This window comes from Methylobacterium sp. yr668, assembly GCF_900116245.1.
Lineage (GTDB): Bacteria > Pseudomonadota > Alphaproteobacteria > Rhizobiales > Beijerinckiaceae > Methylobacterium.
Genome location: NZ_FOZY01000008.1, coordinates 1 through 114073, shown reverse-complemented (window position 1 = coordinate 114073; position 114073 = coordinate 1). Strand labels below are relative to the sequence as shown.

The following is a 114073-nucleotide window of genomic DNA, read 5'->3' as shown; positions in this document are numbered from 1 at the left end:
GCGTCGCGTCGCGCCCGGCGGGCTTGCCGATCTCCTCCTGCCGGCAGGCGACGTCGCGCAGGTCGTCGGCGACCTGATAGGCCTCGCCGAGGCACTCGCCGAGGCGGCGCCAGGGTTCCGGATCCGCGCCCGCCGCCGCGGCACCCGCCACGGTGGCGGCGGCGAACAGGGCGCCCGTCTTCGCCTGCTGATAGTCGCTGAGGCTGATATGCGCCTCCGATTCCCAGGCCTGCCCGGCCGCGATGCCGGACGGCGACCCCGCGGCGCGGCCGAGGAGTCCGACGAGGCGCCCGAGGCGCGCCGGATGAGGCCCGACGGAGCGCGCGAGGGTCTCGAAGGCGAGGACGATCAGGGCGTCGCCGGTCAGGACGGCGATCGGCTCGCCGAAGGCGACGTGGACGGAGGGCTTCTGCCGCCGCATCGGCGCGTCGTCGAAGCACGGCAGGTCGTCGTGGACCAGCGAGGCGCAGTGCAGGAGCTCGATAGCGGCGGCGGCCGCCACGGACCCCGCGGGGTCGTCGTCGCCGCAGGCGCGGGCCACCGAGAGGCACAGGCGCGGCCGGATCCGATGGCCGCCGGGAAACACCGCGTAGCGGAGAGCCTCCGCCAGAAGGGGCGGGGCGCCGGGCGCCTCCGCGTGCGCAACGGCGCGATCCAGCGCCATCTCGATCCGCCGACCGGACTCCATATCGTTGCCTCCCGTGTTGTATGCGGTTGTCAGCAACAGGTGTCATTTCTTATTGACACTTTGCGGAGGGGAGATCAATCCCGTGGTGGGGGAGTTCGGAGCGGCCGTGGCGCAGGAGCGCGTCGTCGTGATCGGTGCCGGGATCGGTGGCCTCGCCGCCGCCCTGCGGCTCGCCCATGCCGGCTTCGAGACGACAATCCTCGAGCGCGCGCCGCAGCCCGGCGGGAAGATGCGCGCCGTCCCGGTCGGGGACCGCGCCGTCGAGGCCGGTCCGACGGTCTTCACGATGCGCTGGGTTCTCGAGGAGCTGTTCGCCGAGTGCGGGGCGGATCTCGGCGACCGGGTCGCCCTGTCACCGGCGCGGCTCCTCGCCCGTCACGCCTGGAGCCGGGACGAGCGCCTCGACCTCTTCGCCGATATCGACGCGTCGGCGGACGCGATCGCGGCCTTCGCGGGACCGCGCGAGGCGGACGGCTACCGGCGCTTCTGCGCCCGCTCCGCAGAGGTCTACCGCACCCTCGAAGGGCCCTTCATCCGCGAGGGCCGGACGGGTCCCGCCGGCCTCGCGCAGCGGGTCGGGCTCTCGGGCCTCGGCGATCTCTGGCGAATCCAGCCCTTCACGACGCTCTGGTCGGCGCTGGGGGCGTACTTTCGCGACCCGCGGCTGCTCCAGCTGTTCGGCCGCTACGCTACCTATTGCGGCGCCTCGCCCTTCACGGCACCGGCGACGCTGATGCTCGTCGCCCACGTGGAGCAGGCCGGCGTCTGGACCGTCGCGGGAGGGCTCAGCGGCCTCGCGCGGGCGGTGGCCGATCTGGCGGCGGAGCGCGGCGCGACCTTCCGGTACGGCGCGGAGGTCGCGCAAATCCTCGCGGACGGCGGCCGCGTCACCGGCGTGCGCCTGAGCGACGGCACGACTGTGGCCGCCGACTACGTCGTCTGCAACGCGGATTGCGCGGCCCTGGGGGCGGGGCTGCTCGGGCCCGATGCGGCCGCCGCCGGCGAGCGGCTCGCGCCCGGCGAGCGCTCGCTCTCCGCGGTCACGCTCTGCGCGGAGGCGGTGCCGGCGGGTTTCCCGCTGGCGCACCACACGGTGTTCTTCTCGCGCGACTACCGGGCCGAGTTCGACGCGCTCCTGCGCGCCCGCCGCCTGCCCGACGACCCGACCGTCTACGTCTGTGCCCAGGACCGGGACGCGGCGGGCGCCGCGCCGCGGGGGCCGGAACGCCTGCTCCTGCTCGTCAACGCTCCGGCGGATGGCCGGGAGCGCCCCCTTCAGCCGCCGGAGATCGAGAGATGCGAGAGGAACCTGATCCGCCGGCTGGAGGCCTGCGGGCTCACCCTGGACTTCACGTCGTCGGCGGTCACGACGACGCCGCGGGACTTCGACGCCCTCTTCCCCGGGACGGGCGGAGCCCTCTACGGTCGGGCGGCGCAGGGATGGGCGACGACCTTCAAGCGCGCGGGCGCGCGGACGGCGGTGCCGGGCCTCTATCTCGCGGGGGGCTCGATCCATCCCGGCCCGGGCGTGCCGATGGCGGCGCAGTCGGGGCGGCTGGCAGCGGCAGCGATCCTGGACGACCGCGATTCGATGGCGCGGTCGCGCGGGGCGGCTACGCGTGGTGGTACGTCGATGCGGTGAGCGACGACGGCCGCCAGGGCCTCACGATCATCGCGTTCATCGGCAGCGTGTTCTCGCCCTACTACGCCTGGAGCGCCGAGAAGGACCCCTTCGCCCACTGCGCCATGAACGTGGTGCTCTACGGCGACCGCGGCCGCTTCGCCATGACCGAGCGCCGCGCAACCAGCCTGTCGCGCAGCGCCGACCACATCGCCGTCGGACCCAGCGCCATGCACTGGGACGGCACGGCGCTGACGGTGCGGATCGACGAGCGCGGCGCGCCCCTGCCCCGGAGGATCCGCGGCACCGTGCGTCTCGAGCCGCGCGGGTTCACGGGCGGCCCGTTCCATCTCGACCGGGCCGGGCGCCACCGCTGGTGGCCGATGTCGCCGTCCTCGCGGGTCGAGGTCGATTTCGACGCGCCGGACCTTCGCTGGAGCGGGAGCGGCTACTTCGACACCAACGACGGCGACGAACCGCTGGAGGCCGCCTTCTCGCGGTGGACATGGTGCCGGGCCGACCTGCCGGACGGCGCGGCGATCCTCTACGACGTCCATCACCGCGACGGCGGTGGCCAGAACCTGTCGCTCCGGTTCTCCGCGGACGGCAGCCGCCGCGAGATCCGGCCGCCGCCCGGCGCAACGCTCCCGGCGACGCGCTTCTGGCGGATGCCGCGCGAGACCCGCAGCGACGGCGGCCGCTCGCGGGTGCTCGCGACCTACGAGGACACGCCGTTCTACGCCCGCTCGCTGCTCGCCTCGACGCTGGGCGGCGAGCCGGTCCGGGCCATGCACGAGAGCCTGTCGCTCGACCGGTTCCGCAACCCGATGGTGCGACTCATGCTGCCCTTCCGGATCCCGCGGCCGCTGGCTCCGTGAGGGCCTCGGCGCCGCCCGTCCCGGATCGCCGTCGGCTCGGGGTGACGCTCCGCGGCATGACGCGCTCCGCGATGCAGGCGAAGGTCGCCATGCTCAGCACGAGGCCGAGGGGGAAGCCGGTCAGCGCGGCCGCCTCCCGGACGACCGCGAAGAGCGGCACCGCGCAGAGCAGGGCCCGCTCGCGCGGCCGCAGGCCGCCGGCGCGGTGCGCGGCGAGCGCCAGGAGGAGCACGGCCGGCACGAGGGGCGCCAGGTCGTAGACCGGGAGGTACGGTGACAGCAGCGGCGCGGAGACGAGGAGCGCGGCCGCGCGCAGCGCCGGGTCGGTGGGGCGCAACCAAGCGCGGCCGGCGAGGCCGAGCGCCAGTACGGCGACGAGACCCTGCGCCGTCCAGGCGGCGGCCATCGAGCCGCCGAGCAGGCGCACCGCGCCGAACGCGCTGGCGTTGAGGTTGAGGCTCGCCGCCGCGTTCTGCAGGATGATCCGGTTCGTGTCCCCGAGCGTGCCGAGGAAGCCGGTCCAGGGCGCCGTCCCGAACAGCGCCAGCGACGCGAGGCAGAGGGCCAGCACCGTCGACGCGCAGGCGGCCAGGCATTCGCGCCGTCCCGTCACGAGCAGGAGCAGGGGGGCGAGCGCCGCGAAGTGCGGCTTGTAGGCCAGCAGGCCGAAGCAGAGCCCGGCGAGCCACGGTCGGCGATCGACGAGCACCGCGCCGAGGGTGAGCAGCGACGCGGTGAACAGGCCGTTCTGGCCGTAGACGAGGTTGCAGAGCACGATCGGGTGCGCGAGCGCGACGAGGGCCGCGTCCCGCCGGCCGGCCGCGACCCGCATCGCGAGCGCGAACAGGGCGAGGGAGAGCGCGGTCCAGAGCAGGTAGGCCGGCTGCAGATCCAGCAGTGCCATCGCGGCCGCCGGCAGGAGGAACACCGGGGGATAGTGCCACGCGAACCGGCACGCCTGCCCGCAGGCCGCCTTCAGGTTCGCCAAGTGCACCGGCAGATCGTAGGGGTCCGCCCCCCGCCCCTCCAGCGCCGAGCGGCCCGCCACCCAGACCTGGACGAAGTCGTTGCCGAGGGGGTCGCCGTACCAGTTGCGCCGCGGGTCCGGGCCGGTCCCGTAGACGAGGAGGACCATGGCGAGGCCGAACGGCAGCAGCACCCAGGCCGCCCGCCTGCCGAAGGCGAACAGCCGGTCATCGCTGCTCAGGAGATGCGCGAGATCTGACCGGAGCGCGGCGGCGCGTGCTGTCGGTGAGCCCGGCACGCGGGTCTCGATGGGCGCTGGCATGACGGAGGATTTCCGCGTCCGGATTCCGCAGCAGCCTAGGCGCGCGCGGTTCCGGGCCCGTTAACAGGGGTGTTTGCGGCCCGGCCCGGCTTGTGCAAGAGGGCGGCGGCTGCGATCCTCGCGCCGTCAAACCGGGGCGATCACATCGATGCGACTGGACGAGGCGTCTCCGGCCCCGCGCGTCCTGATCTACAGCCACGACACCTTCGGGCTCGGCCATCTGCGCCGCTCGCGGGCGATCGCCAACGCGATCGTGGCGTGCAACCGCGGCGCCCGGGCGATGATCGTCTCGGGCTCCCCCGTGGTCGACCGCTTCGCCTTCGCGGCGGGCGTCCGGACGGTCAGGCTGCCGCCGGTGACCAAGTTCGCCGACGGCGGCTATGCCAGCCTCGACGGCGCGACCCCGCTGGCGCGCACCGTCGCGCAGCGTTCCGCGATCATCGCCCAGGCCTGCGACGCCTTCCGACCCGATCTGATCATCGTCGACAAGGAACCGGCCGGCTTCCACGGCGAGTTGCTGCCGGTGCTGGAGAAGGCCGCGGCCCGCGACATCCGCCTCGTCCTGGGCCTGCGCGACGTCCTCGACGACGCCGACCGCCTCGTCCCCGAATGGGAGCGCAAGGGCGCGGCCGAGACGATGGCGCGCTTCTACGACGAGATCTGGGTGTACGGGCTGAGCCGGATCCACGAGCCCCTGGCGGCGCTGCCGATGGAGCCCGAGATGGCCGCCCGCATCGACGGGCGCCTGATCTACACCGGCTATCTCCGCCGCGACCTCCCGGAGCGCCGCGCCGGTCGCGAGGAGCCCCCGATCGCGAACGGCCCCTTCATCCTGGTGACGCCGGGCGGCGGCGGCGACGGGGCGGCCCTGATCGACTGGGTGATCGCCGCCTACGAGGCCGATCCCGCGATCCCCCTGCCCGCGCTCATCGCCTTCGGTCCCTTCCTCGACGCCGGCATCCGCGACGGGTTCATGGCGCGCATCCGCCGCCTCGGCGACCGGATCGCGGCCATCACCTTCGACAGCGAGATCGAATTCCTGATGCGCAAGGCCGCCGGCGTCGTCGCCATGGGGGGCTACAACACGTTCTGCGAGATCCTGTCCTTCGACCGCCGTGCGATCCTCGTGCCCCGGACCGAGCCGCGGCGGGAACAGGCGATCCGGGCGCTGGCGGCCGAGCGACTCGGCCTCGCGCGGGTGCTGATGGAGGCGGAAGGCCGGGCGCCTGGGCGCATGGCGGCGGCGCTCCGCGACCTGCCGGGACAGGACCCGCCGTCGCGGGTTCTGGTGCCGGGTCTCCTCGACGGCCTCGACGCGGTCGCGCGTCGCGTCCGGGCGCTGACCGCCCGCGGCGGCGCGGACGTCGCGGCCCGGCCGTACCTGCAGGCCTATTCGTGAGCGCCAAGCGGGTCGCCGTGGTGCTGAAGGGCTATCCGCGGCTCTCCGAGACCTTCATCTCGCAGGAGTTGCTGGCGCTGGAACGGTGCGGCCTGGCTCTCGAGATCTGGTCCCTCCGGCGCCCGACCGATCGGGCCCGCCATCCGATGCACGCGCAGATCCGCGCGGAGGCCGCCTACCTGCCCGAGTACCTGCGCGACGCGCCGCTGCGGGTGCTCCGGGGCGTCGGCGCCGCGCTCCGGCGGCCGAACCTGCCCGCGCTCCTGGCGCTGTTCGCCCGCGATCTCCGGCGCGACCCGACGGCGTCGCGGCTGCGGCGCCTCGGGCAGGCCCTGGTCCTCGCCCGGGAATTGCCGGCCGAGGTCGCCCATATCCACGTGCACTTCCTGCACACGCCGGCCAGCGTCGCCCGCTACGCCGCGCTCCTGACCGGGCGCCGGTGGAGCTTCTCGGCGCACGCCAAGGACATCTGGACCACGCCCGACTGGGAACTGGCCGAGAAGCTGCGCGACGCCGAATGGGGCGTGACCTGCACCCGTGACGGCCTCGCCCGGCTCGACAGCCTCGCCCCGGGCCGGACGCTGCTCGCCTATCACGGGCTCGATCTCGCCCGGTTCCCCGACGCGCCGCCGCCGCGCGAGCCGCGCGACGGGACGGACCCGGACCGCCCCCTCCGGCTCCTCTGTGTCGGCCGGCTCGTCGCCAAGAAGGGGCACGACGACCTCATCGACGCCCTCGCCGCCCTGCCCGCGCACCTGCACTGGCGGCTCGACCTGATCGGCAGCGGCGAGCGGCGCGAAGCCCTGGAGGCCCGGGTCGCTGCCTGCGGCGTGGCGGAGCGGGTCCGCTTCCGCGGCGCCCTGGCGCAGCCCGCGGTGGTCGAGGCCATGCGCGCGGCGGACCTCTTCGTCCTGCCGACGAAGCCCGCCCCCGGCGGCGATCGCGACGGCCTGCCGAACGTGCTGATGGAGGCCGCGAGCCAGGCGCTGCCGATCCTGGCGACCGCCTTCGCCGGCACGCCAGAATTCATCACTGACGGTGTCCACGGCGTCCTGACCCCGCCCGGCGAGCCGGCGGCGCTGGCCGAGGCCCTGGTCCGTCTCGCGGGCGATCCGGGCCTCCGTCAGCGGCTCGGCGCGGCGGCCCTGGCCCGGCTCGTGCAGGACTTCTCCGAGGAAGCGGCGATCGCGCTGATCGCCGGCCGGCTGCGCGCGTCCGCGGGTCTGCCGCAGGGCGCGGCCGCCCGCGAATCGGAGTTGTCCGCGTGCGCGTCCTGATCGCGGTCACGCATCTGCTCGGTGCGGGGCACCTCACCCGCGCGGCCGCCATCGCCCGCGCCTTCGCGGCGGCCGGCCACGAGACGATGCTGGTCTCGGGCGGCGTCCCGGCACCGATGGTCCGACATGACGGGCTGCGCCGCGTGCAGCTGCCGCCGCTCCGGATCGCCGGCACGGACTTCTCGACGCTGCTGGACCCCGACGGAAGCCCGGCCGGGCCGGCGCTCCTCGAACGCCGCCGGGCCCTGATGGTCGACACCCTGGCGGCCTTCGAGCCGGACGCGGTGATCACCGAGCTGTTCCCGTTCGGCCGGCGCGCCCTGGCGGCCGAGTTCCTCGCCCTGGTGGACGCGGCCCGCGCCCGGCGGCCGCGCCCGCTCGTCCTCGCCTCCGTGCGCGACGTCCTCGTGGCCTCGACCAAGCCGGAGCGGATCGCCCAGGCGCACGCGCGGGTGGCGGACCTCTACGACGCCGTGCTGGTGCACGGCGACCCGGCCCTTATCCCCCTCGAGGCCTCGTGGCCCCTCGACGCGGTCACTGCCGCGAAGGTGCGTTACACCGGCTACGTGGACGAGGGGACCGTGCCCGCGCCGGCCTCGCGCCGCTCCGGCGTGGTGGTCGCCGCCGGATCCGGACCCGCCGGGCTGGTCCTGCTGCGCGCGGCCGCAGGCGCGGCCCGGCTTCGGCCGGATCTCGGCTGGCGGATCCTGGCCGGCCACGGCGTCCCCGAGGCCGAGATGTCCGAGATCGGTCACGGTCTCGCGCCCGGCATCCTCAGTCGCGCCCAGCCGGACTATCGCGCGCTCCTGGCCGGCGCCGCCCTGTCGGTCAGCCAGTGCGGCTACAACACGGCCGTCGATCTCCTCGCCACCGGCACACCCGCTGTCCTCGTGCCCTTCGAGGCCGGCGGCGAGACCGAGCAGCGCCTGCGCGCCGAGCGCCTCGCCGCCCGGCGACTCGCCCGGGTGCTGCCGGAATCGGAGCTGACGCCCGGGACCCTGGTGGAGGCCATCGCGTCGCGGGGCGTCCTCCCCGCGCCCGGCGATCCCGGGATCGATCGGGACGGCGCAGCGCGCACGGTCGCGCTGGTCGAATCCCTCCGCGGGGGCGAGCGATCGCGCCCCGTCCGGGCTAAGCCGGCCGAGCCGGCCCTCGACGCTCTCCGCCGTGCTCTCGACGCCGTCGCGGCGCGGGGCCTGCGCGTGCCGCTGTTCTGGCGCGACGACGACGCGGTCGCGGGCGGTCCGGACCTCGACCGCCTCATCGGTCTCGCCGAGCACCACGGCGTCCCGCTGCTCCTCGCCGCGATCCCGGCCGGCATCGACGCCTCGCTGCCGCGGCGGCTCGAAGCGGCTGCCGGTGTATCCGTCGCCGTCCACGGCCTCGCCCACCAAAACCACGCTCCGCCGGGCGAGAAGCGGGCCGAGTTCGGCGCGCACCGCCCTCACGACACCCTGGTCGCCGACGCCGCTGCCGGCCTCCGGATCGCCCGGCAGCGTCTGCCGGAAGGCTCGCTGCTGCCTGTCTTCGTGCCGCCGTGGAACCGCGTCGCGCCGGAACTCGCCGCCGCCCTGCCGGATCTCGGCTATCGCGGCCTCTCGGCCGTGCCCGGCCCGTCGATCCCGGGTCTGCGCCGGCTCGATGCCACCCTCGACCCGATCGGCTGGCGGGGCAGCCGGTCCCTGCGCGATCCGGAAGCCCTGCTGCGCGGCCTCGCCGCCGACATCGCGGGCGCGCCGGAGCGGCCGCTCGGCCTGCTGACGCACCACCGCGTCCACGACGAGGCCGTCTGGGACTTCGTCGGCGCGCTGGTGGCCAACCTCCTGCGGCACCCGGCGATACAGGTCATGGATGTTCGGGCGCACTTCGGCGCGTCCGCGATGGACAAGGGGCCGGCGGCATCTAAGTCTCAGGTCTCACAGATCGCGAGGACGGGTTGAGCCCGCTATTGTCCATCCGCGACCTCGCGGTCGCGTTCCGCACGGAGAGCGGTCCGTTCGAGGCGCTGCACGGCCTGTCCCTCGACGTTCACCGCGGCCGCACCCTCGCCCTGGTCGGCGAGTCCGGTTCGGGCAAGTCGGTGACCGCCCAGGCGATTCTGCGGATCCTGCCACCCTCCGCCGCCATCACACGCGGTCAGATCCTGTTCCGGGACGGCGAGGTCGAGGCCGACATCGCGCGGCTCCCCTCCGAGGGCGAGGCGATGCGGGCGATCCGTGGCCAGCGCATCGCCATGATCTTCCAGGAGCCCATGACCTGCCTGTCACCGCTCCACACGGTGGGCGACCAGATCGGCGAGGCGCTGCGCATCCACACCGGGGCCGACCGCAAGGAGGCCGATGCCCGGACCGAGGGGGCGCTGGCCCGGGTCGGCTTCCCGGACCCGCACCGCGCGCTGCGGACCTACCCGTTCGAGCTGTCCGGCGGCCTGCGCCAGCGCGCCATGATCGCCATGGCGCTGATCCTGAAACCCGCCCTCCTCGTCGCCGACGAGCCGACCACCGCGCTCGACGTCACCACCCAGGCCCAGATCCTCGCCCTGCTGGCCCGGCTCCAGGAGGAGACCGGGATGGCGATCCTGCTGATCACCCACGACCTCGGCGTGGTCGCCAACATCGCCCACGACGTCGCCGTCCTCTACCGCGGACGCCTCGTCGAGGCGGGCCCGCGCGACACGGTGATGCGCGCGCCGGGCCACGCCTATCTCCGCGCGCTCCTCCACGCGGTGCCGCGCTTCGACATGGCGCCCGGCGAGCGGCTCACGCCGATCCGCCCGGCCAAGGCCGAGATCCCGCCCGGCCAGGCGCCCGCGCCCCTGGCCGGGCCGATCCTGCAGGTGGAGGGGGTGAGCAAGAGCTTCACGCTGCGCGCCGGTCGGCTTTGGCAGAAGCCGCGGATCGTCCACGCCGTGTCCGACGTCTCCTTGAGTTTGGCGGCGGGCCAGACGCTGGGGCTCGTCGGCGAGTCCGGGTCGGGCAAGACCACGGTCTCGAAGATGATCATGCGGGCGCTCCGGCCGGATTCCGGGCGGATCCTGTTCGACGACGGCAGCGGCCCGCGGGACGTCCACGGCCTGAGCGGCGACGCCCTCTTCGCCTATCGCCGCACGGTCCAGTTCGTGTTCCAGGACCCCTACGCGTCCCTCGATCCGCGCATGACCGTCCGGCAGATCCTGTCGGAGCCGATGGAGATCCACGGCGTCCCGGCGGCGGAGCGGCGGGAGCGCTGCCGCGCCCTTATGGCGATGGTCGGCCTGGAGCCCAGCGGTCTCGGCCGGTACCCGCACGCCTTCTCGGGCGGGCAGCGGCAGCGCATCGGGATCGCCCGGGCGCTCGCCCCGAAGCCGCGGCTGCTGGTGCTCGACGAGCCGGTCTCGGCCCTCGACGTCTCGGTCCAGGCGCAGATCCTGAACCTGCTCAAGGATCTCCAGGCCGCCCTGGGCCTCTCCTACCTCATCGTTTCCCACAATCTGGCAGTGATCGACTACATGGCGGACACGATCAGCGTGATGTGCCGGGGCCGCATCGTCGAGGAGGCGCCCCGCGCGGCCCTGTTCCGCCGGCCCGTCCATCCCTACACGCGGGCGCTGCTCGCCGCCGTGCCCGACCCGAGCCTGGACCATCCCCTCGACTTCGCGGCCGTCGCCTCCGACCGCAACGACCCGACCCGCTGGGAGGAGCCGTTCCGCCTGGCCCCCGACGAGGCCGGGGCGATGCGTCCGGTCGAGACCGGACACCGGGTTCGCTTCGGCGCCGCCCACAGCGCGGAGGCCGCGTGATGCAGGCCCGGCCGCCCGTGATGCTGGAGCGCCTGCGCCGCAAGGTGCTGTCGCCGTTCTTCGACCGCCTGGGCTACGACCTCGTCCCGGCCGCCCCCGACTGGACCCACCGGCCGACCTCGCCGCGGGAAGTCGCCACCCTGCTCGAATCGGCCGCCGCCATCCTGGAACGCGATCTCGCCGCCGCCGGCCTCGTCCCCGACGGCAACGTGCTGGAGCAGGTCCGGGCGTTCTGGGCGCTGATACCCACCGCCCCCGTCCGGCAGCGGCGCGGCGGCAGCGGCTTCAACGGCGCGCTGCAGCTCTACGTCGCCATGCGGGCGCTGAAGCCCGACTTCGTGATCGAATCGGGCGTCTTCCGCGGGCTCACGACCTGGGTGATCCGGCAGGCCCGCCCGCAGGCGCAGATCTTCTGCCACGATCCGGACCTGTCGGGCCTGCAGTACCGCGACCGGCAGGCCCGCTACAGCACGGCGGATTGGTCGACCGCCGACTGGTCCATGCTCGACCCGGCGCGGACGGTGGCGTTCTTCGACGACCACGTCGCCCAGGGCCGGCGGGTCGTGGAGGCGCGGGCGCGCGGTCTGACCCGGCTGCTGTTCGACGACGACGCGGCCGGGCACCGGATCCACGCCCATGGCGGCCCCGCGCACCCGACCATCGCGATGATCACCGGGCCCGAGCGCAGCCCGGAGCCGATCCGGTGGACGCGGAACGGCCGCCATTTCGAGCAGCCGGCCGACGACGCCCTGGTGCGGCAGGCCGCCGGGTTGATCGCCCGGTCCCACGCCTTCGACGACCTGCACAGGGCGACCGGCTACTCGCCCGCCCGGCTCACCTCCGTGACGTTGCGGGGCAGCTCATGAAGGCCTGGGACATTCAGGACGGCACCCCGTCCGCTCTCCCGCTGCGGGGCGGGAACGACAGCACCGTGTCCCGCCGCGCCCTGCTCGCCGGGCTCGGCGCCAGCCTGATCTGGTCGCGCGCGCCGTCGCGGGCCTTCGCCGACACCCCGCCGGCCGACGCGCCCGGCCCGCCGACCACCCCCTACGTGGCCGACCTCGCCGCCCACGGACGCCGGCTCGGCAGCGCGGGCGGCACGATCCGCACCCTGATCGCCAAGGCGCGGGACGTCCGCTACCTGTCGGTCTACGGCTACACCCGCCTCGTCGGCTACGATGCCGACCTCAACCTGCGGCCCGACGTGCTGGAGCGCGTCGACGTGGAGGGCGGCCGCTTCACGTTCACGCTCCGCCAGGGCCACCGCTGGTCGGACGGGCACCCGTTCACCGCGGAGGATTTCCGCTACTACTGGGAGGATGTCGCCAACGAGAAGGCCCTGAGCCCCGACGGGCCCGCGGCCTTCTTCCGGGTCGACGGCAAGCTCCCGGAGGTGGAATTCCTCGATCCGGTCACCGTCCGCTACAGCTGGGACCGGCCGAACCCGATGTTCCTGCCGGCCCTGGCGGCGCCGCGCGACCCGCTGATCTACCGGCCGTCGCACTATCTCAAGCCGTACCACGCCCGCTACGTCGGCAAGGAAGCGGCCGACGCGAAGGCCAAGGCGCTGAAGCTCCGCAGCTGGGCGGCCCTGCACAATCGCCTCGACGACAATTACGAGCTCAACAACCCGGACTGCCCGACCCTGCAGGGCTGGGTCCCGCGGACCCGCTCGCCGGCCACCCGGTTCCGGTTCGAGCGCAACCGCAGCTACCACCGGGTCGACACCGCCGGCACGCAGCTCCCCTACGTCGATTCCATCGTGATGGACGTGGCCTCGCAGGGCCTCCTGGTCGCCAAGACCAATGCCGGCGAGGCCGACCTGATGTTCCGCGGGCTGATGATGCCCGACATCCCGAGCCTCAAGGAGGGTGAGGCAGCGCATCGCTACCGCACCAACCTGTGGCCCGTGGCCCGCGGCTCGGAGATCGCGCTCTACCCGAACCTGACCACGACGGATCCGGCGTGGCGGCAGCTCAACCGCGACGTGCGTTACCGGCACGCCTTGTCGCTCGCCATCGATCGGCGCACCCTGAACAACACGCTCCTGTTCGGCCTGGGCACCGAGGGCAACGACACGATCGTGCCGGAGAGCGCGCTGTTCGAGCCCGAGATGCGGACCCTCAACGCCGCCTACGACCCGGCCCGGGCCGCCAAGCTGCTGGACGAGATCGGGCTGACGGCCCGCGACGGTTCCGGCACGCGGCTGCTCCCCGGCGGTCGCGCCCTGGAACTGGTGGTGGAGAGCGACGGCGAGGCCGAGATGGTCCTCGACGCGCTGCTGCTCATCACGGAGTTCTGGCGCGAGGTCGGGATCCGCCTGATCACCAAGCCGCAGGAGCGCACGAACCTGCACCGGCGCTCGATCGCGGGCGTGACCGTCATGGTCGCCGCCCAGGGCCTCGACCTTGCCGTCCCGACCGCGATCATGCCCCCGACCGAGCTGAGCCCGGCCCAGCCGGAGCATTATTCCTGGCCGCTGTGGAGCATGAACGTCGAGAGCCGCGGCAAGAGCGGCGAGCCCTGCGACGTCCCTGAGGTCCAGCGCCTCATCGAGCTCGACCGGGAGTGGCGCCACACCGACGATGCCGGCCGGCAGGCCGCGATCTGGCGCGAGATGCTGATGAACCACGCGCACAACACCTGGGTGATCGGCACGGTGGCGGGCGCGCTCCAGCCGGTGGTCGGCGCCGATCGCCTGATCAACCTCCCGAAGCGCGCCCTCTATTCCTGGGAGCCCACCGCGATGATCGGCGTGCAGCGCCTCGACGAGCTGTTCTGGGACAAGGGCACCGAAACCGGCGCCGAAAAGCGCGCGGAGGCCCGGTGATCGTCCAGATCCTCCGCCGCGTCGTCACGATGGCGGTGACGCTGCTGGTCATCTCGGCGCTCGTCTTCGTGATCATCAAGCTGCCGCCGGGCGACTACCTGACCAACCGGATCATGGAGCTGCGGGCCACCGGCGACGCGAGCTCCGTGGCGAAGGCGGAGCTGCTCATCAAGCAGTACGGGCTCGATCGGCCGGTCTGGCAGCAGTACCTGATGTGGATCGGCGTGCTGCCCGGATCGGTCGGGTTCTCCGGGCTGCTCCAGGGCGACTGGGGCTGGTCGTTCGAGTACGACAAGCCGGTGGCGGATGTCGTCGGCGACGCCCTGTGGCTGACCCTGCTGATCAACCTGACGGCGGTGGTGTTCGTCCACCTCGTGGCGATCCCGGCGGCGATCTACTCCGCGACGCACCGGAACACGCTCGGCGATGCCGTCGTCACCCTGCTGGGCTATGTCGGCCTCGCGGTACCGGGCTTCCTGCTCGCCCTGATCCTGCTGTTCTACGCCAACCGGTGGTTCGGGCTTTCGATCGGCGGCCTCTACGATTCGGCCCTCACTAACCAGCCCTGGACCTGGGAGAAGGTCCGCTCGCTCCTGGCGCACCTGATCGTGCCGACACTGGTGATCGGCCTCGGCGGCACCGCGGCCATGATCCGGCGCATGCGCGCCAACCTGCTCGACGAGCTGGCCAAGCCCTACACGGTGACCGCCCGCGCCAAAGGCCTGCCGCCACTGCAGGCGCTGCTGAAATACCCGTTCCGGATGTCGCTCAACCCGTTCGTCGCGGATATCGGCAACTTGCTCCCGCACCTCGTCTCCGGGTCGGTGCTGGTCTCCCTGGTGCTCAGCCTGCCGACTGTCGGGCCGCTGCTCCTCGAGGCCCTGCGCAGCCAGGACCAGTTCATGGCCGGGTTCATCCTGATGTTCGTCGCGGCCCTCACCCTCGTCGGCATGCTGATCTCGGACCTGATCCTGGTCTGGCTCGATCCGCGCATCCGCATGGGCCTGCGATGACTCGCCCCGCGATGACCGACGCGCTGCCCGCATCCGGACACTTCGTCGATCCGGCGCCCTTCGAGCCGGAGGCCCGGACCGAGAGCCCGGTCGCCACGGCCTCCGCGTGGCGGCTCATCCTCCGCAAGTTCCTGCGCCACCGCCTCGCCGTGGCCTCGGCCCTGATCCTGCTCGCGCTCTACGCGACCGTGCCGTTCGTCGAGCAGCTCGCGCCCTATGGACAGGCCCGCCGCAACGGCGACTTCCTCTACGCGCCGCCACAGGGCGTGCACCTGTTCCACGAGGGCCGCTTCGTCGGGCCGTTCGTCTATCCCTACCGGGCCCATCTCGACCTCGACACGTTCCGCCGGGACTACAAGGTGGACGCCGCCGCCCCGCAGCCGCTGCGCTTCCTCTGCCGGGGCGACGGCTACGACTGGCTGGGGCTCGTCCGCACCGACCTGCACCTCGTCTGCCCGCCGGAGAACGGCACGCTGTTCCTCCTCGGCACCGACAAGCTCGGGCGTGACCTGTTCTCGCGCATGATCTACGGGGCCCGGATCTCCCTCACCATCGGCCTCGTGGGCGTCGCCATCTCGTTCGCGCTCGGGCTCTTCTTCGGCGGCATCGCGGGCTATTTCGGCGGCGTCGTCGATGCCGGGGTGCAGCGGCTGATCGAGGTGGTGCGCTCCCTGCCGGAGCTGCCGCTCTGGCTCGCCCTGTCGGCGGCGCTGCCGCCGAACTGGAGCCCGCTGCTGATCTTCTTCGGCATCACGGTGATCCTCGGCCTGCTCGACTGGCCGGGGCTCGCGCGGGCGGTGCGCGGGAAGCTCCTGGCGCTGCGGGAGGAGGATTTCGTCCAGGCCGCCGAGCTGATGGGCGCCTCGCCGACCCGGGTGATCGGCCGTCACCTGATCCCGAACTTCATGAGCCACCTGATCGCGTCGGCGACGCTGTCGATCCCGACCATGATCCTCGGCGAGACCGCCCTGTCGTTCCTGGGCCTCGGACTCAGACCGCCAGTGACCAGCTGGGGCGTGCTGCTCAACGAGGCGCAGAATCTCGCGGCGGTGCAGCTCTACCCCTGGCTGCTCCTGCCGGTCCTGCCCGTGCTGGTGACGGTGCTCGCCTTCAACTTCATGGGCGACGGTCTGCGCGACGCTGCCGACCCGTACCACTGAGGGGCGCGCGCCGCGCCGTGTGGCCTACCCGGCCAGCGGCAGCGGCGCGATCCGCGTCGGGGCGGCGACGCCCTTGCGCTCGAGGAGGCCCGGCGGCGGCACCGGGGCGTCGATGGTGCACACCACGCCGGTCGGCTCGTAGCTCAGCACCACCTCGCCGGCGAGCTCGCGCGCCAGACTGCGCTCGATCAGGCGCGAGCCGAATCCGGTCCGCGTCGGCTTCTTCACCGGCGGGCCGCCGCGCTCGGACCAACGGAGCGAGAGCTGCATCTCGTCCAGTCGCCGCACCGTCCAGGCGATCTCGACCGTGCCGCCCTCGGTCGAGAGCGCGCCGTACTTCACGGCGTTCGTGCCGAGCTCGTGCAGGGCCATGGCGATGGACAGCGCGAGCCGCGGCGGCAGCCGCAGGGCCGGTCCCTGAACCTGGAACCGCGAGGCCCGGCCGTCGCCGGCCTCCAGCGGCCGGATCGCGTCCGCCACGACGGCTGAGAGTTCCGCCCCCTCCCAGCTCTCCCGGGTCAGCACGTCGTGCACCCGCGCCAGGGCGAGGAGGCGCGCCTCGAAGGCGGCGCGCGCCGCGTCGGCCTCGGCGCCTTCCAGCCCGCGCAGCGACTGGGCCGCGATCGACTGCACCGTCGCCAGGGTGTTCTTCACCCGGTGGTTCAACTCGTGGATCAGGAGCAGGAGGTGCTCCTCGGCGTTCTTCGTGTCGGTGATGTCGATGTTGCAGCCGGTGTAGCCCAGGAAGTTCTGGGCGTCGTCGAGCCGCGGCACGCCCTCGCACTGGAGCCAGCGCACCGCGCCCGTCCGGTCGATCACCCGCGCCTCCGTGCGGAACGGGATCCGGGCCTCGAACGCCTCCGTGAAGGCGCTGCGGAAATTCTCCAGGTCGTCGGGATGCACGATCTGGTGCCAGCCGTCGTCGTTGAACCGTGCGGCCGGCAGCCCGAACAGGTGCTCGAAATGGAGGTTGGCGAAGCTGACCGCGCCGGTCTCGTCGGTCATCCAGATCAGGGCCGGCGCCGAATCGGCCATGTGCCGGAAGCGCGCCTCGGACTCGCTCAGGGCGCTCAGGCCGCGCTTGGTCTCGGCGAGCGCCCGGTCGCGCTCCTCCTCCCGGGTGCGCAGCCGGAGAGACGCCTCCGACAGCACGACGCCGAGCCGCTGGATCTCGTGGACCGGCGACGACACGCGCGGGATCGCCTCGCCCCGGGCCAGGGCAGGCCCCGAAGCGGCCAGCAGCCGGAGGGGGCGCGAGACCCGCGACCAGAGGTTCACCGCCAGGAGCGACGAGGTGGCCAGCACCAGCAGGCCGAAGCCCGCGAAGGCCCAGATCCAGCGCCGCACCCGCGCGTCGACGAGGGCCTGCGGGATGCTGGTCGCGACCATCCAGCCGGTGAGCCGCGAGCGCGCCTCGATCACCACCACCGGCTTGTGCTGGCGATCCTGGCCTTCCCAGACCCCGGGCGTCGACGACTGCACCTGGCGAAGGCTGGCGAGGCGCTGCTTGCCGACCACCGCCTCGGGATCGGGCAGGCGCGCCAGGACGATGCCCGACCTGTCGCTGATCCCCGTCGTCCAGCCCGGGACGACCTCCCGGGACAGGATGCCCTGCAGGCGCGACAGGGGGACGGTGAAGCTCAGGATATAGCCGACCTCGCCGTCGACCATCACGGGCACGCCGACCGCGTAGGTGGCCTCGCTCGGCGTCGGGCCCGGCACGTAGCCGCTCACCATGGCGCGCTGCGTCCCGCGGGCCAGATCCTGGTCGAAGGGTAGCGTCACGACCGGCATCGGCGCGCCGCGCGGCACGCCGGTATTCACCATCTCCTGCCCGTTGGGTCGGCGCAGGAGCACGTCCAGGTCGATCGATTCGCGGACGAGGCGCGCCTGGGCGTCGAACGCCTCGAAGTCGCCCTGTCGGATCCGCGGTGAGGTCGCCAGAGTCTGCAGCACCGACACGAGACCGGCGGTGTCGCGGTCCAGGGACAGGCCGATGCCGCGCACGTTCTCGCGGGCGTCCTGCTCGAACCGTGCCCGCTCGGCGGAGGCGTAGCGCATCAGCAGGATGCTGGTGAACAGCAGGCCGGGGCCGATCAGCGCGATCACCAGCGCGATCAGGTAGACCTGGGTCGAGAAGCCGTTTCGCCCGAAGCGGTGCAGCCGCCGCGACAGCCAGGAACGGCGCGCGGGAATCACCGCGGGGACGCCCGCGCCCTCGGCGTGATGGTCCGGACTCAAGCGGGGTCCGTCCCCGGCCCGCGGTGCCACGCGGGCTCGTCGCCGTTCCCTCGCCTCATGACCGGTCGATATGACCGAGATCGCGTGTCGGGTCGAGGTGGTCGCGCACGCGCTGCTTCAGCGCCTTCACGTCCGGGAAACCGCCGTCGCGCACCCGTTCCCACAGGAGCACCCCGTCCAGTTGGATGTTGAAAGCGCCCCCCGTGGCCGGGACGAGGGCGACCTCGCCCAGATCATCGCGAAACGTCGAGAGGAGTTCCTGCGCCATCCAGGCGGAGCGCAGCAGCCAGTTGCACTGGGTGCAGTACGTGATCGCGACGCGCGGCCGTCCTGGCCTCGCCGCGCCCTCCACCGTCACGTCGCTGCCGGGCTTCGCGCCCGCTGGCCCATCGTGCATGCCCGCACAGCGCACCCGGCCGGCGCCCTTGTCAACCTCACGCACGCGCACGTCGGCGTGCCCCGGGCCGGCGACGGCGGCGCTCCGCCGAGTGCGGTGCGTATCTGGACGCCTGCTCGAACGCTCGTCCGGCTGTCGGCCAACATCGCCGGCCGCGCTTGACGTCGCGGCCCGCCGCGCTCTAGAAGGCCCGCCACCGGGTCGCGGCGCCCCCACGGGCGAGTGGCGATGGCGTGCGCTCAGGCGGCACGCCGGTACGGACGGTTAGCACAGCGGTAGTGCGTTCCCTTCACACGGGAAAGGTCGCAGGTTCGATCCCTGCACCGTCCACCATCATCCCTATCCCCCGAAGGTCTGATCCCGCGGCTCCCCGCGTCGGTTTGCCACCCGAAAAGCGCGTGCTAAGGGCGCTCGATCGGTGAACGCATAAGCTTGGACCCGGCCCGATCCGGGTCGCAGGTCACAGGCAGGGGAAGGGCGGGAACAGCCATGAAGGACATCCTCGACAAGCTCGAAGAGCGGCGGGCGCAGGCCCGGCTCGGCGGCGGTGAGAAGCGCGTCGAGGCCCAGCACAAGCGCGGCAAGCTGACGGCGCGCGAGCGCATCGAACTCCTCCTCGACCACGGGTCGTTCGAGGAGTTCGACATGTTCGTGCAGCACCGCTCCACCGATTTCGGCATGGAGAAGCAGAAGATCCCCGGCGACGGCGTCGTGACCGGCTGGGGCACGATCAACGGCCGCACAGTCTTCCTCTTCTCGAAGGACTTCACGGTGTTCGGCGGCTCGCTGTCCGAGGCGCATGCCCAGAAGATCGTGAAGGTTCAGGACATGGCGCTGAAGATGCGCGCCCCGATCATCGGTATCTTCGACGCCGGCGGCGCGCGCATCCAGGAGGGCGTCGCGGCGCTCGGCGGCTACGGCGAGGTGTTCCGCCGCAACGTCATGGCCTCGGGCGTCATCCCGCAGATCTCGGTGATCATGGGTCCCTGCGCGGGCGGCGACGTCTACTCGCCGGCCATGACCGACTTCATCTTCATGGTTCGCGACACGAGCTACATGTTCGTGACCGGCCCCGACGTGGTGAAGACCGTCACCAACGAGGTCGTGACCGCCGAGGAACTCGGCGGCGCCAAGGTCCACACCACCAAGTCGTCGATCGCCGACGGGTCCTTCGAGAACGACGTCGAGGCGATCCTCCAGATCCGCCGCCTCCTCGACTTCCTCCCGGCGAACAACATCGACGGCGTGCCGGAGCTCGAGAGCTTCGACGACGTCAACCGGATCGACGCGTCCCTCGACACGCTGATCCCCGACAACCCGAACAAGCCCTACGACATGGGCGAGCTGATCCGCCGCGTGGTGGACGAGGGCGACTTCTTCGAGATCCAGTCCGCCTACGCGCGCAACATCATCACCGGGTTCGGCCGGATCGAGGGCCGGACCGTCGGTTTCGTGGCCAACCAGCCGCTGGTGCTCGCGGGCGTGCTCGATTCGGACGCCTCGCGGAAAGCCGCGCGCTTCGTGCGCTACTGCGACGCCTTCGGCATCCCGATCGTCACCTTCGTGGACGTGCCGGGTTTCCTGCCGGGCACGGCGCAGGAATACGGCGGCCTGATCAAGCACGGCGCCAAGCTGCTCTTCGCCTACTCGCAGGCGACGGTGCCGCTGGTCACGATCATCACCCGCAAGGCCTTCGGCGGCGCCTACGACGTCATGGCGTCGAAGCACGTCGGCGCGGACGTGAACTACGCGTGGCCGACGGCGCAGATCGCCGTGATGGGCGCGAAGGGCGCGGTCGAGATCATCTTCCGCAGCGAGATCGGCGACCCGGAGAAGATCGCGGCGCGCACCGGCGAGTACGAGGACCGGTTCCTCTCGCCCTTCGTGGCGGCCGAGCGCGGCTACATCGACGAGGTGATCATGCCGCACTCGACCCGCCGCCGGATCGCCAAGGCCCTCGGGATGCTCCGCACCAAGAAGATGGAGCAGCCCTGGAAGAAGCACGACAACATCCCGCTCTGAGGCGGGCGCACGGGCCGGCGGCCGCGCCGCCGCCGGTCTCAGCTGCGGTTGCTGTTCTCGATCACCGCGCACAGCGTCAGCGGGCCCTTGTCGGGCGACACCATCGCCGAGCAGGTGACCCGGGCCCCGCCGAGATCGACGTTGCTGTGCCTGAGCTTCGTGGCCGTCGCCTGGGCCCGGTGCGCGGCCTCGGTGATCACGGCGGCATCGATGCCGGTCACCGCGTGCCCGGCCTGCCCGAACAGGTCGTAGTAGCGGTCGGGCGGGTTCGCCCCGCGAAACTGCGCGCCCACAGAGGACAGGTCTGGCCCGCCGCAGGCCAGCGTCAGGGTCATGTCCGGACCGGCCGTGAAGCTCGCGTAGTCGCTCCGGCGCTCGGCCGTCTTGGCCGCCGTCTCGGCCGTGACCTTGTCGACCAGCGCGTCGCAGGACTGTGCCCGGACGGGGCCGGCGCCGGCCGAGAGGGCGGTGAAGACGAGGAGAGGCAGGAACGCGCGCATGCCCGCGAGGTAGCGCGGCGGTCCGGAAAGGCGAGCGGCGCGGCGTTCCGGCGCGCCGCGCCCCACCCCGATGCGGATCAGGCGGATTCGCCTCGTCCCCTGACCAGGACGGGTCCCTCGCCGACGAGGAGGCGCCGCTTGAGGCGGGCGATGCCCTCGCGCTGCAACTCGCTGGGCGGGGAATGCGCGCTGGCCACCTGGGTCAGCATCGCGATCAGCTCGCCCCGCTCGGCCACCGTCAGCGCGTCGCGCAGCAGCGGCGCCAGGGCGTCGGCGACCTGCGAGAACGGGAGACGCGCCTGCGTGTAGCCCCAGGCCCGCTCGAAGGCGGCCGAGATCCGATCCACCTCGAGCGGACGCTCCATGTATTCGAGGATCCGCGTCTTCTCGCTGGCGGTGAGGGGGCTGCCGGTCCGGACCAGCTGGATCATCAGGATCACCGCCGCCAGGCGCGGGTCGCGGACGCGCTGCAACGGCGTCCCCACGAGGTTCTGGAAGGTCGAGACGGCGCGGCGCTGAAGCCCCTTCGTGTCCCGGTTGACCTCCTGCAGGCCCTTGACGGTCCCGTGCGTCCGCAAGATCCAGAACAGTCCCGCGACGATGATCCCGATGAGGCCGAGCAGGATCGGCATGAGCGTCCCCAGATCGAATCGACGCGGGACGCTCTCACGCACATCTCGGTGTGTCAAACCCGCGTCAATGCCTGCGAATGACCGCTGTGACTTGCGGGATCGCGCGCGCAGGCGAAACATCCATTGTGCGCGACCTGGATCTACTTCGCCGATGCGGCGACCGTCGGCATCCGCGTGACGCTCTCGCGCGCTCAGCTGGCGGTCGCAGACGTGTCCGACCCGCCGAGTTCGAGAAGGACGATCTCCGGGGGAACGCCCATCCGCACGGGGATCCGGCTCATCCCGAAACCGCCCGAGACGATCATGTGGCGGCCGTCCTGAACGATGTGGCCGTAGGAGTAATCGTGGCCGCGCACCTTCCGGATGGCGGGGGCGTGGCCGAACAGCCGGACCTGGCCGCCATGGGTGTGGCCGGCGAGGGTCAGCGAGACGCGGTCGGGCACGGAGACGAAGATGTCGGGTTCGTGGGCCATCAGGATCACGGGCGCCGAGTCCGTGACCGCTCGCAGCGTTCGCGGCAGGTCGGCCAGGCTGAACGTGTTCCACGCGTTGAGGAACGGCAGCTGGTCGCCGAGCCCGGCCAGCCAGAACGGCCGCCCGTCCTTCACGAGGCGCACGGCCTGATTCTCCAGGACCGGGATGCCCTGCGCCTCCAGCAGGCGCCGCACCGCCGGAACGCCGCGGCCGGCCCGCTGGACGGCGTGGTCGTCCCACCAATCGTGGTTGCCGAGGATCGCGTGCGTGCCGAGGGGCGCCTTCAGCTCGGTCATCATCCGGGCGAACTGGTCGAGCGGCAGCTTGCGCCACGCGATGCGCCCGGCCGGGTAGTCGCCGAGCAGCAGGACCAGATCGGGCGCGAGGGCGTTGGTGGCCGCGACGATCTCCGCCACCCGGTCGAACGGCATGTACGGCTCGCAGATGTGGAAATCCGCCAGCACCGCCACCCGCAGGCGCAGCGCCGGATCCCAGCGCGGCAGGGACGGCGCGTAGGACGTCACCACCAGCCGGTGCAGCGGCTCGACGTCGAAGGCGTAGACGCCCGTCGCGGCGGTGAGGCCGGCGCCCACGCCGAGCCCGGTCAGGAACTGCCGGCGGCTCGGCATGATCAGCATCGCGATAAGACCTGTAGGCTCCAGAACCCGCCGGGGTCCCGCTAGGCGCGCAGTCCGGCGAAAGCGGGGCGGCCCGCCTTCACGGCCGCGAGACCCTGGCCCGAAACCGGTTGACGGAATGTGGCCTGCCGCCGCGCTCGGTCTATAAGGCAGTGTCTCGTCCAGCGAAGCGATCCGGAACAGATGTTGAACCGCCCCCTGCGCATCGGCACCCGCGGCTCTCCGATGGCGCTCGCGCAGACCGGGATGGTGCGCGACCGGATCGTGGCGGCCAATCCAGGCCTCGAGACCGAGCTGGTGGTCGTGACCACCGTGGCCGACAAGATCCTGGACCGGCCCCTGTCCGAGATCGGCGGCAAAGGCCTGTTCACCAAGGAGCTGGAACAGGCCCTGTTCGCCGGCGAGGTCGACGTCGCCGTGCATTCGATGAAGGACGTGGAGACCTGGCTCCCCGACGGCCTCACCATCGCCTGCATCCTCGCGCGCGACGACCCGCGGGACGCGTTCCTGTCGCCGCACGCCGACGGACTGGCGGGGCTGCCGGCCGGCGCCCGGGTCGGGACCTCGTCGCTCCGCCGCGGCGCGCAGGTGCTGATGCGGCGGCCCGATCTCCGAGTGGTCCCGCTGCGGGGCAACGCCAACACCCGGATGCGCAAGCTCGAGGCCGGCGAGTGCGACGCGACGCTCCTCGCCATCGCGGGCCTGGAGCGCCTCGGCCTGGAGAGCATGGCGCGCAGCGTCCTGTCGGTCGAGGAGATGCTGCCGGCCGTGGCGCAGGGCGCCCTGGGCATCGAGTGCCGCTCGGACGACGCGGCGATCCGCGACCTCCTGGCGCCCATCGCCTGCGCGCGGACCACCATCGCGGTCTCGGCCGAGCGGGCGCTGCTCGCGGAACTCGACGGGTCCTGCCGGACGCCCATCGCCGCCCTGGCGCAGATCGACGGAGACACTCTGCGGATCGACGGGCTGCTCTTCCTGCCCGACGGCAGCCGCCACTGGGCGGCGTCCCGGCAGGGGCCCGTCGCGGAGGCGGAGCGGATCGGCCGCGAGGCGGGTGCGGCCCTCAAGGCGGCGGCCGGCGACACCTATACCCGCCACCTCCAGTGAGGGCCGGTCGATGCCGCCCGTGACTGTGGTCGACGTCTTCACGCACGCCGGCACGGGCGGCAATCCCTGTCCCGTCGTCTCCGACGCGCGGGCCCTCGACGCGGAGGCCATGCGGGGCGTCGCCCGGCGGTACGGCCACGAATCGGGCTTCGCGCTGCCGGCCGATGACCCGGCCCACGATCTGCACCTCCGCTTCTTCGTGCCGAACCACGAGATGGAGATGTGCGCCCACGCCACGATCGGCGTCCTGTGGGTGCTCGCCCGCGAGGGGCGCCTCCCGGAGGGGGCGGTCCGCATCGCCACCGGCAGCGGTTCCGTAACGGGGTTCGTCAGCCCGCGCGGCGCGGATGCTTGGAGCGTCGCGATCACGCAGTCGGTCGGCCGCGTGCGGCCCCTGACGGACGAGCAGAGCGCCGCAGTTCAAGCGGCGCTCGGAATCGGGCGCGACGCCCTCGCTGCGCGGCCGGTCCACAACGCTGTGACGTCGCGGGTCAAGACGCTCGTGCCGATGCGCGACGCGGCGGCGCTGAACGCCCTCGCGCCCGCAAGCGATGCCGTCGAGGCTGCCTGCACGCGGATCGGGTCGACCGGGCTCTACCCCTACGCCGTGCTCGACGGCCCGGCCCGGCTGTTCGAGGCGCGGCAGTTTCCCCGCGCCTCCGGCTATCCCGAGGACGCCGCCACGGGCATCGCGGCCGCAGCCCTGGCCTTCGGGCTGTTGCAGGACGGCCTCATCGAGCCGGACGATCGTCCGATCCGGATCCTGCAGGGTCGGGCTATGGGCCGCCTGTCCGAGATCCGGGTGCGGCTCGGCTTCGTGGACGGCCGCCCGGTCGGGTGCCTGCTGGAGGGCGACGTCGCGCTCGCCGAATCCGCCGACCGCGTGACCGCGACGGATGAGGGCGGCCGGATCGCGGGGTAGTGGCTCACCGCGCCGTCACGGCCCGGAGGCCGCCGTCGGTAACCGTGGCCTCAATCCACCTTGCCGTCCCGGTCGCGGCGGATGCTGCGGCGGACCGCGATGAGCTGCCAGACCCCGACACCCAGCGCCAGGGCGAAGACGAGTCCGATATCGAGGGCGGCGAACAGCCCGTCGCGCACCGATGAGCCTCCGCCGCGTCGATCAGGACGGTGCGGAGCGGCCGAACGCCTCGCGCTCGCGCATCCGCTCGATCAGATCGAGGACGTGCACGACCCGACCACCGACGTCCCACCAGGGCCGCAGCGCAGGGCGCGCGCGCATCGGCAGGACCGGCTCGGCCGCCACGGCCTCGATCAGGAACGCCGTCTCGGGAAGCGGGGCCGCGCCGAGGCCGGCCGCGTCCGCGGGCGTTCGGATCGCGCGGACGATCAGGGCGAGCTTCCGCGCCGTCGTGACCCGGGCGCGGTGGCGGACCGAATCGTAGCCCTGCGCCGCAACGACCCGGCCGATCTCGGCGTAGATCAGCCCCGCCGCCCGGATCGAGGGCCGGCAGCCGCGTGGCAGCACCGCGATGCCCGCCTCGGCGCGCGCGTAGAGGCTGTCCGCCTCGGCGAGGAGGCGGGCCACCACGCCGGCCAGGGCCGGGCTCGGCCGCGGATCAGCGAGGAACGCGTCCGGATCGAGCCCCGCCTCCCGCATCCAGTCCAGCGGCAGGTAGAGGCGGCCCATCCGCGCGTCCTCGCCGACGTCGCGCGCGATGTTGGTGAGCTGCATCGCGGCGCCGAGATCGCAGGCGCGGGCCAGCGCGTCGGGACAGCGGGTCCCCATGATCAGGGACATCATCGCCCCGACCGAGCCCGCGACCCGGGCAGCGTAGGCGTGGAGCGCCCCGAGATCGGCGTAGCGCCGGCCCTCGGCGTCCCAGGCGAAGCCCTCGATCAGCGCGCGCGGCAGCGCTTCCGGAATCGCGTGGGCCGCGACGATCTCCGCGAAGGCGCGGTCCGCCGGGGCGTCGGCGGGACGGCCCGCATAGGCCTGGCCGATCCGGGCCTCGAGACGCGCCACGGCGCCGCGCCGGTCGGCCGGGCTCGCCGCATCGTCGACGAGATCGTCGGACAGCCGGCAGAAGGCGTAGAGGCCGTAAGCCGCCTCGCGCATGTCGGCCGGCAGCAGCTGGCCGGCCGCGAAGAAGCTCTTCGAGCCGGCCCGGATCGCCATCCGGCAGGCGGTCCGGTCGGCCGCGGCGGCGAATTCAGGCGGTAACGCGGGCATCGGGGACCACGCTGTCGAGGATGCGGGCGGAGGACAGCACCCCGGGGAGGCCGGCCCCCGGATGCGTGCCGGCGCCCACGAGGTAGAGGTTGCGGACTGCGCTCGACCGGTTGTGCGGACGGAACCAGGCCGATTGCGTCAGCACCGGCTCCAGGCCGAATCCGGAGCCCCGGTAGCTCAGGAAATCGTCCTGGAAATCCAGCGGCGTCGTCACCTTCGAGGTCACGATGGCCTCCGACAGGCCAGGCATCACGCTCGCCTCGAGCAGGGCGGCGATCCGGCGCCGGTACGGTTCGGCGAGGGTCTGCCAATCCTGGCCGCCGGCGAGGTTCGGCACCGGGGCCAGCACGTAGAAGGCGTCGCATCCCGGTGGGGCGAGGCTCGGATCGGTGGCGGTCGGACGATGCAGGTAGAGGCTCGCGTCCTCGGCCAGCACCTTGCGGTCGAAGATGTCGGCGAGCAGGCCGCGGTATCGGGGCCCGAGCAGGATCGTGTGGTGATCCACCGCCGGGTAGCGCCGCTTGGTGCCGAAGTACCAGACGAACAGTCCCATCGACGAGCGGGCTCGCTGGAACCGCCCCGGGCTCCAGCGCTGCGCCTCCGGAAGCAGGCGCGCGTGCGTCACGGCCGAATCGGCGTTGGACACCACGACGTCGGCCGCGATCGTCTCGCCGCTGGTCAGGTCGACGCCGGTGGCCGCCCCCGCCTCGACCCGGATGCGCGCGACCTCGACGCCGAGGCGCAGGCGGCCGCCCTGCGACCGGATCAGCCGCACCAGCCCGTCGACCAGCTGCCCCGTACCGCCCATCGCGAAGTGAACGCCCCAGCGCCGCTCGAGGTCGGCGATCAGGCAGTAGATGGCGCTGGCCCGGAACGGGTTGCCGCCGATCAGGAGCGGATGGAAGCTGAAGACCGTGCGCAGCCGCTCGTCGCGGATGAAGCGCGCCACCACGTCGTGCACCGAGCGGTGTCCCGAGAGGCGCAGCAGGTCGGGCGCGATCTTGAGCATCGCGCCGACGCTGCCGAACGGCACGTGTCCGAGCTGCTCGAACCCGATCCGGCAGACGGCGCGGCTGTGCGCCATGAAGCGCTCGTACCCCGCGACGTCGTCCGGCGCGAAGCGGGCCACCTCGGCGCGCATCCGGTCCACGTCGCCGCTGTAGGCGAAGGACGTGCCGTCGGCGAAGCGGATCCGGTAGAAGGGATCCATCGGCACCAGCGTCACGTCGTCGGCGAGCCTGCGGCCGGCGAGCTGCCACAACTCCTCGAAGAGCTGGGGCGCGGTGACGATGGTCGGACCGGCGTCGAAGGTGAAGCCGTCCTGCCGGTGGACGCGGGCCCGTCCCCCGGGCTGCGCGAGGCGCTCCAAGACGGTGACGCGATAGCCGCGCGCGCCCAGCCGGACCGCCGCGGCGAGACCGCCGAAGCCCGAGCCGACCACGACGGCGTGCGGGCGCCGATCGATCTCTTGCGCAACCCGATGGTCGACCGCGAGTGTCAGCATTGCTTGACACTATCGCGGTCCTTTCACGCTGCGCAAGGACGAAATCAGGCGCGTCCCTGGTGATGATGGCCGTGTCAGAATTCGCCCGCGAGGCCGGCGCGGACACCGACGGCGTTGTCGCCGCCGTAGGCCACGCCCGCGGTCACCGCGATCGGGACGCAGCAGGTCGGCAACCGGTGCGCCACAGCGAGACCGCCGGCCCACTCGCCCCGGTAGGTCGCCCCGTTGGTGGCCCAGGTCGTCTTGCCCGGCGCCGACGGCATCGGCGCGGTCGCCATCGCGATGGCCATGGCGACGCCCTGCCGGGCCTCCTTGCGGGTCTGGATGGCGTAGCGCTGGACCGAGTCGGTCTTGGCTTCCAGGTTGTTGACCTGCGCCTGCACCGAATCGATCCGGTTGCCGAGGCCGGCGATCGTCGACGGTCCGTAGGCCGAGGCCGCGAGGTTACCGTTCGCGTCCGTGGTCACGAAGGCCGTCGCTCCGCTCTGGGCGGCGGCGCTCGCCTGCGAGGCGATACCGGCAAGCCTGTAGGTGTTCGCGGAATTGCCGATCGCGACCTGGTTGGCCTGGGTCGTCTTCACGTTCGCGCCGATCGCGATCGTGTTGGCCTGGTTGGCGGCCGCCCCGTTGCCGAGCGCGACGCTGTTGTTGCCGGCCGCCGAGGCGGCCGCACCGATGGCGGTGGATCCGGTCCCGGTCGCGCCGGCGACGAAGCCCAGGGCGGTGCTGCCGGCTCCGGACGCCGCGGAGGCCGTGCCGATGGCCGTTCCGCCGAGGCCCTGCGCGCTGGCCGCGTAGCCGAGGGCGACGCTGCCGGTGTTGGCGGCGCTGGCGCCCGTGCCGACCGCGGTCGAGGCCGTCCCGGCCGCGCTCGAACCGTAGCCCACCGCCAGCGCGTCGCTGCCGACGGCGATCGGCGCGGCCTGGTTGCTGGTGTTGTTGGCGGCGACGCCCGTGACGCTCGTGAGCTGCGAGAGCCTCAGCTCGTTGATGACGGTCTGCCCCTGGGACTGCGTCACGTTGCCGGTGATGATGTAGATGCCCTGATTGGACCCGCCACCGGTACCACCACCACCGGTTCCGCCCCCGCCGGTCCCACCCCCGCCGGTGCCGCCGCATGTGCCGCAGCCGCCCGTTCCGGTCCCTCCCGCGGTTCCCAGGGTCAGACCGGTGCCGAGCAACCCGTCTCCCGGACCGGTCGTGCCGACCAGCACGCCGGTCCCGAGCACACCCCCGCCGGTGGTCCCGACGTTGAGCCCCGTTCCGAGGACGCCGGTCCCGGGAGCGGTGGTTCCGACCGTCACGCCGGTGCCGAGCACGCTGCCGCCGGTCGTGGTCCCGACATTGACGCCGGTCCCGAGGACGCCGGTCCCGGGATTGGTGGTGCCGACCGTTACGCCCGTGCCGAGAAGCCCGCCATTGGTCGTCCCGACATTGAGGCCGGTTCCGAGCACGCCGCTGCCGGGGCTGCTCGTGCCGATCGTGAGCCCGGTGCCGAGGATGCCATTCATGGTTGTATCCAGCGCGCCGCGCAGGAGCTGCGCCTGGGCGGGTGTCGCCAGGGCCGTGCAGAGCAGGAGCCCGGCCGCGATCGGGATCGCGCGGGCGGCGCCCGGACGGAGGACAGCGATCGTCGCAGTCCGCGGCGTAACCGGGACGACGGTCAAGGGACGCATCTGGAACTCCATTGCTGCGCGGCCGGGGAGCGATTCCGATCCGGCCCTGCAACCCGTTGGTCGGCAAGCAGGAACGAGATGCAGCTTCTGGTAGAATGATTAACGCTAACTTTCAGTTGTATTTGGTTTCGTCGTTTCCCGTACAATGACGCGGTTCGCGGAGGCCGGCGCGCGCCCCGTGGCCCGCCTCAGAAAACGCGTGTTTGCGCGGCGATATCGCGCCGCAAAGGGGCTATAGGGGCTTGGAAATCCGAGCTTTCGGCAGGGAACGGACGCGTGATGGACGGTCGAGGTCAGACCATTTTCGTGGCGGGCCATCGCGGCATGGTGGGCTCGGCGATCGTGCGTCGCCTGCGTGAGCGCGGTCACGAGCGGATCCTCACGGCCGACCGCCGGACCCTCGACCTCCTCGATCAGGCCGCGGTCCGGCGCTTCTTCGCCGAGAACCGCATCGACCAAGTCTACCTCGCCGCCGCGCGCGTCGGCGGCATCCACGCCAACAACACCTACCCGGCCGAGTTCATCCACGAGAACCTGCTGATCCAGTCGAACCTGATCGACGCCGCGCACACGCACGGCGTCGACCGGCTGCTGTTCCTGGGCTCGTCCTGCATCTACCCGAAGCTCGCGCCGCAGCCGATGCGCGAGGACGCCCTGCTGACCGGGCTGCTCGAGCCGACCAACGAGCCCTACGCGATCGCCAAGATCGCGGGGATCAAGATGTGCGAGAGCTATAACCGCCAGTATGGGCGCCGCTATCGCAGCGTGATGCCGACGAACCTCTACGGCCCGAACGACAACTTCCATCCCGAGAACGCCCACGTGCTGCCGGCGCTGATGCGCCGCTTCCACGAGGCGAAGCGGGACGGTCTGGCGAAGGTCACGGTCTGGGGCACCGGCCGGGCGATGCGCGAGTTCCTGCACGTCGACGACATGGCGCGGGCCAGCGTCTACGTGATGGAGATGGACGACGCGGTCTACGCCGCGAACACGCGCCCCGACCTGTCGCACATCAACGTCGGGACGGGTGAGGACTGCACCATCCGTCAGCTCGCCGAGGCGCTCGCGCGGGTGATCGGCTACGCGGGCGAGCTGGCGTTCGACGCGACCAAGCCGGACGGCACGCCGCGCAAGCTGATGGACGTGTCGCGGCTGCGGGCGATGGGCTGGCGGCCGGAGATCGCCCTCGAGGACGGCCTGCGCCAGACCTACGGCTGGTTCCTGAAGAACCACGCGACGCTGCGGAGCTGACCGGGCCCGCCGTCGCGCCGCCCGGCTCACCGACCATCGCACAGCCACCGGGCATCCGCCCGGCGAGGAGACGGACCATGGCCCACCGGCCGCCCGACGACAGCGCGGACGCGCGACGGCGGAAGTTCCTGCAGAGCTTCCAGAATTTCGACGCGAACAGCCGGTTTCCCGCGCCCTACGCGCAGTTCGCCGGGAAGCCGCTGACCGAGGCGTCCGGTCAGGGCTGGCGCTACGACGCCCTCGGGTATCGCAACGACGCGCACGCGGACGCGCGGCCGCCCTCCGAGACGCTGCGGGTCTTCGTCGTCGGCGACAGCACGCTGATCGACGGCCAGGTCTTCGCCGACACCGTGCCCGGACGCCTGGAGACCGGGCTGAAGCAGGCGCACGGGCCCGGCGCGCGGGTCTACAATTTCGGCGCGGTCTCGGCCTGTCTCAACCAGATGATCGCCCTGATCACGACGCGGCTGATGGACCTGCAGCCCGACGTCATCCTAGTCGTCGGCGGCGCGACCGACATCTTCCAGCCCTGGAGCTTCGATCCGCGGGCCGGCGTTCCCTACAATCACTTCGCGAACGAGAGCCTCTACGACTACTTCTTCGACCCGAGGAAATCCGCCGAGGACGCGGAGGACCTGTCGTATGACGGCCTGCAGGCGATGATCTTCAATCGCCTCGAGAACCTGCGCGCGCTGACGAACTGGCAGTCCGACATCTGGGAATGGGAGGTGGTGCGGCAGTTCGAGCTGGCGCTCAGGCGCCTCGCGCGGCTCGCGCCCGGGATCGGCACGCCGGTCCGGTTCCTCCTGCAGCCGACGGTCGTCCGCAAGGGGACGCTCGCGGGCGCGGAGGCCGGCGCCGCGTCCGGCGCGTTCCTCGCCTATCTCGACCGCCAGTACGAGCGCTTCGAGAGTGTCCTCGGGCGGCTGGACATGGCCGACCGGGCCTTCGCGGCGCGGGATCTGAGCCGGCTGTTCGAGGCCGACGCCCGCGCCCTGTTCACCGACATCGTCCACGTGACTTCGGAGGGGCGCCAAGTGATGGCCGACCGTCTCCAGGCGGAGGTGGTCGAGACGGTCGGGGCGGCGACGGCCGCCTGAGCCATGGCCGAACCGATCGTCTTCGTGGGCGACTCGATCACGGAGCTCTGGGGCTTCCACCGGGCCGGCACTTTCGAGGCCTACGGCCTCATCCCCCGTGGCGGCTCCGGGCAGACGGCGCGCTGGATCACCATGCGGTTCGCCCGCGACCTCGCGGAGACCGGCGCCCGGGGCGTGCATCTCCTGTGCGGCGTCAACGATATCGGCCGCAACGAGGGTGTCTTCGTCCCGGTCGAGGAGATCTGCCGCACGCTCGCCGGCATGCTCGACGAGGCCCGCGCTCTGGGCGTGAAGGCCTGGATCGGCTCGCTCACGCCAGTGGACGGCATCCCGTGGAACCCGGAGGTGCGAGACGCCCCCGCCATGATCGCGGCGGTCAACGCGTGGCTCCGGGACCACGCCCACGAGCACGGCGCGACGTTCGTCGATTACCACGCCGTGCTGGTGTCCGAGTCCGGTGGGCTCCGGCCGGATTACGGGACGGACGGGCTCCACCTGAGCCCGGCCGGATACGCGGCGATCGAGCCGTTGATGCTCCGGGCGCTGGGGCGCATCCCGGATGCCCCATCCGCCCCTGCCCTGTCGGTGAACGGTTCGCCCGCGAACACGGCCCGGTCCGTCCGCGCGCGCCTCATCGGCGCCGCGGTGGCGGCGGCGGCCCTGTTGGCCGCCATCGCCGCCCTGGTCCTCGAACTCCGCTGATCAGACCCGGCGCACCGCGCCGTGCGCCGCGCTCGTCGTGAGCATGGCGTAGGCGCGCAGGGCCGTGCTCACCTTCCGCTTGCGCGGCTTCGCCGGCTGCCAGCCCGCCGCCTCCTGAGCGGCCCGCCGTTGGTCGAGCTCCGCCGTCTCGACATCGAGGTGGATGCGCCGGTTCGGGATGTCGATGGCGATCCGGTCGCCGTCCCGCACGAGGCCGATGAGGCCGCCCTCGGCCGCCTCGGGCGAGACGTGCCCGATGGACAGGCCCGACGACCCGCCGGAGAACCGCCCGTCGGTGACGAGGGCGCAGGCCTTACCCAGTCCCTTCGATTTCAGGTAGCTCGTCGGGTACAGCATCTCCTGCATGCCGGGGCCGCCGCGGGGGCCCTCGTAGCGGATCAGCACCACCTCGCCGGCTGTGACCTTGCCGTTGAGGATGCCGTCGACGGCCGCGTCCTGGCTCTCGAACACGCGGGCGGTGCCCGTGAAGGTCAGGATCGAGGCGTCGACGCCCGCGGTCTTCACGATGCAGCCCTGCTCGGCGAGATTGCCGTAGAGCACGGCGAGGCCGCCATCCTGCGAGTAGGCGTGCGCCGCGTCGCGGATGACGCCGCCCTCCCGGTCGAGGTCGAGCGCGTCGAAGCGCGATTCCTGGCTGAACGCCACCTGGGTCGGCACGCCGCCCGGGGCCGCGCGGTAGAAGGTCTGGACCGAGGCGGCCGGTTCGCCGCGCACGTCCCAGCGGGCGAGCGCCCCGCCGAGCGTTCCGGCCGAGACGTTTCCGACGCCGGTGTCGATCAGGCCGGCCCGGTCGAGCTCGCCCAGGATCCCCATGATGCCGCCCGCCCGGTGGACGTCCTCCATGTGGACGTTGGCTACCGCCGGGGCGACCTTGCACAGCACCGGCACCCGCCGGGACAGCCGGTCGATATCGGCCATGGTGAAGGGCACCTCGCCCTCGTGGGCGGCGGCCAGCAGGTGCAGCACCGTGTTGGTCGAGCCGCCCATGGCGATGTCGAGGGTCATGGCGTTCTCGAACGCCTGGAAGCTCGCGACCGCGCGCGGCAGCACGCTGGCGTCGTCCTGCTCGTAGTGGCGGCGGGCCAGATCGACGATCAGATGGCCGGCCTCGACGAAGAGGCGCTTGCGGTCGGCGTGGGTGGCGAGCACCGAGCCGTTGCCCGGCAGCGCCAGACCCAGCGCCTCGGTGAGGCAGTTCATCGAGTTCGCCGTGAACATGCCCGAGCAGGAGCCGCAGGTCGGGCAGGCGGAGCGCTCGATAACGGCGACGTCCTCGTCGGAGATCCGGTCGTCGGCCGCCGCGATCATCGCGTCGACGAGGTCGACCTTCCTGGCGATGCCCGGCAGCTGCACCTTGCCGGCCTCCATTGGGCCGCCCGAGACGAAGACGGTCGGGATGTTGAGGCGCAGCGTCGCCATCAGCATGCCGGGGGTGATCTTGTCGCAGTTCGAGATGCACACCATCGCGTCGGCGCAGTGCGCGTTGACCATGTACTCGACGGAATCGGCGATCAGCTCGCGGGACGGCAGCGAGTACAGCATCCCATCGTGGCCCATCGCGATCCCGTCATCGACCGCGATGGTGTTGAACTCCTTGGCGACGCCGCCGGCCGCCTCGATCTCCCGGGCGACGAGCTGGCCGAGGTCCTTCAGGTGGACGTGGCCCGGCACGAACTGCGTGAAGGAGTTCACCACCGCGATGATCGGCTTGCCGAAATCCGAATCCTTCATGCCGGTGGCGCGCCAGAGGCCGCGGGCACCGGCCATATTGCGGCCGTGGGTGGTGGTGCGTGAGCGATAGGCAGGCATCGAGAGCTTCGACTGGTTCAAAGGTGAAGGGCTTCTGCGCCCGCGCCCGCGCATCCGCAAGCGTCGCCGGGAGACCGGCACCCGTGGCATGCTTCTGGCGGATGGCAGGAGGGAGGGGCGGATCGCGATGACACAGGTGGATTTCCTCCGGCGCGCGATCGCGCAGGGTCAGGGCCGGGCCGAAGCCGATCTGGTCCTGAAGGGCGGCCACTTCCTCGACCTCGTCACCGGCGACCTCGTCGCCTCCGACATCGCGATCTGCGGCGACCGGATCGTCGGGACCTTCGGGCAGTATCGCGGCACCCGGGAGATCGACGTGTCCGGCAAGGTCGTGGTGCCGGGCTTCATCGACACGCATTTCCACGTCGAGTCGTCGCTGATGCCGCCGCAGGAATACGAGCGGTGCGTCCTGCCGCACGGCGTCACCACCGGGATCTGCGACCCGCACGAGATGGCCAACGTGCTCGGCACCGACGCCTTCACGTGGTTCCTCAGATCCTCCGAGACGCTGGCGATGGATCTGCGGGTGCAGCTCTCGTCCTGCGTGCCGGCCACCGACCACCTGGAGACCTCGGGCGCCCGGATCGAGGCGCAGGATCTCCTGCCCTTCGCGACGCACCCGAAGGTGATCGGCCTCGCCGAGTTCATGAACTTCCCGGGCGTGCTGGCGGGCGATGCGGGCGTGCTGGACAAGCTCGCGGCCTTCCAGGGGCGGCACATCGACGGGCACGCGCCGCTCCTGCGCGGCCTCGCGCTCAACGGCTACATCGCGGCGGGCATCCGCACCGAGCACGAGGCGACATCGCCCGAGGAGGCCCGCGAGAAGCTGTCGAAGGGCATGACCGTGCTGATCCGCGAGGGCTCGGTGTGCAAGGACCTGCACGCCCTCGCGCCGATCCTGACCGAGCGGACGGCGCCGTTCCTGGCCTTCTGCACCGACGACCGGAATCCCCTCGACATCGCCGAGGAGGGGCACCTCGACTTCGTCATCCGCACGGCCATCGCCCTCGGCGTGCCGCCGCTGGCCGCCTACCGGGCGGCCTCCTGGTCGGCGGCCCGCGCCTTCGGGCTGCACGACCGGGGCCTCGTCGCGCCCGGCCAGCGCGCCGACCTCGTGGTGCTCGACGATCTCGCCGCCTGTGCCGTGTCGCAAGTCCTCAGCGCGGGCCGGCCGGTGGACGCCGCGCTCTTCGACGCGCGCGCGTCGATCGAGCCGATCGGCCGCCGGAGCGTGCGGGCGCGGCACGTGACGGCCGCCGACTTCGCCGCTCCGGGCTCCGGGCCGTCGACGCCGGTGATCGGCGTCGTGCCCGGCAAGATCATCACCCTGCGGCACGACCTGACCCTGCCCTATTCCGGCGGCGAGCGCCGGATCGACCTCGACCAGGACGTCATCAAGGTCGCGGTGGTCGAGCGCCACGGCCGGACACAGCCGGGCGCGCGCGGCGTCGGGGTCGCGTTCGTGAAGGGGTTCGGCCTCAAGCGCGGCGCCATCGCCTCGTCGGTCGGGCACGACAGCCACAACATCACGGTGGTCGGGGCGGACGATGCCGACATGGCCGTGGCGGTAAACCGGCTCGGCGCGATTGAGGGCGGCTTCGTGGTGGTCGAGGGCGGCCGGGTGCTGGCCGAGATCGCGCTGCCGGTCGCCGGGCTCATGAGTCTCATGCCGTTCGACGCCATCCGCCGCTCGCTCGTAACCTTGCGCGACGCGGCGCGAAGCCTGGAGGTCGTCCTCCCGGAACCCTTCCTGCAGGTGGCCTTCCTGCCCCTGCCGGTGATCCCCCACCTGAAGATCACCGATCGAGGGCTCGTCGATGTCGACCGCTTCGCGCTGATCGATCCTTGAAATTAGATTGCGCGCAATCTAAATGGGCTGTGCGGAGGCGAGTCGGCGCCTACATGCCGGCGGCATCCCCAAACCGGAGAGTCCCATGCCCGTAGACGTGAAGTACCGTACCACCGCCACGGCCACCGGCGGCCGCGACGGCGCCGCCCGGACTGCCGACGGCAGCTTCGAGGTCAAGCTCTCGACCCCGAAGGAGCTCGGCGGCGCGGGCGGTCCGGGCGCGAACCCGGAGCAGCTCTTCGCGTCCGGCTACTCGGCCTGCTTCCTCGGCGCCATGAAGGCCGTCGCGCCGTCGCTGCAGCTGAAGGTCCCGGCCGAGACCACCGTGACCGCCGACGTCGGAATCGGCCCGCGTTCCGAGGGCGGCTTCGGCATCACCGCCGACCTGACCATCAGCCTCCCGGGCCTGGACCGCGCCGACGCGCAGAAGCTCGTCGACGCCGCCCACCAGGTCTGCCCGTACTCCAACGCGACCCGCGGCAACGTCAACGTCGGCCTGAAGCTGGCCTGATCCCCTCGGGGCCGGCCCGCGGACGCGTCCGCGGGCCGCTGCGCCGCTTTTGCCCGCGCGCGGCGCGACGGCGGTGCCGATCCCGTCCCAATCTCGGATGCGGACCGAGCGTCCGCGGCCGCTCACCCGTCGGCCCGGGCCCGCATGCAGACATGGCCCCCCGCGTCGAGGGTCACGCCCTCGAACGCCGTCCCGGCGACCCGCCCGCAGACCCAAAACACCTGGTTCGCCGTCATCGGCGCGACGCCGCGATACGTGAACGTCCGCGGCACGCGTCCGAGGAGCGTCGCGGCGAGGTTCATCAGCAGCGTCGCCTGCATCGGGCCGTGCACGACGAGGTCGGCGTAGCCTTCCACCCGCGTCGCGTAGGGCTGGTCGTAGTGGAAGCGGTGGCCGTTGAAGGTCATCGCCGAGTAGCGGAACAGCAGCGTCGGCGTCGCCGGCACCTCCCAGATCACCGCGTAGGATTCGGAACCGTCGCGCTCGGGCGCGGCGCCGGTTCCCGTCTGTGCGCCCGCCGCCTCGCGGTAGACGATATCCTGCCGCTCGCGGATCGCGACGCCCCGTTCTGTCGAGACCGTGTGGTCGACGGTGACGAAGCACAGGCTCCCGCTCCGCCCGCTCTTGAAGGCGACGTCCCGCACGGTCTCGGTGCGCGTGACCGTGTCCCCCGCGCGCAGGTCCGAGAGCGTCTCGATCTCGCCCCCCGCCCACATCCGCCGGGGCAGCGGCACCGGGGGCAGGAAGCCGCCCTTGGCGGCGTGGCCGTCGGGCCCGAGGGAATCGGCCGGCGGCGTCTCGGGCGCGAGGCACCAGTGCAGGGCCGGCGGCGCGATCCCGTCGGCGACCGGCGCCAGGTGCGGCGCGAAGGTCGCGCGGAACTCGGCGAGGAGGCGCGGGGTGACGAGGTCGGACGCCGCCCGCGTCCGGCCGATCCAGGCGCTGAGATCGGTCATGTCAGTACGAGCGCGGCAGGCCGAGCACGTGCTCGGACAGGTAGGCGAGGATCAGGTTCGTGGAGATCGGCGCGACCTGATAGAGGCGCGTCTCGCGGAACTTGCGCTCCACGTCGTACTCCTCGGCGAATCCGAAGCCGCCATGGGTCTGGATGCAGGCGTTCGCCGCCTCGAAGGACGCGTCGGCGGCGAGCATCTTGGCCATGTTGGCCTCGGCCCCGGGATTGGCCCCGCCCTCGTAGAGGGTCAGCGCCTCGCGGACCATGAGCTCGGCCGCGCGCATGTTGGCGTAGGCCTTCGCGATCGGGAACTGCACGCCCTGGTTGGCACCGATCGGCCGGCCGAAGACGGTCCGCTCGCCGGCATAGGCCCGGGCCCTGTCGATGAACCACTTGGCGTCGCCGACGCACTCGGCGGCGATCAGGATCCGCTCCGCGTTCATGCCGGACAGGATGTAGCGGAAGCCCCTGCCCTCTTCGCCGATGAGGTTCTGCGCCGGAACGCGGAGATTGTCGAAGAACACCTCCGTGGTGGCGTGGTTCATCATCGTGCGGATCGGCCGGATCGTCAGGCCGTTGCCCTTGGCCGCGCGCATGTCGACGAGCAGCACCGACAGCCCGTCCGTGCGCTTCATGCCCTCGGCCCGCGGCGTGGTGCGGGCGAGGAGCAGCATCAGGTCCGAGTGCTCGGCGCGGCTGGTCCAGATCTTCTGGCCGTTGACGACGTAGTGGTCGCCCTCCAGGCGGGCCGTCGTCTTCAGGCTGCCGGTATCGGTGCCGGAGGTCGGCTCGGTCACGCCGAAGGCCTGGAGCCGCAGGCGGCCCTCCGCGATGCCCGGCAGGTACTCGGCCTTCTGCGCCTCCGAGCCGTGCCGCAGCAGCGTGCCCATCGTGTACATCTGGGCGTGGCAGGCGCCGCCGTTGCAGCCCGCCCGCTGCACCTCCTCGAGGATCGCGGCGGCCGCCGAGAGCGGCAGGCCGGAGCCGCCGTACGCCTCGGGAATCAGCACCGACAGGTAGCCGCTCTCGGTCAGCGCGTTCACGAACTCGGTCGGGTAGGCCATCTCCCGGTCGAGGGCCCGCCAGTACGGTCCCGGGAAGCCGGCGCAGAGCTTGGCGACCGCCTCGCGGATCTCGGTATAGGCTTCCATCGGGGGCTCCTCAGGCCGTGCGGCCGCCGTCGACGGGGAGATCGACGCCGGTGATGAACGCCGCCTCGTCGGAGGCGAGGAACAGGGCGGCGGCGGCGATGTCGCTCGCCTCCGACAGGCGCCCGAGCGGGATCGTGGCGATGAAGCGGTCGCGGTTCTCGGGCGTGTCGAGGACGCCCATGAAGTGCTCGAGGAGCCCCGTGGCGCCCATGACCGGGCAGAGGGCGTTCACCCGGATCTTCCAGGGCGCCAATTCCAGGGCCAGCGACTTCGAGGCGAGGCTCGCCGCACCCTTGGAGGCGTTGTACCACGTCAGACCCGGGCGCGGCCGCAGCGCCGCCGTCGAGCTGACGTTGAGGATCGCGCCGCCGCCCGCGTCGCGCATCAGCGGGGCGACTTCCCGGATGTAGTGGAAGATCGACTTCACGTTGACCCGGAAGACCCGGTCGAAATCCTCCTCCGTGACCTCCATCAGCGGCTTGTTGCGGTGAGTGGTGCCGGCGTTGTTGACGAGAATGCTCGGCACGCCGAAGCGCTGCCGCGTCTCGGCGACGCTGGCGGCAACGTCGGCGGCCAGACCGACATCGGCGGCGATCGCGATGGCGTTCTCGCCGAGCGCCGCCGCGACGCGCCCGGCCGCCGCGCCGTCGATGTCCACGCAGGCCACCCTGGCGCCCTCCGCGGCGAAGCGCTGGGCGATCCCGGCCCCGAAGCCGCTGCCGGCCCCCGTCACGAGCGCGATCTTGCCGTCCAGTCTCATCGTCTCCTCCCGCTCATTCCGATGTGCCGTCAGATCGCCGTCCTCGAGCCCGGGGCGCGAACTCCTCGCGGATCCGCGCCCCGTGCTCGTCGATCGCCGGGACCGGCCCGAGGGCGCGGACCGCGCCGTCGATCAGCACCGGCGGCGCCACGATCCGGGCCGGCCCCGAAGGCGTCCGGACCTCCGCGCGGATCAGCGCGGGGTGCGTGGCGAGGTCCGCCAGAGTGTTGACGAAACCGTAGGCGGTGCCCGCCGCCTTCAGCCGGGCGGCGGCCGCGTCGCGGGTCAGCCGCACCAGCGCGGCGCCGATGCGCAGGTCGACCGCGGCGCGGTTGGCCACACGGGCGTTGTTGGACGCGAAGCCCTCGGCCCGGGCGAGCTCCGGCTCCCCGAGCACGCCGGCGCAGAAATTCGCCCACTCGCGCTCGTTCTGGATCGAGATCAGCACGAGGCTGCCGTCGCTCGTGGGGAAGGCGCCGTAGGGGCAGATCGACGGGTGCGCGAGGCCGACCCGCTGGGGCGCCTTGCCGGTCCCCTCGAAGTAGAGCAGCGGCACGTTCATCCAGTCGGCGGCGCCGCTGAACAGGCTGACCTCCAGGGCGCAGCCCTGCCCGGTGATCCCGCGGGCGATCAGCGCCTCGAGGACCGCGGCGTGGGCGTCCATCCCGCAGGCGACGTCGCAGACGGAGACGCCGACGCGGCCGGGCCCCGCCGGGTGGCCGGTGATCCCGGCGAGCCCGCTCTCGGCCTGGACCAGCAGGTCGTAGGCCTTCATGTCGCTGTAGGCGTTGCCGGCGCCGTAGCCGGAGATGTCGACGGTGATCAGCCGGGGGTAGCGCGCGCGCAGCTCCGCCGAGCCGAAGCCCGCCCGGGCCGTCGCGCCGGGGGCGAGGTTCTGCACGAACACGTCGGCCTGAGCGAGGATCGCGTGCAGCAGGCGGCCGTCGGCCGGATCCTTGATGTCGGCGACGAGGCTCTCCTTGCCGCGGTTGAGCCAGACGAAGTAGCTCGCCAGCCCGTTGACCGCCGCGTCGTAGCCGCGGGCGAAATCCCCCTCCGGCCGCTCGATCTTGATGACCCGGGCCCCGGCATCGGCGAGCCGCGAGGTGCAGTAGGGCGCGGCGACGGCCTGCTCCAGGGCGAGCACGGTCAGCCCTCGCAGCGGCAGGTTCTGGCTCATCCGCATCCTTCGGCTTCCCGCGGTCTCAGAGGGCCGGTGCCGCATGAACTGGAACGGCGAGAAGCCCCGCCAAGCGGGCCGCGGTGACAGGGCTGCCCGGCCATTGGCTTCGGGACGTCGCTTTCGCCGCGCTCAGCGTCTTTGCGAGCGGAGCGAAGCAATGCAGGGAAGCGCGACGTCGGCGAGCGCGGCGTATCTGGATCGCTTCGCTCCGCTCGCAGAGACGGCGGTCGGCCTCACTCCGCCGCGCGCAGCGTTGGCGGGCCGCGGACCTCCTCCACCGGCTCGGGGTCATCGAGCGCCCCGTCCACCGCCCGCGGCTTGTCGCGGAACGAGAAGCGGTGCGCCAGCCGGTCGAGGTAGATGTAGATCACCGGCGTGGTGAACAGCGTCAGCACCTGGCTGACCGCGAGGCCGCCCACCATGGCGTAGCCCAAGGGCTGCCGGATTTCCGAGCCGGTCCCGGTGGCGACCATCAGCGGGATGCCGCCGAGCAGGGCCGCCATCGTGGTCATGAGGATCGGCCGGAAGCGCAGCAGCGCGGCTTTCCGGATCGCAACCTCGGGCGAGAGGCCCTCCTCCCGCTCGGCGACGATGGCGAAGTCGACCAGCATGATGCCGTTCTTCTTCACGATGCCGATGAGGAGGATGATGCCGATCAGCGCGATCAGGCTGAAGTCGAACCCCGCCCACATCAGCACCGCCAGGGCGCCGACGCCGGCCGAGGGCAGCGTCGACAGGATGGTGATCGGGTGGATGAAGCTCTCGTAGAGGATGCCGAGGATCAGGTAGACCACGAACAGGGCCGCCAGGATCAGCAGCGGCACCGTCGAGAGCGATTGCTGGAAGGCCTGGGCGGTGCCCTGGAAGCCGCTCACCACGGTCGGCGGGACCTGCAGCTCCCGCATCGCCCGGCCGATCGCCTCCGTGGCCTGCCCGAGGGCGACGTCGGGGGCGAGGTTGAAGCTGATCGTCACCGCCGGGAACTGCCCCTGGTGGTTCACGGCCAGCGGCGCCACCGGAACCGTCGTCCAGCGGGCGAAGGCCGCGAGCGGCACCTGCCCGCCGCCGATCGGCGCCTTGATGTAGATCTTGTCGAGGCTCTCGACGCTGCCCTGCAGCGCCGGCAGAACCTCCAGGACGACGTGGTAGCTGTTGAGCTGCGTGAAGTACTGCGCGATCTGGCGCTGGCCGAACGCGTCGTAGAGCGTGTCGTCGATGAGCTGGGGCGTGATGCCGTAGCGCGAGGCGGCGTCGCGGTCGATCGACAGCGTCAGCGTCGTGCCGCGGGTCTGCTGGTCGGTGGCGACGTCGCGCAGCTCCGGCAGCGTCTTCATCTTGTCGAGGATGCGCGGCGCCCAGGTGTTCAGCTCGGCGAGGTCCGGGTCCTGAAGGGTGTACTCGAACTGCGTCCGCGAGGTGCGGCCGCCGGTGCGCACGTCCTGGGTCGCCTGGATGAATGTCCGGATGCCCTCGACGCGCTCCAGCTTGGGGCGCAGCCGGCCGATCACCTGGAAGGCGTTGACGTCGCGCTCGTCGCGGGGCTTCAGCGTGATGTACATGCGCCCGGAATTGAGCGCCTGGCCGTTGCCGCCGAGCGACATGCCGACGGTGGCGACCGCGGGATCGGCCTGGACGATCGCGCCGACCTTCTCCTGCAGCGCCTTCATCGCCGAGAAGGAGATGTCCTGCGACGCCTCGGTGACGCCGATCATGAAACCGGTGTCCTGCTGCGGGAAGAAGCCCTTCGGGATGGCGACGAACAGGTAGCCGGTCAGCGCCAGCGTGGCGAAGAAGACCAGCAGCGTGACGCGGCGGAAGCGCAGCGCGACGTCGAGGGCGTCGGCGTAGACCGCCAGCAGCCAGTCGAAGGCGGCCTCGCTCATGCGGTAGAGGCGGCCGTGGCGCTCGGCGTCGTGGGCCTTCAGCAGCCGCGAGGCCATCATCGGGGTCAGCGTCAGCGACACGAAGGCCGAGACCGCGATGGTCATCGACAGCACCACGGCGAACTCGCGGAACAGCCTTCCGATGATGCCGCCCATCAGCAGGAGCGGGATCAGCACGGCGATCAGCGACACCGAGATCGACACGATGGTGAAGCCGATCTCGCCCGCGCCCTTGAAGGCGGCCTCCATGGGCCGCATCCCCTCCTCGACGTAGCGGCTGATGTTCTCCAGCACGACGATGGCGTCGTCGACCACGAAGCCGACCGAGATGGTGAGCGCCATCAGCGAGAGGTTGTCGAGGGTGTAGCCCGCCATCCACATCAGCGCGCAGGCGCCGAGCAGCGCGAGCGGCACGGTCACGCTCGGGATCACGGTCGCCCAGAAGCTGCGCAGGAAGACGAAGATCACCCCGACGACCAGCACGATCGTCAGCAGCAGGGTGAACTGCACGTCCTCGACCGAGGCGCGGATGGTCTGCGTGCGGTCGCTCAGGATGCCGACCTTGATGGCGGCCGGCAGTGTGGCGGTCAGGCGGGGCAGCTGGGCCTTGATGCTGTCGACCGTGTCGATGACGTTGGCGCCGGGCTGCTTGAACACGACCAGGAAGATGCCGCGCTTGCCGTTGGTCCAGCCGGCCTGCTTGGTGTCCTCGGGGCCGGCGACCGCCTGTCCGATGTCGCGGACGCGCAGCGGCGCGCCGTCGCGATACGCGACGATGACGTCGTTCCAGTTGTGGGCCGCGGTGAGCTGGTCGTTGGCGTAGATGGTGTAGCTGTGGCTGCCGCCGTCGATGCTGCCCTTCGGGTTGTTGACCGTGGTGAGGGTGAGCTGCGCGCGCACGTCCTCCAGCGACAGGCCCTTGGCCACGAGCTTGGCCGGGTCGATCTGGATCCGCACGGCGGGCTTCTGCTGGCCGCCGATGAAGACCTGCGCGACGCCCGAGATCTGGCTGATCCGCTGGGCAAGCTGGACGTCGACCGCGTCGTCGACGTCGATCAGCGGCATGCTGTCGGACGTGGCCGAGAGCAGCAGGATCGGCGAATCGGCTGGATTGACCTTGCGGTAGGTCGGCGGGGTCGGGAGGTTCTTCGGGAGCTGGCCGCTGGCGGCGTTGATGGCCGCCTGGATGTCGCTCGCGGCGCCGTCGATGTTGCGGTTGAGGTCGAACTGGACCGTGACCGTCGAGATCCCGAGGGAGCTCGTCGAGGTCATCTGCGACACGCCGGGAATCTGCGAGAACTGCCGCTCGAGGGGCTGCGCCACCGACGAGGCCATCGTCTCCGGGCTGGCCCCGGGCAGCTGCGCGGTCACCTGGATGGTCGGGAAATCCACCTGCGGCAGCGGCGCGACGCCGAGCAGCGGGTAGGCCACGATCCCGAGGAACAGGATGCCGACCATGATCAGCGTGGTCGCCACCGGGAACCGGATGAACGGTGCCGAGATGCCGCCCTTCATGGCCGGGCCCCGCGCGGGGACGCGCCCGCCGTGAGGCGTCCCGCGCGCGTCACTGGACCGCCTCCGCCTGCGCGGTGTGGGCCGCGTGCGGATCGGCCACGAGGCTGCCGTCCTGCACCTTGTACTGGCCGGCGACGATCACCCGCTCGCCGGGCCGGAGGTCGCCGCTGAGAACGCGCGTCCGCCCCGAATCCGAGCGGCCCGCCTTCAGCGCGCGCTGATGCGCCCGGCTGGCATCGTCCACCACGAAGGCGAACAGCCCGTCGGGCCCGTGCTGGATCGCGTCGTCCGGCACCGTCGTGGCGACCGCGACCGTGCCGACCCGCATCTTGGTGGAGACCGACAGGCCCGGCCACAGCGCGTGGTTCCTGTTCTCGTAGACGGCCTTGAGGCGGATCGTGCCCGTCGCGGTGTCGACCTGGTTGTTGAACAGGGCGAGCTTGCCGTCGGCGAGCTTGGTCAGCCCGTCCGACGTCCAGGCCTCCACCGGCACGTCACCGGCCTTGAGGGCCGCGGTGATGGCGGGCAGCTGATCCTCCGGGGCCGTTAACACCACGAAGATCGGCTCGACCTGGGTGATCGTCACGATCGGGGTCTGGCCGGCCGCGTTGACGATGTTGCCGATATCGACCTGCCGGAAGCCCGTGACGCCGTCGATGGGCGCGCGGATCGTGGCGTAGCCGAGCTGCGTCGTGGCGTTGTCGATGGCCGCCTGGTCGGACGCCACCTGCGCGGTGAGCTGGGCGACCAGGGCCGTCTGCGTCTCGGTCTGCTGCCGGGAAGCGAAGGCGCCCAGCCCGGTGTAGCGGACAAGGTCCGCCTTCGCGTTGCCGAGGTTGGCCGTGTCCTGCTCCTTCTTGGCCTTCGCCTGATCCAGCGCCGCCTGGTAGGGCCGCGGGTCGATCTGCACGAGCACGTCGCCCTTGCGGACGGTCTGCCCCTCGCGGAACGCGACCTGCTGGATCTCGCCGTCGACGCGCGTGCGCACCTGGACGGTGTTGTACGCCTGGACGGTGCCGAGGCCGTTCGACACGAGGGCGAACGGCCCCTGCTCGACCGTGCCGAGGGTGACGGGCACCGGCGGCGGGGCCGCCGCCCGGGACTTCACCGCGGGCTGATTCAGGCGCGTGTAGCCGTAGGCACCGCCGCCCGCGACGGCGAGCAGCAGGAGGATCAGGCCGGCCGCGCCCGAGCGCTTCTTCGCCGGTTTGGTCGCGGCGCGACGCGCGTCGCCGTGGCGCCGGTCCGCGACCGTCTCGTCCGCGCGAGACCCGTCGCGGTCGTGCACGTCCTCACTCAGCATGCGCCGCTATCCGCCCGTTGATCCGACCGCTTCGCGGGCCGGGATAATTTTGCATTCAATAGCATACAATGGCCGCGCCGGACATCGCGGCGCTCCCCGGATCGCGGCAATGTTCCGTGAGCGGAAAGCGTGCTACCGCCGCCGAGAGTGGGCCGCGCCGCGGCGCCGGACGCTCCGCGCGGACGACAGGCGCCCGGCGTGCCCGCGCGGGATGGCCGCCGACGCCGCGCCGAGGATGTGAGACCGGGACGCCGCATGGCCTCGACCCTGGAACTGGACGGCCTGAACGAACTGCGCGACGCGCTGATCGAGGAGCGGCAGGTCATCGTCGCGTCGGTGCGCAAGCTGCGCGACGCGCGGCGGCAGAAGGGCACCTTCGTGCTGGGCGACGGCGCGGATGCCGGGCCGCGGCTGGTCGCCGTGCAGGAGCAGATCGTGGTGGTCGAATCCATCATCGCCGCGCTGACGCGATCCCGGGCCTGAGGTGCTCGCGGTCCGATCGGACGCACCCGTGCGGCGCCCGGGCCCTGGCCGATACCGGTCGGGATTGTCACAGTTCGGTGTCCGAGATGTTTCTGAGGGCTCGCGGCGTGCGCGGCCCCGGGCGGACACTGTTCGAGGCGACGGGCTGCGTGGCCGTCGCGTATTCATCGATCATCGTCAATAAATTATTGAATTAAGATCCCGGCAGGCGCCGGAACAGCGGCTCCGGATGCAATTCGGTCGAACCGGATCATTGCCCCGGTCGATCGACCGCCGGCAGCCTCCCCATCCGCGCCGATTTACGATCCGGTGTTCGGTTTGCCGGCGATGGATTGCGCCGCGCGTGACGATCCCGTCGGCTTGTACAGGATCTGCTCAACTTTCGGGCTGGACGATCGCGATCCTGTCCTGTTAGCGGACCGCACCTCAAGGCGCGGAACCTCGAACATGGACGCCTTCGATCACGCCAATATCGCGCGCGATGCCGACGAAACCGTCGATTCGCCTGTCGCGGATGAGCTCGTCGTGCTCTGGCGGGCGCTCGCCGCGGACCGGCGCGCCCAGGACGAGCGGACCGCGCGCCTGCGCGCCATGCGCCTCATCGGCGGCGAGGACGGCGCCGACTGATCACGCGGTCTCCGGCGCGCCGCCCGGCAGCCGGCTCGCCAGCACGAAGCCGACCGCCATCGCCATGGCCTCGGCCTGCGCGATCAGCGTCGGCTCGCCGGCCTCGCGCGCCGCCTGCAGCAGCTCGATCGCGTGCCGGCCGAGGCGCAGGTCCACATCGTCGCCGGCCGGGACCCCCTCCGGAATCCCGTGATTCTGGCTTCGGTCAGTCATTGGCGTGCGTGGGTCTCGAAGCTGTGGGCAGGGGCCTGAAAGGCGCCGAGGCCGCGATCCAGGATTGCGTGTCGGTGACGTCGCCGAACACCCGCATCACCGCGCTCACCGACCGGTGGATCTCGTCGGCGGAGATCCCGTCGAGGTCGTGGCTCGCGGAGGCGTCGGACAGGAAGGTCACGTCCTGGCCGCGGTGGAAGCCGTCGACCGCCGTCGCGAGGCAGGACGACTCGCCGGCGAAGCCCGCGATGACGAGCGGCGGCGATCCCCGCTCCATCGCGTCCGCGAAGGCGGGGCTGGCGTAGCAGGACGGGCGGTCCCGGTCGAAGATCATGTCGCAGCCGTGCGGCTCGAACCCCTCGATCCAGCGGACGAAGCGGCTGCCCGCCTGGAACAGCGGCGCGCCGATCCAGCGGACGTAGACCACCTGCATGCCGCTCGCGCGGGCATGCGCGAGGGCGCGCCGGCAGTTGGAGAGCGCGGGCTCGATCCCCGCCAGGGCGAGCGGGCGGCCCGCGATCTCGTATTCCTGCTGCATGTCCACCAGCACCAGGGCCGGGACGCTGCGCGGCCGGCGATACAGCGCCGGGTTGATCGGCTGGTTCATCGCGCGGCCACCGCCCGGTCGACGGACGGGCGGGTCACGGCGCGGCTCCGCGAGCGGTCGAGGGCGCCCGCCCGGTGCCAGCGCCCCTCCGGCCGGATGATGACGTAGGGGTCGGCGCCCAGGCCGATCGCCTGCGGGTGCGGCTCCGCCTCCATCAGCATCTCGACGTAATCGAAATCCGAGAAGACCAGCTCCTGCGCGCCCTCGAAGACCCGGAAGCCGAAGCGACTCCAGAAGCCGACGAGGCGCTTCTGGGCGTGGCCGTAGAGCCGTCGGTAGCCCTTGACCCGGGCCAGCTCGATCCCGGCGCGGACCAGCGCGAAGGACAGGCGCGTGTTGCGGAACTCGGCCCGGACCGCGAGGCGCTCGATCTTGGCGAAATCCGCGAAGAACCGGATTCGCAGGCAGCCCGCCGGCTCTTCGCCGACGTAGCCGATCAGGTGCGTCGCCGAGAGGTCGTTGCCGTCGAACTCCTCCTCGTACGGGCAGGCCTGCTCCGCCATGTAGACGGCGGCGCGCAGGGCGATCACGCGGGACAGGTCCTCCATGTTCCGCGCGACCGCGACGCTGATGCCGGTCCCGCCGGACCGGTGGGTGTCGTACGGGGGCGCCGGCTCCGCCTTCGACGCGCGGGCGAAATGGTACAGGGCACCGCGGGCGGAGGTCTGCGCCGTGAAACCGAGGGTGGTCAGGAGGTCGGCGCCCTCGGGGGTGGCCGCGCGGGCGTAGAAGTCGACGCCCCGGTAGGTCGGGCTCGACAGACGGTCGAAGACGAGGCCGACGCCGCCGGAGAGGCGCCGCCGCGCGTAGACGGCCCAGACGTAGATGCCCGCCGGGCGCTCGTGCTGGCCGGCCAGCATCGCGGCGGGCGGATCGGACGCGTCGAGCGTCCCGGCCTTGAGCGCCGCCAGGCCGTCGGCGTTCAGCATCAGGCAGGCCACGAACCCCTCGCCCCGCGGATCCGCGGCGTCGAACCGGTGGCGCTGGGCGATCGCTAGGACGCTGTCGGGATTGATCGACATCACCCGCTGGACGGTGCGCAGGGGCGCGAGATCGGGCAGATCCGCGCGCGCCGACGCGATCAGCCGCGCCAGATCGTCCGGGGTCGGTGTGAAGATGACGAGGTGCCTGGCAATTCGGCCGACCTCGAGCGCATTCAGCGCGTGCCGCGGCTCGGGAGAGACTAGCGCTGTACCGAGTTGATCGGCGTCCTTGGCCACGAACTGCGCGCGAGCAATGTGCACCGTCATCGGATGACCTGTCATTCGGGTACGGATTGACGGTTAAGCACTTCGCATCTAGCGCTCTGGCTGTATGTGCAAAATTTGAAACAGGGGTGTTCCGTCGATGGAACAGGCGGAGGCGATCCGGGACCCGATGCCCGACTGGCAGAGCATCCGGGTCTTCCTGGCGCTCCAGCGGTCCGGCAGCTTCCGCTCAGCGGCGACGAAGCTCGGCCTGTCGGTGAACTCGGTGCGGCGCCGGATCGACGATCTCGAGGCGCTGATCGGCGCGCCGCTGCTGACCCGCCACGTCGACGGCATCCGCCTCACCGCCGAGGGCCACGCGATCCTCGAGGCCGCCGGCCGCATGGAGGCGGCCGCCTTCAGCCTCGTGCGCACCGGCGAGGGCGCGCCCTTCGCCGAGACCGGCGAGGTGCGGATCGCCGTGACGGAGGGGCTGGGCGCCTTCTGGCTCGCGCCGCGGCTCGTCGAGTTCCAGCGCGCCAACCCGCGCCTGACCGTCGACCTGCGCTGCGCGATGGAATCCGCCGACGTCCTGCGGCTAGAGGCCGACGTCGCGATCCAGCTGACGCGGCCGACCAGCCCGGACCTGCGCATCGTCAAGCTCGGCCGGATCCACATGGTGCCCTACGCCGCGCGGAGCTACGAGGAGACCTACGGGCTCCCGGCGCGCCCCGAGGACCTGGAGCGCCACCGGATCGTGGTGCAGGACGGCGGCCAGACCGTCGCCCTCGAGGATTACGTGCGCACGGTGCCGGGCTTCCCCGCGAAGGTCCCGATCACCCTGAAGATCAACGTCAGCAGCGCGTATTACTGGGCCATCGCCAAGGGAGCCGGGATCGGCCTGCTGCCGACCTATGCCAGCGCGATCGGCGCGCAGGTCGTCCCTGTGGACAATCTCGGCCGCTTCAGCGTCGACATCTGGCTGACCTATCACCCGGACGCCGAGCGGATCACCCGCGTGCGGCGGACGATCGACTGGCTACGGGCCTCCTTCAATCCGAAGCGCTATCCCTGGTTCCGGGACGAGTTCATCCACCCCCGCGACCTGCCGGGTGCCGTGAAAGGCGCCCCCCTGCCCGACCTGTTCGCCGGCTTCATCGCCATGACGCCGTGACGCCTCCGTGATTCCGGCGGGCCGCGACGGCCGCTGGTCCGGGTCCTGCAACGGCCGACGCCCACCCTTGACCGCGCCGCGCGCATGATCCTTGCTCCGGCCGCCGCGACGACGAGGTTGCCCGTGCTGCTGACGCCCCGTGAGAAGGACAAGTTGCTCATCGCCATGGCGGCGCAGGTGGCGCGCAACCGCCTCGCCCGCGGCGTGAAGCTCAACCATCCGGAATCGGTGGCGTTGATCACCGACTTTGTGGTCGAGGGCGCGCGGGACGGCCGCACCGTGGCCGACCTGATGCAGGCCGGCGCCACCGTGCTGAACGCCGATCAGGTCATGAAGGGCGTGCCCGAGATGATCCACGACATCCAGGTGGAGGCGACCTTCCCGGACGGCACGAAGCTCGTCACCGTGCATCACCCGATCCGCGGTGCGGCCTCGTCCGACATCCCCGGCGCGGTGACGACTCTGCCCGGCGAGATCGTGTTCAACCCCGGCGCCGAGCGGACCGTGATCGAGGTCGCCAATGTCGGCGACCGGCCGATCCAGGTCGGCTCGCACTATCACTTCTTTGAGGTCAATCCGGGCCTCGTGTTCCCGCGGGAGCAGGCCCGCGGCAAGCGCCTCGACATCGCGCCGGGCACCGCCGTGCGGTTCGAGCCGGGATCGACGCGGGAAGTGGCGCTGGTGCCGCTCTCCGGCGGGCGCACCGTCTACGGGTTCCGCGGCGACGTGATGGGCAAGCTCTGATCATGGCCAACACGCCCAAGCCCGCCAGCCTGCCGCGCTCGGCCTACGCCGACATGTTCGGCCCGACCGTCGGCGACCGCATCAGGCTCGCGGACACGAGCCTGGAGATCACGGTCGAGCGCGACTTCACCACCTACGGCGAGGAGGTGAAGTTCGGCGGCGGCAAGGTCATCCGCGACGGCATGGGCCAGAGCCAGGCCACGAACGCCGACGGCGCCGTCGACACGGTGATCACCAACGCGGTGGTCCTCGACCACTGGGGCATCGTGAAGTGCGATGTCGGCATCGTGCGCGGCCGGATCTTCCGGCTTGGCAAGGCCGGCAATCCGGACGTGCAGCCCGGGGTCGACATCGTGGTCGGGCCTGGCACCGAGGTCATCGCCGGCGAGGGCAAGATCCTGACGGCGGGCGGCTTCGACAGCCACATCCACTTCATCTGCCCGCAGCAGATCGAGGAGGCGCTCTGCTCGGGGGTCACCACGATGCTCGGCGGCGGCACCGGCCCGGCGCACGGCACCTTCGCCACCACCTGCACGCCGGGCCCCTGGCACATCGCCCGGATGATCGAGGCGGCGGATTCCTTCCCGATGAACCTCGCCTTCGCCGGGAAGGGCAACGCGTCCCGTCCGGAGAGCCTCGTCGAGATGGTGCGGGCGGGTGCCTGCGCGCTGAAGCTGCACGAGGACTGGGGCACCACGCCCGCGGCGATCGATACCTGCCTGTCGGTGGCGGACGCCCACGACATCCAGGTCATGATCCACACCGACACGCTCAACGAATCGGGCTTCGTCGAGGACACGATCGCGGCCTTCAAGGGCCGGACCATTCACGCCTTCCACACCGAGGGCGCGGGCGGCGGCCACGCGCCGGACATCATCAAGGTGGCCGGGCTGCCCAACGTGCTGCCGTCGTCCACCAACCCGACGCGGCCCTACACGTGGAACACGATCGACGAGCATCTCGACATGCTCATGGTGTGCCACCACCTCGACCCGTCGATCCCCGAGGATCTCGCCTTCGCGGAGAGCCGGATCCGGCGCGAGACCATCGCGGCCGAGGACATCCTGCACGACATCGGCGCGCTCTCGATGATGTCCTCCGACAGCCAGGCGATGGGCCGGGTCGGCGAGGTCATCATCCGCACGTGGCAGACCGCCGACAAGATGAAGCGCCAGCGGGGCGCCCTGCCGGGCGACGCGTCCGGCACCGACAACCTGCGGGCGCGCCGCTACGTCGCCAAGTACACGATCAACCCGGCCATCGCGCACGGCATCTCCCGGCATATCGGCTCGGTCGAGGCCGGCAAACTCGCCGACCTCGTGCTGTGGACGCCGGCCTTCTTCGGCGTGAAGCCCGACCTCGTGCTGAAGGGCGGCAGCATCGCGGCCGCGCCCATGGGCGACCCGAACGCCTCGATCCCGACGCCGCAGCCGGTCCATTACCGGCCGATGTTCGGCGCCTACGGACGGGCGCCCTTCGCCACCGCCCTCACCTTCGTCTCCCGGGCGGCGGTCGAGGACGGCCTGCGGGAGCGGCTGGGCGTGCAGAAGGAGCTGGTCGCCGTTGAGAACGTCCGCGGCGGCATCTCGAAGAAGAGCATGGTGCTGAACGACGCCACGCCGGTCATCGAGGTCGATCCGGAGACCTACGACGTGCGCGCCGACGGCGAGCTGCTGGTCTGCGAGCCGGCCGAGGTGCTGCCGATGGCGCAGCGCTACTTCCTGTTCTGAGATAGGATGGGCTCGGTGGCAGGAGAGCCGCGATGACGAAGATCGCCCAGCTTCCGGCGAGGGACGACCTCTACACGACCGATCTCTGCCTCTGGACCGAGGAGCAGGCAGCCCTGCTCCGGGCCGGGCGCTGGCCGGATCTGGACCGCGCCAACGTCGCCGAGGAGATCGAGAGCTTGGGCGGATCCCAGAAATCCGAGATCCGGAGCCGTCTCGCCATCCTGCTGCTGCACCTGCTGAAGTGGGAATTTCAGCCGGAGAAGCGGAAGTACGGCTGGCGCGCGACCATCCTCGAGCAGCGCATCCGGATCGATGACCTGATCGACGTGAGCCCCAGCCTCCAGTCCTGGCCGGATGCGGTGCTCGCGAAGGCCTATTCCGTCGCTGTCCTCGGGGCCGCGAGCGAGACGGGCTTGCCCGGATCCGTCTTTCCGAAATCCTGTCCCTACGCGATCGAGCAGATCCGTGAGCTGGGCTTCTATCCGGGCACGCCGGAGACGGACGTTGTCTGACCGCGCCCGAGAACCCCGCCCGAACCGTCGACCATGATCCGCGCCACCCGCATCCTCCGCCGCGACGCCCTGTCAGGTGGCGAGATCGTCGACCGCGTCGTCCTCGATCACGGCGACCGCCACCGCCGCCGCGTCGCCATGCGCGGCGCCGGGGGACTGAGCTTCCTGCTGGACCTTCCGGAGCCGACCGTGCTGGAGGACGGCGACGCCCTGGTCCTGCAGGACGGACGCCTCGTCTGGGTCGAGGCCGCGCCGGAGCGCCTGCTCGAGATCCGGGCCGCCGGCGATCACGCCCTCAAGCGCCTGATCTGGCACATCGGCAACCGGCACATCGCCGCCGAGATCGGCCCGGACGCGGTCTGGATCGCGCACGACCACGTCCTCGCCGAGATGGTCCGGGGCCTCGGTGGCACCGCCGAGCCGGTGGTGCGCCCGTTCCGGCCCGAGGGCGGCGCCTATTCCGGGGATCATGGCAACGGTCACGGGCACGACCACCCGCATGGCGGCCACCAGCACCACCATGCCGCGGGCTGACGCCCTGGAGGCGCTGCGCCTGATGGCATGGCTGTCGCCCGGCTACCCGGTCGGGGCCTACGCCTACTCGCACGGGCTCGAATGGGCGGTCGAGGCGGGCGACGTTCGCGACGAGGCGAGCCTGACCGAGTGGCTCCGGGACGTCTGCGAGCGCGGCGCCCTGCGCAACGACCTGATCCTGGCCGCCCATGCCCACGCGGCGGCGCTGTCCGCGGACGGCGCCGCGCTGGTCGCCGTCAACGACCTCGCGCTGGCGCTGGCGCCGTCGCGGGAGCTGCACCTGGAGACGAGCCAGCAGGGCCGCAGCTTCCTCGACGCGACGCGCGGCGCGTGGCCCTGCGACGCCCTCGACGCCCTGGCCGGCAATCTGCCGGGGCCGGTCGCCTACCCGGTCGCGGTCGGCCTCGCGGCCGGCGCGCACGGCATGAATCCGGGGCCCGTGCTCGCCGCCTACGGCCTCGCCTTCCTCCAGAATCTCGTCTCCGCGGCCCTCCGGGCGGCGCCCGTGGGTCAGGCCGCCGGCACGCGGGTCGTGGCAGCGCTCGCGCCGCGCCTCGCCGGGCTCGCCGAGGCAGCCGCCGCGGCGGATCTCGACGCGCTCGGTGCCGCCACCTTCCGCCTGGATCTCGGCTCCTTCCGCCATGAGACCCAGTATTCCCGCATCTTCCGATCCTGAGCCCGCAGCATGACCTCCACGAACGGCCCCCTCCGCGTCGGCATCGGCGGACCTGTCGGTTCCGGCAAGACCGCCCTGATGGAGCAGCTCTGCAAGCGCTTCCGCGACCGCTACGAGATCTGCGCCATCACCAACGACATCTACACGAAGGAGGACGCGCGGATCCTCACGGTCGCGGGCGCCCTGCCAGAGGAGCGCATCCTCGGCGTCGAGACCGGGGGGTGCCCGCACACCGCGATCCGGGAGGATGCCTCGATCAATCTCGCCGCCGTCGCCGAGATGAGCCGGCGCTTCCCGAAGCTCGACCTCGTGCTGATCGAGTCCGGCGGCGACAACCTCGCGGCGACGTTCTCGCCGGAACTCGCCGACATCACGCTCTACGTGATCGACGTCGCCGGCGGCGAGAAGATCCCCCGCAAGGGCGGTCCGGGCATCACCCGGTCCGACCTGCTGATCGTCAACAAGACGGACCTCGCGCCGCTCGTCGGCGCCGACCTGTCGGTGATGGAATCCGACACGCAGCGGATGCGCGGCACCCGGCCGTACGTGTTCGCGTCCCTGCGCGAGGGCGCGGGCGCGGACGCGGTGGCGCGTTTCGTGGAGGAGGCGGGCGGCCTGGGCCGCTGAGTCGACGCGCCGGTCCGGGTGGCCGGCGGGTCACGTTTCCTAGCGGCCGGCCTCGGCCGAGCGCGCGCGGACCGACGACCTGCTCGGGGTGCCCATGAGCGCGTCCAGGCGGCTCATCCGCGCGTTGAAATCGTTCAGGACGGTCTGGCGCGCCTTGATCGCGGCGCTGGGCTGCGCCTTGGCGGGGGTGTGCCGCGGGCGGGCCTCCGCCTGGACCGCCGGAACGGCGAGGAGCGCGGCCAGCGCCGCGATGGTCAGAGTGCGGGTCATCGTGCAATCCTTCCGCGGCCGCCGTGTCGGACGGCGCGACGCTGCGCTGAGGATATGCGCGCCCAGAGCGCGGCCGCGTGCGCGAGCGCACAGCACGCAGACGTGATCGGGATGAGCGCCGTCGGGCCATCGCGGCGTTGACAGCGGTCCGTGACTGATTCAACCCGCGATATCGGGGCCTTCTGAACGGTATCGCGCATGCGAAATCTGCGGTGGCTGGCCGCCCTTCCCTTCCTCGGCATCCTGGTCGGCCCGTTCTTCCTGAACCGGGTCGAGCCCTTCGTGTTCGGCTTGCCGCTGCTCCTCGCCTGGCTGGTGTTCTGCGTGATCGGAACCTCGGTCGTGATGGGGGTGATCTACCTGACCGACCCTCGGAACCGCGCGCCGGAGGATCCCCGATGAGCATCGCGCTCGTCATCGTGGCGGCCGGCTTCGCGCTGGCGATCGGGCTCGGCCTCTACGCGCGGCTGGGCCGCGAGATGGGGCTGGAGCAGTGGACCGTCGGCGGCCGCGGCTTCGGCACCGCCCTGGTCTTCCTGCTGATGGCCGGGGAGATCTACACGACCTTCACGTTCCTCGGCGGCTCCGGCATCGCCTACGGCAAGGGCGGCCCCGCCTACTACATCCTCTGCTACCTGACGCTCGCCTACGTCACCTCGTACTGGCTGCTGCCGCCGGTCTGGCGCTACGCCAAGCAGCACAACCTCTACACGCAGCCCGACTTCTTCGCGCGCAAGTACGGCAGCCGCGCGCTCGGCATGCTGGTGGCGCTCGTGGGGATCGTCGCCCTCGTCCCCTACCTCGTGCTGCAGTTCAAGGGCCTCGGGATCATCGTCTCGACGGCGTCCTACGGCGCGATCTCGTCGACGACCGCGGTCTGGATCGGCGCGGCCGCGCTCACCGCCTACGTCGTGGTGTCGGGCGTGCACGGCTCCGCCTGGACGGCGGTGATCAAGGACACCAGCATCCTGCTCGTGGTGGTGTTCCTCGGGATCTACCTGCCGGTCCACTATTACGGCGGCTACGAGGGCCTGTTCACGGCGATCGAGGCCGCGAAGCCCGGCTTCCTGGCCCTGCCCGACCGCGGCCAGAGCCCGACCTGGTTCACCACCACGGTCCTGCTCACGGCGCTCGGCGGCTACATGTGGCCCCACACCTTCGCGTCGCTCTACACGGCGCGCGAGCCAAGCGCCTTCCGCCGCAACGCGGTGATCCTGCCGATCTACCAGCTGATCAACCTGTTCGTGTTCGTGATCGGCTTCACCGCCGTGATGCAGGTACCGGGCCTGACGGGGCCCGACGTCGACCTTTCGCTGTTCAAGCTCTCCCTCGCGACCTTCCCGCCGTGGGTCATCGGGCTGATCGGCGCCACGGGGGTGCTGACCGCCCTCGTCCCGGGCTCCATGATCCTGATCGCCGGCGTCACGCTGGTCGCGAACAACCTCGTCCGGCCGCTGCGTCCCGGCATGGACGACGCCGCGACCGCGCGGCTGTGCAAGATCCTCGTGCCGGTGCTGGCGCTGGTCTGCGTCGGCTTCACCCTGTCGGGCGGCGACACGATCGTGCAGCTCCTGCTCATGGGCTACAACTTCGTGACGCAGCTCTTCCCCTGCTTCATCACTAGCCTGATGCGCCGCAATCCCCTCGACCGCCGCGCCGCCATCGCCGGGATCGTCGCGGGCGTGACCACCGTGGCGGCGACCGTCCTCTCCGGGTTCAGCCTGGCGAAGCTGCCGGTCCTGGGACCGCTCCAGGACGTGAATGTCGGCATCGTGGCGCTGGTGGTGAACGTCGTCGTGACGGTCGCCGTGGCGCAGATGGTGCGCGGGGGCGCGACCGCCGCGCAGGCCGCGGAGTGATGCCCGCTCAGCCCTGTCCGCGGCGGGCGGTCAGCCAGGACGCCAGCAGCACCGCGACGCTCACCAGCCCGACGAGGAGGGTCGAGGCCGCGTTGATCTCCGGATTCACGCCGAGGCGGACCTGGCTGTAGAGCCGCATCGGCAGGGTGGTGGAGCCCGGGCCGGAGACGAAGCTCGCGATTACCAGGTCGTCGAGCGACAGGGTGAAGGCGAGGAGCGCGCCGGCCGCGAGGGCGGGCGCGAGCAGCGGCAGCGTCACGGTCATCAGCACGCGCGCCGGCGCCGCCCCGAGATCGGCCGCGGCCTCCTCGAGGGACCGGTCGAGGCCGCGCAGGCGCGCGCCGACCACCACCGCCACGAAGCCGGTGCAGAAGGTCGTGTGCGCGATGACGATCGTCAGGAGGCCGCGGTCCAGCCCGATCCCGATGAACATGAGCAGGAGCGACAGCCCGATCATCACCTCCGGCATCACGATCGGCCCGAAGACGAGACCCGTGAACAGGGCGCGACCGCGGAAGCGGCCCTGCCGCTCCAGGGCGAGCGCGGCCAGCGTCCCCAGGATCGTGGCGAGCAGGCTCGCGAGGAAAGCGACCTTCAGGGAGACCCAGGCGGCCGACAGGAGCGGCGCGTCGGCGAGCAGGGCGCCGTACCAGCGGGTCGAGAACCCGCCCCAGACCGTCACCATCGGCGAGGCGTTGAACGAGTAGACGATCAGCACCGCGATCGGCCCGTAGAGGAAGCCCAGGCCGGCCACCAGGGCGGTGCGGGTCACCCAGCTCACGGCGCTTCGCCCTCGCCCGCGCGCAGGCTGTCCCGGAACAGGACCACCGGTCCGATGACGATGGCTAGGATCAGCACGGCGACCGCCGCGGCCAGCGGCCAGTCGCGGTTCGAGAAGAACTCGCTCCAGAGCACCCGGCCGAGCATCAGCGTCTCCGACCCGCCGAGCAGGTCGGGGATCACGAACTCGCCGACCATCGGGATGAAGCAGAGCCCCGCGCCGGCCGCGATCCCGGGTAGGCTGAGCGGCACGGTCACGGTCCAGAACACCCGGCTCGGCGAGGCGCCGAGATCCGCCGCGGCCTCGCGCAGGGTCGGATCGAGGCGGTTCATCACCGCGTAGAGCGGCAGCACCATGAAGGGCAGGTAGGCGTAGACGAGACCGACGATCACCGCCGCGTCGGTGTTGAGGATCGTCAGCGGCGCGTCGATCAGGCCGAGCCGGCGCAGGGCGAGATTGAGCAGTCCCTCGGGCTTCAGGATCGCGATCCAGGCGTAGATCCGGATCAGGAAGCTCGTCCAGAACGGCACGATTACCAGCGCGACGAGGAGCGGCTGCCAGCGGGACGGCGCCCGCGCCAGGGCGTAGGCGAGCGGCGTCCCGAGAGCGACGAGGATCAGGCTGGCGACGCCCGCGTAGGTCAGGGAGCCCAGGGCGGCGTCGCGGTAGAGGGGGTCGGCGGCGAGCGTGCGGTAATTGTCGAAGTTCAGGGCCTCGAGGAAAGCCGACCAGCCGTCGAGCCCGCCGCGCCAGTCGAGCAGCGGCAGGTAGGGCGGGATCGCCGTGGCCGGCTCCGAGAGGCTGATCTTCAGGGTGATGACGAAGGGCAGCAGGAAGAACGCCGCCAGCCACAGGAAGGGCGGCAGGCGCGCCAGACGGTCGAACACCCGGCCGCGCTTGCGGGCGCGCGCGGACCCGGCCTCCGTTCGCCCGGTCGCGCGGTCGGCCTCCGCTCTGGCGGCCCTCATGCCGGCAGGATCACGGCGACGTCGGCGGGAAAGCTGGCCCGTGCGTCCGAGCCCGGCGCCGCGGCGGCCTCCGCGGGCCGCCCGCTCGCCCGCAGCGTGGCGCCGTCGGGCAGGCGCAGCGTCCGGCGCACCCGGTCGCCCAGGAACACGGCGTCGGCGACGACCACCGGCAGCCCTTCCGTGCCCAGCACCACGTCCTCGGGCCGCACCGCCACCACGACCGCGGCCCCTTCCGCGAGCGCGGCCTCCGCGACGCCCCGCACGGGACCGTGCGCGGTCTCGACCGTGCGGACCGTGTCGGCGCCTCCGGCGCCGACACGGCCGGGGATGAGGTTCACGTCGCCGAGCAGGCCGGCGACGAAGCGGCTCGCCGGGCGCCGGTAGAGATCGGCCGGCGGCCCGACCTGGATCAGGCGGCCCGCTTCCATGACGCCGATCCGGTCGGCGAGCATCATCGCCTCCTCGGGATCGTGCGTGACGACGACGAAGGCGGTGCCGAGGCGGCGCTGGACCGCGCGCAGTTCGCCCTGGGTCTCCTCGCGCAGGCCGCGGTCGAGCGCGCCGAGCGGCTCGTCGAGCAGCAGCAGCTTCGGCTCCCGGGCGAGCGCCCGGGCCAGGGCGACCCGCTGGCGCTGGCCGCCCGAGAGCGTCTCCGGTCGACGGTCGCCGAACCCGTCCAGGCGCACGAGCTTGAGCAGTTCCGACACGCGCTCCGCCGAGGCGGAGCGGCCGAGGCCCTTCAGCCCGTAGCCGATATTGCCGGCCACGCTCATGTGCGGGAACAGGGCGTAGGACTGGAACATCATATTGACCGGCCGCCGATGGGGCGGCAGCGCGGTCAGGTCCTGCGCGCCCAGCAGGATCCGTCCCGAGGTCGGGCTCTCGAAGCCCGCGATCATGCGCAGGAGTGTGCTCTTGCCGCATCCGGACGGGCCGAGCAGGCAGAAGAACTCCCCCGCCTCGAGGTCGAGGGACACGGCGTCGACGGCCCGATGGGTGCCGAAGCGCTTGGTCAGCTCCTCCAGCCGCAGGCGCGGCGCAGGCCCCTCGGACAACGGATCAGGAATCCTCGCGCAGCGCCTCGGCCACGCGCGCTTCCAGGAGGTCCGGCCGGCGCAGGACCAGGGCGCCGCGGGTGCGGTCGACCAGTCCCTCCGCCGCCATCGCGGTGAACTCCCTGGTCACCTGCTCGCGGCGGCAGCCGATCCGCGCGGCGAGGACGTGATGGTAGGGCGGCGGCGAGACCACCCGCTCGCCCGCCGTGCCGGCCCGGGGCACGGAGAGACGGAGCAGCTCGGCGTAGAGCCGGTGCTTCAGGTCGAGCAGGGCGTGCTCCATGAGCCGCGTGTTCAGCTCCCGCACGCGCTTGGCCAGGAGGCGGAACAGCCGGTCGGCGATCGCCTCGGAGGCGAACACGATCTGCCGGAAGACCGGCGCCGGCACCACGCAGACCTCGCCGCGGGTCAGCGCCGTGACGTTGGCCGAGCGGCCGATCCCGTCGATGGCGGCGAGCTCGCCGAAGAAGGCCCCGCCCCGCATCTCGCCCAGGATGACTTCCTTGCCGGACTGGGTCCGGTTCAGGATGCGGACCTCGCCGGAGGCGATGAAGTACACGTCGGTGGAGATGTCGTCGAAGTCGACGAGGACCTCGTTCTCGTCGAAGCGGCGCCAGTGGCAGCGGGGCTCGTAGGGGCTGAGCTCGATGCCGGGATCCTTGAAGAAAGGTATTGTCCCCAACCGCGCCATCGATCGTGTTCCCTCAACTCCGGCCTCCGTCCCTGCCCTGACGGGGGCCGGCCAGCAGATCTGGGGACGGGAGCAGCCCGCACAGTGAAGCCGCGCCCCGCCGGGGCGGTGCTGGATCGATCGGGCGCCGCAATCGTGACGGTCGCGGGCGGGGCGGTCAAGCCGCGTCCCGATGAACAGGAGTTTATTAGCGTGGATCAGGTATCAGGGCTAAATTCCTGGCCCGCCGAGGCGGGCAGTATCGATGCATCAAGACGTACCTTTCCCGCGCTCGACATCCTCCACCGGTCCCCGCCAGCAGGCGACACTCGCGCGCCCCTTCGAGCGTTCGGGCCGCAGCCTCCATTCCGGGCGGCACGCCACGGTCCGCGTCAGCCCCGCCCCGGCCGGCCACGGCATCGTCTTCCGCCGCCACCTGAAGGACGGACGGGCGGTCGACGTGCCCGCCCACTGGCACTACCGGGAATCGCAGCCGCTCTCCTCGGCGCTGCGACGCGACGGCGTCCTCGTGCGCACGATCGAGCACCTGATGGCCTCGCTCAGCGCGCTGCGGATCGACAACGTGCTGGCCGAGATCGACGCCGACGAGTTGCCGATCTTCGACGGGAGCGCGACGCCCTGGTGTGAGGCGATACGGATCGCGGGTCGGCGCGAGCAGAGCCTGCCCTGCCGGGTGATCCGCCTGCTGCGCACGGTTGCGGTCGAGAACGGGCGGCGCCGCCTCGAGATCGAGCCGGGCCCTGGCCTGCACATCACCGGCCACGTCGCGCTGGCGCATTTCGGCTCGATCGACTGGTCGGGCGCGATCACGCCGGAATCCTTCGAGCGGGAGATCGCGCCGGCGCGCAGCTTCGGGCGCTACGCGCGGGCCATGGCGGGCCGCGCCTACGGCTACCTGATGCGGAACGACTTCCTGCAGGGCGTCTCGCCCCGCTCGGCAGCGCTGCTGGTGCGCGGGCACGTGCTGGGCGGGATGCGCGTCCCCGGCGAGCCGGTTCGCCACCGGATCCTCGACCTCGTCGGCGACCTCGCGCTGGCGGGCCACCCGGTCGAGGGCCGGATCTCGGCGTTCCACACGGGGCACGAGCTGAACCACGCCCTCGTCACCGCCCTGATGCGGGACGGCAAGGCCTGGGAACTCGTCTGATGGTCGGGTTCAGGCGGAGGCGCGGCGGGGCGTCTCGCAGGCGACCGCGACCGCTCCGAAGGCGCGGACGAGGTCCGCATCGAGCTTCGCCCTCATCGATTCGAGGATGGCGTAGGCCTCGCGCGGGGCCTTCGGCGCCTTGTAGGGGCGCGCCTCGATCAGCGCGGCGAAGATGTCGGCGATGGTGATCAGGCGGACGAGGTCGGGGATCTGCTGCCCGCGCAGCCCGTCCGGATAGCCCGACCCGTCGAGATACTCGTGGTGCGAGCGGACCACCGACAGGGTCAGCGCGTCGTAGTCGCCCGTCAGCAGCATCTCGTGTCCGAGCGCCGGGTGGCGAGCCATCTCGGCGCGCTCCGTCGGCGTCAGCGGCGCGGGCTTGTTCAGGATCGCGAGGGGGATCTTGGCTTTCCCGATGTCGTGGAGCAGCGCGCCTTTGACGAGGTAGCGGGAATCCGCCTCGTTGAGCCCCAGGACGCGGGCGAACTCGGCCGCGATCCCGGCCACGCTCAGGCAGTGGCGGTGCGTGACGTCGTCGAAGCTCGCCACGACCCTGAGCCATTCGCGCACCTTGGCCTCGCGGATCGCCTGGTTGACCAAGTCGGCGCCGTTCTCGACCAGCGCGGCCGGGGGCGCCTGATCGGCGCGGAACAGGCTGACGAAGGCCGAGCGGGCCTCGTTCACCTGCTCCTGCCAGTTGCCGGTCTGCGGCGGGGCCTTGGCGGTGCCGATCAGGGTCGCGACCACGTTCAGCAGCATGGCGCTGACCGCGGCGGCCGGCATCGCGCGGGTCGCGCCGAGGGCGGTGGCCTGGATCTCGCCGCGGCCGAGGTTGCCGTGGATCAGGGCCAGGAACGGGATGCCGGGCCCGCGCGCGGTGGATAGCGCCTGGCGCAGCCGGCGCACGGATTCGGAGGTCAGCGCGCTGACGTCGCTGATGATCAGCCCCGCCCCCCGCGGCGGGATGGCGTCGCCGTAGAGGTCGTGCAGCACAACGGGCGTGACGCCGCCGAGATTGCGCGCGAGCCTCTCGGCGCGCTCGACATCGTCGGTCAGGATCAGGGTCTGGCCCAAGATTCCCCCCTGTGGCTCGCCCCCGCCCGGGCGCTTTTCCGACTCGCGTGCCGACGTTCTAGAGCCGATGAACGCACTATCAGCGTCTATTTGCGCAGCACTCGCCACAGGTTTGACGGCATTCCGTTAAAAATCCGACAGCCGAAGCTGATGTTTGAAGCTTAAAATAGGCGTCGCGTTGTGTCGGGGGGCGACACGGGGATGCCGGCCTGCCCGCGCGACGGCGGCGCTTGCCTCGCGGCGTCCGGACCGCCAGAACGCCGGCATGCTGCGCGTCAACGACCTCACCTACCGCATCGGCGACCGTCTGATTCTCGATTCCGCGAGCTTCACGATCCCGGAAGGCGCCCGCGTCGGGCTGGTCGGGCGCAACGGGGCCGGCAAGACCACCCTGTTCAAGGCCATTCTCGGCGACCTCCCGGTCGACGCGAAGTCGGTGGCGCTGCCCAAGGGCATGCGGATCGGCGCCGTCGCCCAGGAGGCGCCGGCCGGACCGGAGACGCTGCACGCGGTCGTGCTCGCCGCCGACACGGAGCGCGCCCGCCTGATGGCGGAGGCCGAGCACGCGGACGGTCTGCGTCGGGCCGAGATCGAGACGCGGCTCGTGGATATCGGCGCCCACTCGGCGCCGGCCCGGGCCGCCGCGATCCTGCACGGGCTGGGCTTCGACGCGGCGGCCCAGGCGCGGCCCTGCGCGGACTTCTCCGGCGGCTGGCGGATGCGCGTGGCGCTCGCCGCCGTCCTGTTCTCGGAGCCGGACCTGCTGCTCCTCGACGAGCCGACCAACTACCTCGACATCGAGGGCACGCTCTGGCTGTACGATTACCTGGAACGCTACCCGCGCACCGCGATCATCATCAGCCACGACCGCGACCTGCTCGACACCAGCGTCGACCACATCCTGCACCTCGACCGCGGCAAGCTGGCGATCTACCGCGGCGGCTACACCAGCTTCGCCAAGCAGCTCTCGGAGAAGCGCGTTCTCCAGGCCAAGGCGAAGGCCAAGCAGGATGCCGAGCGCGCGCACCTGCAGAGCTTCATCGACCGCTTCAAGGCCAAGGCCACCAAGGCGCGGCAGGCCCAGTCGCGGATGAAGCGGCTCGCCAAGATGGAGCCGATCGCCGCGCTCCTCGAGGACGACGTGCCGGTGATCCACCTGCCGAGCCCGGAGAAGCCGCTGTCGCCGCCGATCGTCGCCATGGAGCGCGTCAAGGCCGGCTACGGGGACCGGATCGTCCTGACCGGCCTCGACCTCAGCCTCGCGCCGGACGACCGAGTCGCGCTGCTGGGCGCGAACGGCAACGGCAAGTCGACCTTCTGCAAGCTGATCGGCGGCCGACTCGGGCCGGTCGCCGGTGAGGTTAAGCGCTCCTCCAAAATGGAGGTCGCCTACTTCGCCCAGCACCAGCTCGACGAGCTGCGCCCCGCCGAGAGCGCCTACGCGCATGTCCGGACCCTGATGCCGGATGTCCCCGAGGCGAAGGTCCGCAGCGCGACGGCGCGGCTCGGATTCGGCGCCAACAAGGCCGACACGCCGGTCGAGAAGCTGTCGGGCGGCGAGAAGGCGCGCCTGCTCATGGGGCTCGCCGCCTTCCACGGCCCGCACCTCCTGATCCTCGACGAGCCGACCAACCACCTCGACATCGAGAGCCGGCAGGCCCTCGTGGAGGCGATCAACGACTACGAGGGCGCCGTCATCCTCGTCTCGCACGACCGGTTCCTCGTCGAGGCCTGCGCCGACCGGCTCTGGCTGGTCGCGGACGGCACGGTAAAGACCTTCGACGGCGACATGGACGATTACCGGCGCTTCGTCCTGTCGGGGCCCGAACGCGAGGCCGAGCGCGAGACCGAGCCGTCCGGCGGCCAGAAGGCCGAGGCGCGCCGCGCCGGCGTCGAGCGCCGCGCGGCCCTCGCGCCCCTGCGCAAGCGGCTGGAGGCGATCGAGGCGCGGATGGCCAAGCTGACTGCGGCGATCCAGAAGATCGACGCCGCCCTGGAGGACGGGTCCGCGTTCCGGGAGAACGCCGCCAAGGCCGGCGAGATCGCCAAGATGCGGTCGGACGCCGCGACCGCGCTCGCCGCCGCCGAGGAGGAGTGGCTGACGGTCAGCGCGGAGATCGAGGCGGCCTGACGGGGCCGCCTCACACCGAGCCTTCGATCGCCCGCTCCAGGATGTCGACCCCGAGGTCGATCTCCGCGTCCGTGGCGGTGAGCGGCGGGGCGATGCGGAACACGCCGCCCATGCCGGGCAGCTGCACGATGTTCATGCTCAGCCCGAGTTCGAGGCAGCGCCGCGTGATCGCGTCGCCCAGCTCCGGGGCTGGCACCTTCGTGTCCCGGTCGGCCACGATCTCCACGCCCTGCAGGAGGCCGCGCCCGCGCACGTCGCCGATGCAGGCGAAGCGCTGCTGCAGCGCCCGCAGCCGCGCCGCGAGCCGCGCGCCGGCCGCCTCGGCCCGGCCGATCAGGCCGTCGCGCCGGACGATCTCCAGCACCTTGAGGCCGACCGCGGCGGGAAGCGGGTCGGAGACGTGCGTGGTGTAGAACAGGAAGCCGCGGGCGTGGCAGAGATTCTCGATCTCCGGCGAGGTCAGGACCGCCGCGAGGGGCAGGCCGGCGCCCAGGGTCTTCGACAGGGTCAGGATGTCGGGCACCACCCCGTCGCGCTCGCAGGCGAACATCAGGCCGGTGCGGCCGATGCCCGTCTGGGCCTCGTCGAGGATCAGCAGCATGCCCCGCTCGGTGCATTTGCGCTTCAGCACCGTGAGGTAGCCGGGCGGGAGTTCGAGGATGCCGCCGGAACTGAGGATCGGCTCCGCCAGGAACGCGGCGAGATTGCCGGTCGACTGCCGGTCCACCAGCGCGAAGGCGTAGTCGAGCTCGGTCTGCCAGTCGGCGGTCCCGTCCCGCGCGAAGGTCGGGCGGTAGGCGTTCGGGGCGGGGATCGCGAAGGACCCGACGGGGGCCGGGCCGTAGCCCTTGCGGCCGGCGCTGTAGGTCGCCGAAGCGGCCCCCGCCGTCATGCCGTGCCACGACTGTGCGAAGCTGACGATCTCCCAGCCGCCTGTGGCGAGCTTGGCCATGCGCAGGGCGGCCTCGTTGGCCTCGGCGCCGGTGGTCAGGAGAAGCGCGCGCTCCAGCCCGCCGGGGGCGAGGCCGGCCAGCGCGGTCGCGAGGTCGACCACCGGCCGGCTCAGCATGCCGCTGAACAGGTGATCCAGGCGCCCGACGTGGTCGGCGACGACGGCGGCGATCTCGGGATGCCCGTGACCCAGGATCGCGCTCATCTGGCCGGAGGTGAAGTCGAGGATCTTCCGGCCGTCCGCGTCGTAGACGAAGCTGCCCTCCGCGCGCTCGATGATGACCGGCGCGAAGGCGCCGCCGTAGCGCACGAGGTGCCGGCGCGCGCGCGTCCAGAAGTCGGGGTCGTCGTTCCGCGTCGTCATCGATCCGGGTCCCGTGGCAGGCCCCGCCATGCTAGGACCGCCCGCAACCCCAGAGAAGCTTATAGTTCTGAACCGAGTGTTCAGCGATCCTGATGGCCCAGAGCCTCGACATCGACCTCCTGCGCAGCTTCGCCACGGTGGCGGAGACGGGCGCGCTGAGCCGGGCCGCGGAGCGGGTCGGGCGCAGCCAGGCCGCTCTCAGCATGCAGATGAAGCGGCTGGAGGATCTGGTCGCGCAGCCGCTGCTGCGCCGGACCGGGCGCGGGGTGGTGCTCACGGTGCAGGGCGAGCGGCTCCTCGTCCACGCGCGCCGGATCCTGGCCTCGCACGACGACGCGGTGGCGGAACTGTCCGGCGGCCGCCTCAACGGCACGCTCAGGTTCGGCTGCCCGGACGATTACGCGCAGGCCTTCCTCCCCACCCTGCTGCGCGGCTTCGCGCACCTGCATCCCGACGCGGCGATCGAGGTGGTCTGCGGCGCGACGCCCCGTCTGGAGGAGCGGCTCGCCCGCGGCGGGCTCGATCTGGCCCTCGTCTCGGTCCCGCTGGCGGCCGGGCGGGAGATCCTGCGGCGCGAGGACCTCGTCTGGGTGGCGCCGCGCGGCGCCGCCGCGCCGTGGCCCGACCCGTTGCCGCTCGCGCTCGGCGACCCCGACACGCTGGACCACCGGGCGGCGCGGGCCGCCCTCGACGCGGGCGGGCGCGCGTACCGGATCGCCTACGCGAGCGGCAGCCTGTCCGGGCTCCTGGCGGTAGCGCGCTCCGCCCAGGCGGTCGCGGTCCTCACCCGGGCCGCGGTCCCGCCCGACCTGCGCATCCTGAGCCGCGGCAGCGGCCTGCCCGCGCTGCCGCTAATCGGCCTGACGATCCGCCTGGACGAGGCGCACGCCGCGCCGCTGACCCGCGCCTTCGCCGCCCACCTGCGCGCGGTGCTGCCGACGCTCTGACCGGGCGGTCCCGCGGGGCTCCCGTTCGTCCGGGCGGGGTAGCCCCGGTCCGGTCGCGATCGCGGCCGCCCCGAGCCGGTCGGGCCTGTCGCTAGCCCGCCTCGGACGGCTTCCGCCAGACGACGACGATCTCGTCGTTGTCGACGTTGATCCAGTTGATGTGGGTGCGCGGGTGGGCTTGGCGGATCGTCTCGAAATGCGCGCTGTTGCAGAGCAGGTAGATGTCGCTCCCCGTGTCGTCCAAACCGGCCTCCGCCTCGCGCAGGACGGAGCGGAGGCTCGGACCCGGCAATTGCGCGGCCCGGAACCGCCGGCCGGGCACGTCCGGAAAGGCCAGGCTCCAGGTCGCCGTGACTCGCGGGCTGTCGTACGCCACGACCGTGTCGGCGCCGACGAGCCGGGACGGGCTGTGATCCAATCGGACATCCTCGCTCCAGTTGCGATTGGCGGCGCCGATCGTCTTCGTCGTCTCCGGCGACACGACCGGGGTCGTCGCCGTGGCCGTCGCCATCGCGGCGGCAGCGACCTGCGTGCCCCGCCGGTCGGTCACGTCGAGCGCGGCGTCGATCACCTGGATGCGGTTCTCGACGAGCGCGAACACGGCCCCGGCCGCCTCCGGCGTGAGTGTGTAGATCGACCGCGGATCCGGCGCCGCGACGGGATTCACGTCGCGCGCCGGGGTGAGCGCGGTCGCCTCGCCGGGCGGCGCCTTCTGTGCGGCCGCCGCGATCGCGGCCATCGGAGGTACGTAATCCATCGCGCAGTCTCCAGCTTTCGACCCGATGCGGAACCCGGCCTCCGACCCGCGCAGCGCCGTCGCCCGCGCATCGACCGTTTGCCGACGGCCATGCGGGCGTGGATCGACGACCGTCGCGGCGATGCGGAGGGGCGCCACCGCGGGCATGCCGCGGCTGCGCCGTCCGAGCGGCTCGGACCGTGGCCCGTTGTCCAGGCAGGTCGGTCGGAAGCGCCCCGCGCCCGTCGGAGCGGCCGCTGACGCGGAGTCACGGCGAGAGAGGGGATCCACCTCGGTCATCGGGGGCCTGCCGGTCCTCATGACCGCGAGCGCCCAGTCCGCGAGCTTCATGCTTCGTTGAATCGGATTTGTATCCAACGACTTGACTCTGTCAACGGCACGCAAGTTGAATCGTCTCCGCGACAGACTTTCATAGCCCGTATATCTGAGCGACATCGTCGGAATTCGGCGGTCCGCCGTACGCGTTGCTTCCGCTCTTCTCAGAAATGGCGGGCGGCGCTCCGAATAATCGGAGATCGACGAGCGCCTCCCTCCGAGTCCGGGCGATCCACAGGCGGCGCGCGTCGCCGTGAGCCGCGGTTCCGCCGCGCGGGTCGCGCAGGCGGTCCGACGGTCGGCACCGCGAGGGGGCTCCTCCCGATGGGCGCGATCGGCGGTCCCGGCCCGCGGGATCCGCACGGGTGCGGTGTTTGCCCGCGGCCCGCGGACATGCGAGAGAGGCCGGATGTTGACCGTCGATAGCCTCTGGCGCGCGCGGCACCGGCTCGCGCAGTTCGGGAAGAAGCGGACCGGATCGCCGCGCATCCTCGTGATCGGGGTCTGCCAGGCCGGATCCATCGCCAAGACGATGCGCTACCTGCTGCCGCACGCGCAGGTGGATTTCGTCTCGGCCTTCACGGCGGCCCGCCGGTTCCCGCGGCTCGCCGACCTGATGGCGCACGCGGACGGGTACGACCACGTCTTCACCAGCATCTACCTGCCCAAGTTCAAGGGCGGCGGCTCGATCGACACGCTTCGGACGCACCCGAAGGTCCGCCTGATCCCGACCATCGTGTTCAGCGCCTACCATCCCGACCTCGTCCACGTGGGCGTGCAGGATCACGTCACGCTCAACGGCCTGATCTCGGGGCCGATGGGACACTCGCACTCGGCGATCACGCTGTTCGCCTACCTGTCGGGCTTCTCGCAGGCGCAGGCGCTGCGGCTGTTCTCCGAGCCGGTCTTCGAGCGCCTCGGATACTTCAATCTCTGGGACGAGTCGGTCGCGTACCTGCGCGGCCTCGGCGTCCAGGCCGGGTACGATCTCGACACGCACCTCACGCGCTGGGCGCGTCGGGGCTGCTTCATGCACTCGATCAACCACACGAAGCTCTACGTGGTGGCCGACCTCGCCCGCGGGCTGCTGACCCGGGCCGGCGTGCCCTTCGAGGAATGCGACCTCGACGCGTTCCTCCCGGACGATCTCGGCGGCCAGGGCAGCTGGCCGGTCTATCCGGAGATCGCCCAGCATTACGGCGTGCCCGGCAGCGCCCTGTTCTTCAAGGCGGAGACGCGCCGGTCCGGCCCCGCGCGCACGATGAGCCGGCCCGAATTCGTCGCCGCCTCCTACGCGAACTACGACCGGCGCGAGCGGAAGCTCCTGATCTCGCAGCGCGTCCAGGGCTGGCTCAACGACGCGCCGACGGTGGATTTCCTGCGCGAGGCCGCGGGCCGGGGCGACGCGCCGGCGCGGCCGGCGAGCCGGGCCCCGGCGGTGAATGCCGGCAGCCTCGCCGGCCACGCCTCGTAGCGTCCGGACGGGCACTTCCCCGCGGGCCCGGCGTTGTCGGCCACGGCCCGCCGCCGCGGGAAGGACGTCGAGGTGTTCCGATGAGTTCCGTGTCCCGCCATCGCACCGGTCGCGCCGCGACCGCGGCGGCCCTGACGCTCGCCGGATCGGCGGCGGCGCTGGTCGGCTGGAGCGCGCTGGCCGTGGACCGGCGGATGACCCTGCCGCCTGCCCTGCCGGGCCGCCACGAGCGGATCCGAACCCGCCGCGCCGGCGCGCTGTCGCTCTACGGCTCCGATGAGGCCGAGGGCGTGCCGCTCCTGCTCATCCACTCGATCAACGCGGCGGCCAACGCCTACGAGGTCCGGCCGGTGTACCTGCGCTACCGCGGCACGCGCCCGGTCTACGCCCTGGAACTCCCGGGTTTCGGCTTCTCGGAGCGCTCGCGCCGCCGCTACACGCCGCGCCTGATGGTGGAGGCGATCCACGCGGCGGTCGACGAGATCCGGAGCCGGCACGGCGGCTGGGCGATCGACGCCCTCGCCCTGTCGCTCTCGTGCTCGTTCCTGGCGCGGGCGAGCCTGGAGCGGTCCGACGCCTATCGCAGCCTCGCGCTGGTCAGCCCGACGGGGTTCGACGCCCGGCTCTCCGGGGAGGGTCCGCCGGACGGCCATCGCGGCCGCGACTGGCTGCTCCGCGTCCTCGACCGCCCTCCGCTCGGCCGGCCGCTCTTCGACGCGCTGGTCACGCGGCCGAGCATGCGGTTCTTCCTGGAGAAGACCTTCGGCTCCTCCGAGATCGACGAGGGTCTGCTCGCCTACGATCACGCCTCGGCTCACCAGCCTGGCGCCGAGCACGCCCCGTTCTGCTTCATCGCGGGCCACCTGTTCCCCACCGACGCGACCCGCCTCTACGAGCGCCTGCGCCTTCCGGTCTGGATGGTGCACGGGGAGCGCGGCGACTTCGTCGACTACCGGCTGGTGCCGCGGGTCGCCGACCGGCCGAACTGGCGCGTCGACACCCTGCCGACCGGCGCGTTCCCGCATTTCGAGCGGCCCGAGGCGGTGGCGGCCGGCTACGACGCGTTCCTGGCGAGCATCATCCGCCTGCCGGCCGCGCGACCGGCGTGATCCGTTAGCGGGCCCGCGGGACACCGGCGCGCAGGCGCTCGCAGGTCGGCGGGTCGAGCTCGCGCCGGCCTCCGACCGACGAGGTCGTGTGTCGGAGGCCGCAGCGATCCGCGTCGGTGGACCCGGCGCGCCCCCGTCCGTAAGGATGGAGGCGCCGCCCGGAGCGGCGTCCGTGTTGGAATCCGATGATCGACCTGACCCTCGAGGCCGCCCGCACCGTCGTCGACACCGCCCTGCGGGAGGCGCGCGCCCGCAACCTCAAGCCCCTCGCCGTCGTCGTCTACGATGCCCGCGGCGCGCTGAAGGCGGTCGCGGTCGAGGACGGCACGTCCCTGCGCCGGGCCGAGATCGCGAGCGGCAAGGCCAACGGGGCCCTGGCGCTGGGCCTCGGCTCCCGGGCGATCCACGCGCGGGCGGAGCAGCAGCCCTACTTCGTCGCCGCCGTCAGTCACCTCGCCGGGCCCGACGCCCTCGTGCCGGTGCCGGGCGGCGTGCTGATCCGCTCCGGCGAGGGGCGCCTTCTCGGCGCGGTCGGCATCTCCGGGGACACCTCCGACAACGACGAGATCTGCGCCGTGGCGGGGATCGAGGCGGCCGGCCTGAGGCCGGACACCGGCGCCTGACCGTGCGCCCGCGCCGGCGCGACTGGCTGGCCGGCGCGCTCGCCCTCGCGGCCGTGCGGCCCGCCCGCGCGGCCGACGCGCTCTACCGCCGCGGCAACGACGCCGATCCCGAGACGCTGGACCCGCACCGCTCGTCGACCGTCGCGGAGGCGCACATCCTGCGCGACCTCTGCGACGGGCTGCTCACCTACGACAACCGCGGCGCGATCATCCCGGGCGCGGCGCGCGCCTGGTCGGTCTCCGAGGACGGGGTGAGCCTGCATTTCGACCTGCGCCCCGACGGCCGCTGGTCGAACGGCGAGCCGGTCACCGCCGACGACTTCGTCTACGCGTTCCGCCGAATGCTCGACCCGGCCACGGCGGCGAAATACGCCGAGATCCTGTTCCCGATCCGCAACGCCGCCGCCGTGAACCGCGGCGAGCGGCCGGCCGACGCCCTCGGCGTCGCCGCCGAGGCGCCGCTCCGGCTCGCGATCACGCTGGAACAGCCGACGCCCTACATCCTGGAACTCCTGACCCACCAGACCGCGCTTCCGGTCCACCGCGCCGCGGTCGAGCGCTACGGCGACAGCTTCACCCGTCCGGGAAACCTCGTGACCAACGGACCTTACCGGCTCGCAGACCGCGTGCCGGGCGGCGCGATCACGCTGGAGGCCAACCCGCACCATCCGGACGCCGCGAGCCTCGCGATCCGGCGCGTCGCCTTCCTGCCGACGCCCGACATCGCCGCCGCGGTGCGCCGCTACGCCGCCGGCGAGATCGACTCCCTCTCCGACCTGCCCGTCGACCAGATCGCCGACCTGCGCCGCCGCTTCGGGCCGCAGGTGGTGCTCGGCCCCTCGCTGGGGCTCGCGGCGCTGGTGGTGAACACCCGCAAGGCGCCGTTCTCGGATCGGCGCGTCCGCCGGGCGCTGTCGCTCGTGATCGACCGCGAGTACCTCGCCGACGGCCTCAACGGCGGCACCATGAGCCCGGCCTACTCCCTGTGCCCGCCCGGCCTCGACAATTACCGCACGCCCCCCGAGACCGAGGGCCGCCTCGGCCTGCCGATCGACCACGAGGCGGAGGCGCGCCGGCTGCTCGCGGAGGCGGGCTTCGGCCCGGACCGGCCACTCACGGTGGAGTACCGGTTCAATATCAGCGATAACAACCGCACCATCGCGGTGGCGCTCGGCGAGATGTGGCGCGACCTCGGAATCGTGACGCGCTACGTCTACACGGACGCGAAGACGCATTTCGCCTACCTGCGCGACGGCGGCGACTTCGACGTCGCCCGCTACAGCTGGATCGCCGACTATTCCGATCCGCAGAACTTCCTGTTCCTGCTCCAGAGCGGGAATGACGGCATGAATGCCGGCCACTGGTCGGACGTCGCCTACGACGCCCTGATGGCGCGAGCCGCCACCGAGCGCGACCTCACCCGCCGGGCCGGCCTGCTCTACGACGCCGAGGCGATCGCCCTGCGCGAGCTGCCGTGGATCCCGCTGATGCACTACCGATCGAAGGCGCTGATCGCGCCGCGGCTGCACGGCTACCACCCGAACCTGCGCAACGCCGCGCCGACCCGCTTCATGAGGCTCGACGCGTGATCCGCTTCATCCTGCGCCGCCTTCTCCAGGCGGTGCCGACGCTGCTCGCCGTGGTGACCGTCAGCTTCTTCCTGATGCGCCTCGCTCCGGGGGGGCCGTTCGACCTGGAGCGGCCGCTGGCGCCCGCCGCCATGGAGAACCTGCGCCGGGTCTACGGCCTCGACCGGCCGCTGATCGCGCAGTTCGGGAGCTACCTCGCGGCGCTGGCGCGGGGCGACCTCGGGCCCTCCTTCTCGTTCCGCGACCAGAGCGTCCTCGGCCTGATCGCCCGGGGCCTGCCGGTCTCGGCGACGCTGGGCGCCCTCGCCCTCGCGCTGGCCACCGCGCTCGGCGTCGGCCTCGGGATCGTGGCGGCGCTCCGGCGCGGCGGGCTCGTCGACCGGCTCCTCGGCGTCGGGGCCGCCCTCACCCTCTCGCTGCCGAGCTTCGTCGTCGCGCCCCTGCTCCAGATCGCCTTCGGCCTGACCCTGCGCTGGCTGCCGCTCGGCGGCTGGAACGACGGTGCCCCGAGCCACCTCGTCCTGCCGGTGGTGACGCTGGCCCTGCCGCAGGTCGGTGCCCTGGCCCGGCTCACCCGGACCTCGCTGGCCGAGGCCCTGCGGACGCAGCCGGTCCGCACCATGCGCAGCCTCGGCCTTCCGCCGGCCCGCGTCACCCGGCACGCCCTGCGGGGGGCGCTGCTGCCGGTGGTGGCCTATCTCGGACCGCTGGCGGCGGCCCTGCTCACCGGCTCGGTGGTGGTCGAGACGATCTTCGGGCTTCCGGGGATCGGCCGGTACTTCGTCGAGGGTGCGCTCAACCGCGACTACACGCTGGTGATGGGCACGGTCCTGCTCGTCGCCGGGCTGGTGATCCTGCTCAACCTTGCCGCCGACCTCGCCTGCGCGTGGCTCGACCCGCGCCTCCGGGTGGCGGCGTGACGGCGGTTTCCACGGCGCCCGCCCGGCGCGCCGTCCTCCGGTTCGCGCGGGAGCGGACCGCCGTGGCGGCGCTCGCCGTGCTGGTCCTGATCGCCCTCGCCTGCCTGATCGGCCCGGGCCTCACCGGCCACGATCCCGAGCGCGCCTATCCGGACCTGCGCCAGCTCCCGGCCGGCCTCTCCGCACAGCCCGACGCCGCGCGTCTCCGGCCGGCGCTCGAGCGTCTGGCCTTCCGGATGCGCGCGCGGCTCGACGCGGTCGAGCGCGACGGCGACACGTTGCGGCTCACCCTCGGCTCCGACGCGGGCGTCGACCGGCGTAGCCTCGTTTACCTGCCGCGCTCGGCCCTGTTCGGGACCCCGACCGTCGTGGACAAGCGGGACGGCGGCCGCGGGCTCGTCGTGGCGGTGCCGGTCCGGCGCCTGCACTTCCCCCTCGGCACCGACATCCAGGGCCGCGACCTGCTGACCCGCTGCCTCGTCGCCGGCCGGATCTCGCTGGCGATCGGGCTCGCGGCCAGCCTCGTCGCTCTGCTCATCGGCGTCGCCTACGGGGCGATTGCGGGCTTCGTCGGGGGCGCCGTCGACGCCGTGATGATGCGCGCCGTCGACGTGCTCTACGCGCTCCCCTTCGTGTTCTTCGTGATCCTGCTGCTGGTGTTCTTCCGCCCGAGCCTGCTGCTCATGCTGGTGGCGATCGCCGCGGTGGAGTGGCTCGACATGGCCCGGGTGGTGCGCGCCGTGACCCTGTCGCTGCGCGAGCGCGACTTCGTCCGCGCCGCGCGGGCGCTCGGCCTCGGAACACCCCGGATCATCCTCCGGCACATCGTGCCGAACACCCTCGGCCCGGTGGCCGTGACCGCGACGCTGCTGGTGCCGCAGGTGATCCTGCTGGAGAGCTTCCTGTCGTTCCTCGGGCTCGGCGTGCAGGAGCCGCAGACCAGCTGGGGCGTCCTGATCGCCGAGGGCGCCCGCTCCATCGAGGCGGCGCCGCACCTGCTCGCGGCCCCGGCCGCGTTCCTGATCGCGACCCTGGTGGCACTCAACCTGATCGGCGACGGCCTCGCGGACGCGCTGGATCCCCGCGGGGACTGAGCCCGGGTCCGGCAAGCTCCGCGACGTCAGCCCAGTTGCCGGATCGGGGCGCCGGCGAGCCAGGCCTCGATGTCCTCCACCGCCTGGGTGAAGAAGGTCCGGTAGTTGTTGCGCGACACGTAGCCGAGATGCGGCAGCGCCAGCACGTTCGGCAGGCGCCGGAACGGGCTGTCGGCCGGCAGCGGCTCGGTCTCGAACACGTCGAGGCCCGCGCCGGCGATCCAGCCCTCCTCCAGCGCCTGGACCAGCGCGGCCTGATCGACGATCGGCGCGCGCGAGGTGTTCACGAGAAAAGCGTCGCGGCGCATGCGGCGCAGCTCGGCCGCGCCCAGGAGGCCGCGGGTCCGGTCGCCCAGCACGAGGTGGATCGTGACGACGTCGCTCGCCTCCAGCAGGGCTTCCTTCGAGGCCGCCCGCTCGACCCCGGCGGCGGCGGCGCGACCATCGTCGAGGTTCGGGCTCCAGGCGATCACCCGCATGCCGAAGGCGCGCCCGATCTCGGCCACCCGCGTCCCGATCTTCCCCAGGCCCAGAACGCCGAGGGTCGCGCCGGCGAGGTCGGTCCCGATCGTGCTCTGCCAGGGGCCGCCCGCGCGCAGGGTCAGGCTCTCCGGCGCCACGTGTCGGGCCAGTCCGAGGATCAGCGCCCAGGTCAGCTCCGTCGGCGGCGTCGGGCTGGAATCGGTGCCGCAGACGACGACGTTGCGCGCGCGGGCCGCCGCGAGGTCGATGGCGAGGTTGCGCATGCCGCTGGTGACGAGGAGTTCCAGCCGCGGCAGCCTTTCCAGCAGAGCCGCCGGGAACGGCGTCCGCTCCCGCATGATCACGAGGATCTCGGCCTGCGCGATCCGCGCCACGAGGTCGTCCGGATTCGGGATGTGCTGGCTGATCGCGGAGATCGCGACGCGGTCGGAGAGGCGCGCCCAGTCCGCGAGCGCGAGGGCCGCCTGCTGGTAATCGTCGAGGATCAGGCCGGTGCGCATGGGGATGGGGTAGGCCTCGACGGGTGGAGCGTCAACGGATGCCGGGCGACGGCGCGCGGCGCCTACGCCCCGGCCAGGGCCGCGAACGCCGCCGTGACGCCGGCGGCGCCGGGATCCTGGACACCGGCGAGATCCCCGGCCGCGAGGTAGCTGGAGCGGCCCGCGCCGGCGCGATCCATGCCGGCCGTGGCCTCGGCGCCGGCCCGGGCCGCCGCCGCGGCGGCCGCGAGATCGCCGCCCTTCAGGGCCTCGACGGCGGGGATCAGGGCGTCGAGCAGGGTGCGGTCGCCGGCTCGGGCGCCGCCGTACCCCTGGACGCGCGCCACGCCCTGCCCGAGAGCCTCGGGCCACGCGGCGCCTTCGGCGAGGGCCGAGGCCGTCGCGGCGAAGAAGATCGAGCCGAGCACGCCGCTCGATCCGCCGACCGCGCGCCCGATCCGCTCGGCGAGCGCCCGGCACAGGGCCGCGGGCTCCGCCTGCGGCAGCCGGTCGAGCTCGGCCAGGACGGCGCGGGCCGCGCCCGCGAAGGTCGTGCCGGCGTCGCCGTCCCCGACCTTGGCATCGAGGCCGTTCAGGGTGTCCTCGGCCCCGATCAGGGCCTCGGCGACGGCCCGGATCCTGGCGGCGGTGACGGCGTCGTGCGACGGCACGAAGGCCTCGCCCGCGAGCCCCTCGGGCACCGGCCGGAGGATCGGCGGCGCGACCCGCACCGCCGCGGGCCAGGCCGGGACCGGGACGGGCTCCGACAGGGCGCGCTCCAGCGCATCGTCGAGCGGCAGGACCGACAGCGAGGCACCGTGCATGTCGAGCGCCGTCATCAGCGGCGCGGGCCCGAGCAGCAGGCGGACGCGCCGCCCGAGGTCGGTGGCGAGCACGGCGCGGGTGAGGACCTGCATCTCGAGCGCGGAGGCGGAGCCGAGATTGTTCACGAGCAGCGCCAGCCGGTCCGCACCTTCGACGGCCCGCGCGAGACGCTCGGCCATCAGCTCGGCGAGGTCGCTGGCCTTTGGCAGCGCGATGCGCTCCGCGCCGGGCTCGCCGTGGATGCCGAGGCCGAGCTCGGCCTGTCCCTCCGCCAGCCGCTCGCTGCGCGGCGAGCCGGGGATCGTGCAGGTGGAGACCGCGATGCCGAGCGACTTCGCCGCCCCCGCCGCCCGGCGGGCGAGCGACGCCACGGTCTCGAGCGGTTCCCCGGCCTCCGCGGCGTGACCCGCCACCTTGTGGACGAACAGCGTCCCGGCGACGCCGCGCGGCTGCTTGGCGTCCGGCAGCGCGATGTCGTCCGCGACGATCACGGTCTCGACCCTGTGGCCGAGCGCCCGGGCGCGCTCGGCGGCGAGGCCGAAATTCAGCCGGTCGCCCGCGTAGTTCTTGATGACGAGCAGGCACCCCGCCGGCCCCGTCACCGCGAGGATCCCGGCCAGCACCGCGTCGACGCTCGGCGAGGCGAAGACGTCGCCGCAGACAGCGGCGCTGAGCAGGCCCGGTCCCACGAAGCCCGCATGGGCCGGCTCGTGGCCGGAGCCGCCGCCGGAGATGACCGCGACCTTCCCGGGATCCGGAGCGGCGCGGAGGACGACGCGGATGCCCGGGTCGCCGTCGAGCCGTGCCAGGCGTCCGCCGCTCGCGGCGACGAGGCCGTCGACGGCGTCGTTGACCAGGGTGGACCGGGCGTCGATGAAGTGGGCCATGGCGTGACCTTCGATGGGGCCGGTCCGCGATTCTGCGCCGGCGGATCCGCGCGCATTCTCCGACTCGTCGAGCCCTGCTGGCAACGGTCTCCGTCCTCGCGAGCGCAGCGATGCGGCCGGCGCCACGCCGACCGAGGTCCTGGCGCCCCGGCACGCTTCGCTGCGCGCGCGACGACGACGGTCCTGCCCGTCCCCTATTCCTTCACGGCGCCGGTGAGCGCGGAGACGTAGTACTCGACGAAGAACGAGTAGAGGATCACCAGCGGCAGCGAGCCGAGCAGCGCGCCGGCCATCAGCGACCCCCACTTGTAGACGTCGCCGTCCACGAACTCGCTCACCACGGCGATGGGCACCGTCTTGTTCTGCGTCGAGGACAGGAAGGTCAGCGCGTAGATGAACTCGTTCCAGCACAGGGTCAGCGAGAAGATCCCCGCCGAGATCAGCCCCGGGAAGGCGAGCGGCAGGATGATCTTGGTGAGGATCTGCCACCGGCTGGCGCCGTCCATCAGCGCGCATTCCTCCAGCTCGTAGGGAATGGTCTTGAAGTAGCCCATCAGGAGCCACGTCGAGAACGGGATCAGGATCGTCGGGTAGGCGAGGATCAGGGCGATCGGCGAGTCGAACAGGCCGTAGGCCTGGATGATCGTGGCGAGCGGGATGAACAGGATCGAGGGCGGCACGAGGTAGGCGAGGAAGATCGCCGCCCCGACCCAGCCGGCGCCCCGGTAGCGCACGCGGACGCAGGCGTAGGCGGCGAGCACGCTCGCGAACAGCGACAGCACGGTCGCCGCCACCGATACGTACATCGTGTTCCAGAGCCAGCGCGGATACTGCGTCTCGAAGAGGAGCTTGTTGATGTGCTTGAGCGTCGGATCCACGACCCAGAACGGGTTGAACCGCTCCATGTCGATCAGCTGCTCGTCCGGTTTGATGGCGGTGAGCGCCATCCAGTAGAACGGGAACAGCAGCACCGCGAGGATCAGGAGGAGCGGCAGGTAGGTCGTCACGAGCCGCCGGGGCAGGCGCTCGAGATAGGCCATGCCCTCCGAATTGTCCGTGAGCCCGGCGGGCCGCGCCTCCAGCACGGAGTTGAGATGCGGATCGGCGTGGGCGGGCGGTGCGGGCGCGCTCATCGGTCGTTCCCCCCGGATTGCCAGGCCCTGCGCTGCAGGCCGAACCACGAGATGCCGATGGCCGCGAGCAGGAACGGCACCATGGCGGTGGCGATGGCCGCGCCCTCGCCGAGCGTCCCCGAGAGGATGCCGCGCTGGTACGACAGGGTCGCCATCAGGTGGGTGGCGTTCACCGGGCCGCCGCGCGTCATGGCCCAGATCAGCTGGAAATCGGTGAAGGTGAACAGCACCGAGAAGGTCATCACGACCGCGATGATCGGGGTCAGGAGCGGCAGGGTGATCCGCGAGAAGATCTGCCAGTTGGAGGCGCCGTCCAGCGTCGCGGCCTCGTAGAGCGAGGGCGAGACCGTCTGGAGACCGGCGAGCAGCGTGATGGCGATGAACGGCACGCCCCGCCAGATGTTGGCGAAGATCACGCAGGCCCGCGCCATGGCGGGATCGCCGAGGAAGTCGATGTTGCCGTCGATCACCCCGAGATGGCGCAGCGACCAGGAGATGATCGAGAACTGGCTGTCGAAGATCCACCAGAACGCGATGGCCGACAGCACGGTCGGCACCACGAACGGGATCAGCACGATCGACCGGATGATCGACTTGAACGGCATGTTCTTGTTGAGCAGCAACGCGAGGTAGAGCCCGACCCCGAACTTCACCACGGACGCCACCGCCGTGTAGAGGCAGGTGTTGAACACCGAGAGCCAGAAGACGTCGTCGTCCCAGAGCCACTCGTAGTTCTCCAGGCCGACGAAGACCCCGTCGCGGCCGATCCGCGCGTTGGTGAAGGACAGCCAGATGCCCTTCAGGAGCGGGTAGGCCAGGAACAGGCCGAGGATCAGCGCCGTCGGCAGCATGAACCAGAACCCCGCCCAGCCGCGGCTCGCGCGCACGCGCTGCCAGGCCGAGCGGGTCGGGATTGCGGCCGGGGCGGGCTGCGTCAGGGCCGTGTGCGCCATGGTCTCGCCTCCGGCGGGTGCGGTCAGGTGTTCCGGAAGATGCGGGTGGCGGCGCGCTCGGCGTTCTTGATGGCGCCCTTCACGTCCTCGCGGCCGGTGCAGTGACTGGCGAACATGTCGACGATCACGAAGTCGGCCAGCACCGCGGCGATCCGCTCGCTCACCGGCGCGAGGCCGCCCGCCGCCAGGGAGCGCCGTCCCGCCTCGGCGAAGACCGCGTTCTTCGGGTCGCTCGTCCAGATCGGGTTCTTCGGATAGTTCGACAGCGGCTCGCAGAGGTAGCCCTGGGCCGCCTCCAGCCAGGGATTGTAGTTCGCCGCCTCCATCATGAAGGCGATGAAGGCCTTACAGGCGTTCGGCGCCTTCGAGTACTTGAAGGCCAGGATCGGGAAGGCGAGCTGGAACTCGGTGGGCTTGCCGACCGGGCCGATCGGCCAGACCGCGTGGTCCATGTCCTCGGCGAGCTTCGGGTTGTCCTTCTTGGCCGCCGCGTAGATCGAGATGCCGTTGTTGGTCAGGTACAGGTCGCCGGCCAGGAAGGCCTTGTTGTTCGAGGAATCGTTCCACGACACCGTGCCGGGCACGAAGGTCTCGTACAGGGACTTGACGTATTCGAGCGCCTTGGCGGTCTCGGGCGAGTTGATGACGATCTTCTCGTTGGCGTCGACGAGGTTGCCGCCGTGTGACCAGAGCGCCCAGTGGCACCACGTGTTGCCGTCACCGGTGGCGTGGCCGAGAGCGAAGCCGGCGGGGGTGTTGTTCTTCTTCAGTCCGCGGCAGAGTTCGAGGAAGCCCGCCGTGTCGGTCGGGAACTTGTCGAAACCGGCCTTCTTCATCGCCGAGATGCGGTAGTTCGGATAGCCGCCGTTGAACGCCACGGGGATCGCGATCCACTTGCCCTTGACCTTGCCGTAGGCCTCCGCCGACGGAAACCAGGGGCCGTACTTCTTGCCGAGGGATTCCGCCACGTCCTCGAGCGGCAGGCATTTGTCGGGAAAGAGCGCCGGGAACGAGAACAGGCCCCAGACCATGTCGGGCCCTTGGCCCGTATTGGCGGCGACCGACGCCTTGGGCTGGATGTCGTCGAAGGACTCGTTGGTCACCGTGACCTTGACGCCCGTCGCCTTGGTGAAGGCGTCGACGAGCTTCATGAAGGCCTCGTCCTCGGCCGGCACGAAGCGCTTCCAGCGCAGGAGCGACAGGCTCGCCCCCGGCTCGGGCTTCCACTCCGCGTTCTGCGCCCAGGCCTTGGCGAAGCCGAGGAGGTCGCCGCCGGCGGCGAAGCCTGTCGCTGCGGCGCCCGCGAGGAGGGACCGGCGATCGAGAACGGACATCGTTTCTTCTCCCTCGGTGATCGTGATCCTGGAGGCGCCGCGCGCCTCGAATCCGCGTCGGATCCGACGCGGGTCAGTTCGGCAGGCGACGGCCGGTCTCGGCGTCGAAGAAGTGCACGCGGTTCGGCCGCAGGGAGACCGTCTCGCCCGGCCGCTCGCGCACGCGTTCGCGCAGCACGCAGGTGAGGTCCTGGCCCCCGGCCCGCACCGCCAGCATGGTCTCTGAGCCGGTCGGCTCCACGACGACGACCTCCGCGGCGATCCCCTCGGGCGCGAGGTCGAAATGCTCGGGGCGGACGCCCAGGATGAGCGGCCGACCGTCGACCCCGGAGGGCGCGTCGGCGAGCGGGATCGACAGGCCGGTCTCGGTGGTGAAGGTCAGACGCCCGTTCGCCCGGACCTTGCCGGGCATGAAGTTCATGGCCGGCGAGCCGATGAAGCCGGCGACGAACAGGTTGTCGGGCCGGTCGTAGAGTTCGAGGGGCGGCCCGATCTGCTCCACGACCCCGTCGTGCATCACCACGATCCGGTCGGCCATGGTCATGGCCTCGATCTGGTCGTGGGTGACGTAGATCGTCGTCGTCTTCAGGCGCTGGTGCAGCTCCTTGATCTCGGTGCGCATCGCCACCCGGAGCTTGGCGTCGAGGTTGGAGAGCGGCTCGTCGAACAGGAAGACCTGCGGGTCGCGCACGATCGCCCGGCCCATGGCGACGCGCTGGCGCTGGCCGCCCGAGAGCTGGCGCGGGTAGCGGTCCAGCAGGGGAGCCAGCCCGAGGATCTGGGCGGCCTTGTTGACCCGGAGGTCGATCTCGGAGGCCGGCGCCTTCCGGATCCGCATCGAGAACGCCATGTTCTCGCGGACGGTGAGATGCGGATAGAGTGCGTAGTTCTGGAATACCATGGCGATGTCCCGCTCCTTGGGCGGCACATCGTTCACCACGCGCTCGCCGATGCGGATCTCGCCGCCGGAGATGTTCTCGAGCCCGGCGATCATCCGCAGGAGCGTTGATTTCCCGCAGCCCGACGGGCCGACCAGGATCACGAATTCACCGTCCCGGATATCCACCGACACGCCGTGCAGGACATTCGTCGATCCGAAAGCCTTGCGAACCTCGCGGATTCCCACCGAGGCCATGCTTCCTCCCGATCAAGGCCGCTCTGTCGGCGGCTCTAGGGCAGCAGTACAAATGAGGGTTCGCGGGAAAGCAAGCCGGCCTCCTGGCAAAGCTGCAGATATTCTTGGATCTGTCAGGCGAGCCCCCCGGCGCCCGTGACGGGCGCGGCCCGGTGAAACTTCCGGCGGGATGACGGGCGCCGCGGAATGCTATGGAATCGCGCGCCGGCCGCGGTCCCGGAACCGGGCCCGTCGCGCGCGGACATCTCAGGGTCACACATCCAGGGGACATGAGCACATGTCGTTATCGGGCCTGACCGCGCGGGAGATCCTGCCCGCCGACGGATGCCGGGGCGCCCTCGTGGGCCGGGTGTGGCGGCCGGACGTGGCCGGTCCGAGCGTCGTGGCGATCCGCGCCGACGCGGACGGTGCGGCCCGAATCGTCGACGTCACCGCCGCCTTCCCCACCGTCAGCGACCTGTGCGAGGCCCGAGACCCCGCCGCCGCCCTGCGCGGCGCAGAGGGCGAGGACCTCGGCAGCCTCGACGCGGTGCTGGCCAACACGCCGCCGGACGCGCGCGACGCCACCAAGCCCTGGCTCCTGGCCCCGGTCGATCTCCAGGCCCTGAAGGCGGCGGGCGTGACTTTCGCCACCTCGATGCTGGAGCGGGTGATCGAGGAGCGCGCACGCGGCGATCTCGCCGCCGCGGCGGCGATCCGCGCCGAGGTCGAGCGCCTGGTCGGGCACGACCTGCGCCGGCTGAAGCCCGGCTCGCCCGAGGCCATGGCCCTCAAGAAGGTGCTGGTCGCGCAGGGCGCCTGGAGCCAGTACCTGGAGGTGGGCATCGGCCCGGACGCCGAGATCTTCACCAAGGCGCAGCCGCTCTCGGCCGTCGGCTGCGGCGCGGATGCGGGCCTGCACCCGGACTCGCACTGGAACAACCCCGAGCCCGAGGTGGCGCTCGCGGTCGCCTCCGACCAGCAGATCGTCGGGGCGACGCTCGCCAACGACGTGAACCTGCGCGACTTCGAGGGCCGGTCGGCGCTGCTCCTCGGGAAGGCCAAGGACAACAACGCCTCCTGCGCCGTGGGGCCGTTCCTGCGCCTGTTCGACGACACGTTCGGCCTCGACGACGTCCGCCGCACGACCGTGACCCTCGAGGTCACCGGCACGGACGGCTTCCGGCTGGAGGGCACCTCGCCGCTCTCCGAGATCAGCCGCGACCCGGAGGAACTGGCGGAGGCGCTGATGGGGCGGACGCACGACTACCCTGACGGCGCCCTCCTCCTCCTCGGCACGATGTTCGCGCCGATCCAGGACCGGCACGGGCCGGGCCTCGGCTTCACCCACGCCGACGGCGACCGCGTCGTCGTGGCGAGCCCGGAGCTCGGCAGCCTCGTCAACCGCATGCGCCGCTGCGACGCCTGCGAGCCCTGGACCTTCGGCGCCCGCGCGCTGATGCGGAACCTCGCCGCGCGCGGGATTCTGTGACAGAGCGGCCACCGGACCGAGCCCCGAGATGATGCCGATGACCGACACCGCCTTCCTCGACCGCCTCGCCGCGATCGTCGGACCGTCCGGTCTCGTCACCGGCGCGGAACTGCGCGGGCGCTCGGCCAACTGGACGCGCCCGACCGAGCCCTGCGCCGCGCTGGCGCTGGTCCGCCCGCGCAGCACCGAGGAAACCGGCACCGTCATGGCCGCCTGCCACGCGGCGGGCGTCGCGGTGGTCCCGCGGGGCGGCGCCACCGGCCTCGTCGACGGCACGCTCTGCCAGCCCGACGAGATCACCCTGTCGACCGAGCGCATGACCGGCATCGAGCCGGTGGACCCGCTCGGCATGACGGTGGTGGTCGGCACCGGCGCGACCCTCGAGAGCGTGCAGGACGCCGCGTCCGCGGCGGGCCTGTTCTTCCCCCTCGATCTCGGGGCCCGCGGCTCGGCGACGATCGGCGGCGCGATCTCCACCAACGCGGGCGGCCTGCGGGTGCTGCGCTACGGCATGATGCGCGAGATGGTGCTCGGCCTGGAGGCGGTGCTCGCCGACGGCACGGTCGTGTCGTCGATGCGGCCGCTCATCAAGAACAACACCGGGCTCGACCTCAAGCAGCTCTTCCTCGGCACCGAGGGCACGATGGGCATCGTCACGCGGGCGGTCATCCGCCTGCGGCCGGAGCCCGCCGGCTACGCGACGGCGCTGATCGCGTGCCCCGGGGTCGACGACGGCGCGCGGGTGCTGCGGGCGGCGCAGAGCGCCTTCCAGGGGCGTGTCTCCTCGTTCGAGGGCCTGTGGCCGGACTTCTACCGGCTGATGACGGCGCCCGGGCGCGCGACCCCGCCGCTCGGTCCGGACTACCCGTTCTACGCGATCATCGAGGTCGAGTGCGTCCCCGAGGAATCGGACCGATTCCTGGGCCTGCTGGAAGGGCTGATGGGGGACGGCACGATCCTCGACGCCGTGGTCGCCGCCTCGGAGGAGCAGCGCCGCGGCATGTGGCGGATCCGCGACCGCGTCGAGCACCTGAACGCCGACGGGATCGACCGGGCCTTCGACGTGAGCGTGCCGCTCGCGCGGATGGACGGCTACGTCCGCGGCGCGCTCGACCGGCTCGCGGCGATCCCGGGCTGCCGGGCGGTCGTCTACGGGCATATCGGCGACAACAATCTCCACTGGAACACCACCCGCCTCGACGCCGCCGGCAACGCGGCGATCGACGCGGCGATCTACGAGCCGCTGGCGGAGCTGAACGGCTCCGTCTCGGCGGAGCACGGGATCGGGCTCGAGAAGCGGGCCAAGCTGAAGCTGTCGCGCTCGCCCGAGGAGATCGCCGTCATGCGGCTCGTGAAGCGGGCGCTCGATCCGGACAACCGGCTGAACCCGGGCAAGATCTTCTGAGGGCTCCGCCGTGGCGATCCGGCTGGCGGTGCGCCTCACGCCGCGCGGGGGCCGCGACGCCGCGGAGGGCTGGGCCCGGGACGACAAGGGGCAGCCCTACCTGAAGGTCCGCGTCGCCGCCCCGCCGGTTGAGGGCGCGGCCAATGAGGCGCTCGTCGCGTTGATCGCCAAGGCGCTGAAGGTCAGCCGCGGCTCGGTCCGCATCGTGACCGGCGAGCAGAGCCGGCTGAAGATCCTGGAGATCGACGGCGTCGCGCAGGCGGATCTGGATCGCGTGTTCGGTTCGCCGTGAGCGGTCGCCTACGTCTTTGCGAGCGCAGCGAAGCAATCCAGTGTTGCGCGCGATCGGAGGCCTGAGGCGCGCCTGGATTGCTTCGCTGCGCTCGCAAGGACGGAAGAGCCTGAACGTCAGCCGCTCTCGGACGATGCGTCCCACCTTCCGCGACGCATCGTCCATCGACTGATCGATCAGAACGCGACCTTGTCGCCGCCCTTCAGCGCCAGCATCTCGCGCGCCTCGTCGGGCGAGGCGACCGCGAGGCCCAGCCCCTCGATGATCGCGCGCACCCGCCGGACCTGCGCGGCGTTGGTCTCGGCGAGCTTGCCCGGACCGTCCCAGAGGCTGTCCTCGAGCCCGACGCGGACGTTGCCGCCCATCGCGGCCGCCATGGCGGCGATGTTCATCTGGTTGCGGCCCGCGCCGAGCACCGACCAGCGGTACTGATCGCCGAACAGACGGTCGGCGGTGCGCTTCATGTGCATCACGTCGTCCGGATGCGCGCCGATCCCGCCCTGCAGGCCGAAGACCGTCTGGATGAACAGCGGCGCCTGCACCAGCCCGCGGTCGAAGAAGTATTTCAGGTTGTAGAGATGCGCGGTGTCGTAGCACTCGAACTCGAACTTCGTCCCGTTCGGGCCGCAAGTCGTCAGGATGTGCTCGATCTGGCCGAAGGTGTTGCGGAAGATGATGTCCTTGTTGCCGAGATAGTCCCGCTCCCACTGGTGCTTCAGGTCCTTGAAACGGTCGAGCATGCCGAACAGGCCGAAATTCATCGAGCCGAGGTTCAGCGAGGCGACCTCCGGCTGGAAGGTCGCCGCGGGGCGCACCCGCTCCTCGATGGACATGGTCGGCGCGCCGCCCGTGGTGATGTTCACCACGCAGTTCGAGCGCTGCTTGATCACCGGCAGGAACTTGGCGAAGGCCTCGGGTGTCTGGTCGGGCTGGCCGTTCTCCAGGTTGCGGGCGTGCAGGTGCACGATGGCGGCGCCGGCCTCGGCGGCGCCGATGGCGGCGTCGGCGATCTCCTCGGGCGTGACGGGCAGGTGCGGCGACATGCTGGGCGTGTGGATCGCGCCCGTCACCGCGCAGGTGATGATGACTTTCCGCTGTGAGGCCATGCTCAGTCCTTCCGTGAAGCCTTGTGGGCGCGGAGCGCCGCTAGCCGCGCGTCGCGGCGGTTCATGCGTGCGGGCAGATCGGTCGGCGGTTGCCACTTGGCCAGGATCGCCTCGGTGGCCGGTGCCTCGTAGACCGAGGGCGGCGCCGGGTCGGCAGCGAGGCTCTTGTAGAAGCCGGTGTAGCGGGCGCAGTAATCGGCGATGCCGCCGGGCGCGTTGAGCTCGATCGTCTCGAACGGACCCATGAAGCTCCAGCGCAGGCCGAGGCCGTCCGCCACGGTCTTGTCGAGGTCCTGCGGGGTCACGTAGCCCTCCGAGGCGAGGCGGAACGCCTCCGCCAACAGGGCGCCCTGGAGCCGGTTGAGGATGAAGCCCTCGATCTCCTTCAGCACGGTGATCGGGACCTGCCCGATCTGCTCGTAGACCTGACGGGCCCGCACCAGCGCCTCGGGCGCCGTCCACGGCGCGCCGGAGATCTCCACCAGCGGGATCAGGTGCGGCGGGTTCACCGGATGGCCGACGAGGCACCGGGCCCGACCGGGCAGATCCTCGGTGAACAGGGAGCAGCGGATCGCCGAGGAGGACGAGGCGATGACAGCCTCTCGCGGCGTCGCGGCGTCGAGGTCCGCGAACAGGCTTCGCTTCACCTCCAGCCGCTCCGGTCCGTTCTCCTGCACGAAGGCGACGCCGTCGAGGGCGGCCGCGAGGGTGCCGGCCGCGCGGATGCGCGCCGCGGCACCCTCGGGATCCGCGCAGAGGTCGTTCGCCGCCAGCGTTCGCAGCCCCTCGGCGCAGAGCGGGATCGCGGCCTCGGCGACGCCCGCCGCGGGGTCGAACAGGCGCACGTCCCAGCCGGCACGGGCGAAGATCATCGCCCAGGCCCGGCCAATCAGGCCGGCGCCGACGATCGCGACGCTCTCGGTCATAGCCACAGCACCTTCCGCCTCAACTCCTGATCCTCGCGCAGGAGACGCGACTCGCCCGTCCACTGCACGCTGCCGCGCTCCAGGGCCACGGTCCGGTCGGACAGCGCCAGGGCGAGGTCGAGGTGGTGGTCCACCAGGATGATCGCGATCTCCCGGCGCAGCCGGTCGAAGGCCTCGAACAGCTCCTCCGTCACCGCCGGCGACAGGCCTTCGAAGGGCTCGTCGAGGAGGAGGAGTCGCGTGTCCCCCGAGAGGGCGCGGGCCACCGCCACCATCTGCTGCTCGCCGCCGGACAGGCGGGCCGCGTCGACGGTCCAGCGCTCCTTCAGGCGCGGGAAGAACTCGAGGACCTTCTCCTCGTCCCAGTGGATGCCGGCGCCGGTGAGCCGCCGCAGCCGGCCGAGGCCCAGATTCTCCGCGACGGTCATGCCGGCGAACAGCGCCCGCCCTTGCGGGACGTAGCCGATCCCGAGCCGGGCAATCCGGTCGGGCGACAGGCCGGCGATGTCCTGGCCGGCGAGCACGATCCGGCCGGCGGCCGGCGGCGCGGTGCCGATCAGGGTCTTGAGCAGAGTCGATTTGCCGGCCCCGTTGCGTCCGAGGAGCGCCACGACCTCGCCCCGGCGCACCGCCAGGTTCACCCCGTTCAGAATGTGCGACTTGCCGTAGAAGGTGTCGACGCCCTCCATGGCGAGCAGCGTCTCGGCCTCGGCGGCGCTGGCGCGCGGCTTCGCGGCGATCGCCGCCGTGCCCGAGCCGAGATAGACCGCCTGCACCCGCTCGTCGTCCCGGGCGTCCGCGACCGAGCCGTCGACCAGCACGGCGCCGTCGGCCATCACGGTGACGCGGTCGGCGAGGCGGAAGACGCGGTCGATGTCGTGCTCGACGAGGAGCACCGGGATGTCGGCCGACAGCGCCTTGATCAGGTCACCGACCCGCTCGCGCTCGGCCGCCGCGAGCCCGGCGAGGGGCTCGTCGAGCAGCAGCACGCGCGGCCGCGTGGCCAGGGCCAGCCCCATGTCGAGCAGCCGCTGGCCGCCGTAGGACAGGCTGCCGGCCTCGGCCCGCTCGATGCCGGACAGGCCGGTCCAGCGCAGCAGCTCGGCGGTGTCGTCGGCGATCTCCCGGACGGCCAGCGCGTCCCGCCAGGGGCTGAAATGCGCGGCGTGCCGGGCCTGCACCGCGAGGCGGACGTTCTCCTCCACGGAGAGGCCCGGGAACAGGTTGGTGATCTGGAACGAGCGCCCGATCCCGGCCCGGGTGATGGCGTGCGGCTCCAGGCCGGCGATCTCGCTTCCGTCGAGGCGGATGCTGCCGCCGCTCGGCCGGAACATCCCGGACAGCAGGTTGAAGGCGGTGGTCTTGCCGGCGCCGTTCGGCCCGATCAGGGCGTGGAGCGTCCGGTCGGCGACCGCGAAGGACACGCCGCGCACCGCCTTCACGGGCCCGAAGCTCTTCCGGATCTCGTCGGCGACCAGCACCGGGCCGTCGCCGCGCCCCTCCGCGATGAAGCGGGCCGGGACGCGGCCCGAGGAGCCGGCGCGGCGGGCCGACATGGCCGCGCCCTCGGTCGGGACGCGCCGGAACGGCTTGAGCAGCCGCGCCGCGATGCCGACGAGCCCGTCCGGCGAGAACACGATGAAGGCGACGAACAGCAGGCCGAAATACAGCAGCCAGTCGGCGGTGTAGATCGACAGAAACTCGCGGAAGAGGATGTAGAACAGCGCGCCGAGCGCCGGCCCGAGGAACGAGCGCATCCCTCCGATCACCACCATGGCGAGCAGCTCGCCCGAGAAGGCGATGGAGATCGGGTCGGCCGAGGTGAAGCGGTGACTGTAGGCCGCGAGCGCGCCCGCCAGCCCGGTGATCGTCGCCGAGATCACGAAGGCTGCGAGCTTGTAGCGGTTGGTGGCGTAGCCGAGGAAGCCGGCGCGCTGCTCGTTCTCGCGGATCGCCACCAGGACGGTGCCCATCGGCGAGCGCCGGAAGCGCCACAGGGCGATCAGGACCGCGAAGGCGATTCCGGACACCGCGGCGTAGTAGGCGCCGGGTTCCTGCAGCGCCGCCCACCGGTGCAGGTTTCCGATGCCGTTCTCGCCACCGGTGAGGTCGGTCCAGCGGAACGCGATGGCGTAGAGCATCGCCGTGAAGGCGAGGGTCAGGAGCGAGAAGTAGACGCCCCGCCGCCGGAGGATCAGGCCGCCGGCGGCGAGGGCCGCGAGCCCGGTGATCGCCAGGGCGCCGAGGAGCGGCAGGGCCATGTCGCCGGGGAAGAGGCGCGTCTGGAGGATCGCCACCGCGTAGGCGCCGATCCCGAACCACGCCCCGTGGCCGAACGAGGTGAGCCCCGTCCAGCCGACCAGGATGTTGAGGCCGAGCACCGCCAGGGCGAAGATCACCACGTCGGTGGCGGTGATCAGCGTCAGGCCGATCGCGTCGAGGGCGAAGGGCAGGACGATCAGGGCGGCGAGCGCCGCCCAGAGCTGGCGGCTCTCGCGCAGGATCAGGCCGCGCTGCGGCAGGGCGAGCGGCAGCGGCTCGGCGGTTCCGGACATGGGACGCTCCTCGCTCACTCGAACCGGGCGATGTGCTCGCCGAACAGGCCGCGCGGGCGCAGCAGCAGGACGAGCACCATGAGGGCGTAGACGGCGGCCTCGGTGGCCGGCGGGTAGGCGTAGGCGGTGAGGCCCCGGACCACGCCGACGATCAGCGCGGCGAGCACCACGCCCCAGAAGGAGCCCAGACCGCCGATCACCACGACCACGAAGGCGAAGGTCAGGATCTCGGCGCCCATGGCGGGCTGCACGCCCGTGACCGGCGCCAACATGGTCCCGGCGAGCGCCGCGAGCCCGACCGCGATCGTCACCACGGCGGTCATGTAGGGCCGGAGCGAGATGCCGAGCGCCGCGACCATGTCGGGGTTCTGCACGCCCGCCCGGACCACCCGCCCGAAGCTGGTGCGGGTCAGGAGCAGCCACAGGCCGGCGACGCAGGCGAGCGCCACGACGAGGATCGAGAGCCGGTAGCGCGAGTAGATCAGGTCGCCGATGAAGACCTGCCCGCGCAGCCACAGCGGGATCCCGAAGGGCACCGGCGCCGCCCCGAAGGCCATGCGCAGCGCCTGCTCCGCCACCATCGCGAGCCCGAAGGTGAGGAGCAGGCCGAGCGTCGGGTCGCCGCGGTAGAAGCGCCGGAGCAGGAACCGCTCGATCAGGAGTCCGAGCACCGCCACCGCGAGCGGCGAGGCGATGAGGGCGCCGCCGAAGCCGATCGTCGGCGTCAGCAGCACGGTCACGTAGGCGCCGATCGCGTAGAAGGCGCCGTGGGCGAGGTTCACGATCCCGCCGAGGCTGAAGATCAGCGACAAACCCAGCGCGATCAGCAGGTACTGCACACCGATCAGCAGGCCGTTGAGCACCTGCTCCAGGATGAAGACGAGCTGCATGGACGCCTCACGCCGGGAAGGTGCAGGCGTTCTCGTCGCGGGTGGTGGCGAGCACTTCCAGGCTCTCGCCGGGACCGGGCAGCGGCCCGGTCGAGGTGAAGATGTCGTAGGGGTTCTTGACCTGATCCGCCGGCAGGGCGGTGATCGCGAACATCTCCTGCATCAGCTCGTGGTCCCAGGGGCGGAAATAGCCCTCGCGGACCTTGGCGATGTCGAACTTCGCCCCCGATTCCAGGTGCTCCACGACCTTGATCGACTCGGTCGATTTGAGCTCGTTCATCGATTGCGCGACGATCTTCATCGCCGTGTAGTCGCCCCAGCCCTGGTTCTCAGGCGGCTTCTTGTACTTGGCCTTGAAGGCGGCGACGAATTTCTTCGCCGAGGGCGAGTCGATCTGGTGGTGCCAGATCACCGGCCAGGTGCCGAGGAAGTTCCCCGGTCCGGCGCCCCACGCGAGCGCCGTGTCGAAGCCGAAGCCGGCGACCGGGAACGGCAGGCCGAACTCGCTGTACTGCTTCAGGAAGTTGGTGATCTGCGCGCCCGCGAGGTTGCAGATCACGAGGTCCGGCTTGGCCTGACGGAGCTTGAGCAGGAACGGCGAGAAGTCGGTGAGCTCGGTCGGGATCAGATCCTCGCCGACGAGGGTGGCGTCGTTGGCGGCGAAGTACTTCTTGGCCTGCTTCAGGAGATCGTGGCCGAAGGCGTAGTCGGCGGTGAGCGCGTAGACCTTGCGCCCCTTGATCAGGCCCCGGTCGAGCAACGCCCGGCCGCAGGCCCGCACCATCATGGTGTTCTGTGATTCGACGTGGAACATGAAGCGCTTGCAGTCGGAGCCGCGCAGCGCGTCCGAGTTGGCGCCGGTGTTGATGAACAGGATCTTCTCGCGCTGCGCGACCTGGCTGATCGCCAGCGCGGAGGCCGAATTGATCTCGCCGACGAGGCACGCCACGCGGTCACGCTGGACCATGCGCTCGGCCTTGGCCGAGGCGGTCTGTGGGTTGACGCTGTCCTCCGACAGGAGCTCGACCTTCCGGCCCGCGATGCCGCCGGCCGCGTTGATCTCCTCCACCGCGAGCTGGGCCGCCTGCACGGCGAACTCGCCGAGCGGCCCGAGGAAGCCGGTCCGCGGCGTGAGGTGACCGATCCGGATCACCTCGGACTGTCCCTGGGAGAGCGCCGGGCTCGCGAGGGCCGGCGCGAGGAGCGCCGCGCCGCCGGCGCGCAGGAGGCTGCGGCGAGAAAGGGAATTCCCGTACCGGTCCGTCATCGTTCCGCTCCCGTGCGTGTCCTCCAGCCGGGTTGTTGTGGCGGGCTCTGACGGCCCTCACCCGAACTGTGATCACAGATCACTAGCGTGATAATGCCGGATCCGTCTAGTGTCGGCATATGAATTCCACTTTGGCGCTGGCCGACCTGCCCCAGCTCGAGCGGCGGACCCTGTCCGACACCGTCTACGAGGCCCTGTCGGATCTGCTCGCCTCGGGGCGGCTGGCGCCGGGCGACCGGCTGTCCCTCCGGCAGAGTGCGGCGGCCCTCGGCGTCTCGGTCATGCCGGTGCGCGAGGCGGTGAGCCGGCTCGCGGCGGACGGCGTGCTGGAAGTGGCGCCGAATCGGGTGATCCGGGTGCCGGTCATGGGCGCGGCCGCGTTCCGGGCCCTGGTCGAGACCCGCATCGCGGTCGAGGGGATCGCGGTGGCGCGGGCGGCCGAGCGGCGGACGGGGGCCGAGCTCGCGGCGATCCGGAGCGCCGAGACGGCCTTCCGGGCCGAGGCCGAGGCGGCGGAGCCCGACAGGGCGCGCGCCGTCCAGCTCAACCGCGACTTGCATTTCGCCATCTACGGCGCCTGCGGGCTGGCACCCCTGCAGGAGATCATCGCGCGGCTCTGGCTGAAGGCCGGCCCGGTGATCAACCTGGATCTGCGCGCCCACCCGGAGCGCCTCCTCCAGGGCTTCGCTCTGCGCCGGCACGCCGAGGCCGTGGCGGCCATCGAGATCCGGGACGGCGCGGCGGCCGCGGCCGCGATCGCCGCCGACATCCGGGAAGCCGCGGAGTTCATCTTGACCCGCGGCGGATTGCGGGACGTTCAGGGAGAGGATTGATCATGGATCTGGGGATTGCCGGCCTGCGCGTCCTGGTGACGGCGGGCGCTGCCGGAATCGGTCGCGAGATCGTCGACGCCTTCCTCGACGAAGGCGCGCGCGTCTTCGCCTGCGATATCGACGCCGAGGCCTTGGCCGCGCTGCCGGACACCGTCGGGCGCAGCCGGACCGACGTCGCCGACCGCGACGCCGTCGCCGCGATGATGGACCAGGCGGTCGAGTTCCTCGGCGGCCTCGACGTGCTCGTCAACAATGCCGGGATCGCCGGCCCGACCGGTCGGGTCGAGGAGATCGCCCCCGAGGAGTGGGATCGCTGCCTCACGGTCTGCCTGACCAGCCAGTTCAACTGCGCGCGCCTGGCGGTGCCGCACCTGCGCCAGAGCGCCAACGCCTCGATCGTCAATCTCTCCTCGGCCGCGGGCAAGTTCGGCTTCGCGCTGCGCAGCCCCTATGCGGCCGCCAAGTGGGGGGTGATCGGCTTCACCAAGTCCCTGGCGATCGAGCTCGGCGGCGCGGGGATCCGGGTGAACGCGATCCTCCCGGGTCTCGTCGCCGGGGATCGCCAGCGCCGGGTGCTCGAATCGAAGGCCCAGCAGCAGGGCACGAGCTTCGCCGACATGGAGGCGCGGGCGTTCTCGTTCGTGTCGGTGAAGGAGTACGTCACGGCGCGGCAGCTCGCCGACCAGATCCTGCTGCTCTGCTCGCCGCGCGGCCGGACGATCTCGGGGCAGGCCATTTCCATCGATGGTGACACCCGGATGCTGTCCTGAAATTAATCCAGCGCCGGAGATGCTGCGGCGGATCAATCCTCAGAGTATTGCAAGATCGAGCTCAGGGCGCCGCGACCGCGGCCGCGACGCCCGCCGCGGTAGCGGAAGACACGAGCCGGACCGCCAGCGCCGGCCCCAGGATGCGAGGAAGCGACCATGAGCGACAAACGCCGGATCACGCCCCCCGACCTGCGCTCGAAGGCCTGGTTCGACAACCCGCACAACCCGGGCATGACCGCCCTCTACCTGGAGCGCTATCTCAATTACGGGCTGACGCCGGAGGAGCTGCGGTCGGGCAAGCCCCTGATCGGCATCGCCCAGACGGGTTCCGACCTGTCGCCCTGCAACCGCCATCACGTCGAGCTCGCCAAGCGGGTGCGGGACGGCATCACGGCGGCCGGCGGCGTCGCCTTCGAGTTTCCCTGCCACCCGATCCAGGAGACCGGGAAGCGGCCGACCGCGTCGCTCGACCGGAACCTCGCCTACCTGTCGCTGGTCGAGGTGCTGTACGGCTACCCGCTCGACGGCGTCGTGCTGCTGACCGGCTGCGACAAGACCATGCCGGCCTGTCTGATGGCGGCGGCCACCGTCAACATCCCGGCGATCTCGCTGAACGTCGGACCGATGCTCAACGGTTACTTCCAGAAGGAGCTGACCGGGTCCGGCACGATCGTCTGGAAGACGCGCGAGCGGCATGCCGCCGGCGATATCGACTTCCAGCAGTTCATGGACATCGTCGGGTCGTCGGCACCGTCCACGGGCCACTGCAACACGATGGGCACGGCCTCGACAATGAACGCCCTCGCCGAGGCGCTCGGCCTCGCGCTGCCCGGCTCGGCGGCGATCCCGGCGCCCTACCGCGAACGCGGCCAGGCGGCCTACGCCACCGGCCAGCGGATCGTCGAGATGGTCTGGGAAGACCTCAAGCCCTCTGACATCCTGACCCGCGAGGCCTTCGAGAACGCGATCGTGGCCAACGCAGCGATCGGCGGTTCGACCAACGCGCCGATCCACATCAACGCCATCGCCAAGCATATCGGCGTGCCGCTGAGCTGCGACGACTGGGAACGGGTCGGGTTCGAGATCCCGCTGCTCGTGGACATGCAGCCCGCCGGCCGCTGGCTCGGCGAGGAGTATTTCCGCGCGGGCGGCCTGCCGGCGGTCTTCGCCGAGCTGATCGAGGCCGGGAAGGTCCACGAGGGTGCCCTGACCTGCAACGGCCGGACCGTCGGCGAGAACTACCGCGGGCGGCACAGCTGGAACCGCGACGTGATCCGCGCCTACGGCGAGCCGCTGATGGAGCGCGCCGGCTTCCTCAATCTCAAGGGGAGCCTGTTCGATTCCGCGATCATGAAGACCTGCGTGATCTCGGAGGAATTCGCCGCCCGCTACCTGCGCAATCCGAACGATCCGATGGCCTTCGAGGGGCGGGTGATCGTGTTCGACGGTCCCGAGGACTACCACACGCGGATCGACGACCCGGCGCTCGACATCGACGAGAACACGATCCTGATCATGCGCGGGGCCGGTCCGATCGGCTATCCCGGCGCCGCCGAGGTGGTGAATATGCAGCCGCCCGGCGCCCTGATCCGGCGCGGCGTCACCTCGCTGCCCTGCATCGGCGACGGCCGGCAATCCGGCACCTCCGGCACGCCTGCCATCTTGAACGCGTCTCCCGAGGCGGCCGCGGGCGGCGGTCTGGCCCTGTTGCAGAGCGGCGACCGCATCCGCATCGACCTCAACCGCCGGAGCGCCGACATCCTGCTCCCGGCCGAGGAGATCGCGCGCCGGCGCGCGGATCTGGCGGCGCGCGGCGGATATCCCTACCCGGCGACGCAGACGCCCTGGCAGGAGATCTACCGCGATCAGGTCGACCAGCTCGACCAGGGCATGGTGCTGAAGGGCGCGGTGAAGTTCCAGAAGGTCGCGCAGGCCTCCGGGGTGCCGCGGGACAACCACTGAGGCCGTTACCGGAACCCGCCCGACGGGCGGACGCGGGGCTGCGACGGCCCGCGCGCCGGGCGAGGTTCGCGGCAGCCCGCGAGGCCGACCGCGGAATCGGGCTCCGGCAGCCCGTCACCAGCGTGACACCGCGGCCGATTTGCGCCGCAGTGAATTTTGAATACATTTCCCCGCGGGTGGGCTTGTCCCATCTCGGGAGGGATCGATCGTGACGGAAGCGAGGGCGGATGCCCCGGCGCCGCGTGCAGCGGCGCGCCTCGAGGCCGGTTTGCCGCGCCGGCTGGCGGAGCAGCTCCAGGGTGAGGCGCGCTTCGACGCCTTCACGCGCGGACGCTACAGCACCGATGCGTCGATCTACCAGATCATGCCCGCCGGTGTGGTGCTGCCGCGCTCCGCCGCCGACATCGCCGCGACCCTGCGCATCGCCGCCGAGCACGGCGCCCCGGTCATCCTGCGTGGCGGCGGCACCTCGCAGAACGGCCAGCCGATCGGGTCCGGCCTCGTCGTCGACTGCTCGCGGTACTTCAACGGCGTCCTGGCCTACGACGCGGAGGCCGGCACGATCACCGTCGAGCCCGGCATGGTGCTGGAGCGCCTGAACACCCGGGTGAAGGCCGACGGCTGGTTCTTCCCGGTCGAGCCCTCGACGGCGACCCGCTGCACCATCGGCGGCATGGCGGGCAACAATTCCTGCGGGGCCCGCTCCCTGCGCTACGGCAAGATGAGCGACAACGTCCTCGCGATCGAGGCGCTGCTCCACGACGGCGAGGCCTTCGGCTTCGGCCTGACCGGAAACGCGCATCCGGGCGTGAACGGGTCGGATCGGGCCGCGGCGCTCGCCGCGCGGATGCGCTTCCTCGCCGAGGACCACCGCGCCGAGATCGAAGCGCACTACCCGAAGGTTCAGCGCCGCGTCGGCGGCTACAACCTCGATTCGCTGATCGAGGCCCAGCCGAACCTCGCGCACCTGCTCGTCGGGTCCGAGGGCACGCTGGCCGCGACCACCGCGGTGACGCTGAAGCTCTCGCGCCTGCCGACACACCGCGTGATGGGCGTGTGCCACTTCCCGTCCTTCCGGGCGGCCATGGAGACGACGCGGCACATCGTCGGCCTGGACCCGGTGGCGGTCGAGCTGGTCGACAACAACGTTCTCGTGCTCGGCGCCGATATCCCGCTGTTCCGCACGACGCTCGCCGACATCACCAAGGGCAAGCCGAACTGCCTGCTGCTCACCGAGTTCGCCGGCGACGACCTCGCGTCGCTCCGGCGCGACCTGAAGCGCCTCGACGCCTGCATGGCCGATCATGGCTTCCCGGACGCCGTCGTGGAGGTCGTCGAGCCCGCGCGCCAGAAATCCGTCTGGGAGGTGCGCGAGGCCTGCCTCAACATCATGATGTCGATGAAGGGCGACGCAAAGCCGGTCTCCTTCATCGAGGATTGCGCCGTCCCGCTGGAGCACCTCGCCGACTACACCGACGCGGTGACGGAGGTCTTCACCAAGCACGGCACCCGCGGCACGTGGTACGCCCACGCGTCTGTCGGCTGCCTGCATGTCCGCCCGATCCTCGACATGAAGGAGGCCGGTGACGTCCGGCGGATGCGGGCGATCGCGGAGGAGACCTCCGAGCTGGTGCGCCGCTACAAGGGCTCGTATTCCGGCGAGCACGGCGACGGCCTCTCGCGCTCGGAATTCGTCGAGCCGCTGTTCGGCGCGACGCTCACCCGCGCCTTCGAGACCGTGAAGGACGCGTTCGACCCGGACAACCGGCTCAACCCCGGCAAGATCGTGCGGGCGCCGAAGTTCGACGATCGCAGCCTGTTCCGCTTCAAGCCGGACTACGCCGTGTCGGCGCCGATGAAGACCGCCCTCGACTGGTCGGACTGGGGCGGCTTCGGCTCCGCCGTCGAGATGTGCAACAACAACGGCACCTGCCGGAAGCTCGTCGGCGGCGCCATGTGCCCCTCCTTCCGGACAACCCGGGAGGAGCAGCACCTGACCCGGGGCCGGGCCAATTCCCTGCGGCTCGCCATCTCGGGCCAGCTCGGCAAGGACGCCTTCACCAGCCCGGAGATGAAGCGCACCCTCGATCTCTGCGTCTCCTGCAAGGCCTGCCGCCGCGAGTGCCCGACCGGCGTCGACATGGCCAAGATGAAGATCGAGTTCCTGCACCATTACCACGCCCGCCACGGGCTGCCCCTGCGGGAGCGCCTGATCGCGACGATGCCGCTCTACGCCGGGGCCGCGGCGCGGCTGGCGCCGCTCCTCAACCTGCGGGACCGGTACCCGGCCCTCGCCGCCCTCTCGGAGCGCGTCGCCGGCCTCTCGGCCAGGCGCTCGCTGCCGCGCTGGCGCCGGCCCTGGAGCGAGCAGGGCGAGCCCGCCCACGCGCAGGACGTCGCGGGCGATTTCCGCGACGTGATCCTGTTCGGCGACACCTTCAACCGGGCCTTCGAGCGGGAGAATCTCGAGGCGGCCGAGCGGGTGCTACAGGCGGCCGGCTACCGGCTGCACCGGGTCTACCCGTCCCGCGGCCGGCGCCCCCTCTGCTGCGGCCGGACCTGGCTCTCCGCCGGCCAGACCGACCGGGCGCGCCAGGAGGCGCGCCGCACCCTCGACGCGCTGCTGCCGTTCCTGCGCGCGGGGGCACGGGTCGTCGGCCTGGAGCCGTCCTGCCTGTTTACCTTCCGGGACGAGTTCGCGGCGCTCCTGCCCGGCGAAGAGGCTGCGCTGCTGGCCAAGCAGTCGTTCCTGTTCGAGGAGTTGCTGGCCGCCGACCTGACGGCCGGACGCATCGCGCTGCCGTTTGCCGATCAGGGCGGCCGGGTCGCGCACCTGCACGGCCACTGCCATCAGAAATCCTTCGGCGTCATGGGCTCGGTCGAGACGGTGCTCCGGTCGGTGCCGGGGCTCGACCTGCGGGTCATCGAGTCGAGCTGCTGCGGGATGGCGGGCGCCTTCGGCTACCGGCCGGAATCGATCGAGACGTCCTTCGCCATGGCGGAGCTGTCGCTGTTCCCGGCGCTGCGCGCCGCAGGGCCCGACGACCTCGTGGTGGCCGACGGGACGAGCTGCCGTCACCAGATCCACGACGGGCTGGGTCTCCAGGCGGAACATGTGGCCCGCGTGCTGGATCGGGCCCTCGTGCCTCGACACTCCATTGCCGGGCACCTACACATAGACCACAGGTCGCACTGACCTGACGTGTGTCGGGGGACCATGAACAAAATCGAGCCCGGGATCGGCATCAGCCGCCGCTACCTCCACGACGAGGTCGCCGAGCGCATGCGCGAACTGATCCGGTCCGGCGAGATGGAGCCGAAGGCGCGGATCAACGAGAGCGAGCTGACCGAGCGCTTCGGGATCTCGCGGACGCCGCTCCGCGAGGCGATCAAGATCCTGGCGACGGAGGGGCTGCTCGAACTGCTCCCGAATCGCGGGGCGCGCGTCGCCAGCATCTCGGACGGCGAACTCGAGGAGATGATGGAGGTGATCGCCGGTCTCGAGGCGACGGCCGGCGATCTCGCCTGCCGCACGATCACCGACGCCGACATCGACGCCCTGGTGGTCGACCACGACGCGATGGTCGAGGCCTGGAAGTCGGGCGACGAGGCCGGTTACTTCAGCCACAACCGGCGCATCCACGAGGGGATCATGGCGGCGAGCCGCAACACGATCCTCGCCAACATCTACGAGAGCCTGTCCGGCCGGATCCAGCGCTCGCGCTACTCCGCCCACCAGACCCCCGAGCAGTGGGCCCGCGCCGTCTCCGAGCACGAGCGCATGATCGCGCTGCTGCGCGCCCGGGACGGCGCGGCGCTGGCCGTCCTGATGCGCGAGCACATCCGCGGAAAGAAGTCGGTGATCGCCGCCAATTACGGTGCGGCGGAGACCGCCTGAGCCTCAGCCGCGATAGACCGCGCCCGCGATCAGCCGGGCGTCCCGGTCATCTCGAACCAGAACGACGCGCCCGGCGTGCGGGAATCGTTCGCGTAGAGGAACGGGATGTCGGGGCCGGTGCCGCGGGCGGCGAAGACCGTCTTGACCCGGGCGCTCATCGCCGGGTCCTGGCAGATATACATCACCGGCACGGTCACCCGGAACGGCGGCGCGCCGCACAGCAGCATCGCCGCCAGAAGGTACTGCTCGTTGTACAATCGGCAGTTCCAGGCGGACGGGTAGTCGTCCGGGATGAAGATGTCGTGGATCTGCACGATCACGCCCGGTGCGAGGCGCGGCATCACCTCGAAGAAGAACACCGTCACATCCGAATTCGCGAAGGAGCGGTGCGAACCGTCGAAGAAGAGGATGTCGCCCGCCTTCAGTTCCTCGAAGATCTTCAGATCGCAGGATTCCAGCGGGCTGCGCACGGTCCAGTCGCAGAGCGCGTCGATCTCGCGGCGGGGCATCGGATCGATTGAGGTGATCCGCGTCGGAAGATTCAGGGTGTCGATCGCGTGCCGCGCGAAGCAGGTCGAGCAGCCCGAGCCGATCTCGAAGAACCGAGACGGGCGCTTCCAGCCCAGCATGGTCATCAGCGCGGCGCCGTCGAGGGCGGTGAACCACGTGTTGTTCCAGTGGGGCGTCGCCCCGTCGGTCACGGGCGCGTCGTGCGGGACGCTGTGCAGCAGGTCCGCCCGCGCCTCGAGTTCCGTGAGGAAGCTGTCGTAGGCCGCGTGCGACCGGGCGAGCACCGCCTTGAGCTGGCCGTGCGGCGCCCGGCCCGGCGACCAGCGCGCGGACGGCACGACGGGGTAGTAATCGTGGACCGTGTGGCTCCAGCGGAACGCTTCCCGGCTGGCCCGGAAGATATCCACCCCCGCGCGACGGCCCGCGCTCCTGACGACGTCCTTCAGCATGATCGATCCCCGGCTCCGGATCGACAATGCCGGGACTGCAACTTATGGTCGAGTCGGGCGGAACACCTACGCAGTCCGACCTGCCGGCAGGGTTAGGGCGCGATGAAGGGACGATTCCCGGGCCGGGCCCGGATTCGGACAGGCCGGCGACGCAATTATCGCGGGCCACGCGCCCCCCGCCGCTCAGGCGGCGCTCGGCGCCCGCAGTCCGGCCACCAGATCGGTGAAGCGGTCGCCCTGGACGATCACGTGGCCCCGGAGCGCCTCCGCGGCGCCGGCCTCGTCGCCCGCGATGATCGCGGCGACGATCGCCTCGTGCTCGGCCAGCGATTGCGGCAGGCGCTGGCGCACGCGCAGCTGCAGCCGCCGATACGGGGCCAGGCGGCGGTGGAGCGACAGCGCCTGCTCCGCCAGGAAGGCGTTCCGGCTCGCCCGGTACACCACCGTGTGGAACACGTAGTTCTCGGCGTAGTAGGCCTCGGTGTCCTCGGTGGTCAGGGCGGCGCGGCAGCCCTCCAGCGCGGCGCGCAGCGCGGCGGCGTCCTCGGGGACGAGGCGGCGCGCCGCGAGACGGCCGCAGGCCGCCTCGATCTCCGCCATCGTCTCGAACATGGCGAGCAGCAGGTGCGGCTCGGGCGCGCTGACGATCGCTCCCCGCCGGGGCTTCGTCTGCACGAGGCCGGTGACGGCGAGCTGCAGCAGCGCCTCCCGGATGGGCGTGCGCGAGACCCCGAAGCGGGCCGCGAGCTGGTTCTCGTCGAGCCGCGATCCCAAGGCGAGCTCGCCCGAGACGATCTCATCCTCGATCCGCTGCCGCAGCCGCTGCGCGTGGCTCATGCCGCCGTTCCCTCCCCCGATGAACGGGTCGCGCGCCGCCCCGCCCTTGAGGCCGGCGGATGTTCGGCGCGCGCGAACATTATGCTGGAGCATTGACAAAATATACAAGCCGGTTTTCCATGCATACAACGAGGCGCCGCACTATTGCAGCGCACAAAATTACGCCGCGTTGTTTGCGGTGCGGGAGAGCTCCATGACGCCAACTCGTCGATCGCTGATCGCGGCCACGCTCGCGGCACCGGCCATCCTGCGGTTCGGCCTGAACAGCGCGCAGGCGGCCACGACGCTGAAGCTGTCCCACCAGTTCCCCGGCGGCACGATCGACGAGGGCGATTTCCGCGACCGCATGTGCCGGAAGTTCGCCAAGATGGTCGGCGAGCGCTCGAAGGGCGCCCTGGACGTCCAGGTCTACCCGGGCTCCTCGCTGATGAAGACGAACGCCCAGTTCGGCGCCATGCGCAAGGGCGCGCTCGACATGTCGCTCTACCCGAGCCCCTACGCGGGCGGCGAGATTCCGGAACTCAATATCGGCCTGATGCCCGCCCTTGTGACGTCCTACGCGCAGGCCGTGGCGTGGAAGGCGGCCCCGGTCGGCCGCAAGCTCACCGAGATCCTGGACGCGAAGGGCATCATCCTGGTCTCCTGGGTCTGGCAGGCCGGCGGCGTCGCGAGCCGGGAGCGCGCCCTCGTGGCGCCGGCCGACGCCAAGGGGATGAAGGTCCGCGGCGGCTCGCGCGAGATGGACATGATGATGAAGGAGGCCGGCGCGGCCACCCTCTCGATCCCGTCGAACGAGTCCTACGCGGCGATGCAGACCGGCGCCTGCGACGCGGTGATCACCTCCTCCACCAGCCTGATCTCCTTCCGCCTGGAGGAGCTGTCCAAGGCGCTGACCTCGGGGCGCGAGCGCTCCTACTGGTTCATGCTCGAGCCGATCATGATGTCCAAGATCGTGTTCTCGGGCCTGCCGAAGGAGCAGCAGGACCTGATCATGGCGGTCGGCACGGAGCTCGAGGCCTTCGGCCAAGCCGGCGCGAAGGAGGACGACACCCGCGTCGAGGAGATCTTCGCCAAGGCCGGCGCCAAGGTCGTCCAGGTCGACGAGAAGTCCCTCGGCCAGTGGCGGGATCTCGCCCGCAGCACGGCCTGGAAGGACTACGCCGCCAAGAACGCGAACTGCGCGGAACTGCTGAAGCTCGCGGAGCAGGTCGCGTGAGCCACGGCTTCGACGCGGCCACGGCCGCTCCGGAGGCGCGCGGGGCCGAGGAACCGCGCCTTCCGGGCCTCCTCGGCACCTTCGATCGGGGCATGCGCCTCCTGAACAAGGTGATCCTGGCCGTCGGCGGCCTCTGCCTGGTGGCAGCCTGCCTCGTCCTGACCCACAGCGTCGTCGTCCGCTACCTCCTGAAGGAGCCGACGGAGTGGCAGGACGAGATGGCGGTGTACCTCATCATCGGGGCCACCTTCCTGTCGGCGGCCGGCGTGCAGGCCAAGCGCGGGCACGTCGCGATCGAGGCCTTGACCGGCCTCCTCCCGCCCGCCGCCAACCGGGTCCGGCTCCTGCTGGCCGACGTCGTCAGCCTCGCCTTCTGCCTGTTCTTCGCCTGGAAGAGCTGGTCCCTCGATCACGAGGCGTGGGTCGACGGGCAGGTCTCGCAATCGACCTGGGGGCCGCCCCTCTGGATCCCCTACACGCTGATGTCGGTCGGCATGAGCCTGCTGTGCGTCCAGTTCGTCCTCCAGATCGCCGAGGCCCTCGCCTACGGGCCCCGGGCTGCCGGCTGGGCGCAGCCCAAGATCGGGCTCGGGGCCGACGTGAATCGCGACATGCACGGGGCGGCCGAGGTCGCGCCCCGGGGACCGGACCCGATGGGTCAGACCGTTTCCGCGAAGGTTGAACGATGAGCACGGCCGCGATCGGCTTCCTGTACGCGGGCGCGACCCTCGGGGCGATGCTCTCGGGCATCCCCATCGCCTTCGCGCTGGGCTTCGTGGCGCTCGCCTTCATGGTGGCGTTCATGCCCGGCGCCTCCCTCGATACGGTGGCGCAGAACGTCTACGAGGAGATGGCCTCCATCACCCTGCTGTCGATCCCGCTCTTCATCCTGAAGGGCGCGGCCATCGGGCGGTCCAAGGCCGGCCAGGATCTCTACACGGCCATGCACGCCTGGATGCACCGCATCCCGGGCGGCCTGGGCATCGCCAACGTCTTCGCCTGCGCGCTGTTCGCCGCCATGGCGGGCTCCAGCCCGGCCACCTGCTCGGCGATCGGCTCGGCTGGCATCCCGGAGATGCGCAAGCGCGGCTACTCGCCGGGCTTCGCGGCCGGGATCATCGCGGCGGGCGGCACGCTCGGCATCCTGCTGCCGCCCTCGATCACCATGATCCTGTACGCGGTGGCGGCCGAGCAGTCGCTCGGGCGGCTGTTCCTCGCGGGCATCGGGCCGGGGCTCCTGCTCGTGGGCCTGTTCGCCGCGTGGTCGATGGTGCGCTTCCGCTCGGAATACGCCGCCGCGAAGGTGGCCCTGGAGCGCGGCGGGCCGGCCTCGCCGATCCTGGCGGACGAGCAGTACAGCATGGCGCAGCGCTTCTCGACGCTGCCGCGGGTCCTGCCCTTCGTGGTCCTGCTCACCGGCGTGATGGTGGCGCTCTACGGCGGCTACGCCACGCCGTCCGAGACCGCGGGCCTCGGCGGGCTGATGGCCCTGGCGCTGATCGCCGCGATCTACGGCGTCTGGCGGTTCCGCGACGTCACGCCGATCCTGACGGCGACGCTGCGGGAATCGACCATGCTGATGCTGATCATCGGCATGTCGCTGCTCTACGCCTACGTGATGAGCTACCTGCACATCTCGCAGTCGGCCGCCGCCGCGATCGTCGCGATGCAGCTCTCGCCGTGGGTGCTGCTGGTGACCATCCTGGCGCTGGTGATCGCGCTCGGCTTCTTCCTGCCGCCGGTCTCGATCATCCTGATGACGGCGCCGATCATCCTGCCGCCGCTCAAGGCCGCCGGGTTCGACCTCGTCTGGTTCGGCGTGGTGATGACCATCACCATGGAGATGGGCCTGATCCACCCGCCGGTGGGCCTCAACATCTTCGTCATCAAGAACATCGCCCCGGACATCCCGCTCTCGGACATCATCTGGGGCACCCTGCCCTTCGTGATCCTGATGGCGGTGGCGATCCTGATCCTGTGCCTCGTGCCGGGCATCGCGATGTGGCTGCCGGACCTGCTGCTCACGACGACGCGGTAGCTCGATCCACCCGGCCCGTGCGAGGCAGGCCCCTCTCCGCCCGGAGAGGGGCCTGTCGCGCGTGGGGACGCGGTCGCGCGAGCGCCGCGTCCCGCGCAGCGGCGGCCCGCGTCGGCGCGCTGGCCGGCGCGGCCGGAGCCGCCTATGGCAGCGCGCGCGCCGCGCCGCCCCGCGCCGCCCCGATCACGAGCTTCGAACCGAACCATGAGCCTCGCCTCCGTGCGCGCCTTCTTCGCCGAGAAGGCGCCCGACATCGCGGTCATCGTGCTGGAGACCAGCACCGCGACCGTCGCCGAGGCGGCGGAGGGCCACGGCGTCGTCCCGGCCCGGATCGCCAAGACGCTCTCGATCCGGGTCGGCGATCAGGTCGTCCTGGTGGTGACGCGCGGCGACGCGCGGCTCGACAACCGGAAGGCCAAGGCTGCCTTCGGCGGCAAGGTGCGGATGCTCGACCTCGGCGAGGTCGAGGCGCTCACCGGCCATCCGGTGGGCGGCGTCTGCCCCTTCGGCCTGTCGACGCCGCTGCCGGTCTACTGCGACGTCTCGCTGCGGGCGTTCGACGAGGTGGTGCCGGCGGCCGGCAGCACCCACAGCTCGGTGCGGATCGCGCCGGCTCGGATGGCCGCGCTCACCGGCGCCGCCTGGATCGATGTCTGCGCGCTGCCAAGCTGAGCGGCGCGGCCAGCGCCATTCCCGCTCCGCACGAGGCGCGGATCCCCTCTCCCGCGCGGGAGAGGGACAGGGTGAGGGATCAGGTCTCTCCGGACGAGGCGCGCGCCGTCGACGGAGGATCGCGCTCTTGATCCTGAACGTTCTCGTCCCTCACCCCAACCCTCTCCCGCCCGGGAAAGGGGGCATGGCGCCACTGTCTCGACACCGAAGACGCCTTCTATCCGGACCGTCGCAACATCCTCCGGTGCGGCCCTAGCGCCCGGTCCAGTTGGGCGGGCGCTTGCCGAGGAACGCCTCCATGCCCTCGCGGAAATCCTGGCTCATGTAGCACATGAGGATCAGGTCATCGCCGGGATGCGGCGCGCCCTCGGCGCCGGCCTCCTCCTCGGCGAGCCGCCGCAGACCCTCCTTGGTCGCCTGCATGGTCAGCGGCGCGTGGTTGGCCAAGAGCTGGGCCAGCGTATCGACCCGCTCCGTGAGCGCGATCCGATCGTCGACCACCTCGCCCACGAGGCCGATGGCGAGCGCCTCCTCGGCGCCGACGAGGCGGGCGGTGAAGATGATGTCCTTGACTCGCGCCGGGCCGATCAGGCCGGAGAGCCGCTTGAGGTTGCCCTGGCTCAGGCAGTTGCCGAGGGTGCGGGCGATCGGGAAGCCGAAGCGGGCGTCGCGCGTGGCGATGCGCAGGTCGCAGGCCGCCGCGATGGCCGCGCCGCCGCCCGTGCAGGCGCCGGCGATCGCCGCGATGGTCGGCACCCGCAGCCGCTCCAGGGAGCCCAGCACCCTGTCCATGAAGCGCTCGTAGCCCAGCGCGTCCTCGGCGGTGCTGAAGTCGCGGAACTGGGCGATGTCGGTCCCGGCCGCGAAGGCCTTGTCGCCCGCACCGGTGATGATCAGCGCCTTGACCGCGGGGTTCCCGGCGATCGCCTCGCAGCAGGTGATCAGGCCCTGGTACATCGCGAAGGTCAGCGCGTTGCGCGCCTGCGGACGGTTCAGGACGATGCGGGCGATGCCGGCCTCGTCGGTGGTGAACAGCAACTCGTCGGTCGCGGGCTTGGCGGTCATGCGCGGCGTCTCCGGGTGGCGGCGTCAGGCCGCGGTCTCGCGGACCACGCCCCGCGCGATCAGCGCGTCGATCTCGGCCGGCGCGTAGCCGGCCTCCGCCAGGATCGCCCGGGAATGCTCGCCGAGCAACGGGGCCGGCCCGTGCACGCGACCCGGTGTCTCGGAGAACTTCACCGGCAGGCCGAGCGTCTTCATGCGGCCGACCCGCGGGTGATCGACCTCGACCACCATCTCGCGGGCGAGGGTCTGCGGGTCCCGGTGCATCGCGTTCACGTCGAGGACCGGGCCGGCCGGGACGCCGCCGGCTTCCAGCCGGGCGAGCCACTCGGCCGAGCCGTGGGCCCGGAAGACCGGCGCGAGGGTCGCGGCGAGCGCGTGCCGGTTGGCCATCCGGTCGCGGTTCAGCGCGAAGCGCGGGTCTTCGGCGAGGTCGTCGGCGCCGATGGCCTTCAGCAGGCGCGTCCAGTTGGTCTGGTTGGCCGCGCCGATCGTGATCCAGCCGTCGGCGGTCTCGAAGGCCTCGTAGGGGGCGTTCAGCGGATGGGCCGAGCCCATCGGCCCGGGCGCGACCCCGGTCGCCATGGCGATGGCCGACTGCCAGTAGGTGTGGGTGATGCCGGCCTCGAACAGCGACGTGTCGACCGCCTGGCCCCGGCCCGTGCGGAGCCGGTTCGCGTAGGCGGCGAGGATGCCCATGGCGGCCAGGATGCCGGCGGTGATGTCGGTGACCGGCGGCCCGCACTTCATCGGCGGACGCCCGGGCCCCTCCCCGGTCACCGACATGAGGCCGCTCATCCCCTGCGCCACGAGGTCGAACCCGGCCCGGTCGGCGTAGGGACCGGTGCGGCCGAAGCCGGAGAGCGAGCAGTAGACCAGCTCCGGGAACTCGACCTTCAGGGTCTCGTACCCGATCCCGAGGCGCTCCATCGTGCCGCCGCGGTAGTTCTCGATCAGGGCGTCCGCGCCCTTGAGCAGGCGCCGCAGGACCGCGACACCGTCCGGATCCTTCAGGTCGAGGCTGAGTCCACGCTTGCCGCGGTTCATCATCATGTAGGCGGCGCTCTCGCCCTCGAGGGCGGGCGGGACGGTGCGACGGGTGTCGTCACCCTCCCTCTTCTCGACCTTGATCACCTCCGCGCCCATGTCGGCGAGCATCAGCCCGCAGACCGGCCCGGCCATGATGTGGGCGAGCTCGATCACCCGCATCCCGGCGAGGGGACCCGACCGCTTCATCGTCTCCGCCATCGCGCGCTACTCCCCGGCCGGGACGGTGGCCGCGGGGCCGACCGACGGCGTGACGGGATCCACGAATTCCCGCTCAGGGTGCATCGTGAAGGCCAGCGCGGCGCCGAGCAGGCACAGGCCGATCGAGCCGACGAACGGCAGCGTCCAGCTCCCGGTCACGTCGACGATGACGCCGAAGACGATCGGCGAGACGATCGCCGCCACGGCGGAGCCGGTGTTCATCAGGCCGCTGGCGGTGCCGGCGTATTTCGGCGCGATGTCCATCGGCACCGACCAGATCGGTCCGATCACCAGCTCGGCGAAGAAGAAGCCGGAGGACAGCAGCAGCGCCACGAGGGTCAGGTCCCGGGTCATGAACACGCCCGCGAGGCTCGCGGCCGCCCCGAGGAAGCCGATCACGATCACCGACAGGCGCGCGAGCTTCACCTTGCCGGTGCGGTGCAGGATCGAGTCGCTGAGCAGGCCGCCGACCGTGTCGCCGACGACGCCGGCGAAGAACACGCCCGAGGCGAACAGGGCCGAGTTCTTCAGGTCGAGGCTATAGTTCTCCTTGAAGAAGCTCGGCAGCCAGCCGAGGAAGAGCCACAGCGTCCAGCCGTAGCAGAAATACGTGACGGTGACCGGCAGCATCCGGCGCGTCAGGGCACCCCACGGCACGCTCTGCTTCGCGCCGACCTGGCGGGGCGGCGGCAGCGTCGCGAGCTCGGCCTCGGTGATCGCCGGATGCTCGGATGGGTCGTCGCGGAAGTACAGCCACCAGATCGCGACCCAGACGAAGCTCACCGCGCCGAGGATGACGAAGCTCGTCCGCCAGCCGAAATGGTAGATCAGGAACGCCACGATCGGCGGCGCCACCGCGTTGCCGAGCCGCGCGAAGGCGTGGGTGATGCCCTGCGCGAAGCCGCGCCGGCCGGGCGCCGTCCAGTTCTGCATGGCGCGGGTCGCGGTCGGGAAGGTCGCGCCCTCGCCGAAGCCGAGCAGCACCCGGGCCATGAACAGGCTGACGAGTCCGCCGACCATGCCGGTCAGGATGGTCGCCGAGGCCCAGATCACGCCGCAGGCGAGCAGCGTGCGCCGGGCGCCGAACTTGTCGCCGACCGAGCCGCCGATCACCTGGAAGATCGCGTAGGGGTACGCGAAGGCCGACAGGATCAGACCGAAATCGGTCTTCGACATGCCGAAATCGCGCATGATCTCCGCACCGGCCGTGGCGATGTTCACCCGGTCCAGGTACGTGATGAAGTACATCAGACAGAGCAGGCCGAGCACGCCGTTCGTGGCGCTGAAGCGCTTCGACATCGACCGTTCCTCCCATGGGGGCGCCGCCTCGCGCGGTCGCCGGGCGCCTCGGCTCAGGGGCCGGACGCTCTTTCGTAATGCATTATTCAAACGCGTCGCGCGGCGGAAGGCAACCGCCGACGTGCATCCGGCACGTGAATTCATTCCACGGCGTGCAACTGAAAACGGGGGCCGCCCGGGCCCCCGTCTCGTGTCGGTCGTCGCCGGAAGGCGCCGCGGCGCCGGTCAAGCCGTCGCGGGCCGGAGCTGACCCTGCTCGGCCTCGGTCGGGGTGCCGATCGCCTTGCCGAGCGCCTTGCCGCGCGGCCCGACCCAGCTCCCGACCCACTTGCGCTGCCAGAGGGCGAGGCAACCGAGCACGATCGCGGTGAAGACGGCGTAGCCGACGAAGCCCAGCGAGAACGAGCCGGTATACTGCTTCGACAGGCCCATGACATTCGGCAGGATCGCGCCGCCGAGCGCGCCGATCTCGCCGATCATCGAGCCGGCCACCGCCGTGTTGGTGGGCCAGCGCAGCGGGACGAGCTGGAACAGCGCGCCGTTGCCGGCGCCGAGCGCCGCGAAGCACAGCATGAACAGGAGCGTCGTGAGCGCCAGCGACGGGGTCGCGGTCAGCGAGAGCAGGGTCGCGATCGCCGCCAGCAGCACCACCGACAGCACCGCAATGCCGCCCATCCGGTCGGCGAAGTAGCCGCCGACGATCCGGATGCCGGAGCCCATGAAGGCCGCCAGCATCGTCAGCCGCCCGGCCTCGACCTTCGTCACCGCGAACTGCTCGTAGAAGAAGGTCGGCAGGAAGTTCGACAGGCCGATGAAGCCGCCGAAGGTGATCACGTAGATCAGCGAGAACGCCCAGCCATCCTTAGTAAACAGGCAGGAGACGTGCTCCTTGAAGGACTGGTGCTCGCAATCCGGCGGCTCCTTGGCGAGCACGATCATGACCGCCAGCGGCAGCAGCATCACGAGGCCCGCGAAGGCGTAGGTGGTCTGCCAGCCGTAGGCCTGGGCCAGCGGCGGGGCGAACAGCACGGCCAGCACGGTGCCGGAATTGCCGGCGCCCGCGATGCCCATCGCCAGCCCCTTGTGTTCCGGCGGGAACCAGCCTGAGCCGAGGGAGAGCGCGACGCCGAAGGACGCGCCGGCGATGCCGAGCAGCACGCCCATGGCGAGCACGTCGTTGTAGGAGGAGACGAACAGATAGCCGTAGGCCATCGCCAGCATGATCACGACCATCTCGGTGATCGCGGCGTTCTTGCGGCCGATATACTGGGCCAAGACGCCGAGCGGGAAGCGCATCAGCGCACCGGCGAGGATCGGTAGCGAGATCATGAAGCCGGTCTGGGCCGGCGTCAGCTTGTAGGTCTCGGTGATGAACGGGCCCATGGCGCCGTTCAGGACCCAGATGGCGAAGCAGAAATCGAAGTAGAGGAATGCCGCGAACAGCGTCGGGGGGTGACCCGACTTCATCACCGTTTTGAAGCTGGCCATAGCTGGTGCTCGTCGTAAGTGGGCGAACCGCCGTGCGGTCGCTCATGCCGGGGATCCGGACTCACACCGTCCGCTGTTTGGAGCGTCGTTGCTCCGCCGCCGCAGCAGGCGCGGCTGACTGGGCAATGCAGCAAGCGTGCCATCCCGGACGGACGCCCGCCGACCGGATCGCTCGGCCGTCGCGGCGCCGCGGCCGAACCGCAATCCGCCAAGTCGCTGGCGCCGAGTCGCTGCCGCTCGGCGAGGCAGGCGTGCCGAGTAAACGGGCGCTCGCCCGGCGCCCTCACGGATCGGTGAGCGGCGCGGCCGAAATCGTTGCTGCACGAGGGCAACACACGCGGCGAGAAACGACCCGGAAGACCCTGTAAGTTGCCCTCGATGACCGTCGGCAACTTGGCGGTAAAGCGCGACCTTTGCTAAGCCCCGGGATGAGCTGTGCCGCGACTTCGTGCCGGCCCGCTCGCCTGCGCGTCGCGGCAAGCCCCGGCGGCGCCTCCCGAGGAATTCGAACCATGTCCGCCCCGATCCGTCGCCTTCTCCTGGCCGGCTTCACGGTCCTCGCCCTCGCCTCCGCCGCAAACGCCCAGGGCCGCGGCCCCGTGGGCGATGCCGGGATCGACGGGTTCGGCGACGATAATCAGCTCTACCAGGATCAGAACGGCGCGCTCTACGTGCGTCGCGGCGGCCGCTACCTGCCCTATACCGGCCGCACCGACTTCGTGCGCCCGGCACCCCCGCCGCCCGCCGCGCAGGCCCCGGTCGCGCCGCCGCCGGCCGCCAACCTGGAGACGGACCCGACGGTCCCGGCACGCCCGGGCAGCACGCCTCCGGCCGAGGGGCTCTCGCCGCTAGAGGCCGCCAAGGCCAAGGCCGTGCTCCGCGCGCCCGACAACGAGCCGATCGACTACGCCAAGATCTACGGCCCGATCACGGACGACGTGTTCCCGGTCCAGGCGTTCAATTACAAGAAGATGAACCCCGCCTTCCTCCGTCAGGAGATCGCCTATCACGGTCCCTACGAGCCGGGGACGATCATCGTCGACCCGCGGGCCCACCAGCTCACCCTGGTCGAGGCCAACGGCCGGGCCCGCCGCTACGGCGTCGGCGTCGGCAAGCAGGGCTTCTCGTGGTCGGGCACCGCGACGGTGAATTCCAAGCAGGCGTGGCCGGACTGGTATCCGCCGAAGGAGATGATCGCCCGCAGCCCGAAGCTCGCCAGCGAGGTCGACAAGCTGCAGAGCGGTCTCGGCGTCGCCGGCGGTCTGCGTAATCCGCTCGGCGCCCGCGCCATGTACCTTTGGCAGGGCAACAAGGACACGCTGTTCCGCATCCACGGAACCCTCGAGCCCTTCTCCATTGGCAAGAGCGTGTCGTCGGGCTGCATCCGGATGATCAATCAGGACGCGATCGACCTGTTCAGCCGGGTCGGCGTCGGCAGCAAGGTAGTGGTGCTGAACTGAGGCCGGGCCGGGCCCACCGCCCGAGCGCCGCCGGTCCGGGACCGGCGGTCCGCCGGTTCAGGTCAGCCCGCGCCGGTGTTCGCCGAGGATCCGGCGGACCGTCCCGGCCTCGGACCGGTACACCAGGGTCTCGGTCTGGATCTTGTCCGGCCGGAAGCGCACGCCGCGCAGGAGAGCCCCGTCCGTGATGCCCGTGGCGGCCACGATGACGTCGCCGCTCGCGAGATCGGTCAGGTCGTATTTCCGGTCCAGATTCTCGATGCCCATCTCGGCGGCCCGGCGCCGACGGTCCGGGGTGTCGAGGATCAGGCGTCCCTGCATCTGGCCGCCGATGCAGCGCATCGCGGCGGCCGCCAGCACGCCCTCGGGCGCCGCGCCGGTCCCGAGATAGAGGTCGATGCCCGTCTCCTCGGGGCTCGCCGTGAAGATGATGCCGGCGATGTCGCCGTCCGAGATCAGGCGGACCGCCGCGCCGGCCGCCCGCACCTCGGCCACGAGCGCCGCGTGGCGCGGCCGGTCGAGGATCAGCGCGGTGATCTGCTTCGGGTCGACGCCCTTGGCCCGGGCCAGCGCCGCGATGTTGTCGGTCGGGCTGGCGTCGAGATCGACGAGGCCGGGCGGGTAGCCGGGCCCGATCGCGATCTTCTGCATGTAGACGTCCGGCGCGGCGAGGAGCGAGCCGCGCTCGGCCATGGCCATGACGGCGATGGCGCCGGGCATGTCCTTGGCGCAGAGGGTCGTGCCCTCAAGCGGATCGACCGCGATGTCGACCTCGGGCCCTTCCCCGAGACCGAGCTGCTCGCCGATGAACAGCATCGGCGCCTGATCGCGCTCCCCCTCCCCGATCACCACGGTGCCGCGGATCGGCAGGCCGTTGAGTTCGTCGCGCATCGCGTCGACCGCGGCCTGGTCGGCCGCCTTCTCGTCGCCCTGGCCGCGCAATCGGGCGGCGGCGATGGCGGCACGCTCCGTCACGCGGGCCAGTTCGAGGGCGAGCGTGCGCGGGACGCCGCGCGATGCCGGCTTGGGGGCCTCTTCCATGGTTTCCTGCCTCTGGCCGGGTCCGATCTTGGGGTCGGATCCCGGATGGATACCGTCGGATGACGGCCGCGCAGCGTATACGCCGGTTCGCTAAAGCCCACTATCCTGCATCAAGCGGTGGGGGGTCACGCGACCGTATGCACTGTTATTCACGCTCGATCCGGATCAGCTGCGGCGGCTCCGCCAGCAGCCCGTCGGCGCCGATGGCGTCGAGGGCGTCGCGGATGTTGCCCTCGGTCGCCGCGTAGGTGATCAGCACCAGCGGCACCGGCCGGCCGGAGCGGCCGCGCGGATCGGTCTCCGGCCCCTCGACGCGGCGCTGCAGGATGCTCTCCAGGGAGATGGATCGCTCGGCCATCCGCTGCGCGACGCCGGCCGCGACGCCCGGGCGGTCATGGACGGTGAGGCGGATGTAGTAGCCGCCCTCGTGACGTTGCATCTCCACGCGCTCGCTGGCGCGCATCGCCGCGGCCGGAACGCCGAAGGTCGGGCGGATCACGCCGCGCGCCACGTCGGCGATGTCGGCCACCACCGCGGAGGCCGTGGCCTCGCCGCCGGCGCCGGGACCGATGAGCGTGAGCTCGCCCACCGCGTCCGCGTCGATCGTCACGGCGTTGGTCACGCCCATGACCTGCGCGATCGCCGAGGATTTCGGCACCATGGTCGGGTGGACCCGCTGCTCGATGCCGGCCTCGGTCGCCTGCGCGACGCCGAGCAGCTTGATCCGGTATCCGAGTTCGTCCGCCATGCGCAGATCGAGGGGCTGCACCCGGGAGATGCCCTCGACCGACACGCCGTCGGCGTCGACGACGGTCCCGAAGGCGAGGCTCGTCAGGATCGCGAGCTTGTGCGCGGTGTCGAACCCCTCGACGTCGAAGGTCGGGTCCGCCTCGGCGTAGCCCAGGGCCTGCGCGTCCTTCAGGCAGGCCTCGAAGGTCAGCCCCTCGCGCTCCATGCGGCTGAGGATGTAGTTGCAGGTGCCGTTGAGGATCCCGTAGACGCGGGAGACCGCGTTGCCCGGCAGGCCCTCGCGCAGGGTCTTGATCACCGGGATGCCGCCGGCCACCGCCGCCTCGAAGGCGAGGGCCAAGCCCTTCGCCTCGGCCTGCGCGGCCAAGGCGGCGCCGTGACGGGCCAGCAGCGCCTTGTTGGCGGTCACCACCGGCTTGCCCGCCGCGAGCGCCGCCTCGACCACGGCCTTGGCCGGTCCCTCGGCGCCGCCGATCAGCTCGACCACGCAGTCCACGGATTCCGACCGGGCGAGCGCCACCGGATCGTCGAACCACGCGATGCCGGACAGGTCGAGGCCGCGGTCCCGGCCACGGTCGCGCGAGGAGACCGCGGTGACGCGGATGTCGAGGCCCGCCGCAGCGAAGGCGGCGCGGCGGCGCTCGACCATCCGGACCACGGACGCACCGACGGTCCCGAGTCCGGCGATCCCGAGGCGAAAGCTCACTGTCATGACCCCTTCCGTGCCCGGGCGACCGCGATGGGCCGGGCGCCCGATGCGGCGCACTTCTGCAAGAAGAACTACCGTCTTGTCAAGTATTTGGCAGGGTTGCGTTTTTCGCCCTGTCCGATTGTCTTGCGCGCACTCTTGGGCGCA

99 protein-coding genes and 1 tRNA gene (1 of these 100 cut by a window edge) are annotated in these 114073 nt (G+C 71.6%); 52 read left to right on the top strand and 48 right to left on the bottom strand.

Annotation, left to right across the window (positions count from 1 at the left end; all coding sequences use genetic code 11):
- Positions 1-688: the 5' portion of a polyprenyl synthetase family protein gene (locus tag BM419_RS12610; protein WP_091926646.1), read on the bottom strand. 182 nt of this gene lie to the left of the window's left edge; 688 of the gene's 870 nt are visible here — the first part of the coding sequence; it begins with the start codon at positions 686-688; its stop codon lies off the left edge, out of view.
- A gap of 106 nt (positions 689-794) precedes the next feature.
- Between BM419_RS12610 and crtD the strand changes: the two genes are divergently transcribed.
- Both crtD and BM419_RS12600 read left to right on the top strand, forming a co-directional pair.
- Positions 795-2330, top strand: a complete 1536-nt coding sequence (gene crtD, locus BM419_RS12605; RefSeq protein WP_091677208.1) for a 1-hydroxycarotenoid 3,4-desaturase CrtD — start codon at positions 795-797, stop codon at positions 2328-2330.
- Positions 2327-3187 (top strand): carotenoid 1,2-hydratase, encoded by an 861-nt coding sequence (locus tag BM419_RS12600; RefSeq protein WP_091926645.1) that lies wholly within the window; start codon positions 2327-2329, stop codon positions 3185-3187. Before crtD ends, BM419_RS12600 begins: the two co-directional genes overlap by 4 nt.
- Here BM419_RS12600 and BM419_RS12595 read toward each other — a convergent pair.
- Positions 3147-4475, bottom strand: coding sequence for a glycosyltransferase family 87 protein (locus BM419_RS12595; protein ID WP_091926644.1), 1329 nt, complete (start codon positions 4473-4475; stop codon positions 3147-3149). The two genes, BM419_RS12600 and BM419_RS12595, sit on opposite strands and share 41 nt — an antisense overlap.
- 148 nt (positions 4476-4623) lie before the next feature.
- Between BM419_RS12595 and BM419_RS12590 the strand changes: the two genes are divergently transcribed.
- The 8 genes from BM419_RS12590 to BM419_RS12555 are packed head-to-tail and all read left to right on the top strand — an operon-like array spanning position 4624 to position 15932.
- On the top strand, positions 4624-5874 hold the full coding sequence (locus BM419_RS12590; RefSeq protein WP_042669527.1) for a glycosyltransferase family protein: 1251 nt from the start codon (positions 4624-4626) through the stop codon (positions 5872-5874).
- Positions 5871-7151 carry a glycosyltransferase family 4 protein gene (locus tag BM419_RS12585; RefSeq protein WP_091926643.1) on the top strand — a complete coding sequence of 427 codons (1281 nt, stop codon included), beginning with the start codon at positions 5871-5873 and terminating at the stop codon, positions 7149-7151. Before BM419_RS12590 ends, BM419_RS12585 begins: the two co-directional genes overlap by 4 nt.
- Positions 7139-9091 (top strand): glycosyltransferase, encoded by a 1953-nt coding sequence (locus tag BM419_RS12580; protein ID WP_091926642.1) that lies wholly within the window; start codon positions 7139-7141, stop codon positions 9089-9091. Before BM419_RS12585 ends, BM419_RS12580 begins: the two co-directional genes overlap by 13 nt.
- Entirely contained in the window at positions 9088-10929 is a 1842-nt protein-coding gene (locus BM419_RS12575; protein WP_091926641.1) for an ABC transporter ATP-binding protein, read from the top strand. Before BM419_RS12580 ends, BM419_RS12575 begins: the two co-directional genes overlap by 4 nt.
- Complete coding sequence (locus BM419_RS12570; RefSeq protein ID WP_091926640.1) at positions 10929-11795, top strand: hypothetical protein; 867 nt, start codon at positions 10929-10931, stop codon at positions 11793-11795. Before BM419_RS12575 ends, BM419_RS12570 begins: the two co-directional genes overlap by 1 nt.
- Positions 11792-13759 carry an ABC transporter substrate-binding protein gene (locus tag BM419_RS12565; protein ID WP_091926639.1) on the top strand — a complete coding sequence of 656 codons (1968 nt, stop codon included), beginning with the start codon at positions 11792-11794 and terminating at the stop codon, positions 13757-13759. The genes BM419_RS12570 and BM419_RS12565 overlap by 4 nt, the downstream gene beginning before the upstream one ends.
- Positions 13756-14772: an ABC transporter permease gene (locus tag BM419_RS12560; protein WP_056528616.1), complete on the top strand. Its 1017-nt coding sequence runs from the start codon at positions 13756-13758 to the stop codon at positions 14770-14772. Before BM419_RS12565 ends, BM419_RS12560 begins: the two co-directional genes overlap by 4 nt.
- A gap of 11 nt (positions 14773-14783) precedes the next feature.
- Positions 14784-15932, top strand: coding sequence for an ABC transporter permease (locus tag BM419_RS12555; protein ID WP_020091975.1), 1149 nt, complete (start codon positions 14784-14786; stop codon positions 15930-15932).
- Positions 15933-15956: 24 nt separating this feature from the next.
- Here the strand turns inward: BM419_RS12555 and BM419_RS12550 are convergent, their stop codons facing one another.
- Together BM419_RS12550 and BM419_RS12545 are read right to left on the bottom strand one after the other, a co-directional pair.
- A complete protein-coding gene (locus BM419_RS12550) occupies positions 15957-18173 on the bottom strand; it encodes a sensor histidine kinase (RefSeq protein WP_091926638.1) in 2217 nt (738 codons plus the stop codon).
- A 55-nt stretch (positions 18174-18228) separates the two neighbouring features.
- The gene (locus tag BM419_RS12545) at positions 18229-18570 is read right to left on the bottom strand and encodes an Rdx family protein (RefSeq protein ID WP_234082982.1); all 342 of its coding nucleotides are present in this window, start codon (positions 18568-18570) and stop codon (positions 18229-18231) included.
- A 258-nt stretch (positions 18571-18828) separates the two neighbouring features.
- On the opposite strand from BM419_RS12545, the gene BM419_RS12540 reads away from it, so the two are divergent.
- Positions 18829-18903, top strand: a tRNA-Val gene (locus BM419_RS12540).
- Between the two features lie 156 nt (positions 18904-19059).
- Complete coding sequence (locus BM419_RS12535) at positions 19060-20592, top strand: acyl-CoA carboxylase subunit beta (protein ID WP_020091972.1); 1533 nt, start codon at positions 19060-19062, stop codon at positions 20590-20592.
- 38 nt (positions 20593-20630) lie between these two features.
- On the opposite strand, the gene BM419_RS12530 is transcribed toward BM419_RS12535, so the two are convergent.
- The 3 genes from BM419_RS12530 to BM419_RS12520 form a co-directional block, all read right to left on the bottom strand.
- The gene (locus BM419_RS12530; protein WP_091926637.1) at positions 20631-21092 is read right to left on the bottom strand and encodes an ABC transporter ATPase; all 462 of its coding nucleotides are present in this window, start codon (positions 21090-21092) and stop codon (positions 20631-20633) included.
- A 77-nt stretch (positions 21093-21169) separates the two neighbouring features.
- A complete protein-coding gene (locus BM419_RS12525) occupies positions 21170-21724 on the bottom strand; it encodes a tellurite resistance TerB family protein (protein ID WP_091926636.1) in 555 nt (184 codons plus the stop codon).
- Between the two features lie 191 nt (positions 21725-21915).
- Positions 21916-22836 carry a metallophosphoesterase gene (locus BM419_RS12520; RefSeq protein WP_091926635.1) on the bottom strand — a complete coding sequence of 307 codons (921 nt, stop codon included), beginning with the start codon at positions 22834-22836 and terminating at the stop codon, positions 21916-21918.
- Positions 22837-23019: 183 nt separating this feature from the next.
- On the opposite strand from BM419_RS12520, the gene hemC reads away from it, so the two are divergent.
- Together hemC and BM419_RS12510 are read left to right on the top strand one after the other, a co-directional pair.
- Complete coding sequence (gene hemC / locus BM419_RS12515) at positions 23020-23943, top strand: hydroxymethylbilane synthase (RefSeq protein WP_020091968.1); 924 nt, start codon at positions 23020-23022, stop codon at positions 23941-23943.
- Positions 23944-23953: 10 nt separating this feature from the next.
- Positions 23954-24865 carry a PhzF family phenazine biosynthesis protein gene (locus BM419_RS12510; RefSeq protein ID WP_091926634.1) on the top strand — a complete coding sequence of 304 codons (912 nt, stop codon included), beginning with the start codon at positions 23954-23956 and terminating at the stop codon, positions 24863-24865.
- 50 nt (positions 24866-24915) lie between these two features.
- Here BM419_RS12510 and BM419_RS33225 read toward each other — a convergent pair whose 3' ends face one another.
- From BM419_RS33225 to BM419_RS12495, 4 genes are all read right to left on the bottom strand, one after another.
- On the bottom strand, positions 24916-25044 hold the full coding sequence (locus tag BM419_RS33225) for a hypothetical protein (RefSeq protein WP_280141588.1): 129 nt from the start codon (positions 25042-25044) through the stop codon (positions 24916-24918).
- Between the two features lie 22 nt (positions 25045-25066).
- Positions 25067-26137, bottom strand: coding sequence for a phytoene/squalene synthase family protein (locus BM419_RS12505; protein ID WP_026604757.1), 1071 nt, complete (start codon positions 26135-26137; stop codon positions 25067-25069).
- Positions 26118-27641 carry a phytoene desaturase gene (locus BM419_RS12500; protein ID WP_020091964.1) on the bottom strand — a complete coding sequence of 508 codons (1524 nt, stop codon included), beginning with the start codon at positions 27639-27641 and terminating at the stop codon, positions 26118-26120. The genes BM419_RS12505 and BM419_RS12500 overlap by 20 nt, the downstream gene beginning before the upstream one ends.
- 74 nt (positions 27642-27715) lie before the next feature.
- Positions 27716-29317, bottom strand: a complete 1602-nt coding sequence (locus BM419_RS12495) for a hypothetical protein (RefSeq protein WP_244540761.1) — start codon at positions 29315-29317, stop codon at positions 27716-27718.
- Between the two features lie 279 nt (positions 29318-29596).
- Here BM419_RS12495 and BM419_RS12490 point away from each other — a divergent pair, with 279 nt between their 5' ends.
- The 3 genes from BM419_RS12490 (at position 29597) to BM419_RS12480 (ending at position 32370) form a co-directional block, all read left to right on the top strand.
- Positions 29597-30568, top strand: coding sequence for a GDP-L-fucose synthase (locus BM419_RS12490; RefSeq protein ID WP_091926632.1), 972 nt, complete (start codon positions 29597-29599; stop codon positions 30566-30568).
- A 77-nt stretch (positions 30569-30645) separates the two neighbouring features.
- Complete coding sequence (locus tag BM419_RS12485; protein ID WP_091926631.1) at positions 30646-31668, top strand: lipase; 1023 nt, start codon at positions 30646-30648, stop codon at positions 31666-31668.
- Positions 31669-31671: 3 nt separating this feature from the next.
- Positions 31672-32370: a GDSL-type esterase/lipase family protein gene (locus BM419_RS12480; protein ID WP_020091960.1), complete on the top strand. Its 699-nt coding sequence runs from the start codon at positions 31672-31674 to the stop codon at positions 32368-32370.
- Here BM419_RS12480 and ilvD read toward each other — a convergent pair whose 3' ends face one another.
- Positions 32371-34200 carry a dihydroxy-acid dehydratase gene (ilvD, locus tag BM419_RS12475; RefSeq protein WP_026604756.1) on the bottom strand — a complete coding sequence of 610 codons (1830 nt, stop codon included), beginning with the start codon at positions 34198-34200 and terminating at the stop codon, positions 32371-32373. It abuts the gene before it with no gap.
- A 127-nt stretch (positions 34201-34327) separates the two neighbouring features.
- Between ilvD and ade the strand changes: the two genes are divergently transcribed.
- Both ade and BM419_RS12465 read left to right on the top strand, forming a co-directional pair.
- Positions 34328-36049 (top strand): adenine deaminase, encoded by a 1722-nt coding sequence (gene ade / locus BM419_RS12470; protein ID WP_091926630.1) that lies wholly within the window; start codon positions 34328-34330, stop codon positions 36047-36049.
- Between the two features lie 85 nt (positions 36050-36134).
- On the top strand, positions 36135-36560 hold the full coding sequence (locus BM419_RS12465; RefSeq protein ID WP_020091957.1) for an organic hydroperoxide resistance protein: 426 nt from the start codon (positions 36135-36137) through the stop codon (positions 36558-36560).
- A gap of 122 nt (positions 36561-36682) precedes the next feature.
- On the opposite strand, the gene BM419_RS12460 is transcribed toward BM419_RS12465, so the two are convergent.
- The 6 genes from BM419_RS12460 to BM419_RS12435 form a co-directional block, all read right to left on the bottom strand.
- The gene (locus BM419_RS12460) at positions 36683-37516 is read right to left on the bottom strand and encodes an HTD2 family dehydratase (protein WP_091926629.1); all 834 of its coding nucleotides are present in this window, start codon (positions 37514-37516) and stop codon (positions 36683-36685) included.
- A 1-nt stretch (position 37517) separates the two neighbouring features.
- On the bottom strand, positions 37518-38666 hold the full coding sequence (locus BM419_RS12455) for an acyl-CoA dehydrogenase family protein (protein ID WP_056528575.1): 1149 nt from the start codon (positions 38664-38666) through the stop codon (positions 37518-37520).
- 10 nt (positions 38667-38676) lie between these two features.
- Entirely contained in the window at positions 38677-39426 is a 750-nt protein-coding gene (locus tag BM419_RS12450; protein ID WP_091926628.1) for an SDR family oxidoreductase, read from the bottom strand.
- 13 nt (positions 39427-39439) lie between these two features.
- On the bottom strand, positions 39440-40606 hold the full coding sequence (locus tag BM419_RS12445; protein ID WP_091926627.1) for a CaiB/BaiF CoA transferase family protein: 1167 nt from the start codon (positions 40604-40606) through the stop codon (positions 39440-39442).
- 236 nt (positions 40607-40842) lie between these two features.
- On the bottom strand, positions 40843-44007 hold the full coding sequence (locus tag BM419_RS12440) for an efflux RND transporter permease subunit (RefSeq protein WP_091926626.1): 3165 nt from the start codon (positions 44005-44007) through the stop codon (positions 40843-40845).
- 49 nt (positions 44008-44056) lie between these two features.
- On the bottom strand, positions 44057-45310 hold the full coding sequence (locus BM419_RS12435) for an efflux RND transporter periplasmic adaptor subunit (RefSeq protein WP_091926625.1): 1254 nt from the start codon (positions 45308-45310) through the stop codon (positions 44057-44059).
- A 255-nt stretch (positions 45311-45565) separates the two neighbouring features.
- Between BM419_RS12435 and BM419_RS12430 the strand changes: the two genes are divergently transcribed.
- A complete protein-coding gene (locus tag BM419_RS12430) occupies positions 45566-45793 on the top strand; it encodes a hypothetical protein (RefSeq protein WP_042673504.1) in 228 nt (75 codons plus the stop codon).
- A gap of 447 nt (positions 45794-46240) precedes the next feature.
- On the top strand, positions 46241-46420 hold the full coding sequence (locus BM419_RS12425) for a hypothetical protein (RefSeq protein ID WP_091926624.1): 180 nt from the start codon (positions 46241-46243) through the stop codon (positions 46418-46420).
- Here the strand turns inward: BM419_RS12425 and BM419_RS12420 are convergent, their stop codons facing one another.
- From BM419_RS12420 to BM419_RS33365, 3 genes are read right to left on the bottom strand one after another with little or no spacing between them, the layout of a single operon-like run.
- A complete protein-coding gene (locus BM419_RS12420; RefSeq protein ID WP_026604754.1) occupies positions 46421-46633 on the bottom strand; it encodes a hypothetical protein in 213 nt (70 codons plus the stop codon).
- Positions 46626-47240, bottom strand: a complete 615-nt coding sequence (locus tag BM419_RS12415) for a cysteine hydrolase family protein (RefSeq protein WP_091926623.1) — start codon at positions 47238-47240, stop codon at positions 46626-46628. The genes BM419_RS12420 and BM419_RS12415 overlap by 8 nt, the downstream gene beginning before the upstream one ends.
- Positions 47237-48490, bottom strand: a complete 1254-nt coding sequence (locus BM419_RS33365; protein ID WP_091926622.1) for a GNAT family N-acetyltransferase — start codon at positions 48488-48490, stop codon at positions 47237-47239. Before BM419_RS33365 ends, BM419_RS12415 begins: the two co-directional genes overlap by 4 nt.
- 97 nt (positions 48491-48587) lie before the next feature.
- On the opposite strand from BM419_RS33365, the gene BM419_RS12405 reads away from it, so the two are divergent.
- The 7 genes from BM419_RS12405 to ureG all read left to right on the top strand — a co-directional run bounded on the left by BM419_RS12405 (position 48588) and on the right by ureG (position 54424).
- On the top strand, positions 48588-49601 hold the full coding sequence (locus BM419_RS12405; RefSeq protein WP_091926621.1) for a LysR family transcriptional regulator: 1014 nt from the start codon (positions 48588-48590) through the stop codon (positions 49599-49601).
- A 123-nt stretch (positions 49602-49724) separates the two neighbouring features.
- Positions 49725-50345, top strand: coding sequence for an urease subunit gamma (locus tag BM419_RS12400; protein WP_091926620.1), 621 nt, complete (start codon positions 49725-49727; stop codon positions 50343-50345).
- 2 nt (positions 50346-50347) lie between these two features.
- Positions 50348-52075, top strand: coding sequence for an urease subunit alpha (ureC, locus tag BM419_RS12395; protein WP_091926619.1), 1728 nt, complete (start codon positions 50348-50350; stop codon positions 52073-52075).
- Positions 52076-52107: 32 nt separating this feature from the next.
- Positions 52108-52587, top strand: a complete 480-nt coding sequence (locus BM419_RS12390) for a DUF29 domain-containing protein (protein WP_091926618.1) — start codon at positions 52108-52110, stop codon at positions 52585-52587.
- A 33-nt stretch (positions 52588-52620) separates the two neighbouring features.
- Complete coding sequence (locus BM419_RS12385; RefSeq protein WP_091926617.1) at positions 52621-53121, top strand: urease accessory protein UreE; 501 nt, start codon at positions 52621-52623, stop codon at positions 53119-53121.
- The gene (locus BM419_RS12380; RefSeq protein WP_244534850.1) at positions 53087-53797 is read left to right on the top strand and encodes an urease accessory protein UreF; all 711 of its coding nucleotides are present in this window, start codon (positions 53087-53089) and stop codon (positions 53795-53797) included. Before BM419_RS12385 ends, BM419_RS12380 begins: the two co-directional genes overlap by 35 nt.
- Positions 53798-53806: 9 nt before the next feature.
- On the top strand, positions 53807-54424 hold the full coding sequence (ureG, locus tag BM419_RS12375; RefSeq protein ID WP_020091939.1) for an urease accessory protein UreG: 618 nt from the start codon (positions 53807-53809) through the stop codon (positions 54422-54424).
- Positions 54425-54463: 39 nt separating this feature from the next.
- On the opposite strand, the gene BM419_RS12370 is transcribed toward ureG, so the two are convergent.
- Entirely contained in the window at positions 54464-54694 is a 231-nt protein-coding gene (locus BM419_RS12370; protein ID WP_056528533.1) for a hypothetical protein, read from the bottom strand.
- Between the two features lie 198 nt (positions 54695-54892).
- On the opposite strand from BM419_RS12370, the gene BM419_RS12365 reads away from it, so the two are divergent.
- Positions 54893-55096, top strand: a complete 204-nt coding sequence (locus BM419_RS12365; protein ID WP_091926616.1) for a DUF3311 domain-containing protein — start codon at positions 54893-54895, stop codon at positions 55094-55096.
- Complete coding sequence (locus BM419_RS12360; protein WP_091926615.1) at positions 55093-56553, top strand: sodium:solute symporter family protein; 1461 nt, start codon at positions 55093-55095, stop codon at positions 56551-56553. The genes BM419_RS12365 and BM419_RS12360 overlap by 4 nt, the downstream gene beginning before the upstream one ends.
- Before the next feature lie 7 nt (positions 56554-56560).
- On the opposite strand, the gene BM419_RS12355 is transcribed toward BM419_RS12360, so the two are convergent.
- From BM419_RS12355 to BM419_RS12340, 4 genes are read right to left on the bottom strand one after another with little or no spacing between them, the layout of a single operon-like run.
- Positions 56561-57334, bottom strand: a complete 774-nt coding sequence (locus BM419_RS12355) for an ABC transporter permease subunit (RefSeq protein ID WP_042673520.1) — start codon at positions 57332-57334, stop codon at positions 56561-56563.
- Positions 57331-58302, bottom strand: a complete 972-nt coding sequence (locus BM419_RS12350) for an ABC transporter permease (protein ID WP_042673521.1) — start codon at positions 58300-58302, stop codon at positions 57331-57333. The genes BM419_RS12355 and BM419_RS12350 overlap by 4 nt, the downstream gene beginning before the upstream one ends.
- Positions 58299-59357: an ABC transporter ATP-binding protein gene (locus BM419_RS12345; protein WP_091926614.1), complete on the bottom strand. Its 1059-nt coding sequence runs from the start codon at positions 59355-59357 to the stop codon at positions 58299-58301. The genes BM419_RS12350 and BM419_RS12345 overlap by 4 nt, the downstream gene beginning before the upstream one ends.
- 4 nt (positions 59358-59361) lie before the next feature.
- Complete coding sequence (locus tag BM419_RS12340) at positions 59362-60048, bottom strand: Crp/Fnr family transcriptional regulator (RefSeq protein ID WP_026604752.1); 687 nt, start codon at positions 60046-60048, stop codon at positions 59362-59364.
- 244 nt (positions 60049-60292) lie between these two features.
- Here BM419_RS12340 and BM419_RS12335 point away from each other — a divergent pair, with 244 nt between their 5' ends.
- Complete coding sequence (locus BM419_RS12335) at positions 60293-61195, top strand: UDP-3-O-acyl N-acetylglycosamine deacetylase (protein WP_091926613.1); 903 nt, start codon at positions 60293-60295, stop codon at positions 61193-61195.
- A 9-nt stretch (positions 61196-61204) separates the two neighbouring features.
- On the opposite strand, the gene BM419_RS12330 is transcribed toward BM419_RS12335, so the two are convergent.
- Positions 61205-62269 carry an HD-GYP domain-containing protein gene (locus BM419_RS12330; RefSeq protein ID WP_091926612.1) on the bottom strand — a complete coding sequence of 355 codons (1065 nt, stop codon included), beginning with the start codon at positions 62267-62269 and terminating at the stop codon, positions 61205-61207.
- A 265-nt stretch (positions 62270-62534) separates the two neighbouring features.
- Here BM419_RS12330 and BM419_RS12325 point away from each other — a divergent pair, with 265 nt between their 5' ends.
- A complete protein-coding gene (locus BM419_RS12325; RefSeq protein WP_091926611.1) occupies positions 62535-64400 on the top strand; it encodes an ABC-F family ATP-binding cassette domain-containing protein in 1866 nt (621 codons plus the stop codon).
- Positions 64401-64410: 10 nt separating this feature from the next.
- On the opposite strand, the gene BM419_RS12320 is transcribed toward BM419_RS12325, so the two are convergent.
- On the bottom strand, positions 64411-65715 hold the full coding sequence (locus tag BM419_RS12320) for an aspartate aminotransferase family protein (RefSeq protein WP_091926610.1): 1305 nt from the start codon (positions 65713-65715) through the stop codon (positions 64411-64413).
- 92 nt (positions 65716-65807) lie between these two features.
- Here BM419_RS12320 and BM419_RS12315 point away from each other — a divergent pair, with 92 nt between their 5' ends.
- On the top strand, positions 65808-66662 hold the full coding sequence (locus BM419_RS12315; RefSeq protein ID WP_091926609.1) for a LysR substrate-binding domain-containing protein: 855 nt from the start codon (positions 65808-65810) through the stop codon (positions 66660-66662).
- A 91-nt stretch (positions 66663-66753) separates the two neighbouring features.
- On the opposite strand, the gene BM419_RS12310 is transcribed toward BM419_RS12315, so the two are convergent.
- The gene (locus tag BM419_RS12310) at positions 66754-67419 is read right to left on the bottom strand and encodes a hypothetical protein (protein WP_244540760.1); all 666 of its coding nucleotides are present in this window, start codon (positions 67417-67419) and stop codon (positions 66754-66756) included.
- Between the two features lie 724 nt (positions 67420-68143).
- On the opposite strand from BM419_RS12310, the gene BM419_RS12300 reads away from it, so the two are divergent.
- From BM419_RS12300 to BM419_RS12275, 6 genes are all read left to right on the top strand, one after another.
- Positions 68144-69208, top strand: coding sequence for a WcbI family polysaccharide biosynthesis putative acetyltransferase (locus tag BM419_RS12300; protein ID WP_091926607.1), 1065 nt, complete (start codon positions 68144-68146; stop codon positions 69206-69208).
- Between the two features lie 80 nt (positions 69209-69288).
- Positions 69289-70317 (top strand): alpha/beta fold hydrolase, encoded by a 1029-nt coding sequence (locus BM419_RS12295; protein WP_091926606.1) that lies wholly within the window; start codon positions 69289-69291, stop codon positions 70315-70317.
- 185 nt (positions 70318-70502) lie between these two features.
- Positions 70503-70940, top strand: a complete 438-nt coding sequence (locus tag BM419_RS12290; protein WP_091926605.1) for a GlcG/HbpS family heme-binding protein — start codon at positions 70503-70505, stop codon at positions 70938-70940.
- Positions 70941-70942: 2 nt separating this feature from the next.
- Positions 70943-72529 (top strand): peptide ABC transporter substrate-binding protein, encoded by a 1587-nt coding sequence (locus tag BM419_RS12285; RefSeq protein ID WP_091926604.1) that lies wholly within the window; start codon positions 70943-70945, stop codon positions 72527-72529.
- A complete protein-coding gene (locus BM419_RS12280) occupies positions 72526-73449 on the top strand; it encodes an ABC transporter permease (protein WP_091926603.1) in 924 nt (307 codons plus the stop codon). Before BM419_RS12285 ends, BM419_RS12280 begins: the two co-directional genes overlap by 4 nt.
- Positions 73446-74543, top strand: coding sequence for an ABC transporter permease (locus BM419_RS12275; protein WP_091926602.1), 1098 nt, complete (start codon positions 73446-73448; stop codon positions 74541-74543). The genes BM419_RS12280 and BM419_RS12275 overlap by 4 nt, the downstream gene beginning before the upstream one ends.
- Positions 74544-74569: 26 nt before the next feature.
- Here BM419_RS12275 and BM419_RS12270 read toward each other — a convergent pair whose 3' ends face one another.
- The 6 genes from BM419_RS12270 to ugpC all read right to left on the bottom strand — a co-directional run bounded on the left by BM419_RS12270 (position 74570) and on the right by ugpC (position 81772).
- A complete protein-coding gene (locus tag BM419_RS12270) occupies positions 74570-75526 on the bottom strand; it encodes a D-2-hydroxyacid dehydrogenase family protein (protein WP_175556302.1) in 957 nt (318 codons plus the stop codon).
- A gap of 62 nt (positions 75527-75588) precedes the next feature.
- Positions 75589-77217 (bottom strand): dihydroxyacetone kinase subunit DhaK, encoded by a 1629-nt coding sequence (locus BM419_RS12265; RefSeq protein WP_091926601.1) that lies wholly within the window; start codon positions 77215-77217, stop codon positions 75589-75591.
- A gap of 194 nt (positions 77218-77411) precedes the next feature.
- Positions 77412-78257 (bottom strand): carbohydrate ABC transporter permease, encoded by an 846-nt coding sequence (locus BM419_RS12260; protein ID WP_234082978.1) that lies wholly within the window; start codon positions 78255-78257, stop codon positions 77412-77414.
- Between the two features lie 89 nt (positions 78258-78346).
- A complete protein-coding gene (locus BM419_RS12255) occupies positions 78347-79303 on the bottom strand; it encodes a carbohydrate ABC transporter permease (RefSeq protein ID WP_020091916.1) in 957 nt (318 codons plus the stop codon).
- A 23-nt stretch (positions 79304-79326) separates the two neighbouring features.
- On the bottom strand, positions 79327-80637 hold the full coding sequence (locus tag BM419_RS12250; RefSeq protein WP_091926600.1) for an ABC transporter substrate-binding protein: 1311 nt from the start codon (positions 80635-80637) through the stop codon (positions 79327-79329).
- A gap of 73 nt (positions 80638-80710) precedes the next feature.
- A complete protein-coding gene (ugpC, locus tag BM419_RS12245) occupies positions 80711-81772 on the bottom strand; it encodes an ABC transporter ATP-binding protein (protein WP_091926599.1) in 1062 nt (353 codons plus the stop codon).
- Between the two features lie 277 nt (positions 81773-82049).
- Here ugpC and BM419_RS12240 point away from each other — a divergent pair, with 277 nt between their 5' ends.
- Genes BM419_RS12240 through BM419_RS12230 form a run of 3 tightly spaced genes read left to right on the top strand, consistent with a single transcriptional unit; the run spans position 82050 to position 84940 of the window.
- Entirely contained in the window at positions 82050-83243 is a 1194-nt protein-coding gene (locus tag BM419_RS12240) for a fumarylacetoacetate hydrolase family protein (protein WP_091926598.1), read from the top strand.
- A 37-nt stretch (positions 83244-83280) separates the two neighbouring features.
- Positions 83281-84648 (top strand): FAD-binding oxidoreductase, encoded by a 1368-nt coding sequence (locus tag BM419_RS12235; RefSeq protein ID WP_244540759.1) that lies wholly within the window; start codon positions 83281-83283, stop codon positions 84646-84648.
- Positions 84649-84658: 10 nt separating this feature from the next.
- On the top strand, positions 84659-84940 hold the full coding sequence (locus BM419_RS12230; protein ID WP_091926597.1) for a DUF167 domain-containing protein: 282 nt from the start codon (positions 84659-84661) through the stop codon (positions 84938-84940).
- Positions 84941-85116: 176 nt separating this feature from the next.
- Here the strand turns inward: BM419_RS12230 and BM419_RS12225 are convergent, their stop codons facing one another.
- Genes BM419_RS12225 through BM419_RS12205 form a run of 5 tightly spaced genes read right to left on the bottom strand, consistent with a single transcriptional unit; the run spans position 85117 to position 91684 of the window.
- A complete protein-coding gene (locus BM419_RS12225) occupies positions 85117-86046 on the bottom strand; it encodes a 3,5-dioxohexanoate:acetyl-CoA acetone transferase (RefSeq protein WP_091926596.1) in 930 nt (309 codons plus the stop codon).
- A gap of 2 nt (positions 86047-86048) precedes the next feature.
- Positions 86049-86972: a 3-hydroxyacyl-CoA dehydrogenase gene (locus BM419_RS12220; protein WP_091926595.1), complete on the bottom strand. Its 924-nt coding sequence runs from the start codon at positions 86970-86972 to the stop codon at positions 86049-86051.
- Entirely contained in the window at positions 86969-89527 is a 2559-nt protein-coding gene (locus BM419_RS12215; protein ID WP_091926594.1) for a branched-chain amino acid ABC transporter ATP-binding protein/permease, read from the bottom strand. The genes BM419_RS12220 and BM419_RS12215 overlap by 4 nt, the downstream gene beginning before the upstream one ends.
- Before the next feature lie 14 nt (positions 89528-89541).
- The gene (locus tag BM419_RS12210; protein WP_091926593.1) at positions 89542-90417 is read right to left on the bottom strand and encodes a branched-chain amino acid ABC transporter permease; all 876 of its coding nucleotides are present in this window, start codon (positions 90415-90417) and stop codon (positions 89542-89544) included.
- Between the two features lie 7 nt (positions 90418-90424).
- The gene (locus tag BM419_RS12205; RefSeq protein WP_091926592.1) at positions 90425-91684 is read right to left on the bottom strand and encodes an ABC transporter substrate-binding protein; all 1260 of its coding nucleotides are present in this window, start codon (positions 91682-91684) and stop codon (positions 90425-90427) included.
- A 119-nt stretch (positions 91685-91803) separates the two neighbouring features.
- Between BM419_RS12205 and BM419_RS12200 the strand changes: the two genes are divergently transcribed.
- The 5 genes from BM419_RS12200 (at position 91804) to BM419_RS12180 (ending at position 99147) form a co-directional block, all read left to right on the top strand.
- On the top strand, positions 91804-92517 hold the full coding sequence (locus tag BM419_RS12200) for a GntR family transcriptional regulator (RefSeq protein WP_091677087.1): 714 nt from the start codon (positions 91804-91806) through the stop codon (positions 92515-92517).
- A gap of 2 nt (positions 92518-92519) precedes the next feature.
- Positions 92520-93287, top strand: coding sequence for an SDR family oxidoreductase (locus BM419_RS12195; RefSeq protein ID WP_091926591.1), 768 nt, complete (start codon positions 92520-92522; stop codon positions 93285-93287).
- 156 nt (positions 93288-93443) lie between these two features.
- On the top strand, positions 93444-95249 hold the full coding sequence (locus BM419_RS12190; protein ID WP_091926590.1) for an IlvD/Edd family dehydratase: 1806 nt from the start codon (positions 93444-93446) through the stop codon (positions 95247-95249).
- 208 nt (positions 95250-95457) lie between these two features.
- A complete protein-coding gene (locus tag BM419_RS12185) occupies positions 95458-98445 on the top strand; it encodes an FAD-binding and (Fe-S)-binding domain-containing protein (protein ID WP_091926589.1) in 2988 nt (995 codons plus the stop codon).
- A 21-nt stretch (positions 98446-98466) separates the two neighbouring features.
- A complete protein-coding gene (locus tag BM419_RS12180; RefSeq protein ID WP_020091901.1) occupies positions 98467-99147 on the top strand; it encodes a GntR family transcriptional regulator in 681 nt (226 codons plus the stop codon).
- A gap of 29 nt (positions 99148-99176) precedes the next feature.
- Here the strand turns inward: BM419_RS12180 and BM419_RS12175 are convergent, their stop codons facing one another.
- Complete coding sequence (locus tag BM419_RS12175) at positions 99177-100106, bottom strand: class I SAM-dependent methyltransferase (RefSeq protein ID WP_091926588.1); 930 nt, start codon at positions 100104-100106, stop codon at positions 99177-99179.
- Positions 100107-100289: 183 nt separating this feature from the next.
- A complete protein-coding gene (locus BM419_RS12170; RefSeq protein ID WP_056528436.1) occupies positions 100290-100943 on the bottom strand; it encodes a GntR family transcriptional regulator in 654 nt (217 codons plus the stop codon).
- 193 nt (positions 100944-101136) lie between these two features.
- Between BM419_RS12170 and dctP the strand changes: the two genes are divergently transcribed.
- The 4 genes from dctP (at position 101137) to BM419_RS12150 (ending at position 104869) form a co-directional block, all read left to right on the top strand.
- Positions 101137-102159 carry a TRAP transporter substrate-binding protein DctP gene (gene dctP / locus BM419_RS12165; protein WP_020091898.1) on the top strand — a complete coding sequence of 341 codons (1023 nt, stop codon included), beginning with the start codon at positions 101137-101139 and terminating at the stop codon, positions 102157-102159.
- A complete protein-coding gene (locus BM419_RS12160; protein ID WP_091926587.1) occupies positions 102156-102848 on the top strand; it encodes a TRAP transporter small permease in 693 nt (230 codons plus the stop codon). The genes dctP and BM419_RS12160 overlap by 4 nt, the downstream gene beginning before the upstream one ends.
- Positions 102845-104197 carry a TRAP transporter large permease gene (locus BM419_RS12155; RefSeq protein ID WP_020091896.1) on the top strand — a complete coding sequence of 451 codons (1353 nt, stop codon included), beginning with the start codon at positions 102845-102847 and terminating at the stop codon, positions 104195-104197. Before BM419_RS12160 ends, BM419_RS12155 begins: the two co-directional genes overlap by 4 nt.
- A gap of 204 nt (positions 104198-104401) precedes the next feature.
- Positions 104402-104869, top strand: coding sequence for a YbaK/EbsC family protein (locus tag BM419_RS12150; protein WP_091926586.1), 468 nt, complete (start codon positions 104402-104404; stop codon positions 104867-104869).
- A gap of 252 nt (positions 104870-105121) precedes the next feature.
- Here BM419_RS12150 and BM419_RS12145 read toward each other — a convergent pair whose 3' ends face one another.
- The 4 genes from BM419_RS12145 to BM419_RS12130 form a co-directional block, all read right to left on the bottom strand.
- Positions 105122-105934 (bottom strand): enoyl-CoA hydratase/isomerase family protein, encoded by an 813-nt coding sequence (locus BM419_RS12145; RefSeq protein WP_091677110.1) that lies wholly within the window; start codon positions 105932-105934, stop codon positions 105122-105124.
- Positions 105935-105958: 24 nt separating this feature from the next.
- Positions 105959-107179, bottom strand: a complete 1221-nt coding sequence (locus tag BM419_RS12140; RefSeq protein ID WP_170868016.1) for a CaiB/BaiF CoA transferase family protein — start codon at positions 107177-107179, stop codon at positions 105959-105961.
- Between the two features lie 6 nt (positions 107180-107185).
- Positions 107186-108478, bottom strand: coding sequence for an MFS transporter (locus BM419_RS12135; RefSeq protein ID WP_091677113.1), 1293 nt, complete (start codon positions 108476-108478; stop codon positions 107186-107188).
- Between the two features lie 225 nt (positions 108479-108703).
- Positions 108704-109966: an MFS transporter gene (locus tag BM419_RS12130; protein ID WP_020091891.1), complete on the bottom strand. Its 1263-nt coding sequence runs from the start codon at positions 109964-109966 to the stop codon at positions 108704-108706.
- A 512-nt stretch (positions 109967-110478) separates the two neighbouring features.
- On the opposite strand from BM419_RS12130, the gene BM419_RS12125 reads away from it, so the two are divergent.
- The gene (locus tag BM419_RS12125; RefSeq protein WP_091926585.1) at positions 110479-111426 is read left to right on the top strand and encodes a L,D-transpeptidase; all 948 of its coding nucleotides are present in this window, start codon (positions 110479-110481) and stop codon (positions 111424-111426) included.
- A gap of 57 nt (positions 111427-111483) precedes the next feature.
- Here the strand turns inward: BM419_RS12125 and glpX are convergent, their stop codons facing one another.
- Together glpX and BM419_RS12115 are read right to left on the bottom strand one after the other, a co-directional pair.
- The gene (gene glpX, locus BM419_RS12120) at positions 111484-112467 is read right to left on the bottom strand and encodes a class II fructose-bisphosphatase (protein ID WP_020091889.1); all 984 of its coding nucleotides are present in this window, start codon (positions 112465-112467) and stop codon (positions 111484-111486) included.
- Positions 112468-112612: 145 nt separating this feature from the next.
- Positions 112613-113929, bottom strand: a complete 1317-nt coding sequence (locus BM419_RS12115) for a homoserine dehydrogenase (protein ID WP_091926584.1) — start codon at positions 113927-113929, stop codon at positions 112613-112615.
- Between the last annotated feature and the right edge of the window lie 144 nt (positions 113930-114073).

Bases quoted from the DNA above. Each gene is read 5' to 3' on its own strand.
- BM419_RS12595 (WP_091926644.1), bottom strand. From the start codon at position 4,475: ATGCCAGCGCCCATCGAGACCCGCGTGCCGGGCTCACCGACAGCACGC.
- BM419_RS12590 (WP_042669527.1), top strand. From the start codon at position 4,624: ATGCGACTGGACGAGGCGTCTCCGGCCCCGCGCGTCCTGATCTACAGC.
- BM419_RS12570 (WP_091926640.1), top strand. From the start codon at position 10,929: ATGCAGGCCCGGCCGCCCGTGATGCTGGAGCGCCTGCGCCGCAAGGTG.
- BM419_RS12565 (WP_091926639.1), top strand. From the start codon at position 11,792: ATGAAGGCCTGGGACATTCAGGACGGCACCCCGTCCGCTCTCCCGCTG.
- BM419_RS12555 (WP_020091975.1), top strand. From the start codon at position 14,784: ATGACCGACGCGCTGCCCGCATCCGGACACTTCGTCGATCCGGCGCCC.
- BM419_RS12545 (WP_234082982.1), bottom strand. From the start codon at position 18,570: ATGCACGATGGGCCAGCGGGCGCGAAGCCCGGCAGCGACGTGACGGTG.
- BM419_RS12535 (WP_020091972.1), top strand. From the start codon at position 19,060: ATGAAGGACATCCTCGACAAGCTCGAAGAGCGGCGGGCGCAGGCCCGG.
- BM419_RS12530 (WP_091926637.1), bottom strand. From the start codon at position 21,092: ATGCGCGCGTTCCTGCCTCTCCTCGTCTTCACCGCCCTCTCGGCCGGC.
- BM419_RS12525 (WP_091926636.1), bottom strand. From the start codon at position 21,724: ATGCCGATCCTGCTCGGCCTCATCGGGATCATCGTCGCGGGACTGTTC.
- BM419_RS12520 (WP_091926635.1), bottom strand. From the start codon at position 22,836: ATGCTGATCATGCCGAGCCGCCGGCAGTTCCTGACCGGGCTCGGCGTG.
- hemC (WP_020091968.1), top strand. From the start codon at position 23,020: ATGTTGAACCGCCCCCTGCGCATCGGCACCCGCGGCTCTCCGATGGCG.
- BM419_RS12510 (WP_091926634.1), top strand. From the start codon at position 23,954: ATGCCGCCCGTGACTGTGGTCGACGTCTTCACGCACGCCGGCACGGGC.
- BM419_RS12505 (WP_026604757.1), bottom strand. From the start codon at position 26,137: ATGCCCGCGTTACCGCCTGAATTCGCCGCCGCGGCCGACCGGACCGCC.
- BM419_RS12500 (WP_020091964.1), bottom strand. From the start codon at position 27,641: ATGCTGACACTCGCGGTCGACCATCGGGTTGCGCAAGAGATCGATCGG.
- BM419_RS12495 (WP_244540761.1), bottom strand. From the start codon at position 29,317: ATGCGTCCCTTGACCGTCGTCCCGGTTACGCCGCGGACTGCGACGATC.
- BM419_RS12490 (WP_091926632.1), top strand. From the start codon at position 29,597: ATGGACGGTCGAGGTCAGACCATTTTCGTGGCGGGCCATCGCGGCATG.
- BM419_RS12485 (WP_091926631.1), top strand. From the start codon at position 30,646: ATGGCCCACCGGCCGCCCGACGACAGCGCGGACGCGCGACGGCGGAAG.
- BM419_RS12480 (WP_020091960.1), top strand. From the start codon at position 31,672: ATGGCCGAACCGATCGTCTTCGTGGGCGACTCGATCACGGAGCTCTGG.
- ilvD (WP_026604756.1), bottom strand. From the start codon at position 34,200: ATGCCTGCCTATCGCTCACGCACCACCACCCACGGCCGCAATATGGCC.
- ade (WP_091926630.1), top strand. From the start codon at position 34,328: ATGACACAGGTGGATTTCCTCCGGCGCGCGATCGCGCAGGGTCAGGGC.
- BM419_RS12465 (WP_020091957.1), top strand. From the start codon at position 36,135: ATGCCCGTAGACGTGAAGTACCGTACCACCGCCACGGCCACCGGCGGC.
- BM419_RS12460 (WP_091926629.1), bottom strand. From the start codon at position 37,516: ATGACCGATCTCAGCGCCTGGATCGGCCGGACGCGGGCGGCGTCCGAC.
- BM419_RS12455 (WP_056528575.1), bottom strand. From the start codon at position 38,666: ATGGAAGCCTATACCGAGATCCGCGAGGCGGTCGCCAAGCTCTGCGCC.
- BM419_RS12450 (WP_091926628.1), bottom strand. From the start codon at position 39,426: ATGAGACTGGACGGCAAGATCGCGCTCGTGACGGGGGCCGGCAGCGGC.
- BM419_RS12445 (WP_091926627.1), bottom strand. From the start codon at position 40,606: ATGAGCCAGAACCTGCCGCTGCGAGGGCTGACCGTGCTCGCCCTGGAG.
- BM419_RS12440 (WP_091926626.1), bottom strand. From the start codon at position 44,007: ATGAAGGGCGGCATCTCGGCACCGTTCATCCGGTTCCCGGTGGCGACC.
- BM419_RS12435 (WP_091926625.1), bottom strand. From the start codon at position 45,310: ATGCTGAGTGAGGACGTGCACGACCGCGACGGGTCTCGCGCGGACGAG.
- BM419_RS12430 (WP_042673504.1), top strand. From the start codon at position 45,566: ATGGCCTCGACCCTGGAACTGGACGGCCTGAACGAACTGCGCGACGCG.
- BM419_RS12425 (WP_091926624.1), top strand. From the start codon at position 46,241: ATGGACGCCTTCGATCACGCCAATATCGCGCGCGATGCCGACGAAACC.
- BM419_RS12420 (WP_026604754.1), bottom strand. From the start codon at position 46,633: ATGACTGACCGAAGCCAGAATCACGGGATTCCGGAGGGGGTCCCGGCC.
- BM419_RS12415 (WP_091926623.1), bottom strand. From the start codon at position 47,240: ATGAACCAGCCGATCAACCCGGCGCTGTATCGCCGGCCGCGCAGCGTC.
- BM419_RS33365 (WP_091926622.1), bottom strand. From the start codon at position 48,490: ATGACGGTGCACATTGCTCGCGCGCAGTTCGTGGCCAAGGACGCCGAT.
- BM419_RS12405 (WP_091926621.1), top strand. From the start codon at position 48,588: ATGGAACAGGCGGAGGCGATCCGGGACCCGATGCCCGACTGGCAGAGC.
- ureC (WP_091926619.1), top strand. From the start codon at position 50,348: ATGGCCAACACGCCCAAGCCCGCCAGCCTGCCGCGCTCGGCCTACGCC.
- BM419_RS12390 (WP_091926618.1), top strand. From the start codon at position 52,108: ATGACGAAGATCGCCCAGCTTCCGGCGAGGGACGACCTCTACACGACC.
- BM419_RS12385 (WP_091926617.1), top strand. From the start codon at position 52,621: ATGATCCGCGCCACCCGCATCCTCCGCCGCGACGCCCTGTCAGGTGGC.
- BM419_RS12380 (WP_244534850.1), top strand. From the start codon at position 53,087: ATGGCGGCCACCAGCACCACCATGCCGCGGGCTGACGCCCTGGAGGCG.
- ureG (WP_020091939.1), top strand. From the start codon at position 53,807: ATGACCTCCACGAACGGCCCCCTCCGCGTCGGCATCGGCGGACCTGTC.
- BM419_RS12370 (WP_056528533.1), bottom strand. From the start codon at position 54,694: ATGACCCGCACTCTGACCATCGCGGCGCTGGCCGCGCTCCTCGCCGTT.
- BM419_RS12365 (WP_091926616.1), top strand. From the start codon at position 54,893: ATGCGAAATCTGCGGTGGCTGGCCGCCCTTCCCTTCCTCGGCATCCTG.
- BM419_RS12360 (WP_091926615.1), top strand. From the start codon at position 55,093: ATGAGCATCGCGCTCGTCATCGTGGCGGCCGGCTTCGCGCTGGCGATC.
- BM419_RS12350 (WP_042673521.1), bottom strand. From the start codon at position 58,302: ATGAGGGCCGCCAGAGCGGAGGCCGACCGCGCGACCGGGCGAACGGAG.
- BM419_RS12340 (WP_026604752.1), bottom strand. From the start codon at position 60,048: ATGGCGCGGTTGGGGACAATACCTTTCTTCAAGGATCCCGGCATCGAG.
- BM419_RS12335 (WP_091926613.1), top strand. From the start codon at position 60,293: ATGCATCAAGACGTACCTTTCCCGCGCTCGACATCCTCCACCGGTCCC.
- BM419_RS12325 (WP_091926611.1), top strand. From the start codon at position 62,535: ATGCTGCGCGTCAACGACCTCACCTACCGCATCGGCGACCGTCTGATT.
- BM419_RS12320 (WP_091926610.1), bottom strand. From the start codon at position 65,715: ATGACGACGCGGAACGACGACCCCGACTTCTGGACGCGCGCGCGCCGG.
- BM419_RS12315 (WP_091926609.1), top strand. From the start codon at position 65,808: ATGGCCCAGAGCCTCGACATCGACCTCCTGCGCAGCTTCGCCACGGTG.
- BM419_RS12310 (WP_244540760.1), bottom strand. From the start codon at position 67,419: ATGGATTACGTACCTCCGATGGCCGCGATCGCGGCGGCCGCACAGAAG.
- BM419_RS12300 (WP_091926607.1), top strand. From the start codon at position 68,144: ATGTTGACCGTCGATAGCCTCTGGCGCGCGCGGCACCGGCTCGCGCAG.
- BM419_RS12295 (WP_091926606.1), top strand. From the start codon at position 69,289: ATGAGTTCCGTGTCCCGCCATCGCACCGGTCGCGCCGCGACCGCGGCG.
- BM419_RS12290 (WP_091926605.1), top strand. From the start codon at position 70,503: ATGATCGACCTGACCCTCGAGGCCGCCCGCACCGTCGTCGACACCGCC.
- BM419_RS12270 (WP_175556302.1), bottom strand. From the start codon at position 75,526: ATGCGCACCGGCCTGATCCTCGACGATTACCAGCAGGCGGCCCTCGCG.
- BM419_RS12265 (WP_091926601.1), bottom strand. From the start codon at position 77,217: ATGGCCCACTTCATCGACGCCCGGTCCACCCTGGTCAACGACGCCGTC.
- BM419_RS12260 (WP_234082978.1), bottom strand. From the start codon at position 78,257: ATGGCCTATCTCGAGCGCCTGCCCCGGCGGCTCGTGACGACCTACCTG.
- BM419_RS12255 (WP_020091916.1), bottom strand. From the start codon at position 79,303: ATGGCGCACACGGCCCTGACGCAGCCCGCCCCGGCCGCAATCCCGACC.
- BM419_RS12250 (WP_091926600.1), bottom strand. From the start codon at position 80,637: ATGTCCGTTCTCGATCGCCGGTCCCTCCTCGCGGGCGCCGCAGCGACA.
- ugpC (WP_091926599.1), bottom strand. From the start codon at position 81,772: ATGGCCTCGGTGGGAATCCGCGAGGTTCGCAAGGCTTTCGGATCGACG.
- BM419_RS12240 (WP_091926598.1), top strand. From the start codon at position 82,050: ATGTCGTTATCGGGCCTGACCGCGCGGGAGATCCTGCCCGCCGACGGA.
- BM419_RS12235 (WP_244540759.1), top strand. From the start codon at position 83,281: ATGACCGACACCGCCTTCCTCGACCGCCTCGCCGCGATCGTCGGACCG.
- BM419_RS12225 (WP_091926596.1), bottom strand. From the start codon at position 86,046: ATGGCCTCACAGCGGAAAGTCATCATCACCTGCGCGGTGACGGGCGCG.
- BM419_RS12220 (WP_091926595.1), bottom strand. From the start codon at position 86,972: ATGACCGAGAGCGTCGCGATCGTCGGCGCCGGCCTGATTGGCCGGGCC.
- BM419_RS12215 (WP_091926594.1), bottom strand. From the start codon at position 89,527: ATGTCCGGAACCGCCGAGCCGCTGCCGCTCGCCCTGCCGCAGCGCGGC.
- BM419_RS12210 (WP_091926593.1), bottom strand. From the start codon at position 90,417: ATGCAGCTCGTCTTCATCCTGGAGCAGGTGCTCAACGGCCTGCTGATC.
- BM419_RS12205 (WP_091926592.1), bottom strand. From the start codon at position 91,684: ATGACGGACCGGTACGGGAATTCCCTTTCTCGCCGCAGCCTCCTGCGC.
- BM419_RS12200 (WP_091677087.1), top strand. From the start codon at position 91,804: ATGAATTCCACTTTGGCGCTGGCCGACCTGCCCCAGCTCGAGCGGCGG.
- BM419_RS12195 (WP_091926591.1), top strand. From the start codon at position 92,520: ATGGATCTGGGGATTGCCGGCCTGCGCGTCCTGGTGACGGCGGGCGCT.
- BM419_RS12190 (WP_091926590.1), top strand. From the start codon at position 93,444: ATGAGCGACAAACGCCGGATCACGCCCCCCGACCTGCGCTCGAAGGCC.
- BM419_RS12180 (WP_020091901.1), top strand. From the start codon at position 98,467: ATGAACAAAATCGAGCCCGGGATCGGCATCAGCCGCCGCTACCTCCAC.
- BM419_RS12175 (WP_091926588.1), bottom strand. From the start codon at position 100,106: ATGCTGAAGGACGTCGTCAGGAGCGCGGGCCGTCGCGCGGGGGTGGAT.
- BM419_RS12170 (WP_056528436.1), bottom strand. From the start codon at position 100,943: ATGAGCCACGCGCAGCGGCTGCGGCAGCGGATCGAGGATGAGATCGTC.
- dctP (WP_020091898.1), top strand. From the start codon at position 101,137: ATGACGCCAACTCGTCGATCGCTGATCGCGGCCACGCTCGCGGCACCG.
- BM419_RS12155 (WP_020091896.1), top strand. From the start codon at position 102,845: ATGAGCACGGCCGCGATCGGCTTCCTGTACGCGGGCGCGACCCTCGGG.
- BM419_RS12150 (WP_091926586.1), top strand. From the start codon at position 104,402: ATGAGCCTCGCCTCCGTGCGCGCCTTCTTCGCCGAGAAGGCGCCCGAC.
- BM419_RS12145 (WP_091677110.1), bottom strand. From the start codon at position 105,934: ATGACCGCCAAGCCCGCGACCGACGAGTTGCTGTTCACCACCGACGAG.
- BM419_RS12140 (WP_170868016.1), bottom strand. From the start codon at position 107,179: ATGGCGGAGACGATGAAGCGGTCGGGTCCCCTCGCCGGGATGCGGGTG.
- BM419_RS12135 (WP_091677113.1), bottom strand. From the start codon at position 108,478: ATGTCGAAGCGCTTCAGCGCCACGAACGGCGTGCTCGGCCTGCTCTGT.
- BM419_RS12130 (WP_020091891.1), bottom strand. From the start codon at position 109,966: ATGGCCAGCTTCAAAACGGTGATGAAGTCGGGTCACCCCCCGACGCTG.
- BM419_RS12125 (WP_091926585.1), top strand. From the start codon at position 110,479: ATGTCCGCCCCGATCCGTCGCCTTCTCCTGGCCGGCTTCACGGTCCTC.
- glpX (WP_020091889.1), bottom strand. From the start codon at position 112,467: ATGGAAGAGGCCCCCAAGCCGGCATCGCGCGGCGTCCCGCGCACGCTC.
- BM419_RS12115 (WP_091926584.1), bottom strand. From the start codon at position 113,929: ATGACAGTGAGCTTTCGCCTCGGGATCGCCGGACTCGGGACCGTCGGT.